93 protein-coding genes and 2 pseudogenes (1 of these 95 only partly in view) are annotated in these 115,343 nt (G+C 60.4%); 52 read left to right on the top strand and 43 right to left on the bottom strand.

Features of this window, described 5'->3' with window-relative positions; translation table 11 throughout:
* The 4 genes from rbsB to rbsD form a co-directional block, all read right to left on the bottom strand.
* Window positions 1-682, bottom strand: the 5' portion of a protein-coding gene (rbsB, locus tag CLAM6_RS09300; RefSeq protein WP_107334719.1) for a ribose ABC transporter substrate-binding protein RbsB. 221 nt of this gene lie to the left of the window's left edge; 682 of the gene's 903 nt are visible here — the first part of the coding sequence; its start codon is at window positions 680-682; the stop codon falls past the left edge of the window.
* Window positions 683-804: 122 nt separating this feature from the next.
* The gene (rbsC, locus tag CLAM6_RS09295; protein ID WP_107334720.1) at window positions 805-1,782 is read right to left on the bottom strand and encodes a ribose ABC transporter permease; all 978 of its coding nucleotides are present in this window, start codon (window positions 1,780-1,782) and stop codon (window positions 805-807) included.
* Window positions 1,782-3,413: a sugar ABC transporter ATP-binding protein gene (locus CLAM6_RS09290; RefSeq protein WP_153635846.1), complete on the bottom strand. Its 1,632-nt coding sequence runs from the start codon at window positions 3,411-3,413 to the stop codon at window positions 1,782-1,784. Before CLAM6_RS09290 ends, rbsC begins: the two co-directional genes overlap by 1 nt.
* Window positions 3,413-4,066, bottom strand: coding sequence for a D-ribose pyranase (gene rbsD / locus CLAM6_RS18155; protein WP_217485810.1), 654 nt, complete (start codon window positions 4,064-4,066; stop codon window positions 3,413-3,415). Before rbsD ends, CLAM6_RS09290 begins: the two co-directional genes overlap by 1 nt.
* A gap of 175 nt (window positions 4,067-4,241) precedes the next feature.
* On the opposite strand from rbsD, the gene fliD reads away from it, so the two are divergent.
* The 18 genes from fliD (at window position 4,242) to CLAM6_RS17750 (ending at window position 26,019) form a co-directional block, all read left to right on the top strand.
* The gene (gene fliD, locus CLAM6_RS09280) at window positions 4,242-5,699 is read left to right on the top strand and encodes a flagellar filament capping protein FliD (RefSeq protein WP_153635844.1); all 1,458 of its coding nucleotides are present in this window, start codon (window positions 4,242-4,244) and stop codon (window positions 5,697-5,699) included.
* Window positions 5,700-5,880: 181 nt separating this feature from the next.
* The gene (fliS, locus tag CLAM6_RS09275) at window positions 5,881-6,282 is read left to right on the top strand and encodes a flagellar export chaperone FliS (RefSeq protein ID WP_153635843.1); all 402 of its coding nucleotides are present in this window, start codon (window positions 5,881-5,883) and stop codon (window positions 6,280-6,282) included.
* Window positions 6,283-6,284: 2 nt separating this feature from the next.
* The gene (locus CLAM6_RS09270; RefSeq protein WP_153635842.1) at window positions 6,285-6,620 is read left to right on the top strand and encodes a flagellar protein FliT; all 336 of its coding nucleotides are present in this window, start codon (window positions 6,285-6,287) and stop codon (window positions 6,618-6,620) included.
* Between the two features lie 454 nt (window positions 6,621-7,074).
* Complete coding sequence (locus CLAM6_RS09265; RefSeq protein ID WP_153635841.1) at window positions 7,075-8,616, top strand: hypothetical protein; 1,542 nt, start codon at window positions 7,075-7,077, stop codon at window positions 8,614-8,616.
* 927 nt (window positions 8,617-9,543) lie between these two features.
* Window positions 9,544-9,876: a flagellar transcriptional regulator FlhD gene (flhD, locus tag CLAM6_RS09260; RefSeq protein ID WP_166018115.1), complete on the top strand. Its 333-nt coding sequence runs from the start codon at window positions 9,544-9,546 to the stop codon at window positions 9,874-9,876.
* The gene (gene flhC, locus CLAM6_RS09255) at window positions 9,873-10,439 is read left to right on the top strand and encodes a flagellar transcriptional regulator FlhC (RefSeq protein ID WP_153635839.1); all 567 of its coding nucleotides are present in this window, start codon (window positions 9,873-9,875) and stop codon (window positions 10,437-10,439) included. The genes flhD and flhC overlap by 4 nt, the downstream gene beginning before the upstream one ends.
* Window positions 10,440-10,754: 315 nt before the next feature.
* Window positions 10,755-11,624, top strand: a complete 870-nt coding sequence (gene motA, locus CLAM6_RS09250) for a flagellar motor stator protein MotA (RefSeq protein WP_131432100.1) — start codon at window positions 10,755-10,757, stop codon at window positions 11,622-11,624.
* Between the two features lie 146 nt (window positions 11,625-11,770).
* Window positions 11,771-12,745 carry a flagellar motor protein MotB gene (gene motB, locus CLAM6_RS09245; protein ID WP_153635838.1) on the top strand — a complete coding sequence of 325 codons (975 nt, stop codon included), beginning with the start codon at window positions 11,771-11,773 and terminating at the stop codon, window positions 12,743-12,745.
* A gap of 82 nt (window positions 12,746-12,827) precedes the next feature.
* The gene (cheA, locus tag CLAM6_RS09240; RefSeq protein WP_153635837.1) at window positions 12,828-15,035 is read left to right on the top strand and encodes a chemotaxis protein CheA; all 2,208 of its coding nucleotides are present in this window, start codon (window positions 12,828-12,830) and stop codon (window positions 15,033-15,035) included.
* An 81-nt stretch (window positions 15,036-15,116) separates the two neighbouring features.
* The gene (locus tag CLAM6_RS09235) at window positions 15,117-15,650 is read left to right on the top strand and encodes a chemotaxis protein CheW (protein WP_378080065.1); all 534 of its coding nucleotides are present in this window, start codon (window positions 15,117-15,119) and stop codon (window positions 15,648-15,650) included.
* A 281-nt stretch (window positions 15,651-15,931) separates the two neighbouring features.
* On the top strand, window positions 15,932-17,728 hold the full coding sequence (locus CLAM6_RS09230; RefSeq protein ID WP_153635835.1) for a PAS domain-containing methyl-accepting chemotaxis protein: 1,797 nt from the start codon (window positions 15,932-15,934) through the stop codon (window positions 17,726-17,728).
* 71 nt (window positions 17,729-17,799) lie between these two features.
* Window positions 17,800-18,636, top strand: a complete 837-nt coding sequence (locus tag CLAM6_RS09225) for a CheR family methyltransferase (RefSeq protein ID WP_153635834.1) — start codon at window positions 17,800-17,802, stop codon at window positions 18,634-18,636.
* A gap of 176 nt (window positions 18,637-18,812) precedes the next feature.
* Window positions 18,813-20,012, top strand: a complete 1,200-nt coding sequence (locus CLAM6_RS09220; RefSeq protein ID WP_153635833.1) for a protein-glutamate methylesterase/protein-glutamine glutaminase — start codon at window positions 18,813-18,815, stop codon at window positions 20,010-20,012.
* A 165-nt stretch (window positions 20,013-20,177) separates the two neighbouring features.
* Window positions 20,178-20,567 carry a chemotaxis response regulator CheY gene (gene cheY / locus CLAM6_RS09215; RefSeq protein ID WP_131432094.1) on the top strand — a complete coding sequence of 130 codons (390 nt, stop codon included), beginning with the start codon at window positions 20,178-20,180 and terminating at the stop codon, window positions 20,565-20,567.
* Window positions 20,568-20,722: 155 nt separating this feature from the next.
* Window positions 20,723-21,481, top strand: coding sequence for a protein phosphatase CheZ (gene cheZ, locus CLAM6_RS09210; RefSeq protein WP_153636876.1), 759 nt, complete (start codon window positions 20,723-20,725; stop codon window positions 21,479-21,481).
* A 253-nt stretch (window positions 21,482-21,734) separates the two neighbouring features.
* On the top strand, window positions 21,735-23,090 hold the full coding sequence (gene flhB, locus CLAM6_RS09205) for a flagellar biosynthesis protein FlhB (RefSeq protein WP_153635832.1): 1,356 nt from the start codon (window positions 21,735-21,737) through the stop codon (window positions 23,088-23,090).
* Window positions 23,091-23,249: 159 nt separating this feature from the next.
* Window positions 23,250-25,346, top strand: coding sequence for a flagellar biosynthesis protein FlhA (gene flhA, locus CLAM6_RS09200; RefSeq protein WP_153635831.1), 2,097 nt, complete (start codon window positions 23,250-23,252; stop codon window positions 25,344-25,346).
* Between the two features lie 232 nt (window positions 25,347-25,578).
* Complete coding sequence (locus tag CLAM6_RS17750; protein ID WP_172978674.1) at window positions 25,579-26,019, top strand: flagellar protein FlhE; 441 nt, start codon at window positions 25,579-25,581, stop codon at window positions 26,017-26,019.
* A gap of 269 nt (window positions 26,020-26,288) precedes the next feature.
* On the opposite strand, the gene CLAM6_RS09190 is transcribed toward CLAM6_RS17750, so the two are convergent.
* The 3 genes from CLAM6_RS09190 to flgA all read right to left on the bottom strand — a co-directional run bounded on the left by CLAM6_RS09190 (window position 26,289) and on the right by flgA (window position 28,175).
* Window positions 26,289-26,762: a flagella synthesis protein FlgN gene (locus CLAM6_RS09190; protein ID WP_153635829.1), complete on the bottom strand. Its 474-nt coding sequence runs from the start codon at window positions 26,760-26,762 to the stop codon at window positions 26,289-26,291.
* Entirely contained in the window at window positions 26,759-27,037 is a 279-nt protein-coding gene (gene flgM, locus CLAM6_RS09185) for a flagellar biosynthesis anti-sigma factor FlgM (RefSeq protein WP_153635828.1), read from the bottom strand. The genes CLAM6_RS09190 and flgM overlap by 4 nt, the downstream gene beginning before the upstream one ends.
* Before the next feature lie 304 nt (window positions 27,038-27,341).
* Entirely contained in the window at window positions 27,342-28,175 is an 834-nt protein-coding gene (flgA, locus tag CLAM6_RS09180) for a flagellar basal body P-ring formation chaperone FlgA (protein WP_172978673.1), read from the bottom strand.
* Between the two features lie 362 nt (window positions 28,176-28,537).
* Between flgA and flgB the strand changes: the two genes are divergently transcribed.
* From flgB to flgL, 11 genes are all read left to right on the top strand, one after another.
* A complete protein-coding gene (gene flgB / locus CLAM6_RS09175; protein ID WP_306424408.1) occupies window positions 28,538-28,933 on the top strand; it encodes a flagellar basal body rod protein FlgB in 396 nt (131 codons plus the stop codon).
* On the top strand, window positions 28,933-29,409 hold the full coding sequence (gene flgC / locus CLAM6_RS09170; protein ID WP_153635825.1) for a flagellar basal body rod protein FlgC: 477 nt from the start codon (window positions 28,933-28,935) through the stop codon (window positions 29,407-29,409). The genes flgB and flgC overlap by 1 nt, the downstream gene beginning before the upstream one ends.
* A gap of 54 nt (window positions 29,410-29,463) precedes the next feature.
* The gene (locus CLAM6_RS09165; RefSeq protein WP_153635824.1) at window positions 29,464-30,153 is read left to right on the top strand and encodes a flagellar hook assembly protein FlgD; all 690 of its coding nucleotides are present in this window, start codon (window positions 29,464-29,466) and stop codon (window positions 30,151-30,153) included.
* Window positions 30,154-30,285: 132 nt separating this feature from the next.
* Complete coding sequence (gene flgE, locus CLAM6_RS09160; protein WP_153635823.1) at window positions 30,286-31,545, top strand: flagellar hook protein FlgE; 1,260 nt, start codon at window positions 30,286-30,288, stop codon at window positions 31,543-31,545.
* 76 nt (window positions 31,546-31,621) lie between these two features.
* Complete coding sequence (locus CLAM6_RS09155) at window positions 31,622-32,389, top strand: flagellar basal body rod protein FlgF (RefSeq protein WP_153635822.1); 768 nt, start codon at window positions 31,622-31,624, stop codon at window positions 32,387-32,389.
* Window positions 32,390-32,415: 26 nt separating this feature from the next.
* The gene (gene flgG / locus CLAM6_RS09150; RefSeq protein ID WP_153635821.1) at window positions 32,416-33,198 is read left to right on the top strand and encodes a flagellar basal-body rod protein FlgG; all 783 of its coding nucleotides are present in this window, start codon (window positions 32,416-32,418) and stop codon (window positions 33,196-33,198) included.
* A gap of 106 nt (window positions 33,199-33,304) precedes the next feature.
* Window positions 33,305-33,982, top strand: a complete 678-nt coding sequence (locus tag CLAM6_RS09145; protein ID WP_153636875.1) for a flagellar basal body L-ring protein FlgH — start codon at window positions 33,305-33,307, stop codon at window positions 33,980-33,982.
* Window positions 33,983-34,095: 113 nt separating this feature from the next.
* A complete protein-coding gene (locus CLAM6_RS09140) occupies window positions 34,096-35,226 on the top strand; it encodes a flagellar basal body P-ring protein FlgI (protein WP_153636874.1) in 1,131 nt (376 codons plus the stop codon).
* Window positions 35,226-36,683: a flagellar assembly peptidoglycan hydrolase FlgJ gene (flgJ, locus tag CLAM6_RS09135; protein WP_153635820.1), complete on the top strand. Its 1,458-nt coding sequence runs from the start codon at window positions 35,226-35,228 to the stop codon at window positions 36,681-36,683. Before CLAM6_RS09140 ends, flgJ begins: the two co-directional genes overlap by 1 nt.
* Window positions 36,684-36,843: 160 nt before the next feature.
* Window positions 36,844-38,475: a flagellar hook-associated protein FlgK gene (gene flgK, locus CLAM6_RS09130; protein WP_153635819.1), complete on the top strand. Its 1,632-nt coding sequence runs from the start codon at window positions 36,844-36,846 to the stop codon at window positions 38,473-38,475.
* Between the two features lie 10 nt (window positions 38,476-38,485).
* Window positions 38,486-39,745, top strand: coding sequence for a flagellar hook-associated protein FlgL (gene flgL, locus CLAM6_RS09125; RefSeq protein WP_153635818.1), 1,260 nt, complete (start codon window positions 38,486-38,488; stop codon window positions 39,743-39,745).
* A gap of 135 nt (window positions 39,746-39,880) precedes the next feature.
* Here flgL and fliR read toward each other — a convergent pair whose 3' ends face one another.
* The 13 genes from fliR to fliF all read right to left on the bottom strand — a co-directional run bounded on the left by fliR (window position 39,881) and on the right by fliF (window position 51,803).
* Entirely contained in the window at window positions 39,881-40,678 is a 798-nt protein-coding gene (gene fliR, locus CLAM6_RS09120; protein ID WP_242007635.1) for a flagellar biosynthetic protein FliR, read from the bottom strand.
* 60 nt (window positions 40,679-40,738) lie between these two features.
* Complete coding sequence (gene fliQ / locus CLAM6_RS09115; protein ID WP_153635817.1) at window positions 40,739-41,008, bottom strand: flagellar biosynthesis protein FliQ; 270 nt, start codon at window positions 41,006-41,008, stop codon at window positions 40,739-40,741.
* A gap of 170 nt (window positions 41,009-41,178) precedes the next feature.
* A complete protein-coding gene (gene fliP / locus CLAM6_RS09110; RefSeq protein WP_153635816.1) occupies window positions 41,179-41,946 on the bottom strand; it encodes a flagellar type III secretion system pore protein FliP in 768 nt (255 codons plus the stop codon).
* A 26-nt stretch (window positions 41,947-41,972) separates the two neighbouring features.
* Window positions 41,973-42,596 carry a flagellar biosynthetic protein FliO gene (fliO, locus tag CLAM6_RS09105; protein WP_153635815.1) on the bottom strand — a complete coding sequence of 208 codons (624 nt, stop codon included), beginning with the start codon at window positions 42,594-42,596 and terminating at the stop codon, window positions 41,973-41,975.
* A gap of 13 nt (window positions 42,597-42,609) precedes the next feature.
* Complete coding sequence (gene fliN, locus CLAM6_RS09100) at window positions 42,610-43,080, bottom strand: flagellar motor switch protein FliN (protein ID WP_153635814.1); 471 nt, start codon at window positions 43,078-43,080, stop codon at window positions 42,610-42,612.
* The gene (fliM, locus tag CLAM6_RS09095) at window positions 43,073-44,089 is read right to left on the bottom strand and encodes a flagellar motor switch protein FliM (RefSeq protein WP_107334751.1); all 1,017 of its coding nucleotides are present in this window, start codon (window positions 44,087-44,089) and stop codon (window positions 43,073-43,075) included. Before fliM ends, fliN begins: the two co-directional genes overlap by 8 nt.
* Before the next feature lie 6 nt (window positions 44,090-44,095).
* Window positions 44,096-44,584: a flagellar basal body-associated protein FliL gene (gene fliL / locus CLAM6_RS09090; protein ID WP_054556624.1), complete on the bottom strand. Its 489-nt coding sequence runs from the start codon at window positions 44,582-44,584 to the stop codon at window positions 44,096-44,098.
* Between the two features lie 178 nt (window positions 44,585-44,762).
* Window positions 44,763-46,202, bottom strand: coding sequence for a flagellar hook-length control protein FliK (locus CLAM6_RS09085; RefSeq protein ID WP_153635813.1), 1,440 nt, complete (start codon window positions 46,200-46,202; stop codon window positions 44,763-44,765).
* A gap of 26 nt (window positions 46,203-46,228) precedes the next feature.
* Complete coding sequence (fliJ, locus tag CLAM6_RS09080; protein WP_153635812.1) at window positions 46,229-46,678, bottom strand: flagellar export protein FliJ; 450 nt, start codon at window positions 46,676-46,678, stop codon at window positions 46,229-46,231.
* A 40-nt stretch (window positions 46,679-46,718) separates the two neighbouring features.
* Complete coding sequence (gene fliI / locus CLAM6_RS09075; RefSeq protein ID WP_153635811.1) at window positions 46,719-48,077, bottom strand: flagellar protein export ATPase FliI; 1,359 nt, start codon at window positions 48,075-48,077, stop codon at window positions 46,719-46,721.
* A gap of 10 nt (window positions 48,078-48,087) precedes the next feature.
* The gene (locus CLAM6_RS09070; protein WP_153635810.1) at window positions 48,088-49,002 is read right to left on the bottom strand and encodes a flagellar assembly protein FliH; all 915 of its coding nucleotides are present in this window, start codon (window positions 49,000-49,002) and stop codon (window positions 48,088-48,090) included.
* 31 nt (window positions 49,003-49,033) lie between these two features.
* Window positions 49,034-50,032, bottom strand: coding sequence for a flagellar motor switch protein FliG (gene fliG / locus CLAM6_RS09065; protein ID WP_153635809.1), 999 nt, complete (start codon window positions 50,030-50,032; stop codon window positions 49,034-49,036).
* The gene (gene fliF / locus CLAM6_RS09060) at window positions 50,025-51,803 is read right to left on the bottom strand and encodes a flagellar basal-body MS-ring/collar protein FliF (RefSeq protein ID WP_153635808.1); all 1,779 of its coding nucleotides are present in this window, start codon (window positions 51,801-51,803) and stop codon (window positions 50,025-50,027) included. Before fliF ends, fliG begins: the two co-directional genes overlap by 8 nt.
* A 294-nt stretch (window positions 51,804-52,097) precedes the next feature.
* On the opposite strand from fliF, the gene fliE reads away from it, so the two are divergent.
* Complete coding sequence (fliE, locus tag CLAM6_RS09055) at window positions 52,098-52,463, top strand: flagellar hook-basal body complex protein FliE (protein WP_242007634.1); 366 nt, start codon at window positions 52,098-52,100, stop codon at window positions 52,461-52,463.
* Between the two features lie 191 nt (window positions 52,464-52,654).
* On the opposite strand, the gene CLAM6_RS09050 is transcribed toward fliE, so the two are convergent.
* Window positions 52,655-53,866 carry a FliC/FljB family flagellin gene (locus CLAM6_RS09050; protein ID WP_153635807.1) on the bottom strand — a complete coding sequence of 404 codons (1,212 nt, stop codon included), beginning with the start codon at window positions 53,864-53,866 and terminating at the stop codon, window positions 52,655-52,657.
* 449 nt (window positions 53,867-54,315) lie between these two features.
* On the opposite strand from CLAM6_RS09050, the gene CLAM6_RS09045 reads away from it, so the two are divergent.
* Window positions 54,316-55,074: an RNA polymerase sigma factor FliA gene (locus CLAM6_RS09045; protein ID WP_153635806.1), complete on the top strand. Its 759-nt coding sequence runs from the start codon at window positions 54,316-54,318 to the stop codon at window positions 55,072-55,074.
* Window positions 55,075-55,304: 230 nt separating this feature from the next.
* Here CLAM6_RS09045 and CLAM6_RS09040 read toward each other — a convergent pair whose 3' ends face one another.
* On the bottom strand, window positions 55,305-56,906 hold the full coding sequence (locus tag CLAM6_RS09040; RefSeq protein ID WP_153635805.1) for an MFS transporter: 1,602 nt from the start codon (window positions 56,904-56,906) through the stop codon (window positions 55,305-55,307).
* Window positions 56,907-57,645: 739 nt separating this feature from the next.
* On the opposite strand from CLAM6_RS09040, the gene CLAM6_RS09035 reads away from it, so the two are divergent.
* From CLAM6_RS09035 to CLAM6_RS09005, 7 genes are all read left to right on the top strand, one after another.
* Window positions 57,646-58,635, top strand: coding sequence for a DctP family TRAP transporter solute-binding subunit (locus tag CLAM6_RS09035; RefSeq protein WP_153636871.1), 990 nt, complete (start codon window positions 57,646-57,648; stop codon window positions 58,633-58,635).
* 239 nt (window positions 58,636-58,874) lie between these two features.
* Window positions 58,875-59,381, top strand: a complete 507-nt coding sequence (locus CLAM6_RS09030; RefSeq protein ID WP_242007633.1) for a TRAP transporter small permease — start codon at window positions 58,875-58,877, stop codon at window positions 59,379-59,381.
* Window positions 59,371-60,666 carry a TRAP transporter large permease gene (locus tag CLAM6_RS09025; protein ID WP_153635803.1) on the top strand — a complete coding sequence of 432 codons (1,296 nt, stop codon included), beginning with the start codon at window positions 59,371-59,373 and terminating at the stop codon, window positions 60,664-60,666. The genes CLAM6_RS09030 and CLAM6_RS09025 overlap by 11 nt, the downstream gene beginning before the upstream one ends.
* 427 nt (window positions 60,667-61,093) lie before the next feature.
* Complete coding sequence (locus tag CLAM6_RS09020; protein WP_225346692.1) at window positions 61,094-61,336, top strand: DUF1656 domain-containing protein; 243 nt, start codon at window positions 61,094-61,096, stop codon at window positions 61,334-61,336.
* A gap of 105 nt (window positions 61,337-61,441) precedes the next feature.
* Window positions 61,442-62,407: an efflux RND transporter periplasmic adaptor subunit gene (locus CLAM6_RS09015; protein WP_153635802.1), complete on the top strand. Its 966-nt coding sequence runs from the start codon at window positions 61,442-61,444 to the stop codon at window positions 62,405-62,407.
* A gap of 3 nt (window positions 62,408-62,410) precedes the next feature.
* Window positions 62,411-64,618, top strand: coding sequence for an FUSC family protein (locus CLAM6_RS09010; RefSeq protein WP_153635801.1), 2,208 nt, complete (start codon window positions 62,411-62,413; stop codon window positions 64,616-64,618).
* A 153-nt stretch (window positions 64,619-64,771) separates the two neighbouring features.
* Window positions 64,772-65,095 (top strand): hypothetical protein, encoded by a 324-nt coding sequence (locus CLAM6_RS09005; RefSeq protein ID WP_153635800.1) that lies wholly within the window; start codon window positions 64,772-64,774, stop codon window positions 65,093-65,095.
* A 150-nt stretch (window positions 65,096-65,245) separates the two neighbouring features.
* Here the strand turns inward: CLAM6_RS09005 and CLAM6_RS09000 are convergent, their stop codons facing one another.
* The 12 genes and pseudogenes from CLAM6_RS09000 to CLAM6_RS08945 all read right to left on the bottom strand — a co-directional run.
* On the bottom strand, window positions 65,246-66,634 hold the full coding sequence (locus tag CLAM6_RS09000) for a GntP family permease (protein WP_153635799.1): 1,389 nt from the start codon (window positions 66,632-66,634) through the stop codon (window positions 65,246-65,248).
* A 518-nt stretch (window positions 66,635-67,152) separates the two neighbouring features.
* Window positions 67,153-69,141 (bottom strand): beta-galactosidase, encoded by a 1,989-nt coding sequence (locus tag CLAM6_RS08995; RefSeq protein WP_153635798.1) that lies wholly within the window; start codon window positions 69,139-69,141, stop codon window positions 67,153-67,155.
* Between the two features lie 70 nt (window positions 69,142-69,211).
* Window positions 69,212-71,434 carry an alpha-galactosidase gene (locus CLAM6_RS08990; RefSeq protein WP_153635797.1) on the bottom strand — a complete coding sequence of 741 codons (2,223 nt, stop codon included), beginning with the start codon at window positions 71,432-71,434 and terminating at the stop codon, window positions 69,212-69,214.
* A 44-nt stretch (window positions 71,435-71,478) separates the two neighbouring features.
* Window positions 71,479-72,405: an SMP-30/gluconolactonase/LRE family protein gene (locus CLAM6_RS08985; protein ID WP_242007632.1), complete on the bottom strand. Its 927-nt coding sequence runs from the start codon at window positions 72,403-72,405 to the stop codon at window positions 71,479-71,481.
* A 72-nt stretch (window positions 72,406-72,477) separates the two neighbouring features.
* A complete protein-coding gene (locus tag CLAM6_RS08980; RefSeq protein WP_153635796.1) occupies window positions 72,478-73,092 on the bottom strand; it encodes a 2-dehydro-3-deoxy-6-phosphogalactonate aldolase in 615 nt (204 codons plus the stop codon).
* A 96-nt stretch (window positions 73,093-73,188) separates the two neighbouring features.
* Window positions 73,189-74,226 (bottom strand): 2-dehydro-3-deoxygalactonokinase, encoded by a 1,038-nt coding sequence (locus CLAM6_RS08975; protein ID WP_153635795.1) that lies wholly within the window; start codon window positions 74,224-74,226, stop codon window positions 73,189-73,191.
* Entirely contained in the window at window positions 74,223-75,020 is a 798-nt protein-coding gene (locus tag CLAM6_RS08970; protein ID WP_153635794.1) for an SDR family NAD(P)-dependent oxidoreductase, read from the bottom strand. Before CLAM6_RS08970 ends, CLAM6_RS08975 begins: the two co-directional genes overlap by 4 nt.
* A 96-nt stretch (window positions 75,021-75,116) precedes the next feature.
* Window positions 75,117-76,265 carry a galactonate dehydratase gene (gene dgoD / locus CLAM6_RS08965; protein WP_153635793.1) on the bottom strand — a complete coding sequence of 383 codons (1,149 nt, stop codon included), beginning with the start codon at window positions 76,263-76,265 and terminating at the stop codon, window positions 75,117-75,119.
* Window positions 76,266-76,361: 96 nt separating this feature from the next.
* Entirely contained in the window at window positions 76,362-77,159 is a 798-nt protein-coding gene (locus CLAM6_RS08960) for a FadR/GntR family transcriptional regulator (protein WP_242007793.1), read from the bottom strand.
* Window positions 77,160-77,269: 110 nt separating this feature from the next.
* Window positions 77,270-80,035 carry a cache domain-containing protein gene (locus tag CLAM6_RS08955; RefSeq protein ID WP_153635792.1) on the bottom strand — a complete coding sequence of 922 codons (2,766 nt, stop codon included), beginning with the start codon at window positions 80,033-80,035 and terminating at the stop codon, window positions 77,270-77,272.
* A 30-nt stretch (window positions 80,036-80,065) separates the two neighbouring features.
* Window positions 80,066-81,207 (bottom strand): annotated as a pseudogene (locus CLAM6_RS08950) (IS3 family transposase).
* 64 nt (window positions 81,208-81,271) lie between these two features.
* Window positions 81,272-81,478: pseudogene (locus tag CLAM6_RS08945) on the bottom strand (transposase); the annotation flags it as partial.
* A 530-nt stretch (window positions 81,479-82,008) separates the two neighbouring features.
* Between CLAM6_RS08945 and CLAM6_RS08940 the strand changes: the two are divergent.
* Window positions 82,009-82,308 (top strand): hypothetical protein, encoded by a 300-nt coding sequence (locus CLAM6_RS08940; protein WP_153635790.1) that lies wholly within the window; start codon window positions 82,009-82,011, stop codon window positions 82,306-82,308.
* A 252-nt stretch (window positions 82,309-82,560) separates the two neighbouring features.
* Here CLAM6_RS08940 and CLAM6_RS08935 read toward each other — a convergent pair whose 3' ends face one another.
* The gene (locus CLAM6_RS08935; RefSeq protein WP_153635789.1) at window positions 82,561-82,920 is read right to left on the bottom strand and encodes a hypothetical protein; all 360 of its coding nucleotides are present in this window, start codon (window positions 82,918-82,920) and stop codon (window positions 82,561-82,563) included.
* Between the two features lie 300 nt (window positions 82,921-83,220).
* Between CLAM6_RS08935 and CLAM6_RS08930 the strand changes: the two genes are divergently transcribed.
* The gene (locus tag CLAM6_RS08930) at window positions 83,221-83,394 is read left to right on the top strand and encodes a DUF2970 domain-containing protein (protein ID WP_082388754.1); all 174 of its coding nucleotides are present in this window, start codon (window positions 83,221-83,223) and stop codon (window positions 83,392-83,394) included.
* A 189-nt stretch (window positions 83,395-83,583) separates the two neighbouring features.
* Here the strand turns inward: CLAM6_RS08930 and CLAM6_RS08925 are convergent, their stop codons facing one another.
* The 7 genes from CLAM6_RS08925 to metH form a co-directional block, all read right to left on the bottom strand.
* The gene (locus CLAM6_RS08925; RefSeq protein ID WP_242007792.1) at window positions 83,584-84,135 is read right to left on the bottom strand and encodes a DUF934 domain-containing protein; all 552 of its coding nucleotides are present in this window, start codon (window positions 84,133-84,135) and stop codon (window positions 83,584-83,586) included.
* Window positions 84,128-85,780, bottom strand: coding sequence for a nitrite/sulfite reductase (locus CLAM6_RS08920; RefSeq protein ID WP_153635788.1), 1,653 nt, complete (start codon window positions 85,778-85,780; stop codon window positions 84,128-84,130). Before CLAM6_RS08920 ends, CLAM6_RS08925 begins: the two co-directional genes overlap by 8 nt.
* A 289-nt stretch (window positions 85,781-86,069) precedes the next feature.
* Complete coding sequence (locus CLAM6_RS08915) at window positions 86,070-87,893, bottom strand: putative bifunctional diguanylate cyclase/phosphodiesterase (RefSeq protein WP_153635787.1); 1,824 nt, start codon at window positions 87,891-87,893, stop codon at window positions 86,070-86,072.
* A complete protein-coding gene (locus CLAM6_RS08910; protein ID WP_153635786.1) occupies window positions 87,781-88,515 on the bottom strand; it encodes a hypothetical protein in 735 nt (244 codons plus the stop codon). The genes CLAM6_RS08915 and CLAM6_RS08910 overlap by 113 nt, the downstream gene beginning before the upstream one ends.
* Window positions 88,512-89,705 (bottom strand): ABC transporter substrate-binding protein, encoded by a 1,194-nt coding sequence (locus tag CLAM6_RS08905; RefSeq protein WP_172978671.1) that lies wholly within the window; start codon window positions 89,703-89,705, stop codon window positions 88,512-88,514. Before CLAM6_RS08905 ends, CLAM6_RS08910 begins: the two co-directional genes overlap by 4 nt.
* 404 nt (window positions 89,706-90,109) lie before the next feature.
* Entirely contained in the window at window positions 90,110-91,438 is a 1,329-nt protein-coding gene (locus CLAM6_RS08900) for an MATE family efflux transporter (protein WP_153635784.1), read from the bottom strand.
* Window positions 91,439-91,801: 363 nt separating this feature from the next.
* Complete coding sequence (gene metH, locus CLAM6_RS08895) at window positions 91,802-95,527, bottom strand: methionine synthase (protein ID WP_153635783.1); 3,726 nt, start codon at window positions 95,525-95,527, stop codon at window positions 91,802-91,804.
* Between the two features lie 391 nt (window positions 95,528-95,918).
* Here metH and nfuA point away from each other — a divergent pair, with 391 nt between their 5' ends.
* The 6 genes from nfuA (at window position 95,919) to CLAM6_RS08865 (ending at window position 103,797) form a co-directional block, all read left to right on the top strand.
* The gene (gene nfuA, locus CLAM6_RS08890; RefSeq protein WP_054556652.1) at window positions 95,919-96,509 is read left to right on the top strand and encodes a Fe-S biogenesis protein NfuA; all 591 of its coding nucleotides are present in this window, start codon (window positions 95,919-95,921) and stop codon (window positions 96,507-96,509) included.
* 321 nt (window positions 96,510-96,830) lie between these two features.
* Complete coding sequence (locus CLAM6_RS08885) at window positions 96,831-98,630, top strand: sensor domain-containing diguanylate cyclase (RefSeq protein ID WP_153635782.1); 1,800 nt, start codon at window positions 96,831-96,833, stop codon at window positions 98,628-98,630.
* Window positions 98,631-98,966: 336 nt separating this feature from the next.
* Window positions 98,967-99,524 carry a diaminobutyrate acetyltransferase gene (ectA, locus tag CLAM6_RS08880; RefSeq protein WP_441303524.1) on the top strand — a complete coding sequence of 186 codons (558 nt, stop codon included), beginning with the start codon at window positions 98,967-98,969 and terminating at the stop codon, window positions 99,522-99,524.
* Window positions 99,525-99,806: 282 nt separating this feature from the next.
* Entirely contained in the window at window positions 99,807-101,072 is a 1,266-nt protein-coding gene (gene ectB, locus CLAM6_RS08875; protein ID WP_107334781.1) for a diaminobutyrate--2-oxoglutarate transaminase, read from the top strand.
* Between the two features lie 159 nt (window positions 101,073-101,231).
* Window positions 101,232-101,624 (top strand): ectoine synthase, encoded by a 393-nt coding sequence (locus CLAM6_RS08870; RefSeq protein WP_107334782.1) that lies wholly within the window; start codon window positions 101,232-101,234, stop codon window positions 101,622-101,624.
* 277 nt (window positions 101,625-101,901) lie between these two features.
* Window positions 101,902-103,797, top strand: a complete 1,896-nt coding sequence (locus tag CLAM6_RS08865) for an EAL domain-containing protein (RefSeq protein ID WP_153635781.1) — start codon at window positions 101,902-101,904, stop codon at window positions 103,795-103,797.
* Between the two features lie 110 nt (window positions 103,798-103,907).
* Here the strand turns inward: CLAM6_RS08865 and CLAM6_RS08860 are convergent, their stop codons facing one another.
* Window positions 103,908-104,534 (bottom strand): DUF3833 domain-containing protein, encoded by a 627-nt coding sequence (locus tag CLAM6_RS08860; RefSeq protein ID WP_242007790.1) that lies wholly within the window; start codon window positions 104,532-104,534, stop codon window positions 103,908-103,910.
* Between the two features lie 475 nt (window positions 104,535-105,009).
* On the opposite strand from CLAM6_RS08860, the gene CLAM6_RS08855 reads away from it, so the two are divergent.
* The 6 genes from CLAM6_RS08855 to CLAM6_RS08830 all read left to right on the top strand — a co-directional run bounded on the left by CLAM6_RS08855 (window position 105,010) and on the right by CLAM6_RS08830 (window position 114,352).
* Window positions 105,010-106,206 (top strand): tyrosine-type recombinase/integrase, encoded by a 1,197-nt coding sequence (locus tag CLAM6_RS08855; RefSeq protein ID WP_242007789.1) that lies wholly within the window; start codon window positions 105,010-105,012, stop codon window positions 106,204-106,206.
* Complete coding sequence (locus CLAM6_RS08850) at window positions 106,197-108,317, top strand: tyrosine-type recombinase/integrase (protein ID WP_153635779.1); 2,121 nt, start codon at window positions 106,197-106,199, stop codon at window positions 108,315-108,317. Before CLAM6_RS08855 ends, CLAM6_RS08850 begins: the two co-directional genes overlap by 10 nt.
* The gene (locus CLAM6_RS08845) at window positions 108,314-108,745 is read left to right on the top strand and encodes a DUF6262 family protein (protein WP_153635778.1); all 432 of its coding nucleotides are present in this window, start codon (window positions 108,314-108,316) and stop codon (window positions 108,743-108,745) included. Before CLAM6_RS08850 ends, CLAM6_RS08845 begins: the two co-directional genes overlap by 4 nt.
* An 89-nt stretch (window positions 108,746-108,834) precedes the next feature.
* The gene (locus CLAM6_RS08840; RefSeq protein WP_153635777.1) at window positions 108,835-110,754 is read left to right on the top strand and encodes an ABC-three component system protein; all 1,920 of its coding nucleotides are present in this window, start codon (window positions 108,835-108,837) and stop codon (window positions 110,752-110,754) included.
* A complete protein-coding gene (locus CLAM6_RS08835) occupies window positions 110,754-111,353 on the top strand; it encodes an ABC-three component system middle component 1 (RefSeq protein WP_153635776.1) in 600 nt (199 codons plus the stop codon). The genes CLAM6_RS08840 and CLAM6_RS08835 overlap by 1 nt, the downstream gene beginning before the upstream one ends.
* The gene (locus tag CLAM6_RS08830; protein ID WP_153635775.1) at window positions 111,350-114,352 is read left to right on the top strand and encodes an AAA family ATPase; all 3,003 of its coding nucleotides are present in this window, start codon (window positions 111,350-111,352) and stop codon (window positions 114,350-114,352) included. The genes CLAM6_RS08835 and CLAM6_RS08830 overlap by 4 nt, the downstream gene beginning before the upstream one ends.
* Window positions 114,353-115,343: the final 991 nt, after the last annotated feature.

Raw genomic sequence — 115,343 nt, 5'->3', positions numbered from 1 at the left:
CACCGAGCGCCATCTCATCATTCTGGGCAAAGACGGCATTCACGCCCGGATGCGCCTGCAGCAGGTTCTCCATCACGTTCAGGCCCTGGGTGCGGTTGAAGTTGGCCGGCTGAGTGGCCACCAGGCTGAGGCCGGACTGGCCGTCGATGGCCTTCATGAAGCCTTCACCGCGATCACGCGTGGCCGAGGCACCGGCGACACCTTCCAGCTGCACGATCTCACCCTTGCCTGCGAGTTTCTCGGCGATGAAATTGCCCGCCAGTTCGCCACCGGCGACGTTGTCGGAGGCGACGTGCGCCGCAACGCGACCGCCATTGGCGCTGCGATCCAGTGTCACTACCGGCACATTGCGGCCATTGGCGGTGCGTACGCTGGAGACCACGGCATCGGAATCGGTCGGGTTGATCAGCAGCAGATCGACGCCGCGGGACAGGGCGTCCTCGACGTTGGACAGCTCACGCGCGGCGTCATCGCCGGAATCCAGCACGATCAGTTCGTGGCCCAGCTCCTCGGCCTTGTCCTTGGCGCCCTGCTGGAGGCTGACGAAGAACGGGTTGTTCAGCGTCGAGACCACCAGCGCGATCTTGTCGGCCATGGCGGATTGCACCGGCATCAAGCTCAGGCCTGCGGCAGTGATGGCAGTGGTCAGCGTGGAGGTGAGCAGTTTTCCGTTCTTCTTCATGGCGATGGTCCTTTCATTGTTGTCGGCGACCCGCTGGAGGGCCCCCGTGGTTGGCGCACGGGGGCGAGGGTCTTCGATGCTGCAGGGAATGAAATCGTGTCGTGTCTTACGAACTTGCGCTTCTATTTCTGCGCACGGCTGTCGATCAGTACCGCAAGCAGTATGACAGCGCCCTTGGCGATCATCTGGTAGTAGCTGGAGACGCCCATGATGTTCAGCGCATTGTTCAGCACGCCGATCACCAGTGCCCCGATTAAGGTGCCGAAGATGCGCCCGCGGCCACCCATCAGGCTGGTGCCGCCGATGACGACTGCCGCGATGGCGTCCAGCTCGTAACCGGTGCCGGCATTCGGCTGTGCCGAACCCAGGCGAGCGGCGAGTATGGCACCGGCCAGTGCCGCGAAGGCACCCGCGATGGCATAGACGCTGATCTTGATGCGATTGACGTTGATGCCGGACAGGCGCGCGACCTTCTCACCACCCCCGACCGCATAGACGTGGCGTCCGAAGCGGGTGTGATGCAGCACGCCCCAGCACAGCACGTAGACGAAGAACATCATGTAGATCGGAATCGGCACGCCGAGCCAGTAACCGCCGCCCAGATTCCAGAAGCTGTCCGCGGCTTCGCTGACGCCGATGGAGACCGGACGGCCATCGGTGTAGACGAGCGTGGCACCGCGCAGCACCGTCATCGCCACCAGCGTGACGATGAAGGCCTGGATGCGACCGAAGGCGACGAACAGGCCGGAAATGGCGCCCAGGCCGGCACCGGCGATGATGGTGCCCGGCACGCTCAGCCAGGGGGAGAGGCCGGCGGCGGTCATCGAGGCCGCGAAGGCGCCGGTCAGCGCCAGTACCGCGCCAACGGACAGATCGATGCCCGCGGTGAGAATGACGAAGGTCACGCCCATGGCGATGATGGCATTGATGCTGGTCTGGCGGAGCACGTTGAGCAGGTTGTCGGAAGACAGGAAGTTGTCGGACAGGCCGGCACTCACGGCGATCAACAGGGCCAGCGCGATCAGCGCCTTGTTGTCGACCAGCAGGCGCATGACGTCGAGGCGGCGGCCGCTGGCGGCAGAGGAAGAAGGAGTAGACATCAGTTCGGCATCTCGTGGCGGGAAGCGGAGGAATCGGGGGTAGAAGACGGGCGGGTGGCGCCGCGTGATGCAGCGCTGGACGTTGACGTGCCGTTCGCGGCGTCGTTGCCACTGCTGAGGGGGCTCTCGAGGCCGGAGGCCGCGGTCATGATCGCTTCCTGGGTCGCGTTCTCTCGGCTGAACTCGCCGGAGATGCGCCCGTCGGCGACCACCAGAATGCGATCGGCCAGGCCGAGCAGTTCGGGCATCTCCGAGGAGATCAGCAGTACGCACTTGCCCTGGCGCTTGAGCTCGTTGATCAGCAGGTAGATCTCGCGCTTGGCGCCGACATCCACGCCACGGGTCGGTTCATCGAGAATCACCAGCTCCGGCGCCGGCATCAATGCCTTGGCCAGCGACACCTTCTGCTGGTTGCCGCCGGACAGTGTATCGACCGGCTGGTCGGTATTGCTGACCTTGATCTGCATGCTCTTGACGAAGCTTTCGACGGCGGCGGCTTCCTCGCCATGGCGAATACGCCCGAACGCGCCACAGAAGCTGGGCAGGGCGCTCAACGACATGTTGCTGGCCACCGAGTGAGGGAGAATCAGGCCCGCCTGCTTGCGGTCTTCCGGCACATACACCAGACCCGCGGCCAATGCCTCGGCCGGCGAGGCGAAGCGCACCGGCTGGCCATGCAGCTTCACGCTGCCGGCGCTGATACGGGTATCGCCACACAGGGCGCGGGCCAGTTCGGTACGCCCGGCGCCCATCAGGCCGCCAAAGCCGAGCACTTCCCCACGACGGGCCGAGAAGCTGATGCCCTTGACACCCGGCGCCTCGAGATCCTCGACCTCGAGCATCGCTTCGCCATCAGGGGTGGCGGGCGTATAAGGGTAGCGCTCGGCCAGCTCGCGGCCGACCATCAGGCGAATCAGGCCATCCTCATCCAGTTCCGCCGTCGGGCCCTGGTGGATCATCTGGCCATCGCGCAGCACGGCGACTTCATCGCACATGCTGAAGATCTCGTTCAGGCGGTGGGTGATCAGGACCAGCGAGCGGCCCTCGGCGCGCAGTTCGGCCACGACCTCGGCGAGAATCTCGGTCTCGATGTCGGTCAGCGCATCGGTGGGCTCGTCCATGATGATGATCTCGGCGTCCAGCGACAGCGCACGCGCGATCTCGACCATCTGCTGCTGACCGATGCTCAGCTCGCTGACGGCGGTGCGGGAATCCAGCGATTGACGCAGGCGGTCGAGCAGCTGGCGGGCATCGCGATGCAGACGCTTCCAGTCGACGGTGCCTAGCGTGGTGCGTGGCTCACGGCCGAGGAAGATGTTCTCGCCGGCGGACAGGCCCGGCACCAGATTGAGTTCCTGGTGGATGATGGCGATGCGGCTGTCCATCGCCTGACGTGGAGTGGTGAAGACCACTTCCTCGTCACGCAGCCACAGCGTGCCGGCGTCATAGCGATAGACGCCGGAGAGAATCTTCATCAGCGTCGACTTACCCGCGCCATTCTCACCGGCCAGCGCATGCACGCGCCCCGCGCGTAGGGTCAGATCGACACCCTTGAGCACGCTGACCCCTGAGAAGCCCTTGTCGATGCCCTTGAGCGCCATCAGCACTCTCGGTTGTGCATGGCTCTGCATCAGAAGGGCACCCCACAGTGCAGGATCACGTTGGCGTACGGCGTGCACTCGCCCGTGCGCACGATGACGCTCGCCTCGGGTAGCGCCGCCTTGAAGGCTTCATGACTGAGTTGCTGGCGAGCGATCGGCGTGAGTGACAGACGATCCAGTGTATCCAGACGTTCGACGATGGCGTCATGGAAGGAGGGGCTCTTGACCGGCAGCTCCTCGGCCAGGGTCGTGGCCTCGATGCACAGCTCGGCCAGCAGGGCGTCCAGTACCGGCAGCATGGCGGGCAGGCCGGGAACCACCGCGAGGTCGACACAGGGCACGCCCTCGGGAATCGGCAGGCCTGCGTCGGCGATCACCACGGTGTGGGTATGGCCGAGACGGGCGAGGTGGCCACTGAGAGGTCCGTTCAAGATGCCGTGTCGTTTCACGTCGCAGTCCTTGGGTAAAGCAGGAATGAGTCGATCCAGTATCTGAATCCGCTGGTTCACAATGGCGCCAATTATGAACCGCAAACGTTTGCGGTGCGGTAAGCGATACGTCGTAGGCGCTGTAGGGTGACTACCTTTCTGTAGTCTGAGGTCTAGTGCGGGGTGCGCTCGGAAGGTGAGCTTAAAAGAGAAGGCGATCCAAAAAGAGGGGAATCGAAAGAAGCGGGTGACCATGAAAAGACGGCGCTCACACAAGAGAACATCTGAACAAGAAAGCCCTCAAGTTCACCAGGCCCGAGCCGATAGCCCCAACACTCAGACAGACAAATACGCCCGGTATGCGTGCTTTTTCGCCTGATGGCGGCTCAGCGGGCATGTGAAAATACCTTCACCCTATCGAGAGGTGCATATGGCGACGATTTCATCGCTGGGGATTGGCTCTGGGCTCGACCTCAACAGTCTGCTGACGGATCTGGAGACGGCAGAGCGTCAGAAGCTCACGCCGATCGAGAACCAGCAGGCAAGTTACGAAGCCGAGTTGTCGGCCTGGGGCACGATTCAAAGTCGCCTGGAATCCCTGGATACCGCTGCCGCGGCGCTGGCCGATGCCGAGACCTATGCCGGCATGACGACCACCGCCAGTGGCTCGGGCGTCAGTGCCACGGCAACCTCGGAAGTGAGTGCGGGCAGTTATTCGGTGGCTGTCACCCAGCTGGCACAGGCGCAGAGTCTGGCGACGGCGGGGCAGGCGAGCCGCGATGAGGCCATCGGTGATGGCACCGCGACCACGCTGACGCTGTCATTGGGCACGCTGGCCACTGACGGCAGCTATGCGGCGGATGCCGAGCGCAGCGCCAGCATCGTCATCGACGAGAGCAACAACACCCTGGAAGGCATTCGTGATGCCATCAATGAGGCGGGCCTCGGGGTCACGGCCTCGATCGTCAATGATGGCTCCGACACGCCGTATCGCCTGGTGATGACCTCGGATGAGACGGGCAACGAGGCGGTGATGAGCCTCGCGACCAGCGGCGAGGTGGCAGAGCTCGAGAGCCTGCTCAGCCATGACCCGGCGAGCTATGACGCGACAAGCAGTGACCCGGCCGCCAGCGGGATGGAGCAAGTCGTCGCGGCGCGCAATGCCGAATTCAGCGTCAACGGCATCAGCATGCAAGCCACCTCCAATGTCATCGATGATGCCGTGGATGGTTTGACCCTGACGCTGAGCGAGACCAATACGACTGCGAGCGTGGTCACCGTCAAGGAGAACGCCGAGTCGGTGAGCAAGGCGATGGAGACCTTCGTCAATGCCTACAACGATCTTCAGGACACCATCGACAATTACACCGCCTTCAATGCCGATGAAGGGACCGCGGGGGAATTGCTGGGGGACTCGACGCTGCGCACCATCGAGAGCCGCCTGACCTCGGCGCTGAATTTCACCAGTGAGGGCGATTTCTATGCGCTCTCCTCGCTGGGAGTGAGCCGTACCAACGATGGCAAGCTCGAATTCGACAGCGCCGTGATCGAGGCCGCCGACAGTGAGCAGCTGGCGGCGATGTCGGGATTCTTCATCTCCGATGATAAGGCGGGTACCAGTGGTTTCGCCAGCCAGATGTCCAGTCTGCTGGAAGAGGTGGTCGGGGAAGATGGCACGCTGGAAAGCACTAAGGAAGGCATCGAAGGGTCGCTGGAGAGTCTCGCCAGCCAGTATGAGCAGACCGAAGACACCATCGAGGCCACCATCGAGCGCTATCGTGAGCAGTTCACGGAACTCGACATTCTGGTGGCCAACCTGACATCCACCAGTGATTACCTGACCAGTCAGCTGGAAACGCTGGAAAACAGCTGGGACATGACGGGCTGATCGGCGGCTGATGCCCTGAGACATTGGTCTTTGGCCACTGGGCCCAGGCCCGGACCATCCGCCATGCGCCTGCGAGATTCGATGAGTCCGGCCATGCCCGCAGTCGAGGCCACGTGCCGCCGACGGCTCCACATCTGACAGAGATACTGACAAACGTCATGAACAAGGGAACCCAATCACCATGAGTCGCTATCGTGGCGCCAATGCCTATGCCCGTGTCGGCGTGGAATCCGGTGTGCTTTCCGCCAGCCCGCACCAGTTGATCGTGATGTTGTTCGAAGGAGCAGACCGCGCGCTGGCGGCGGCGCGTCTGCAGATGGAGGCCGGCGACGTGGCCGCCAAGGGGCAGTCGCTGGCCAAGGCGACCAGCATCGTCACCGAAGGCCTGCGTGCCTGCCTGGATCATGAGCAGGGCAACGAGGTCGCGACCAATCTCGATCGCATGTATGACTACATCGCGCGCCTGATCATGCAGGCCAATCTGGGCAACGACCTAGAAAAGCTCGACGAGGCACGTCGCCTGCTCAACGAGCTGGGAGACGCCTGGCGTCAGATTGCCGTACACGACAAGGGAATGGGCTGACCATGGACAGCAATGCAATGCTCGCCGATGACACCTTCCAGCAATGCGATGAGCTGTTGGAGCAGATGAATGCCATGCTGCGCTCAGCGCGCCTGGGTGACTGGCCCGCGGTACTCGGCGGGCAGGCCAGCTATATCGAGAAGATGCAGCAGCTGCGCATGCCGCGAGGTGGCAACGCCGAGACGCGCAGGGCGCTGGAACAACGCCTGCGCACGCTGACTACGCTGGAGTCAGAGCTGACCGTCCAGCTCAAGGCGCGTCAGAGCCAGTTGCAGGAAGTGCTCGGGGACGTGAGTACGCGCCGCAAGCTGGCCCGCAGCTATGGCCAGGGCAGCTGAAGCCAGCACAGAAAAGCCCGAGGAAGCTGCGATCAGGGCCGGGTCGCCGAGGCTGCGCGCATGGCTCCCAGACGTCCCACTTGGGCAATGAGGACTGCACGACATGAGCGGCATCAATCCCTTGATCGATAGTCTGCTCCATCAGGTGTTGGGCAGGGCGGCACAACGCCCGCCGCCGGCGGACGCCGGTGTCGTCTTCCCGACCTCCGCTCTCCAGTCGCGTCAAGGGCTGGGGGCGGAAGATGGCAAGGGCAGCAGGGGTCAGGATGGCACCCAACAGCTTTTCCAGACAGGCACAGGAGCAGGCGCAAGGCCTGCGTCTTCGTCATCGAATGCCAGCGCAGCATTGCTGTCAGCCTCGCAAGCTTCCACTTCTCCAATCGGCGTCCCCGCGTCATCTTCCTCTTCTCTTGCATCGTCTGGTGCTTCCGTCGAACTGACGACGCAGACTCAGATGATATCGCGTTTGCTCGACGCCCTGTCGCAGCTGGTAGCCAGCGGCTCAGCCTCTGCGCGGGTCGGGTTGGCGCTGCCGGAAGGGCAGACGCTAGCTTCTCTACTTGCCAGCGGCCATCCCTTGCCCGGCTTTCTGGCCCCCATTGCGCTGCCCAACGCATCGCTTCTGAGCCTGTCGGCGGCCTTGAGCCAGCAGATGCACCAGAGCGGGCTCTTCTACGAGGCGGACCTGCTCGCCTGGGTCGACAATCGCCTGGGTTTGGCTGACCTCGCCGGGCACCCTCAGCTTGCCAATGCCAGGTTGGAGGCTCTGTTGGCCTGGCGGCAATGGCCGGTGCTTGCGGAGGCGCGCTTCACCCCCTGGGAAGAGACGCGCGAGGACGCCTTTGTCTGGCGCATGCGAGACATGCGAGAAGAGCTGCGCCGTGAGGCGCGCGCAGGCATGGCACGGCCGCGCAGTGACATGCTGTTGCCGCCAGGTAGTGTGGACGTGGCCCGACAGGGCGTCAGCGCCCATGAAGCCAGTGCGCTGGGTGCCTATCGCGCCAACATGCAATTGGGCGTCGCTCAACCTGCCGCCTCTGAAGTGTCTCGTTCGGATGCGCTCGCCAGCGGGCTGGTGCAGCAACAGCTGTTGTTGATTCTGGGTCAGCCCTTCAATTGGCAGGGCTTGTTGATGCCCGGCCTGCATGTCTTCTTCAGTCTCTATTTCCCGGGGCCGCCTTATCGGCATCGCTCGCGGGATGAGGAGGAGCGACGTACAGCGCCATTGGCCGTGACGCCCATGTCTGCGCATGACGCCACACCCGACAGCCGCCGCAGTGATCACGGCGAGGCTCAACAGTGGAAGATGTTGCTGACATTGGTGGCAGGCGGCAGCGATGACGAGGAGAGCAGCGATCGCAAGCCACAGGTGACTTCCGAGCAGGAAAACCTTGCCGCGAAGGACAATGCAGAACAGGGCGAAGGGCAGGCGCCAGCGTCCGGTAGTGCGGAAAGTGAGGGTGGTGAGGAGAGCAAGAGCAGTGAGAGCGGTGATACTGCCGCGCGGGCAACGCTCGCACTGAACCTGACCTGGTATCAGCTCGCTGCGCCTGTGGCATTGGTGGTCGAGATCGAGCGACTGACGCAACCTTCCAGCAACGCTGGCGATCATGAAGCCACCTTGCGCGAGATGCAGCATGTGCTCGCGCAAGGTCTGGCCGGGATGGCGCCCAGGGTGCACGTGCGTCCCATCGATTCAGTGCGTGATCATGACTCGCCCGCGCCTTCTGATGACACTCCTGTCGATGCCCCCCGGGCCACAGCAGAGCAAGCGATGGATTTCATGCATACCCAGGGTGAGAGGCTGGGGCAGCGCATCCAGCAGCGGGCCAGGGCGCTGGGTCTGAGCGTGCATGAAATGCCCGAGCTGGTCGAAATGCTGGCCACCGGCCTGCCGGCACGCAAGGAATTGCCTACAGCCTTGATGCAGGTCGTCGTCAAGATCGCCGAGCTATGGGCAGAGGGGCATCGCTCACGGAAGACGCCTTCCGAGTGAAATCCTCGAATGTCCTGCCCTGCAGGATGATGTTCATCCTTGTACGATTCTTGCTCATTGAGCCTTGGCGAATGTTTTTTTGGCATGCCCCAGCATGATGACTATGGGGGTATGAAATGACATTTCAGGCGTCATGCCATAGTCCATGATATCGAGAAATATAATTTATTTATAATATTTAAATAAATCGTCACTCAGGCGCACTGCTTGCGTGGAGGCAGTATTGTAACTCCGCCGAGAGTCAGCATGGAGATACGGCTCGATCCTGCAGGTTGTTTGTGTCATGACCCTCATATCCTGTGTTTTTATTCTGTTCAAGCGGCGAGAGAAGCCCATTTCGGTGAGTCGCTGGTGGGGCCTCTCATTGCGTTGAAATAGCAGTTGGCCCGTCTTGGTCAAGTGCTGCCATTTCATTATCTCTCGCTTTTACGCAGGGATAACTTGCTGCCTGTTGCCGGCCCGTTCGGGGCCATTGCTCGATATTGTACAAGGTATGCCCTCGGTGTCGGGTAAGAGGCAGGGCTGCCTTTCACGAAAATGCCACACACTGTGCGCACTATCCGCTTGCTATTGCTTTGTATGACAAATCTGGTGCATCGTGATTATGCAAGTCGTCTTGAAGACAAGATTGAGAGCTTTTCTGACACACCTTGCTGCCATTTCGGCGGCTTGATGCAGTTTTTGTGCATATAGCGTAGCGGTATGTAAAAAAATGTTGATGAAGAGTCTGGTCCATTACGTGATTAAGTATTAGAATCGCCATCTTAATGTGGGTGGCTCATCTGGTCATGAAGTCACTGCCCCGCATGGCGCCACTGGTCCGGCGCCGTGAGTATTGCGTTTCATCACATCAAAACCATAAGGAATGACGGTCGAGCGCCAGGGTTGGCGGTAGCTCGGGACGATCAGACCACTCAGGGAATCATGATGTCCTCACTGCTCAATGATATACAGAGTGTCAATCTGTCGTATCTTCTGCTTGTGCAGCGCTTGTTGGTCGAAGATACGGAAATGGCGCTGGTACGCCTGGGTCTCGATCAAGAGATGGCGGATCTTTTGTCTGGCATGAGTGTCAGTCAGCTGGTGTCGTTATCGTCCTGTAATCAACTGTTGTGCGAGCTGGCATTGGATGATGCCTCACAGCTCAAGGGAGTCTTGCAGGGCGGGCGCGACCAGGATTTCAGTGCGATGCACACTGCCATGTTGCTGAACGCGCGCCAGAACGACGCTGGACTCCGGCAGGGGGGAGTCAGCGGATGACCCAGAAAAGTCTCGTCGATGAACTGCAGCAGCTGCAGTTGGCAGTAGAGTTGATCGAACTGGGTGCCCGCCTGCAGGTGCTCGAGACGGAAACGGAGATCAGCCGCGCGCGTCTGGTCAAGCTGTACAAGGAAGTTCGGGGCGTCTCGCCGCCCAAGGGCATGCTGCCGTTTTCCACCGACTGGTTCATGACCTGGCAGCCCAATCTGCATGCATCGCTGTTCCACGGTTTCTATCGTCGACTAAAGGCGCAGGGCGCGTCGCGCATGAATGCCTTCGTCAAGGCCTATCGCTTCTATCTGGAGCATGTCGGCGAAGATGAGCCGGTGCTGGCGCTGACGCGCGCCTGGACACTGGTGCGCTTTTTCGAAAGTGATCTGCTGGAAGTGGCCAGCTGCAAGACCTGCAGCGGCCATTTCGTGGTGCACGCCCATACGCCATCACATGATTACGTGTGTGGCATCTGTCAGCCGCCATCGCGTGCCGGCAAGACGGCCGCCCGTCGCAAGGCTCGTGAAGAAATGGCATTGGAGCAGTCGGCAGCCGTCGCCAGTCTCGGCTGATAGCTGTCTCGTGTCAGTGAAGGCGCTGAGATTGCGTCAGGCGAACGAGCAAGACGAGCGTGCAAAGACCAGAAGGCTTGCCCATCCCCGGGCAAGCCTTCTTGCGTTGTGCACCATTGATCGCTCGCCTGTCTCGATGCCGACTGTTTCGACCATGACTGTTTCGATCATGACTGTTTCGATCATGACTGTTTCAACAACGGCCCTTGCTACAGCGGCGGCCTCAACGAATATTCCGCCGTGACCCTAAAGACATGCTCAGCGACGCCGATAGTCAGATTCAAGCGACGTTGACCGAATGCCAAGGGGGTTATTGTGTTGTTGTTCATAGGCTATCTAGTGGTCATCGGGTCCACCCTGGGCGGGTATCTGATGGTGGGCGGGCACCTGGCGGTGCTGTTGCAGCCAGCGGAATTGCTCATCATCTGTGGCTCTGCCGTCGGCGCCTTTCTGGCCGGCAACAACGGCAAGGCCATCAAGGCCACCGGCAAGGCATTCTCGAAGTTGAAACGCACGCGTGGCTACAACAAGTCCCTGTACATGGAAGTCATCGGGCTGCTGTATCTGCTGCTGTCGCGTGCCCGTCAGCAGGGCATGCTGGCGATCGAGCAGGACATCGACAACCCGCAGGAAAGCGCCTTGTTCGCCGAGTATCCTCGCCTGCTCTCCGACCCCATTCTGATGAATTTCATCACCGACTACCTGCGCCTGATGGTAAGCGGCAACATGGACCCCTTCGAGCTCGAGTCGCTGATGGAGCACGAGATCGAGACCTTCAAGCACGAGACCGAGATTCCGGTGCATTCTCTCTCGGCGGTGGCCGATGGCCTGCCGGCCTTCGGTATCGTCGCTGCCGTGATGGGGGTGGTGCATGCGCTGGCCTCGGCAGACCAGGGCGCCGCCCAGCTGGGCGTGTTGATCGCCAATGCCATGGTCGGCACCTTCCTCGGCATCCTGCTGGCCTATGGCTTCGTCACGCCGGTCGCCAACAAGATCCAGCACGAGGTGCATGAGGCCGTGAAGATGATGCAGTGCATTCGCGTCATCCTGATGGCTTCGCTCAATGGCTATGCCCCGCAGGTCGCGGTGGAATTCGGCCGCAAGGCGTTGTTCACCGCCGAGCGTCCCAGTTTCAACGAGCTGGAAGAGCATGTGCGCGAGATCAAGAACAAGGGTGCGGGCTGATATGACGTTGCTGTTTCTCGCAAGTGCGTCAGTCGCAAGTGCGTCTCTCGCGAGTGTGTCCGTCACCTGCGTGTCAGTGGCACAGGTGTCGCAGGCCGTCGTGCTAGAGCCGGTGGGTGTCTCTGGATTGAAGACCGGAGGTCTCGATGAGTGAAGAGCGCAGACCCATCGTCATCAAGCGGCCGCGTATCGTCAAAGGCCATCATGGCGGTGGCTGGAAGATCGCCTACGCCGACTTCATGACCGCGATGATGGCCTTCTTCCTGGTCATGTGGGTGATCTCGAATGCCTCGGATGAGGACCTGCGGGAAATCTCCGATTATTTCGGTGCGCCGCTGGAAGTCTCGCTGCTGGGGGGCGATCGCAGTTCGGCCTCCAGCAGTGCCATTCCCGGCGGCGGCTTCATGGCCGAGCAGACCCAGGGCGAGAAGGGCGCTGATCTGCAACGCCTGCAGCGTCAGGCGCTGGCCGATGATTCTCGCATGGCCGCCCTTCGCGACGAGATCGACACCACCATGGCGCAGCGCATGGCCGATGACGCGGACCTGGCCGAACTGCGAGAACAGCTGCAGATCGAGCTGACCTCCGAAGGCTTGCGTATCCAGATCACCGATAGCGATCAGCACCCGATGTTCGCGTTGGGCAGCAAGCAACCTTCGCCACAGCTTTCGCAGCTGCTTGGCTTGCTGGCGCCGATTCTCAAGCGGCTGCCCAATCATCTGAGCATCACCGGGCATACCGACAATCGCCCCTTCGTCGGCGAAGGCGGCTACGGCAACTGGGAGCTCTCCACCGATCGCGCCAATGCCGCCCGCCGCGTGCTCGGCAACAGTGGGCTGCCCTATGAGCGCATCGTGCGCGTGGTCGGCATGGGCTCGCGCATCAGCCTCGACAGCCAGAATCCCGAGGCCGCCATCAATCGTCGCATCAGCCTGATGGTGCTCAGCCAGTCGGCCTATCGCGATATCACCGACAGCAACGGCGTCAATCCACAGCCCGCCGAGGACATCAACAGCCTGCGCGAGCGTCTCGAGCAACTGGCAAGCCCGGTGCGCGTGACGAATCCCGTCGCTGGCAGTCCAGTCATCGACAGCCCCGTCGCCTCCGGGCTGGACAGCTGAGTGCGCTCAAGGCGGCTGACGTAAGAACCGACGCGGCGCCGCTTCCCGTGTGATAGCGCAATGACAGCCAGCGAGAACATGCATGGATATCAGTGAGTTTTACGACACCTTCTTCGAGGAGGCGCAGGAGCTGCTGGCCGAGATGGAGCGCCTGCTGCTGGCGCTGGATGTCGAGGCGCCGGATGCCGAGCAGCTCAACGCCATCTTTCGTGCGGCCCACTCCATCAAGGGCGGGGCCGCGACCTTCGGCTTCACGGTCTTGCAGGACACCACCCATCACCTCGAGAACCTGCTGGACCGTGCCCGCCGTGGCGAGTTGCGGTTGAGCATTCAGCATATCGATCGCTTTCTGGAGACAAAGGACATGCTCGACGACCAGTTGGCGGCCTATCGCAATGCCCAGTCCCCCGACCCTGAGGCCTACGCGCATATCGTCGCGGTGCTCAAGCAGCTGGGCGAGGAGTCGTCGATGATGGATGCCCCGAGCGCACCAGTGCCGTCAGGCGAAGCGTCTGGACCCGTCGTCGATGTGGAAATGCCACCTACGGTCGAGTCACAGGCCGGTGTCGAGGCAAGTGTGCCGTTGCTTTCGGTCACTCTGATGTTCGTCGCCGACCGCGAGCGTGAACTGTTGATCGAAGAACTGGCCAACCTAGGTGAGGTCATCTCCAGCAGCGGTGATGAGCAGGTATGTCGCGTCATCGTGAGTACCACGGTCAGCGCAGAGGATATCGAAGCGGTGCTGTGCTTCGTTATCGAGCCGGAGCAGATTCTGATCGAGCCCGCGACACCTGCTCTATCAGCGGGGGGTGATGGCGTAATGGGAGACGGCGTCGCTGATGGGCAGGTTGAAGCGCTGTCTGAAGCGCTGGTCAAAGAGCAGGCCGAGGGAGTCGCCGATGGCATGTCTGCCGATGCGGCAAGCGATCTTGCCGATCAGACAGCACCTGCTGAAGCGATAGTCGACACAGGCTCTTCGGCAGATGTCCCTTCCGCTGCCCCGGCGAGTGGTGAGCGACGCAGTCAATCGGGGCGGCGCACCACAGATGCGCCTGCCGAGCAGGGCTCCATCCGCGTCGGCGTCGACAAGGTCGATACCATCATCAATCTGGTCGGTGAGCTGATCATCACCCAGTCGATGCTGGAGCAAACGGCATCGGCGACCACACCGCCGGATCAGGCAGCACTGGTCAGTGGCATCAGTCAGCTGCAGCGCAATGCACGAGATCTGCAGGAAGCGGTGATGTCGGTGCGCATGATGCCGATGGACTACGTGTTCTCGCGGTTTCCGCGTCTGATTCGCGACCTTGCCTCGCGGCTGGGCAAGCAGGTCGAGCTGGTCAGTCAGGGGCATGACACCGAGCTGGACAAGAGCCTGATCGAGCGGATCATCGATCCGCTGACCCATCTGGTGCGCAACAGCCTCGACCATGGCATCGAATCGCCCGGCGTGCGTGAGGCAAGCGGCAAGAGCGCCCACGGCACCCTGACGCTGTCTGCCCGTCATCAGGGTGGCAATATCGTCATCGAGGTAACGGATGACGGCGCCGGGCTCGATCGTGCGCGCATTCTGGCCAAGGCGCGCAGCAACGGCCTGGCGGTCAGCGATGGCATGAGTGACGACGAGGTCTGGCAGCTGATCTTCGCTCCTGGCTTCTCGACGGCCGAGCAGGTCAGTGACGTCTCGGGGCGTGGAGTCGGCATGGATGTGGTCAAGCGCAACATCCAGGCGCTGGGCGGGCAGGTGGAGCTTGCCTCCGTGACCGGGCAGGGCACCACCACGCGTATCGTGCTGCCGCTGACGCTGGCGATTCTCGAGGGCATGGCCATTCGCGTCGGCGAGGAAATCTACATCCTGCCGCTGTCGGTGGTGGTGGAATCGTTGCAGCCGCAGGCCGACATGCTGTTCAGCATGGTCGGCAATGATCGCTTGCTGAAGGTGCGAGATGAATACCTGAGCCTGGTCGCCTTGCATGAGGTGTTCGCGGTACCCGGTGCCCAGACGCAGCCCGAGCAGGGCATCGTGGTGGTGGTGCAGGGCAAGGGGCGCCACTACGCCTTACTGGTGGATGAGCTGATCGGTCAGCAGCAGGTGGTGGTCAAGAATCTCGAAAGGAATTATCGCAAGGTGCCGGGCGTCTCTTCGGCGACGATCCTGGGCGATGGGCGGGTATCGCTGATTCTCGATGTCTCGGACCTGCATCGCCTCGCCAACCTGATGCCAGCGGTGCAGAGGCAGGCAGAGGGCGGCACTGAGTCCGCCATGCCCCAGGACGCCATTTTCAGCTGAGGCGATCGCCATTCACCGGCCGCATCCTCGCCCCTTGCGCCTCGGCGCGAAGCGTTACCCCATCACAGACAGGAGATGAGCATGTCTCACACTCAAGTTGCCGCGGCGCAGACGTCCAATGTCGGCCTGGCGCAGGACCACGCCTCCAAGACCAGTGACGGCGGCGAATACCTGGTATTCAGCCTCGGCGAGGAGCACTACGCCGTGGATATCCTCAAGGTGCAGGAGATTCGCGGTTACGAGAACGTCACGCGCATCGCCAATGCACCGGCCTTCATCAAGGGCGTGACCAACCTGCGTGGCGTCATCGTGCCGATCGTCGATCTGCGGCTGAAGTTTCAACTGGGCCAGGCCGAATACACGGCGCAGACGGTGGTGATCGTGATCAATATCGGTGAGCGCGTGGTCGGCATCGTCGTCGATGGCGTCTCCGACGTGATCAGCCTTGCGGCCGATCAGGTGCTGCCGCCGCCGGAATTCGGTGCGCGCATGAACAGTGACTTCCTGGCGGGGCTGGCGACCGTCAATGATCACATGCTGCTGATAATGGATATCGAGCACATGATGACCAGTGATGAAATGGCGCTGATGGAGCCCGCGGCGCAGCCGGCATGACCTGCTGTCTCGCGGCATGAACCAGACGCAAGGCGCGGCATGTTGCCTGCAGTGTGCGCCCGTCTGATCCCGCGAACATTTACCCCCGTTTCGTCTCGAGCGCCGCTAGCCTTCTGGTCAGCGGCGTTCTTGCGTTCAAGAACTGCCGACAGCGGCCGATAAGGTGTGCACCACAAGGTCGTGGGCGGCTGTACCGGGCAATGACGGTCATGCTGCCGGTCAGTGGTCTCGCCGGGTCAATGACGATCACGCTGTGACGAGTACGAGGCTAAGCAAGGGCAATGCGAAACAATCAGCCGGTGACGGCAAGGGAATACCCCATTGGTGAGCATGACTACCTGATCTCGCGTACCGATCTCAAGGGACGCATCACCTACGCCAACTCTGTCTTCATCGAGGTCAGTGGCTTCACGCGTGATGCCTTGATCGGTGCGCCGCACAATCTGGTGCGCCACCCCGACATGCCAGAAGCCGCCTTCGAGAATCTGTGGTCGACGCTCAAGCAAGGCGAGAGCTGGCAGGGACTGGTCAAGAATCGACGCGAGAATGGCGACTATTACTGGGTCGACGCCTGTGTGACGCCGCTGATCGAGCAGGGCGAGGTGATGGGATTTGCCTCGGTGCGCGTCAAGGCCAGTCGCGAGCAGATCGCCCAGGCCGAGCAGGTCTACGCGGGCCTCAAGCAGGGCAAGCGCGACTATCGCTTGATCAAGGGTCGCATCGTGCGTGCTGGCCTCACGGGGGCCTTCAAGCGCCTCACCCAGTGGCGCATGGCGCCGCGTATCGCGCTGCTGGCCGCACTGCCGCTGGTGGCCGGAGCCATAATGGGCAGCGAGCTGCTGCAGGTGCTGGCCGATAGCCAGGCGCATGCGCGTGCCGTGCTGACCCAACTTGCCGCCGAGCTGCCCGCGGCGCAGCTGGCGACGCTCGAGCAGCGGCAACAAGCGCTTGAGGCAAGTCATGCGCGTCTGCAGTGGGAATTGTGGGCCGCCTTCGCTGGTGTGGGCGTGGCATCGCTGTGGTTGGCGCTGCTGACCTACCGCAGTCTGGTTCGGCCGCTGCGCAGCACCCTGGATTTCGCGCGCCAGATCGCCGCGGGCAATCTTTCCCAGTCGATGACGCTGGCGGGCAATGATGAGATGGCACGCCTGGTACGAGCACTGGACAGCATGCGCAAGTCGCTGGTCGGCATCGTCAGCGAGGTCAATGCGGGTATCAATGTGGTCAGGCCTGCCGCTGGCGACATGGCACACGGCAATCAGGAATTCTCGGCGCGGGTCGAGCAGCAGGCGGCATCGCTTGAGGAGACGGCGGCCAGCATGGAGCAGATGACCGGCACCGTGCGCCAGAATGCCGACAATGCCATCCAGGTCTCGCAACTGGCTGATCAGGCCACGCGCTCCTCCAATGAAGGTGGTGAGGCGATGCAGGCGGTGGTGGAGCGCATGCAGGGGATTACCGCCACCTCTGAAAAGATGGCCGACATCGTCAAGGTGATCGACTCGATCGCCTTCCAGACCAACCTGCTGGCCCTCAACGCCTCGGTGGAGGCCGCACGCGCCGGTGAACATGGTCGCGGCTTTGCCGTGGTGGCCGGTGAGGTGCGCAATCTGGCCTCTCGCAGTGCCGAGGCGGCGCGCGAGATCAAGACCCTGATCGACACCACCCAGCGGGAGATCAGCGATGGCGGTGATCAGGTCGAGGCGGCGCGCGGCACCATGGAGGCGATCGTGACCGGCATCTCGCGGGTCAATGACCTGATCGCCGAGATCTCCTCGGCCTCGCGTGAGCAGAGTGGCGGCATCGAGCAGATCAACACCGCCATCAACGAGATGGACCAGGCCACCCAGCAGAACGCCCAACGTGTGATGAGCAGCGCCCATCTGGCGCAGGATCTCGAGCGGTCGGTCGCGGGTCTGTCGCATGCGGTCAACGTCTTCCGCTTTGGCGGCGAAGGTCCGGAGCAGATTCCCGAGCGCCTGCCAGAGGGTGCATCAGCCCAGCAGTCTTCTTCTGTGCACGCTCAGGCCGCGGCCCGAGCGCAGGTGCCTGGCGGCTCACAGGGTCCGCGACGGTGACAGACCTCACGCCGCCACGCGTCTCCTCCACCTCGTCATCGGCCTCCCATGCCCTCGGACGGGACCTGGTGATGACCGATGACGACTTCGAGCGCATCGCGCGCCTCATCTATCAGCGGGCCGGAATCGTCTTGGCGCGTCACAAGCGTGAGATGGTCTACAGCCGTCTGTCGCGCCGACTCAGAGTGCATGGCCTGACACGTTTCCATGACTATCTGACCATGCTGGAGGCCACCCTGAGCCGCAGTGATCACGACGAGTGGCCTGCCTTCATCAATGCGCTCACCACCAACCTGACCGCGTTCTTTCGCGAACCTCATCACTTCGTCATGCTCGAGAACTTCCTGCGCGAGCGCCAGGCGTCGGGGCAGCGAGCACCGTTGCGTATCTGGTGTGCGGCTGCCTCGACCGGGGAGGAGCCCTATTCCATCGCGATGGTGCTGCGCGAGGTGCTTGGGGGCGCGGCCAATCAGGTCGAGCTGATCGCCACCGATATCGACACGGATGCGCTGCGGGAAGCCGAACTCGGTATCTACCCGTTTGAACGTATCGTCAAGCTGGGTGAGCAGCGCTGCAAGCGCTTCATGCTGCGTGGCAGCGGCAGTCGCCAGGGGCTGGTGAGAGTGCGCCCGGAGATCAGGCAGCTGGTGCGCTTTCGCCACCTGAACCTGCTGGACAGCCACTGGGATCTCGGTAGCGGCTTTGACGTGATCTTCTGTCGCAACGTGATGATCTACTTCGACAAACAGACACAGTCACGCCTGCTGGATCGCTTCGCGCTGATGCTCAAGCCCGATGGACTGCTGTTTGCCGGTCATTCCGAGAATTTCTCATGGCTCAATGATGCCTTCACGCTGCGCGGCCAGACGGTCTATACCCTGTCTCGCCGCCGGACGGAGGGCGCATGATGCGTCGTGATGGTTGGTGATGATTCCCTTTCCCTTACCCACTCTCCAGGAGTGTCTGGATGCCTACCCCCGCTTCATCGTCATGCCCGGTCTCAGGATCAAATGCTGGTTCACGCTCAGGTTACAACTCAAGTGCCGCTGCTGGCGCAGGCATGCCCCGGGGAGGGGCGGAGCGCATGATCCGCGTGCTGTGTGTCGATGACTCCGCGCTGATTCGTGAGTTGATGGCCGAGATCATCAATGCCCAGCCTGACATGCAGGTCGTGGCCACCGCGCCGGACCCGCTGGTCGCGCGAGACTTGATCAAGCGTCACGAGCCGGATGTGCTGACGCTGGATGTGGAAATGCCGCGCATGGATGGGCTGGACTTCCTCGAGCGCCTGATGCGCCTGCGACCGATGCCGGTAGTGATGGTGTCTTCGCTGACCGAGCGCGGCGGGGAAATCACGCTACGTGCGCTGGAGCTGGGTGCGGTGGATTTCGTCTCCAAGCCGCGCCTGGGAATACGTGGCGGGATGCTCGAGTATGCCGAGACGATTGCCGACAAGATTCGCGCCGCCGCGCGGGCGCGTGTGCGGCCTGCGGGTCGCACCGTGACGCCGCCATCTGCTGGTGGTGCACAGGCCGGCACGGTGCTGTCCAATTCGACCCAGTCCAGTCAGGCCCTGTCCAGTTCACCCCTGTCAAATTCGGTGCAGTCCAGCCTTTCTCAGTCCCATCCTTGTCCATCCAGTCTGGCAGACAGGCCAGTCGTCGCTGCTGCCAGCCGCCGGCCATTGCTGTCGAGCGAGAAGCTGATCGCGGTGGGGGCCTCGACCGGTGGGACCGAGGCGATACGCGCGGTGTTGCAGTCGTTGCCGGCGGATGCACCGGCCATTCTGGTGACTCAGCACATGCCGCCGGGCTTCACACGCTCGTTCGCCGAGCGCCTCAATGGGCTGTGTCGCATCGCCGTCAAGGAAGCCGTGCACGGTGAGCGCATCCTGCCCGGGCATGCTTATATCGCGCCTGGCGACGCCCACCTGACGCTGTCGCGCAGCGGGGCCAACTATGTGATCACCCTCGATCAGCGTCCGCCGGTCAATCGTCACCGCCCGTCGGTGGATGTGCTGTTCGATTCCGTGGCGCGGGTGGCCGGTCGCAATGCGGTGGGCGTGATCCTCACCGGCATGGGTCGCGACGGCGCGCGGGGGTTGTTGCAGATGCGCGAAGCCGGCGCCCACACCATCGCCCAGGATGAGCAAAGCTGTGTGGTCTACGGCATGCCGCGGGAAGCCGTCGAGCTCGGGGCCGCGGAAAACATATTGCCGTTGAGTCGCATCAGTGGGCAGCTGCTCCACCAGGTTCAGCTGGCCGGACGTTCGCAACGCGTCTAGAGCGCCTCGATCTGCCGGAGCGGGTGTTAGTGGGGTGTGAGTCGCCGACAAGGTGAAGATGGGCGCAGAGGGTAAAGTCTGCTGGCTGGTGGCCGATAACCCTCTCACAAGGCTTGAATTTTCAGCCGTTTCCTCATGTGATTCTTCAAGAGAGCCCGACCGCTGATGGCCGACAAGAACCTGCGAATCCTCGTCGTCGACGACTTCCCCACCATGCGTCGGATCGTGCGCAACCTGCTCAAGGAGCTCGGCTTCACCAATGTGGAGGAAGCCGAAGATGGACAACAGGCATTGGAGTTCCTGAATCAAGGCAGCTTCGAGCTGGTGATCTCCGACTGGAACATGCCCAACCTCGATGGGCTCGAGATGCTCAGGCGCGTGCGTGCCAATCCCGCCACGGCCACGCTGCCGGTACTGATGGTCACCGCTGAGGCCAAGAAGGAAAACATCATCGCCGCTGCCCAGGCCGGTGCCAGTGGCTATGTGGTCAAGCCCTTCACGGCCGCAGTGCTGGAAGAGAAGCTGGGCAAGGTCTTCGAGAAACACGGCCTCTGAGCCATCGGGCCACGCTAGCCGGTGCGCGGACCGATCCGCGCTGGTCAGGCAAGGCTGGCGCGCTCAGCGTGGTTGGTCACATCAAGGAGGGTGTCATGAGTCATCTGGAATCATCATCTGAACCCCAGTCATCCTCGGGCGCTGATCCTGGTGTGATGGCGCGCGATGGGGCAGACACCCCCACCAGGGCGGGTGACAGCAGCGAAGACCTGATTCGGCGTATCGGCCAGCTGACGCGCATGCTGCGCGACAACATGCGTGAGCTGGGGCTGGATCGCGAGATCGAACGTGCTGCCGAGGCGATCCCCGATGCTCGTGATCGCCTCAATTACGTGGCCAGCAAGACGGAGCAGGCGGCAGATCGTGCTCTCAACGCCTGTGAGCGGGCCCAGCCGCTGCAGGATGCTCTGGCCAGTAAGGCGAAGTCGCTCAGTGGTCGCTGGGACGCCTGGTTTGCCGAGCCGGTGGCTCTGGATCAGGCGCGTGAATTGGTGATCGACACACGGGCCTATCTGGCTGTGGTGCCTGATCAGACCAGCGCCACCAACAGCGAATTGCTCGAGATCATGATGGCTCAGGATTTCCAGGACCTTACCGGCCAGGTGATCAAGCGCATGATGGATGTCATCCAGCAGATCGAGATGCAGCTGTTGCAGTTGCTGCTCGACAATGTGCCGGAGGGCCATGCACGTTCGGCGCTGGCGTCTTCCGGGCAGGCCACTACCACAACGGCCGCTGAGGGGCTTTCGCCAATGGAGCTTTCAGCCTCGGCGCTGGATGAGCAGGCAGCATCCAGTGCCGGGGATGCCCTATCTGGCACCTTGCTCAATGGCCCCCAGGTGCGAGCCGATGCGCCGGGGGTGGTCGCCAGTCAGGACGAGGTCGATGACCTGCTGGATAGTCTCGGTTTCTAGCCGCCTTCCCTGAAGTGGCTCCTGCTGGTTCTTGTTCTTCATGCCCTGGCCTGACCGTCATGCCCTTGCCCGTCCACGTCCCGTGAGGCGGGCAAGGGCATTTTTGGGCGCTATTCCTCGCTTTGATCCCTGCTGTGTTTGCCACAATGAGCCCCATTCTCGGCATGATGCGTTCGCCGTGCGTGCCAGTGTGAGCGAGCGTCATGCTCCCCGGCGTTCAGGTAGATGCGATCCCAGGCAAGCGGAGTAGCCGGTGGCTGACGAGCAGAGCAGCGACGACAAGACAGAAGAGGCCACGCCCCACCGAATACAGAAGGCCCGCGAGGAAGGGCAGGTGCCCCGCTCGCGGGAGCTTGCGACCTTTCTGTTGCTGGGCGGAGGAGCGGCAGGTCTGTGGCTGTTGGCGGGCCCGCTTGGCGATACCCTGGAGCGTGTGCTGGGTGCCTCGTTCGGCTTTGATCGCGCTCAGGCACTCGACAGCCGCGTGATGCTTGCCAACGCGTTGATGCTGGGCCAGGAGGCCTTGCTGGCACTGTTGCCGTTGTTCGCCCTGCTGATGGTGCTGGCGCTGGTCGGCCCGGTGCTGCTGGGCGGCTGGATGTTCTCCACCAAGTCGCTGGCGCCGTCGCTGGGCAAGCTCAATCCCGTCAAGGGGCTGGGCAGGATGGTCTCCTCGCAGGCGCTGGCCGAGCTGCTCAAGACCATCGCCAAGTCGATACTGGTCGGTGGCGTGGTGGTGATGTATCTGCATGCCCAGCGCCAGGAATTGATGGCGTTGATGATGATGCCGCTGGGCAACGCCATGGCGGATGCGCTGGCGATCGTGGCGCGCTGCACGGCGCTGGCGATATTGATGCTGATCGTGCCGACGCTGATGGATGTTCCGTATCAGTTGTGGAGTCACGCCAAGAAGCTGCGCATGAGCCTCGAGGAGATCAAGCGCGAGCACAAGGAGACGGATGGAGACCCGCAGATCAAGGCACGCATCCGTCAGCAGCAACAGGCCATGGCGCGCGCGCGCATGATGAGCGCCGTGCCCACTGCCGATGTCATCGTCAACAACCCGACACACTACTCGGTGGCGCTGGTCTATCACGAGGGTGACATGCGCGCGCCGCGGGTGGTGGCCAAGGGGCGTGATGAGGTGGCGCTGCGCATTCGTGAGGTGGGCGAGGCGAACGGGGTACCGATGCTGAGTGCGCCGCCCTTGGCGCGTGCCCTGCACACCCATGTCGATCTCGAGCAGGAAATTCCCATTGCGCTCTATCAGGTGATCGCCGAGGTGCTGGCCTGGGCGATGCGACTCAAGCGGGCCCGCCAGCAGGGTGGCCTGCACCCGAGTCTGCCGCCAGATCTGTCCGTTCCCGATGAGTATCAGGTGCCCGAGGAGGCGCAAGGGGCGGCTGAGGGGACTGGCCCGCCAGGCACCGAGCGTGAGGACGGGAGGGCGGCAGCCGAACTTGAGGTTTCAGCCGTAGGCGCGCCGCCCTCTCACGCAATGTCTTCTGATCATGATTCTGATGACGCCGATGCTGGGGCGGTGTTCCAGCCCAGCGCCAAGCCAGGGGCAGACGGTGATGCGACGACGGATCCTCGTGTCGGAAGTTGATGACCGATGTGGCTGATCGAAGTTGAGGCCCGAACTTGATAACCGTGCTGCTGCCCGATGCTGCTGCCCGAACCCCATGACTGACCGCCATTTCTGCTCCCCAAGCCCGGGCCGCTGCGCCGCACGCGCAACGCCCTCCACGATCGATGAGCCGCTTGCATGAATACCTTGCTGACACTGTTTGACCGCGTGGGGCTCAACACCTCCAGCCAGCTGAAGGTGCTCGCCGGGCCGCTGCTGATCATGATGATCCTGTCGATGATGGTGTTGCCGCTGGCGCCCTTCATTCTCGATCTGCTGTTCACCTTCAATATCGCGCTGTCGATCATGATCCTGATGGTCAGCATGTTTGCGCAGAAGCCACTGGATTTCTCGGCCTTCCCCGCGGTGCTGCTGTTCTCGACCTTGCTGCGCCTGTCGCTCAATGTCGCCTCGACGCGGGTGGTGCTGATGGAGGGTCACAATGGCGGTGACTCGGCGGGCAAGGTCATCGAGGCCTTCGGTCAGTTTCTGGTCGGCGGCAACTTCGCCGTTGGCCTGGTGGTGTTCTCGATTCTGGTCATCATCAACTTCATGGTCATCACCAAGGGCGCCGGGCGTATTGCCGAGGTCGGCGCACGCTTCACGCTGGATGCCATGCCCGGCAAGCAGATGGCGATCGATGCCGACCTCAACGCCGGCCTGATCGGCGAAGATCAGGCGCGCGAGCGTCGCCGGGAAGTGTCGCAGGAATCCGATTTCTTCGGTTCGATGGACGGTGCCAGCAAGTTCGTGCGGGGCGATGCGGTGGCGGGGCTGGTGATCATGGTGGTCAATATCATCGGCGGGTTGATCATCGGGGTCGGTCAGCACGACCTGAGCATGTCCGATGCGGCGCGCACCTATACGCTGCTGACCATCGGCGATGGCCTGGTGGCCCAGATTCCGTCGCTGGTCATCTCGACCGCTGCGGGCGTGATGGTGTCGCGGGTCAACACCAATGAAGACGTCGGTCAGCAGATGATCGGCCAGCTGTTCAAGAGCTCGCAGGTACTGTGGTTGGCGGCTGGCGTGATGGGGCTGCTGGGTCTGGTACCGGGCATGCCCAATATGGTCTTCATTCTCTTCACCTTGTTGCTGGCGGGGCTTGGTTGGTGGGCCTCCCAGCGCGAGAAGGAGATCAGCAGCGAGGCGAAGGAAGAGGCGGCGCCCGGGCCTGCGGCGGCCGTGCAGGAGGTCAGCGAGGCCAGCTGGGATGACGTGCGACTGGTGGAGCCGCTGGCGATGGAGGTCGGTCACCGCCTGATCGCGATGGTCGACATGCGTCAGGGCGGTGAGTTGCTGGCGCGCATCAAGGGGGTGCGTCGCAAGTACGCCCAGGAGATCGGGTTCCTGCCGCCGGTGGTACATATCCGCGACAACCTCGAGCTTGGGCCCAATCAGTATGTCATCAGTCTCAAGGGTGCCGAGGTCGGGCGGGGCGAGGCCTATCCGGGCCGCTGGTTGGCGATCAATCCGGGCAAGGTGTCCGGCAAGCTGCCGGGCGTGGCCACCACCGAGCCGGCCTTCGGCCTGGCCGCCACCTGGATCGAACCGGAAACCCGCGAGCAGGCCCAGGTCTATGGCTACACGGTGGTCGATACTCCGACCGTGATCACGACCCACCTCAATCATCTGATGACCCGCCATGCCGATCAGCTGCTCGGGCGCAGTGAGGTCAGCAAGCTGCTCGAGAAGCTGGGCCCGCAGGATGGCGGCCTGGTGGAGGAAGTGGTGCCGGCCTTGATCAGTCAGGGCACCCTGCAGCGTATCCTGCACAACCTGCTGGATGAGGAGGTCTCGATTCGTGACATGCGTACCATCCTCGAGGCGCTTGCAGAGCATGCCCCGCACAGCAAGGACCCCAATGACCTGACTGCCATGGTGCGCGTCTCGCTCGGGCGCGCCATCACCCAGTACTGGTTCGGCGCCGAGCGCGTCTTGCGCGTGATCGGTCTGGAGGCACAGCTCGAGCAGGTGCTGATGCAGGCCTTGAGCAGCGGCAATGCGCTGGAACCCGGCCTTGCCGATACCTTGATGCAGCATGCCGAGAATGCCGTCGCCGCGCAGGATGCCAATGGCGAGCCCAGCGTATTGGTGGTCGGGCATGCGCTGCGACCCTTGGTGGGGCGCTTCCTGCGTCGTCGTTTCAAGAGCCTGGCGGTGCTGTCCCAGGCAGAGATTCCCGATGACCGCGAGCTGCGGGTCACACAGATGATCGGGGGTCGTGCGGCGTGACGCCGGGGCAGCGCGACTCCCCAATGAGCAAGACAACAACATGCCGCAAAGGCAGAAACGTGCGACAGGAAAGGCGCCGGCAAGGGGTGTGTCGAGCGTCTGCAGCAAGATGGATCTGAAGGAGTCAGCGGTGCAGAGAAGAAGACAAGTGGCGACAGGGTGGAGGACGCTCAGAGCGCGAGTCGTGTCGAGAGCGAAGCTGGGTGTGGAGCCTGGAAGCAGGACAGCACCAATGGCGGCCTTGATGACGGCAGCAGCGCTGTGGGCCGCGGCGCTGTCCACGCCGGCGCAGGCGGCCAGCGCTGCGGTGATGATGTCCGTCGAGTCGCTGACCATCGCTCAGCGGGGGCATTGGTATATGCGCCCTCTGGCGGTGGCAGATGCCGTACGTGATTCAGGGCTGATGGCGCCTGACAGGACGCGCGTCACGGCGATTCACTGGCGCTATTCGCTCACACGGGCGCCGGGGGAGTGGCAGGTCATGCTCTGCCTGGAAGAGCGCTGCGCCATGCTCGAGGCGAGGCGTGGCAAGTTGATCCTGCCCACCCGAGAGCTGGCGACGGCGCCTTTCTCGCTGAAGGTCTATCGCAATGGGCGTGGCGTACTCAAGCCGGCGGCACATCTGGATGACATCCAGCTGGTGATCGACGTCGAGAGTCTGAAAGGCGCGTGACTGGCGGCGTTGTCAGCGAAAGGGGGCTGGTTTTGAATGACTGATGATGAATGACGGCGATAAGTGGCTGGCGATCACTGGCTGATTGGCTCGCGAGTGGCGTGCAGCAGCAGTGTCTGGAGGCTCGGCAGAATGCCGGGCCTCGCGTGTTTCCGGGGCAGTAAAGGGAAAGACAGTCGGGCGTGCAGCCCGCGGGCCTCACGCCTTGGGTCTTCAAGCCAAGACGCTCAGGCCAGGACGCTCAGGCCAGGACAGTCTGGCCAGGACATTCAGGCCGAGACGTTCAGGCGTGAGGCTCCCACCGCAGGTCGTCCATCGGCGCCGTAATGGCCGGGGGAGCGTTGATGCAGGCTGTCGAGAATCTTGCTGTGCAGTGCCATGCGCTGACCGATCAGTTCACCATTTAAGCGATTGCGCGCCTGGGCGCGGCGCGTCAGCGTCACCAGATGCCACCACTGGGTGGCCAGTACCGGCTGGCTGGCGAGCACCGTATGCAGTTCCAGTGGGTCATTGGTAAGCCCGGCGTTGCTCAGCCAGCTACGTCGGCGGATCTCCAGCGCTTCCAGGCGGGCGGCGTTGGCCAGCTTGGCTTCGCGCGAGGCCTCAAGGTCCGCCGCGCTCGGCAGGCGTTGGCCCAGCAGGCGCTGTTCTTCCTCGAGCAGGGCGATGAAGTCATTCAGCTCCTGCTCGAGGCCGGAAAAGATCTCGCCCAACAAGGCCGTCGAGGCGTCATCGAGTGTCATGCGTCACCTTCGAAGGCATCGATCAGCCCTTGTGCGATGCGGTCGACATCGATCTTGATGCTGCCATCGGCGATGGCTTGCTTGAGGCTGTCGACGCGCGCCTGGTCGATGTCCTGGCTCGCATCGATCGCGCTGCTGGAAAGCTCGACCTGAGTGGAGTCGGCCGTGGAGGTCGCCGCCGTAGTGGCGGTGGTGTCCTTGGCCGTCTCGGGGCGCAGTTCGCGCGGGGCTTGAGTGTCGCTGCGCTGTATCGGGCCGCCATGTTCAATCTTCATTGACTGTCCTCTCTGGCCGTAGGGCCGGGCTCGACGACGAGCCTGTCATGGATGGGTTGCGTGCGTCATCTGCGCGCTTGAACCGACTATCGGCCATGCCAGCCCAAGCTTTACCCCACACAGGCAATATGGTCCCTCAGGAATGAGGTATCTGGTGTGGGTGGCGGCTTGCAGTACCAAGCTTGTCGGCCTTTGAGCGTCAGCATGTCTCTCCGGTGCGTCAGCGTGTCGTGGCTGGGCGTGCACAGTCAACAGGATGACTCGGGTTGGCCCGGTGCGGCTAATCTCAACTCAACTGAAGTCATCATGGCGCTACCCGTCGTGGCCCGATGATGCGGGCGCGCACCCAGTCGCCCGGAGCGAGTTCGATGCGGATGCGCTCATCGAGCCCCCCAGTCTCCAGCGCCCGCGCACTGCGCTGCATGCTGAAGCCTGTGCCGCTGACCTGATAGGTCACGGTATCGCCGAAGTCTACCAGCGGGATGGCGCGCACACTGTTGCGGGTGATGACCTCGCCGGCGCGAAGGCGGCGGCGTACCTCGAAACCTGACAGTGCCGCAGCGCTCTCGAAGCCATTGCCACGCAACTTGCCCAATGGCGTCAGTACCGGCGTCAATCTCGCGGGTGCCAGCGGGGTGCCGCTGGCAAGCGGTTGTGGCGTGCTCTGGCGCCAGGCATAGCGTTCCATGCGAACGCTGACGATGTGTTGCTGACCGTTGGCGCACAGCAGCTGCAGACGTTTGAGTCCCGGTGCATGGCGGTCACTGCGCGCGGAATTGAGGCTCAGCTGGGGCGCCGAGCAGTCTTTCAGGCGGGCGGGCAGGCGACGCAGCTCGAGTTGCACGGAGGCCTCGCTGGGCGCGCCCAGTGGTGGCTCGTCGGGCATGCGCACCCTGACGGGACCGCTGTCTTCGGCAGTGAAGAAGTCGCTCAATTGCCAGCGCAGGGCCTCGACGGCGCGTGTCTGCGAGTCTTTGGCTGAAGGCGCTGTTGTTGAGGCTCTTGCTGATGCCTGAGCAGCAGGCGACTGAATGGCAGAGCTCACCGTGTCTGAGGTGTTGGCATGGGCAACGGCGGCCACGGGCAGCAGGGCCAACAGCCCGCTGCTGGCGATGGTGCGCCACAGTCCTCTAGTCACAGACAGTCCTCTTGCCACAGACAGGCCCTTCGCTACGCAGATTTTCGGCATGCAGTCTCTCATCGCGAGTGGCGTCCGGGGCGGAAGGCGGGAACAAGCGCTCCTCGGCTCAGGGCGTAGGTTCAGGGTGCTGGATCAGTACCGCGAGAGATTGTAAGCCGCCCCCGACACCGGCATGGCCAGAAATAGCCGCGATAAAGTGGCTTGTTCTTACCTTCATCCTGGCGCTGGCTGACTATTCTCAGTCCTGCTTTCCGTCATGCTCCCCTACGCGTGAGCTGATCGATGGATGTTCCCTCGCTCACATCAGGGCGAGGTGCCGACAGCGGGGCACTTCCATGTTTGACCGACTTGATTCCCTCATGAGCTTTCACCAGCAGGCGCTGGGCCTTCGTGCCGAGCGTCAGCAGGTGCTGGCCACCAATATCGCCAATGCCGACACGCCGGGCTATCTGGCGCGCGATATCGACTTCTCTGCCACCCTGGCCAAGGCGACGGCGGGCAATGCCGCGCCAGGGCCGCTTGCGCTGAACACGACCCAGCCAGGCCACCAGGCAGCCAGCGGGGCCGGGCTGTCGCTGGGTGCGGACCTGCTTTATCGCGTGCCGACACAGCCGAGTCTGGACGGCAATACCGTCGACATGGATGTGGAGCGGGTCAATTTCGCGGACAACAGTCTGCATTACGAGGCCAGCCTTGAGCTTCTGACCGGCAAGATCCAGGGCCTGCGTCTGGCCATGCAATCGGAGAACAGTTGATGGCAGCGTTCAGCATCTTCAACGTCGCGGGTTCCGCGATGGCGGCCCAGTCGCAGCGCATCAATGCCGTGGCCAGCAACATGGCCAACGCCGACAGCGTGGCGGGCCCGGACGGCAAGCCCTATCAGGCGCGTCAGGTGGTGTTCGAGTACGCGCCCCTCGCGCGTCAGGCCAATGCGTCGCTTGCGACGGCCAGCCTGGCCGGTGGCGGCCTGGCGACACAGATGGCGTCGCGCAGTGCCGGAGTAGGCGGTGTCAGGGTCAGCTCGGTGGAGCTGAGCGATGCCCCGGCGCGCCAGGAGTATCGTCCCGATCATCCCCTCGCCGACGAGCAGGGCTATGTGACCTTCTCCAATGTCGATCCGGTCGCCGAGATGGTCGACATGATCGCGGCCTCCAAGTCTTACGAGGCCAATGTCGAGGTCTTCAATACCTCCAAGTCCCTGTTGCGCAAGACGCTGACACTGGGGGAATGACCCTTGCTCAGGGCCTTGGCCTTATGACCGCTTCTTCTGATTTCGGGTAACCGCATGGCGACGCTAGACACCAGTGTGCTCAACAGCATCAACCAGACCACCACCACCTCCGGCGTCACCGACAGCACGCAGTCGGTGAGCAGTACCGAGGAGCTCAATGATCAGTTCATGACCCTGCTGGTGGCGCAGATGCAGAACCAGGACCCGATGGACCCGGTGTCGAATTCCGACCTGACCGCACAGCTGGCCCAGATCAGCACCGTCAGTGGTATCGAAGAACTCAACACCACGCTTGAGGGCATCACGGCGCAGATTTCCAGCAGTGAAGCGCTGCAGGCGGCCAGTCTGCTCGATCAGGGCGTGCTGGTCGGCGGCAATGCGGTGCTGGTGGGCAACGCGACCTCGACACCCTTCGGCCTTGAGCTGGCCGACGATGTCGACAACGCCAGCGTCGAGGTGCTGGGTGCGGATGGCAGTGTGGTCAAGACCTTCGAGTTGGGCGCATTGGAGGCGGGTATTCATGGCTTTGTCTGGGACGGTTTGCTGGATGATGGCACTGAAGCCGCCGATGGCTCCTACCAGCTGGCCGTGACGGCCGAGCGGGCAGGCGAGAGTTATGACGACCTGCAGACGCTGAGTTATGGCGTGGTCAGTGGAGTCAATCAGACCGACAGCGGTGCTCAGCTGGACTTGGGTCCGGTGTTGGGTGTCGTCAGTCTGGACGCCGTGCGTCAGGTGCTTTGAGCTGAGCCCATGGCGTCGGGATAACGCCAGCGAGCCCGCCGGACGGGCCACCAGTTTCAGGCCGTTTGGCCGCCCCCGAGCTCGCTGACAGGTCTCGGGCTTTCATCTTCATCGCGATCAAAGGGACAGACCATGGCGTTTTCACAGGCATTGAGCGGCTTGAGTGCGGCTGCAACCAATCTGGATGTGATCGGCAACAACATCGCCAACTCGGAAACGGTAGGCTTCAAGTCCTCCGAGACCCAGTTTGCGGATCTTTATGCCAGTTCCCAGGCGGCGGGTATCGGGGTCCAGGTTGCCTCCATCTCCCAGGACTTCTCGACCGGTTCGCTGGAAACCACCGGGCGTGATCTCGATATCGCGATTTCCGGCGAAGGATTCCTGCGCTTTGCCGATAGCACCGGGCAGGTGGTCTATTCGCGCAATGGCCAGCTCAATGTCGATGCCGATGGTTACATAGTCAATACGCAGGGTGCCCAGCTGACGGGCTATGCCGGTGAGCGGGTCACTGGCGAGCCCGTCGTGCTGCAGGTGCCGACCGCGCCCCTGGCGGCCAGTCAGACCCAGGACAACCTTGCCAACAGCATCTATGGCGCGCAGATATCCATCAATCTGGATTCCGAAGCCGAGCCGACTACCACGACCTTCGATCCGATGGATCCGACCAGCTATGACTATGCGTCGTCGATGACCGTGTATGACAGTCTGGGTAGCGAGCATGTCGTGACATCGTTCTATACCAAGACCGGCAGCAATACCTGGGATGTTCAGCATGTCATGGACTTCGCCGGCAAGTCGGCCGAATACCAGTCGGATGTGAATGCCGGCATCACCCCGACGGTGAATTTCGATGTCCAGGCGGAGCAGATCAGCTTCGGCACCAATGGCCAGCTGAATAGCGACTATACCCAGACAGCCATGACCTACACCCTCACGAACGGTGCCGAAGACATGAACTTCAGCATCGATCTGACGGGCAGCACCCAGTACGCCAACGACTACGAGGTCACCTCGCTATCCCAGAACGGCTACACCTCGGGCAGCCTGGTGGGCATCTCCATCGACGGTGACGGGCGGGTGATCGGCAGTTACTCCAATGAACTGACCCAGACGCTGGGCACTATCGCGCTGGCCAACTTCGCCAATGATCAGGGCCTCAAGCCCAATGGCGACAACAGCTGGCTGGCGACCGCGGAATCCGGTGAGCCGCTGGTCGGCGTGCCGGGTGAGGGGGTGTTCGGTGATGTGGTCTCGGGGGCGGTGGAAGCCTCCAACGTCGACCTGACCACTGAGCTGGTCGATCTGATCATCGCTCAGCGCAACTACCAGTCGAATGCCCAGACCATCTCGGTGCAGGATGAAGTCCAGCAGACCGTGATCAACCTGCGTTGATCCGGGCTGACATGAAGCCATTTCGCCTGACAGCGACACCGTTGCACGCGTTATCTGACCAGTTTGGAGTCGGCTGATGGACAGAATGCTCTACACCGCCATGAGCGGCGCCCAGCGCAGCCTGGCGGATCAGGATGTCGCCAGTCATAACCTGGCCAACCTCTCGACCACCGGCTTTCGCGAGATGCTGACGCTGTCGCGGGCGGTGGATGTGCAGGGCGAAGGGCTGGCGACACGCGTATCCAGTCAGCTGACTACCGCGGGAGCCTCGATGGCCCAGGGCACGATCCAGACCACGGATCGCGCACTGGATATCGCACTCGACGGCCCCGGCATGCTGGCCGTGCAGGGCGCGAATGGCGAGGAGCTCTACACCCGCAACGGTGCGCTGCAGATCGATGCCGATGGTGTCCTGACCTCCGGCGGCTTGCCGGTGCTGGGCGATGGCGGGCCGATCGAGCTGCCGCTCAACGCCATCGTGCATATCTCCGCCGATGGCAGCGTGAGTGCGCGCTCGGCGGCGGATGCACCTGACACCATGGTGCTGCAGGCCCAGCTCAAGCTGGTCAATCACGAGGCCATTCCCGGTAGCCCGGCGCTTGTGCGCGGCGAGGACGGCTATTTCCGTCAGCCGCCGACTGCGGCGGGAGAGGCCGCGCCACCGCTGGCGGCCGACCCGCTGGTGCGGGTCGTCTCCGGCGCCCTGGAGAGCAGCAACGTCTCGGCGACCGACGCGATGGTCGCCATGATCAACAACGCGCGCAGTTTCGAGATGCAGATGAAGAGCATCGACACGGCAGAGCGCATGGCCGAGCGTGGCAACAGCCTGCTTGGTACCGACTGACCCCGTAAACACGGCGGAGCCCCCTGATGATTCGTGCCCTATGGACAGCCAAGAGCGGCCTTGAAGCTCAGCAGATGCAGATGGACGTCACGGCCAACAACCTGGCCAACGTCTCGACCAATGGTTTCAAGCAGTCGCGCGCGGTGTTTGAAGATCTGCTCTACCAGAACATGCGCCAGCCCGGCGCTGCCTCCTCTGCCACCACCGAGCTGCCCTCGGGGCTGCAGGTGGGCACCGGAGTGCGCGCCGTGGCCACCGAGCGTCTGCACGTCCAGGGCAATCTGGAACAGACCGAGAACTCCAAGGATGTCGCGATCAATGGTCAGGGCTTCTTCGCGGTGATGCTGCCGGATGGCACCAATGCCTATACCCGCGATGGCTCCTTCCAGCTCGACAGCACCGGCCAGATGGTCACCGCCAGTGGCTACCCGCTGGACCCGGCGATCGTCATTCCGGCCAATGCCCTGAGTGTCGATATCGCCTCCGATGGCGTGGTCAGCGTCACCCAGCCCGGCTCCACCAACAGCACCGAGGTCGGTCAGCTACAGCTATCTACCTTCATCAACCCGGCTGGGCTGTTCAGTCGTGGCGAGAATCTGTATTCCGAGACCGATGCCTCGGGGCCGCGCAGTGACAATGTGCCGGGCTTCAATGGTGCGGGCACTCTCTATCAGGGCTTCGTCGAGACCTCCAACGTCAACGTGGTGGAAGAGATGGTGGGCATGATCCAGAACCAGCGTGCCTACGAGATCAATTCCAAGGCCGTGACCACCACCGATCAGATGCTGGAGCGTCTGGTCCAGATGTAGGGGTTGTCGCATGTCGCTTTCACGTGATCTTCCGGTGGTGGCACTGACATCCCTGTCAGCGGGTGTTGCGTGCCAGGATGGCTTGGCGTTGCCTGGCTGGCGCTGCATGCGCCGCGTGCTGGCCGGATTGGTGATGCTGGCCATGACGCTGGCAGGGGCAGGGTGTGCCCATATCCCCAGCGAGCCGCTGGTCGATACCACACCAATGGAATCGGCGATGCAGCCGCGCCCGGAACCGATGGCCAATGGCGCCATCTTCCAGCCGTTGTATGGCAACCAGCCGCTGTTCGAGGATCGCCGCCCACGTGCCATCGGCGACATCATCACCATCCTGCTCGACGAGAATGTCAGCGCCAGCAAGAGCTCGGCCAGCAATGCCAGCCGTGACGGCAGCCTCGGTTTCTCGCTGACCGCCATCCCCGATTTCATGACGGGGCTGCTGGATGGCACCGATGCCGATATCGAGGGCGAGAATGACTTCACCGGCAGCGGTGGCTCGAATGCCAACAACAGTTTCACCGGCACCATCACCGTGACGGTCAGTCAGGTGCAACCCAACGGCAATCTGGAGGTGCGCGGCGAGAAGCGCATCGCGATCAATCAGGGCACCGAGTCGATTCGCTTCTCCGGGGTGGTCAATCCGCGCACGATTTCCTCGGCCAATACGGTGCAATCTACCCAGGTGGCCAGTGCACGCATTGAATATGTCGGTGATGGCTATATCAACGAGGCGCAGAACATGGGCTGGATGCAGCGCTTCTTCCTCAATCTGGCGCCGTTCTGAGCCTGGAGTGGCGATTGCCGTGCAATGATCTGTAGAGAATTGCCCTGTTCTGAATGCTTCGTCCCGATCTCTCACCACGCTGTCTTATCATGAGTCGCTATCCGATGCCTGAGATGCTCCCTTCTCCACGCTGGCGCGCTGCGCTGGCCGCCTGTCTGATGCTGGTGAGCTGCCTGACCTTGACACTGCAATCGGCGCAGGCCGATCGCATCAAGGACCTCGCCCAGGTGCGCGGCGTGCGCGACAACCCGCTGGTCGGCTACGGCCTGGTGGTGGGGCTGGATGGCAGCGGGGATCAGACCACCCAAGCGCCGTTCACCGGCCAGAGCCTGACCAACATGCTCTCCCAACTGGGCGTGACGGTGCCGTCGGGCACCAACATGCAGCTCAAGAACGTGGCGGCGGTCATGGTCACCGCCAGCCTGCCGGCCTTTGCAAGCTCCGGTCAGCCCATCGATGTCGTGGTGTCGTCGCTGGGCAATGCCAAGAGCCTGCGCGGCGGCACCCTGTTGATGACGCCGCTCAAGGGCGTGGATGGTCAGGTCTACGCACTGGCGCAGGGCAATCTGATCATCGGCGGCGCCGGTGCCCAGGCCGGCGGTTCCAGCGTGCAGGTCAACCAGCTGACCGCCGGTCGCATCCCCAATGGGGCGACGGTGGAACGCGGCGTGCCGACGCGTCTCGGAGATGAAAATGGCGTGATCCATCTCGATCTGTTCGAGGGAGATTTCAATCATGCCCAGAATGTCGCCAGCGCCATCAACCGCGACTTCGGGGGCTCGCTGGCCTCGCCGCTCAGCAGTCGCGATATCGTGGTGCAGGCGCCGCGTGATCTCAGTCAACGTGTTGGTTTCATCGCCAGGCTCGAGAACATCGAGGTCGCCCTGGGCGTGCCGCGTGCGCGTGTGGTGGTCAATGCACGGACCGGCTCGGTGGTGATGAATTCCGAAGTGCGCCTGGCGCGCGCTGCGGTCACCCACGGCAACCTGTCGGTAGTGATCGACGCCAATCCGGTGATCAGTCAGCCCGCGCCGCTGTCCCAGGGACAGACGGCAGTGGTCAACGACCCCGATATCAGCGTGAACCAGCAGGGCGGTGCGCTGCGCATGGTCGAGGGGACTGCCAGCCTGCAGGAGGTCGTCGATGGCCTGAATGCGCTGGGCGCCACGCCGCAGGACCTGGTCTCGATTCTGGAAGCGCTCAAGGCAGCCGGTGCGCTGCGTGCTGATCTCGAGGTGATCTGATGAGTGTGCTTGGTAGCGGTGCCAACGTGGACGCCGGTCGTCTGGCCTTCGACACCCAGGGACTGGCGAGTCTCAAGGGGGCGGCCAGCAGTGGCGGTGAACGCCAGCAGGAAGCGCTGGAAGAGAGTGCGCGCCAATTCGAGGCCTTGATGCTCAACATGATGCTCAAGCAGATGCGCTCGGCGGCCGAGAATTCAGCGCTGACCGGCTCCCAGCAGCAAGAGATGATGACCTCGATGCTGGACCAGCAGCTCTCCCAGCAACTGGCCAGTGTCGGCGACGGTGTCGGTCTGTCGAAGATCCTGATTCAGCAGTTGTCTTCCAGCTCGGGGATGGGCTCGAACACGGATAGCAGCACCGTAATCTCCCCCAGCGCAGCAGCCGATGGGAAGTCTGTTGATGAACAGGGTGCCGACGGCTGGTTGTCGGCGGTGGGCCTGACCCCGGGGATGGGCGCGGCTCGCGAAGATGACTGGCAGGCGGCGGTGGAGACACACCCTGCAGACGAGGTCACCGGCTTCATCGCGATGCTCGATACGCTGGCGCCCGGCGACACGGCGCGAGGCGTCTACGCCGAGCTGCCGATGGCGACGACAGGCAAGGATGATGTGTCTGACACCGTCAGCCCGGAGACAGTGACCGACATGGCAGCGCTCAGCGAGCAACAACGTCGTCGGCCGGAGAATGTACAGCGCTTCGTGGCGGAATTTGGCCCCGCCGCTCAGGCGGCCAGTCGTGAAAGCGGGCTGCCTGCAGAATTGATTCTGGCCCAGGCCGCGCTGGAGACAGGCTGGGGTCAGCGACGCATTCACACCGAGGCCGGCACCGACAGCCATAATCTGTTCGGCATCAAGGCCGGCAGCAGCTGGCAGGGCGACAGCACCACGGTGCTGACCACCGAATACCGTGATGGGCGGCGCATGCGTCTCGAGGACAGCTTCCGCGTCTATCCCGATCAGGCCAGTGCGCTGCGTGATCATGCCGCGCTGCTGACCGGCGCTCAGCGTTATGCCCACGTGACCCGGTCGCCGGACCCCGAGAGTGCCGCGCGTGCCTTGCAGGAGGCGGGCTACGCCACTGATCCGCACTATGCCGACAAGCTGATCTCGATCATGAGCCGTGTCGGCCCGCTGGAGGCCAGCGGGTCTCTCGAGACAGCGGAGACCCGCCTGGCGACACGCGATACCGTGCCTGCGTCATCGTCTGTCGCTACCGACAACTCAAGCTCCCCGCGTGGGTTGCTTGAGGCCTCCGCGCCGCTGTTTGCCCTCGATGCGCGCGATTCTGAGCCGCTGGTCGAGCTGGCGTCTGCGAAGGATGCGGCGTCTACGCCGGGTGTGGCGTCTGCGTCGGATATGGCGGCTGCGACGAATGAAGAGATCGGTGCTGGCAGTGAAGGCACTGCATCAGGGGCCATTCAGGTGGCGATGGGCCGTTCAGAGCCGCTGTTCCGCTAGAGTCGCTGATGACGAATCCCTGTTGATGAATGGCTGGCAACTATTGCTGCCTACGGCCTCAAGTTGGCGTTTGACGCGCCGATATTTACAGCATCCGTACGCCGCGGTGTGGCGTCATTAATCCTCCCCCTCTATCCATTGTTCCTTTCAGGTAAACGCCATGGCCAGCAGCATGTTGAGTATCGGTGTCAGCGGTCTGCAAGCCGCCCAGACGGCGCTTGCCACCAACAGCAACAACATCGCCAACGTCTACACGCCGGGCTATAGCCGTGAAACGGTCGAACTGAGTGGCAGCAGTGGTGGCGGTGTCAGCGTGGCGTCGATCAGCCGTCAGACCGACAGCTATCTCTCAGCGCAGCTGGACAGCGCCATGAGCGCCAGCACGGCGCTTGAGACCCACGAAGCCAACATCAGCCAGATCGACAATCTGCTCGCCGATGACGAGGCGGGCCTGGCGCCGTTGATGCAGGAGTTCTTCGGCGCCATCGAAGGCGTGGCCAGTCAGCCGAGCGACCCGGCGGCGCGCGAGAGCCTGCTGGGCAGCGCCGAGAGCCTGGCCGGGCAGTTCAATGCCTTCTCCGCCTATCTGGATGACATGGACGCTGCGGTCAATTCACGGCTCGGCGATGTGGTCGGCGACATCAACACTGCCACCAGCCAGATCGCCTCGCTCAACGAGCAGATTTCCCTGACGCGTGCGCGTACCGGCGAAGAGCCGCTGGGCCTGATGGACCAGCGCGATCAGGCGGTGACCGACCTGCAGACGCTGGTCGGCGTCGAGGTGCAGGAGCAGGATGGTCGGCTGAGCGTCAGCCTCGGCAATGGCCAGCTGCTGGTCAACGGCAGCAGCAATCATGAACTGGCCGTGGAGCCCGACCCGCAGGACATGAGTCGTTCGGTGGTTACCTACAGCGTGGCGCCGGGAGTGACCAGCGCCATCGATGAGGAACAGCTCGAAGGCGGCACCCTGGGCGGGCTGTTGAGCTTCCGCGCCGACAGCCTCGAGCCGACTCAGAATCAGCTCGGCCAGTTGGCAGCGGGTCTGGCGTTGACCTTCAATGCCCAGCACGCCGACGGTGTCGACGCCAATGGCAACACGGGGGGCGACTTCTTCACTCTCGGCGATCCGGAGGTGCTGCCGGTCAGCGGCAATGCCGCCGGAGCGGACCTTGAGGTGACATTCGCCCCCGCCACCCAGCAGGAAGGTGACGACTTCTACAGCGTCGCGCTGACCGGCGATGACTACCGCCTGAGTCTTGACGGCGGCACCTACCAGCTGGAGAACCTCAGCAGCGGCGCCGTGCAGACCCTGACCCCGGACAGAGAAGGCGTGATGCGCCAGGACGGCCTGGTGTTCACCGCCACCGGCATGGCGGACGGTGACAGCTTTACCATCCAGCCGACGCGCAATATCGCCGACACCTTCGGGGTCGCGATCGACGAAGGCGCCGAGATCGCCGCGGGCTCAAGCGGCGCCAGTCTCGACAACCGCAACATTCTCGCCCTGCAGTCACTGCAGAGCAGCGACGCCCTGGGTAGCGCCGGCAGCTTCAATGATCACTACGCGTCGCTGGTCAGTCAGGTCGGCAACCAGACCCGTCAGGTGCAGGTCAATCTGGAAGCTCAGCAGGGTCTGACCGAGCAGCTGTCGGCGGCAGACCAGTCGATCTCGGGGGTCAATCTGGATGAAGAAGCCGCGGATCTGATCCGTTATCAGCAGTATTACCAGGCCAACGCCCAGGTCATCCAGACCGCGTCGACGGTGCTGGATACCATTCTGAACATCCGCTAACGAGGCCGTGATGCGCATCAGTACCCAAACCCTCTATGCCCAGGGCGTCACTTCGATGCTGGATCAGCAGGCGGCGTTCTCCAAGGTGTCCGAGCAGCTGGCCACCGGCAGGCGCGTGGTCAATCCCTCGGATGACCCGAGTGCGGCCAGCCAGGCGGTGACGATCTCGCAGTCCCAGGCCGTCAACGAACAGTTCAGTGACAGCCGCACAACGGCGCGCAACAATCTCTCCATCGAGGAAAGCGCGCTCAATCAGGTCACCGACACCATCACGCGAGTCCAGAGTCTGATCGTGCAGGCGGGCAACGGCACTCTCAGTGACAGCGACCGCGATGCGCTGGCCACCGAGATTGAAGGCAATCGCGAAGTGTTGCTGGGGCTGGCCAACAGCACCGACGGCAATGGCAACTATCTGTTCGGCGGCATGAGCGGCGACACGGCGCCCTTTGACGAGGATGGCAGCTATCGCGGCGATGATGAGCAGCGCCAGCAACGCGTCGACAGCTCGCGCCTGATGGAGGTCAATCATACCGGCAGCCAGATCTTTGGCGGCGTGGCATCCGGCAATCAGCAGCTGGCCCGCCAGACCAGCGAGAGCGCGTCGTCACTGCCGATCACCTTCAAGGGGCCGGAAGTCATCGACGCCTCGGCGCGGGTCGATGGCGCGGCCTATAGCGTCAGCATCGATGCCGCCGGTGTCACGATCAGCGGCATCGATGCCGAAGGCAATGATCTCTCGATCCTGGATGATGAAGGCAACCCGCTGCCATCGCCCGTGGCATTCAGCGATGGCATGACACTTGCCTTCAATGGCCTGTCGATGACGCTGTCCGGTGATGAGCAACAGGTCGCTGAAGCTCAGGCCTCCGGCAAGGCAACCCAGCTGGTAATCGAGGAGGGTGAGGCCAGTGCCGATCTGTTCGCCAATCTGGATGGCCTGATCACTGCGCTGAGCACGCCGATCGAGAGCGAGGCCGACCAGGCCGCCTTCAACAATGCCATCTCGACCGCCAGTCGCCAGTTCAGCAACAGCCTCGACAATGTGCTGGCGGTGCGTGCCGATGTCGGCACCAAGCTCAACGAGCTGGATTCGCTGGATATCATCGGTGATGACCGTGAGCTCAACTATGCCTCGACCCGCTCGGGCCTGATCGATCTGGACTACAACGAGGCGATCTCCGACTACTCGCTGACCCAGGTGGGGCTGCAGGCCTCCCAGCAGGCGTTCTCGGATATCTCGGGCATGTCGCTGTTCGACTATCTGCGTTGAGTGAGGGCGTGACCGCGTTCGAAGAATGATGAAAAAGCCGCACTGGATACTCGCTCTCGCGATGGCATCCGGTGCGGCTCTTGCGTGCTGGTGGTTGCTTTTCAGATCTTTGCTTTTCAGATCATTGCTTGCATGTCATGGCATCGTGCCCAGGCCCTCATGCACGGCCTGGAAGGCGCCCAGCGCCTGACGGAACAACAGCGACAGCCAGTCCGTCATGCCCGGCATCATCAGCCACAGCATCGCGATGCCCAGCAGCAGGGTCAGCGGGAAGCCGATCGAGAACACCGACAGCTGCGGCGCCGAGCGATTGAGTACGCCCATCGCGAGGTTGATCGCCAGCAGCGAGGCCACCAGCGGCAAGGCCAGCAGCAGGCCGGCGCTGAACAGGCTGGCACTCCACAGCAGCAGATTCTCCAGCCCGACGGGCCCCATGCGGCGCAGGTCGAGGGGAATCTCGTGGAAGTGGGTGACCAGGATTTCCAGCACCAGCAGATGGCCATTGAAGGCCAGAAACAGCAGCATGGCCAGCATGCCCAGCAGACGCGACAGCACCTGGGTATTGGTGCCGGTGTCGGCCGAGAAGAAGCTGGCGAAGGCCAGCCCCATCTGCAAGCCGATGAATTCTCCGGCCGCCTCGACGATGGCGAAGGTGATGCGCATCACCAGTCCCAGTGCCAGGCCGACGCCCATCTGCAATACCAGCTGCCAGACGGCGGCCGGGCCGAGCACATCCACCGGGGGCGGGCTCTCGACCAGCGGTGCGATGATCAGCGCCAGGCCAAAGGCCATCAACAGGCGCACCGGCGTTGGCAGGCTGCGGTGACCGAACAGCGGCGCGCTGATCATGAAGCCGGACAGGCGCGCGAAGGGCCACATCACGCTCAGCAGCAGGGCCTGGAGATGCTCGGGGGACAGCAGGTCATTCGGCAATGGAGCGACCTCCCGCCGGGCTTGCGTCGGGCTTTGCGGTGACGCTCATCGGTGCATCGCTCATCCGATTAGGTGCGGGAAGCTGGTGAAGACGCTGCGCGTGAAGTCCATCAGCGTCTCCAGCAACCAGGGGCCGGCCAATACCAGGGTGCCGAACACGCCGAGAATCTTGGGGATGAAGGACAGGGTCATCTCGTTGATCTGGGTTGCGGCCTGGAACAGGCTGACGATCAGGCCGATGAACAGGGCGCTGGCCAGCAGTGGGCTTGCCACCAACAGGATGATGTACATGGCATGCGAGGCCAGGCTGGTGATGACTTCAGGGGTCATGGCGGCGCGTTCTCGATGGGCAGGTGGGCAGATATGAGCTGTCGAGGCTGGCAGTGCACGGTGGCGCGGCACGGTCGCGAGTCACGGCTGGAAAGCCCGGTAATGGGGTGACGCCAGGGCCTGGCTCAATAGAAGCTCTCCCAGAAGAAGTTCTCCAAGAAGAAGTTCTCTCAGTAGAAGCTCTCGGCCAGCGACCCCAGCAGTAGCTGCCAGCCATCGACCATCACGAACAGCATCAACTTGAAGGGCAACGAGATGGTGGCGGGTGGCACCATCATCATCCCCAGCGCCATCAGCACACTCGCCACCACCAGATCGATGATCAGGAAGGGTACGAACAGACTGAAGCCGATTTGGAAGGCCGTCTTCAGCTCGCTGGTGACGAAGGCCGGCAGCAGCACCCGCCACGGCACGTCCTGCGGGGTCTGGATTTCCTCGACCTTGGCCAGGCGCGCGAACAGGGCGATATCCGGCTCACGCACCTGACCGAGCATGAAGTCGCGCAGTGGATCGCCGCCGCGTTCGATGGCTTCCTGCAGACTGATGGCCTGGCTGTCATAGGGTTGCCAGGCCTCGTCGTAGATACGCTCCAGCACCGGCGACATCACGAAGAAGGTCAGAAACAGCGCGATGCCGACCAGTACCTGATTGGGCGGCGCAGACGCGGTGCCCAGCGCGGTGCGCAGCAGGCCCAGCACGATGATGATGCGGGTAAAGGCACTCATCATCAGCAAGGCCGCCGGCAGCAGGGCGAGGCCACTGAGCAGGATCAATGTCTGGATATTCAGCGACCAGGACTCGCCGCCGTCCGGCAGTGGCTGGCTGGTCAGGCCGCTGAGCACATCGGCGTGTGCCGATTGGCTCGTCAGCAGGCATGTCAACAATGCGACCAACAGCCCTGTCAGCAGCTCTCTTGTCTTCAGTCCTCTTGCTCTCATGCCCGGCGACAACCTCACCAGGCCCGTCATGAGCGAGGCTCCGCATCATCTGTCTTGTCTGGAGTGTCACGCTTGGGCGCTTCAGAGGACATCGTGGCGGACGTGGCAGCCGGCGAGCGTCTGGCGAGACGGTCGCGCAGCAACTCGGCAAAGCCGGCCGCGGCACCGCTCCCGCCGGTTGCGGAGGTGGGCGAGGTCAGCGATGCGTTGTTCGGAGTGCTGCCATCGTATGCGGGCACCAGGCCGCCATTCTCGGCCGTCAGCTCACCGAGGGAGGTGATGCCCGCCGGCCCGACGCCCAGCAGCAATTGCTGGTTGCCCACCGCTACCACCACCAGGCTCTGCTTGTGACCCAGCGCCAGCCGCGCCAGCGGGCGCAGGGCTATGCGATTGCCGCGCAGTGTCTGGGCACCCCCGAGTGTCTTCATCAGCCATGCCAGCAGCAGGATCACGCCGATCACGCCGGCAAGCGCCAGCCCGGTATTGACCAGGCTGGCCGCCCCCAGCGGTGAGCCGCTGGATGTGTCGGCATTCAGGTTTGCGTCGCTACCGAGAAAGGCCGGTGACGGCGCTTGGGTAGTGGCGCTGGTATTGGTATTGGGGCTGGCATCCGGCAGCAAGATCGCGCCGTCAGGGGCATCGGAGGTCATGACAGGAACAGCCTTAGCGGTTGAGCTTCTGTACCCGCTCATTGGGGGTGATGATTTCCGTGATGCGGATACCGTACTTGTCCTCGACCACGACCACCTCGCCCTGGGCGATCAGGTAGCCGTTGATCAGGATGTCCATCGGCTCACCGGCCAGGCCATCCAGCTCGATCACCGAGCCCTGCGACAGCTCCAGCAGCTGCTTGATGGTCAGGCGCGTGCGCCCCAGCTCCACGGTCATCTTGACCGGGATGTCCATGATCATGTCCAGCTCACGCGGACGTGCGCCGCCACCGCTGCCATCGAGGGGTTCGAAGATTTCGCCGCCCTGCGGGGCAGCCTCGCTCTGCTGTTCTTCCAGCGCCTTGGCCCACTCGTCGCCCATCTGCTCGGTCATCGCATCGGCCCAGGGGTCGTCAGTGCCGGATGTCGGGGAATTCGGGGTGGCCTTGGGCGCGGGCGCGTCTGGCGAATTGGGCTCACTCATCGCCGCTGTCCTCGCTGGCAGTGTTGATCGGATGATTGATGATACGGGTCACGCGCAGGGCGCGGTGGCCATTGGCGCGACCGAAACCGGCTTCGAGCACCGGCACATTGTTGACGTAGGCATTGACGCGCTCGGGCTTCTCGATGGGCAGCACATCGCCCACGGCAAGTTCGGCCAGCGCGCCCAGCGTGGTGGTGATGCTGGCAAAGTCGGCGTGCAGCTCGACATCGGTGGCGCGCACTTCCTTGCGCAGGCGCTCGCCCCAGCGACTGTCACCCTCGGCGCTGGTTTCCTGCAGCGGGCTCGAGAGTAGCTCGCGGTGCGGCTCGATCATCGAGTAGGGCAGGCAGATCTGGAAGTCGCTGCTGTGATTGCCGACCTCCAGATGGAAGCTGGTGCACACCACGATCTCGTTGGGAGAGCTGGTGATATTGGCGAACTTGACCTGCATCTCGCTGCGCAGATAGTCGGTTTCCACGGCGTAGACCGCCGACCAGGCGTCGCGGTAGGCATTCAAGGCCAGCTGCATCAGGCGCTGGATGACGCGTTGTTCGGTGCGCGTGAATTCGCGGCCCTCTGACTTGGTCACGAAGCGACCGTCACCGCCGAACAGGCTATCGACCACCATGAACACGAGGCTGGGCGGAAACACCAGCATCGAGGTACCGCGCAGCGGCTTCATGGTGAACAGGTTGATGTTGGTCGGCACCGGCACGTTGCGGGAAAATTCGTTGTAGCTCAGGAACTGCACCGGCCCGGCGGTGATATCGGCGCCGCGGCGGATCAGGTTGAACAGCCCCATGCGGAACTGGCGACTGAAACGCGAGTTGATGATATCCAGGGCATGCAGGCGATCCCGGATGATGCGGTGCTGACTCGCCGGGTCGAAGGGGCGAATGCGCGCTTCGCCGGGCGTGCTCGAGGCGTCAGCCGTTGCACCGCTGTCACCGTTCACGCCGGAGAGCAGAGCATCGATTTCGTCCTGTGACAGCAGATCGTCTTGAGCCATGGCCAGTTATTGCACGATGAAGTCGTTGTACAGCACGCCGGAGATGGCCAGTGGCTGGCCGCCTTCACTGTAGGGGCGCGAAAGCGCCTCGGTCAGGGTGCTCTGCAGCGTCTGCTTGCCGGCCTGGGTGATCAGCTCATCCGGGCTCTGGCCCGACAGCAACAGCAGCAGACGGCTCTTGAGTTCGGGCTTGAGTTCTTCCACGCGCGCCACCGCGTCCTGATCGGCCATCTTGAGCGTGATGCCGATATAGAGCAGGCGATTGCCGCGCGGGCTTTCCAGGTTGACCGTGAAGGGCGCCAGCGGCATGAAGACCGGCGGTGGCACGACCACGACTTCCGGCTCGGCGTCCTGTGCGGCCTTCTGATCACTGAGCATCGGCAGTGCGAAATAGACGGCCACTAGCGCCGCGATCACGGCACTCATCAGGCTGATGACCCCGATCAGCAGCCAGGAGCGACGCTGACTGGCGGGGGTGGTGATAATCGTTGACATCGTGGTGCGGTGTCCCTGGAGTCGGTAGCGGGGCCAGTATGACCGAAGGCGTGGTGATCGAACGGCGGAATAACGCCACGTGCGAGCGCTTACTTGAATGATGACGCGCCAGGCGGGCTCATCTGACAGCCACCTGACGGGAGCCGCTGACACAAGCACCTGGCAAGCGCCAGGCCCGTCATGCCTGCCATTCACGCCGTCCCCAGGCTAACTGGGATGCACTTGTTAGCTCGCCTGTGAGGTTGCTCGCGGCGAGGCTTCCCTCCATGGCGTCAGCGCTCTTGCTGGCACCACTCGCCGGCTGACCCTCGAGGTGCTGGGCGAACTGACCCTGATTGGGCGAGTTGTCCGGCGCCTCGTCCCGGGTATCGTCCTGCTGCATGTCGTCCTGACTGCTGAAGCTGATCGCCGTCAGCTCGTGCCCCCGGGATTCCAGCGCCTGACGCAGCTCACTCAGGGATGACTCGACCGCCGAGCGAACCTGCTGGTGGCCCGCGACGAAGTGCGCACTGGTGCCCTGTTCGCCGATGTTGAGGCGAATGGTCAGCTTGCCCAGATTGGCTGGATTGAGCGCGATCTCGGCCTGCGGCGATTTGCTCAACTGCATACGTACTACCTGCTCGCTGAGTGCCTGTTGCCAGGCCTGAGTGCCGACGCTTGCGGGGATCAAGGCTCCCGCCTGTGATGCCATGCCCGCTGGAATGCCTGAACCATTGAGCATGGTGCCGCTGCCTGCAGCGGCCGAACTCGGTGCGCCGACTGACACGCCAGCAGATGACGCACCCGAGAGCTGGGACGGATCGCCACCGGCGCGTGAGCCGTTGGCATCAAGCAGGGCGCCGTCGGCCTTGGCGGTGACGCCTTCAACGGCCTCCTCGGTCAGCGGGCCCAGCGCGCCATCCGTCAGCGAGGAGGGCGCATCCGTGCTCAGGCTGCCTGCCGCTGCCGGGGAGGTCCTGCTGGTGGGCGCCTGATCCGCAATGGCGCCGTCCAGTCCCGCCGCTGCAGGATTGCGCAGCGCGGCCAGCCAGTCACCTTGCAGCGCCGTGTCGCCTGCCGTGTTGACCGCTGTATTGCCCGCTGTTGTGGCAGTTGTCGCGTTCAGTACCGCCTCGTCACTGCCGGAGGTGCCTTGGCCGCCTTGCGCAAGTTGCTGCAGCTGTTGCATGCGCGAGATGCCGCGCTCGACGCTGCTATCCAGTCGTGAGACCTCGAGTGACTGCGCTGAGGGCTGTCCTGCGGTCTGGCTTGCCGATGAGGGCTGGGCAGGCGGGAGGTTGCCGCTCTGGAGGGCGGCACCGGCCGGGCCCTGAGTGGGTGAGGTGTCTGATGATGCTGCCTGCGCCTGCTCGAGGTGCTGGGCATGCTTGTCTTCGGCGGCCTCGCGACGCTCGACACGCTGTTGCTGTGCCTCTTGCGCCTGCGTCTGCATCGCTTGCCTATCCTGCTGGCGATCCTCGCGCTGGGCGCGTGACAGCTGTGCCTCGAAGGCGCTCTCAGAGGAAGCCGAGCTGACGTCGTCGCGCGAGCGAGCCTCCTCGGATGAGACCTTGGTGCTGGTCGGCGCCCTGGTTGGCGAGATGGCCGACAACATCGAGATGCGTGCAGTGTCCGTCATGGTGTCACTCCTTCGACTGGCCGTCTTCAGCCATTGGCACGGCGTAACCAGGCCTGGGTGGCTTGTTCATCACTCTGTCGTTGCTCGGCGGTGCGCGCCTGCAGTGCGGCGCTCAGGCTGGCGCGATCCGCCAGGCCCTGCCAGGCCGCGTGGGTCTGCTGTTCCTTCACCAGCCGCTGATGCTGATGATGCGTCTGGGTCTGTTCCTGGGCTACCCGAGCGCGACATTGGGCAATCGCCTTGTCCAGCGAGGCGATGAAGGCCTGATAGTTGTGCCAGCTGGCCGGGTCCAACCCCTGCGTCAGGCGTGCCTGCATCTGCTGGCAGTAGTCGAGACGGTACTGCTCGAGGGTGACCAGTTGCTGGGCGGCGGTTTCCTGACGCTGACGCTGGCTGGTGAGCTGGCGCGCAGCGCCATCACGCCGGCGCTCGCTCAGCTGGGTCAGGGTGTCGAAACGTGACGATGAGATGGCCATTCAGTGAGGGTTCCCGATCAATGACAGGTGAAGGCGGCCATCATGGCTGGGCCAGCAATTGTTCGAGCATGTTCGTACTATCGGCAAGACTTGCATGCTGTGTAGTGCCTTGTTGCAGGAAACGTCCCATCGGCTCGTGCAGGCGCACCGCGGCGTCGAGCACCTTGTCGTTGCCGGGCTGGTAGGCGCCGATGGCGATCAGGTCCTGATTGCGCTGATAACTGGAATAGAACTGCTTGAAGCGACGGGCGCGGGTGAGCTGCCGCTCCGGCGCCACCGCCGACATCGCGCGGCTGATCGAGGCTTCGATATCGATGGCCGGGTAGTGGCCGCTTTCCGCGATGCGTCGCGACAGCACGATATGCCCATCCAGAATCGCGCGCGCACTGTCGGCGATGGGGTCCTGCTGGTCATCGCCTTCGGTCAGCACGGTATAGAAGGCGGTGATCGACCCGCCACCACGCCGGCCGTTGCCGGTGCGTTCCACCAGCGCCGGCAGCTTGGCGAATACCGAAGGCGGATAGCCCTTGGTGGCCGGTGGCTCGCCGATGGCCAAGGCTATCTCGCGCTGGGCCATCGCGTAGCGGGTCAGCGAATCCATGATCAGCAGCACATTCTGGCCGTTGTCGCGCAGGGACTCGGCGATGCGCGTCGCGTAGCTGGCGCCCTTGAGGCGATGCAACGGGGTCATGTCGGCCGGCGTGGCCACGACCACGGCGCGCTTGAGACCTTGCTCGCCGAGAATGTTCTCGATGAATTCCTGTACCTCGCGCCCACGCTCGCCGATCAGGCCGACCACGATCACATCGGCATCGGTGAAGCGCGCCATCATGCCCAGCAGCACACTCTTGCCGACGCCAGAACCGGCGAACAGTCCCATGCGCTGGCCACGGCCGACGCTCAGCAAGGCATTGATGGCACGTATGCCGACATCCAGCGGCGTGTCGATGGGCGCGCGCTCCAGCGGATTGAGCGGACGGCTCTCCAGCGGCGCATGTTCGACATCTTCCAGCGGGCCGAGGCCATCCAGCGGGCGACCCACGCCATCGACGACCCGCCCGAGCAGCGCTTCGCCGACCGGATAGCGTCGCTCGCCGACATTGCCATGCCCGAGCGGAAATACCCGCGCGCCCGGTGCGACGCCGCTGAGCGGGTCGATGGGCATCAGGTAGAGGGTCTGATCGGCGAAGCCGACCACCTCGGCCTCGGCCGGCGGCAGGTTCGCGCCCAGCTCGACCAGGCAGCTGGCGCCCACCGGCAGCCGCAGGCCGACCGCCTCCAGCACCAGGCCGGTCGCGCGCACCAGGCGGCCATTGCTGCGCTGGGGCTCGAGGCTCTCGACGCGCTCACGAATGGCGCCCAGCGCACTGCGCCATTGCTGTGCGGAAGAGGTGCTCATGGCGTGTCACTCATGCGCGATCTCCTGCCAGCTCAGTGCGTGCCTGCTCTGGCTGTACATGTTCTGACGCCTGGCGTTGCACGATACGCGAACCGCTGGCCTCGTCCTTGCCATGCAGGCTGCCATCGGCGTTGCCGCGATGGCGCAGCTGGCGTGACAGCATGTCCAGGCGGCTCTCGAGGCTGGCATCGTGACAGCCGCTATCGGCCTCGGCGCGACACCCGCCGAGGCTCAGGCTGGCGTCCGGCAGACATTGCCAACCCAGCCTGGTGAGCTGTTCGCCCATTGCCTGCTCGACGCGCGGCAGGTCGTCAGGATTCAGATACAGGCGCGGGCGGCCGATCAGCGGCGGGTCAGCCGCCAGCAGGCTGCGCACGCTGTCGATGATGTGCTCCGGGTGGGCACGAAATGCCTCGCGGGCCAGATGCTGGCCGACGCTGATGGCCAGTGCCGCCAGCTCATCGCTGATCTGCTCATCCAGGCACGCCAGCGATTGCTGCAGATTCTCGATCAGCGGTGCCAGCTGGGCGGCCTGTTGTTCGAGTGCCTGCTGGGCGGCCTCGGTCTGACGCGTCGCCTGCTCGGCGGCTTCCTGCCTTGCACGCGCCAGACCCGCTTCATAACCGGCTTTCTCACCCGCGGCATAGCCCTCGTCACGTGCCGCCTGTTGCTGCTCTAGCGTCTCCTGCTCGAAGGTCGAGCGAGCACGCTGTGCCATGCGCCGGATCAGGCCGACATCCGGCGCCGCAGTGTGCGGCATGCCGGCTTGAAAGCCGCCACCCGACTGAGACGCTGTGGGCTTGCCATCCAGCGCGTCGAGTTCCAGCGGCTGCCATTGATGCATGTCGTCGCTGCTCTCCACGTCGTGCTCGGTCCACGGCTCAGGCGCGTCACGATGCGGATCAGAACTGGATATGGTCTTCATTAGGCACAGTCCTCACTAGACATGGCGCTCACTAGACATAATCCTCGCCACCGCTGTTGATCACGATCTCGCCGCTGTCGGCCAGTCGACGTACCGTCTGCAGGATGCTCTTCTGCTCGGCCTCGACCTGGCTGACACGCACCGGACCACGCGCCTCCATGTCATCACGCAGCATCTCGGCGGCACGCTGCGACATGTTCTGCAGGAATTTCTGGATGATCGCCTCGGGAGAGCCCTTGAGCGCCGTGACCAGCGTCTCGTTGTCGATTTCCTTGAGCAGCAGCTGGATGGAGCGGTCCTCGAGCCCGACCAGATTCTCGAACACGAACATCTCGTCGATGATCTGCTGCGCCAGACTCTCGTCGTGGTGGCGCATCGCCTCGAGCACCTGCTCTTCCTGCTGCCCCGGCATCAGGTTGAGTATCTCGGCCGCAGTGCGAATACCGCCCATCTTGCTGCGCTTGAGGTTCTGGCCACTGAGCATGTTGCTCAGCACTTCGGTCAGTTCCTGCAGGGCTGCCGGCTGCACGCCACTGAAGGTGGCGATACGCAGCAGCACATCGTTGCGCAGGGTGTCGGAGAAGTGCTCGAGAATCTGCGAGGCCTGATGGCGCTCCAGGTGCACCATGATGGTGGCGATGATCTGCGGGTGCTCGTCGCGGATCATCTCAGCCACCAGCGGCGGCTCCATCAGGTTCAGCGTCTCGATGCCATTGTTCTGACCGGAGCTCTCGTAGATGTCTTCGAGCAGCGAGCTGGCGCGCTCTTGCCCCAGCGCCTTCACAAGCACCGAGCGGATATGGTCGGTGGAGAGCAGATTGACGGCGCTGAACTGCTCGCTGTCGGCGTGGAATGCCTCCAGCGTCTTCGCCATCTGCTCCTGGGTGACCTGCGGCATGTTGGTCATCGTCGCGCTGAGCTGTTGGATCTCCTGGGCAGACAGGAACTTGAAGACCTCTGCGGCGCTGTCCTCGTCGAGACTCATGATCAGGGCAGCGCTGCGTTCCATGTTCGTCAGTGTCTTACTCATGGTGACTCATCCAGTTCTTGAGGATCATGGCGACCATGCGCGGGTCATCGCGGGCCATGTCACGTGCATCCTTGAGGTTCTGCTGATAGGTGGTCGGCGTGCGCGGGCCACTGGCCGGTGCTGCCTGGCTCGCCATCATGCTGCCCAGCTCACCATTGGCCGTCGCCAGGCCAGACTCCATGCCGGCGATGCCACCCGCGGCGCTGCCGGCTGCCTGAGTGCCGGGCGGCTGACCGATGGTCTGGTAGGCCTCCTGCGGACGCAGCAGCGGCTGCAACAGCGGGCGCAGCAACTTGCGATACAGCAGCCAGGCGATGAAGCCGATGATCAGGTAGCGGCCAAGCTCGATGGCCAGCGCCTGCATCTCGGGATTGTTCAACCACTTCTCCCACCATTGCTGCGGCGGGCCGGCGTTCTGCTGTTCGGCGGTCATGAAGGGCGCATTGATCACGCTCAGGCTGTCGCCACGTTCGGCATTGAAGCCCATCGCCTCGCGCACCAGCGAATCGATCTGTGCCAGCTGGTCGTCTGCCAGCGGCTCGCTGATCGGGTTGCCGTCACTGTCCATGCTGCGACGGTGATTGATCACCACCGCCACCGAGAGATTGTCGAGGCGACCCAGGCGCGCACGGGTGTGGCGCACGCGCTTGTTGACTTCATAGTTGATGGTGCTGCTGCGCTGATAGTTGCTAAGGCCGCTCGCCGCGTCGTCTGTCTGTGTGCTGCCGTCAGCATTCGCCGCGTCATCGGCATTGATGGGCGAGGCGGCAATTCCCGGAGGGGTGTTGGAGAGGGCGCCTGGCACGCCGCCGATGCCGAGCATCTCGCCGGCGCCGGTGTTGTTGAGCTGTTCACTGCGCACCGCTGCGCTGCCCGGTTGCTGGTTGGGCGTGTAGTGCTCTTCGGTCTCTTCGGCGTGAGAGAAATCGAGCTGGGCGCTGACCTCGGCGCGGAAGTTGTCGCGTCCCACCAGTGGCGTCAGCAGGGCATTGATGCGCGATTGATAGCTGCGCTCCAGCGCCTGGGCATATTCCAGCGCACTGCCATCGAGGTTGAGCGCATCGCCCGCCGGGCGCGACAGCGGGTTGCCGTCCTGATCGACGACGGTGATGTCTTCGCTTGCCAGGCCCTGCACGCTGCCGGCCACCAGATGCTGGATGGCCTGGATCTGACGTGCCTTGAGCTGCTGGCCGCCCTTGAGTTCTACCACGACGGAGGCCGTCGCTGGGCGACGCTCGCGTACGAAGACGGAATCTTCCGGCAGTGCCAGATGCACACGGGCGCTGGAGACCGGCTCGAGGCTGGCGATGGTGCGCGACAGTTCGCCGGACAGGGCGCGCTGATAATTGACGTGTTCGGTGAACTGACTGATGCCGAAGGCCTGGGTATCCATCAGCTCGAAGCCGGAACCGCCCTGGCTGGGCAGGCCCTGCTGGGCAAGTGCCAGGCGCAGGCGATAGACATCCTCCTTGGGGACCTCGACGGTGGCGCCTTCATTGCTCAGCCGATAGGGCACGCCGGTCTGCTCCAGCTGCGCGACGATCTCGCCGCCTTCGCTGGCGGGCAGATCACGATAGAGCACACTCCACTGGGTACCAGCACCCCACAGCAGCAGCGCAACAATGACGGCCACGCTGAAGGCGGCCGCCATGATGAGCGGCAGACGTGGCAATGCCGCCAGGCGCGCCATCAGGGGGTTGGCTGGCTTGTCTGGTGATTGTGACGACGTCGAGGTGCCCGACTGGGGCGCTGTCTGGCTGGGTGTACTCATGCAGATGTCCGATAAGCGCCGTGGTCTGAACTCGCAGCGGGTGATTCCAGCAAGCAGGGCGAAACATGAAAACGATGGATCAACAATGTCGCGTTTCGCATCGCCTTTTTACGTAGGCTGGCCATTATCGAAGCTGGGCGCACATCCAATCAGACGAATAGCGTCGCAAAACAGGGGTATTAGTCACTTTCAGCCGCTCGACTGACTGATAGTCTGTGTTCCACTGATGGGACTACCAGCTTGCCCACTGGCGAAAGTTGATGATGTTGAGGGTATCGAGACAGGAGAGGCGGGATGGCAATTGAAGCAGTCGGCGCGGCGATGTCATCCGCGATGACGGGCAGTCTGCAGCAGCTCGATCAGATGGCGGCGCAGGCGGCGGCCGGGAGCAACGCTCAGTCGGTGGGCGCAGTGTCAGAGGCCAGCGGCACTGACGCACAGGGCTTTGCCGGCATGCTCAAGGATTCGTTGGCGCGCGTCAGCCAGTCACAGCAGGTCGCGGCAGGCCAGGCCAAGGCCTTCGAGCTGGGCAGCCCGGATGTCAGCCTCGATCAGGTCATGGTGGCGGGCCAGAAAGCTTCACTGGAATTCGAGATGACCGTGCAGGTGCGCAACAAGTTGCTCAGCGCCTACAAGGAAATCATGAACATGGCGGTGTGATTCATGTCCGCATTCCAATGAAAAAGGGCAGACGCGATGCGTCTGCCCTTTTTGTTTGCCGCTGGTGCTGCTGGTTATCGCTGGCGAGGTTGAAATAACAAGAGCGCTATCAAAATTATCACTCTTAGCTGCCAGCGACAGGCCTGCCACTCTTGCTGAGTGACAGGCCTTTGCAGCATGCGAGCCAGAGATCAGCCCAGCAGGGACAGCACGTTCTGCGGCACCTGGTTGGCCTGGGTCAGCATGGAAGTCCCCGCCTGCTGCAGAATCTGTGCAGTGGTCATGCTGGAGACTTCTTCTGCATAATCGGCATCTTCTATTCGAGAGCGTGCTGAAGAAAGGTTTGTTTCATTGGTTTGTAGATTTGTAATTGCAGATTCGAAGCGATTTTGAATGGCACCTAGCTTGCTTCGTTGATCATCAATTGTCTTTATTGCTGTATCTAGGAAGCTCAGTGCACCTTCGCTGATATTAACATCAAAGTCAGCAGTCTTGACATTAATACTTGATGAGCCAGAGGGCTGGTTTGCAAGTGTGTAGTCGTCACCGCCTAGTGCATTACCTAGTGTAGCTATTCCATTTTCATCAAAATCTACTGCATAGATTGTCGTTTGTGTTGGAGTGGTGCCATCATTCCTATATGCATAGTCTGTATCACCTTTTGAATTAGTATAACTAATTAACTCTCCTTCCCCCGCATTAATCGAAGGATTAGCTGCAGCTGCTTCGGTATCAAGTTTTGCCGCTTGAGTAGCGTAATCAATAGTAACATCGGTTTTGACAGATCTAACATCAAATCCCTGTGCGTCGATGCTACGAGTATCTCCGTTTACCTCGGCCATATTTTCATGCTTGACATAACCACTGTCAGAATCGGTTTCTGCAAATTTATTCCAACCACTATTAGAGGCAATGTCAATAGTTATTTTTTGGCCATCTTCAGATCCAACCTGTATGTCTATCGATAGTCCGCCAGAACCACTTTCCGATAAAATGTTATTTCCATTGAAGTCAGTTTCAGTTGCAATTCTGTGGATTTCTTCTAAACGGAGATTGACTTCTTGTTGAATTGAGTCGATATCTGATGCCGAGTTAGTTCCGTTCTGAGCTTGTACTGTAAGTTCACGAATACGTTGGAGGTTGTCATTTACTTGATTTAACCCGCCTTCCGCTGTTTGTGCGATAGAAATACCATCATTGGCGTTACGTTGTGCCTGAGACAGACCGGTGATCTGGGACGACATGCGGTTAGCAATGGCCTGGCCGGCGGCGTCGTCCTTGGCGCTGTTGATACGCATGCCGGAAGACAAACGTTCCATGGAGGTGTTCAGGTCGTTCTGGGACTTACTCAGGTTCTGCTGAGTCACCATGGAAAGGGTGTTGGTATTGATCACTGAAGCCATGTGTCACTTCCTGTCGTAATGGGGAGATAGATGGCGTGTCGCCAGTAACGACTCCTGTGCCGTTGCTTCAGTTATCGTCGCGGCGCGGCAGAACTTTAGAAATTTTTTGCGGCCTTTCGACGTTTCTCATTCCGGCTGTCCCTCTGGCTTTCCTTGCGCGCTCTTCTTGCGGGCGCTTCCCGTGACATCCTCACGACATTCAGTGGAACTACTGGTGGGCGTTGTGCGTGTCTCGTCTTCTCTCACTATTTCTTCCTGTCTGCCTTCATTTCCGCCTCCCCGTGGCCCAATGGCGACGTAAGGCAGGAAAGCCGTCGCTGAGGGTAGCTATTCGAGCGAATGGTTTGTGACAGGGGCGCGACAATACGCTGGGAACAGGAGTCCCGAGGATGGGGGAACGACCCTGAGTCATACGACCCCGAGGGATGCAAGCGAGGACCAGGACGCCGATGTATACCGCCAATGGGCGCATGGCCCAGCAGGATATCTACACCGAGTATCAGCCGCTGGTGCGCCGGATCGCGCTGCAGTTGCAGGTGCGCTTGCCAGCGAGTGTCGATCTCGAGGATCTGATTCAGGCTGGCATGTTGGGGCTGTGTGAATGTGTGGGCCGCTATGAGCAGGGCCACGGCGCCAGCTTTGCCACCTATGCCAGTCAGCGCATCCGCGGCGCGATGCTCGATGAGCTGCGCTCTCGTGACTGGTTGCCGCGCAGTGTGCGCCGGGCTGGGCGCGAGCTTGAGAGCGTGATTCAACAGCTTGAGCAGAGCCTGGGCTATCCGCCCGAGGAGACCCAGATCGCTGCTGCCATGGGGCTTGAACTGGAGGATTATCGCCGCCTGCTGCTGGACACCAACAACGGCATGGTGATGTCGCTGGACGAGATGATGGATGAAGAAGGCGGGCTGGCGGGCGGTCATGCCTCGCCTGAAGCGACGCCCTTCACCACGCCGTTTGCCTTGCCACATGATGCGCTGGAAGAGGCCGATACGCGGCGAGCCTTGAATGAGGCCATCGCGCGGCTGCCGGAGCGCGAGAAGCTGTTGATGGCGCTCTATTATCAGGAGAAGCTCAACCTCAAGGAGATCGGCGCGGTACTCGATGTCACCGAGTCGCGTGTCTCGCAGCTGCATTCCCAAGCCGTGCGTCGGCTGCAGGGTGTGCTGGCACCGCATCTGGTGGCGCGGGCGGGCAAGCGTCGTCGCTGAGCCTCTATCCTGAGTCTCTATCGTTGTGAGCCTTCTTCGTTTCCCGAACAATATTCTCTTGCTGATCCGTCTTGCTGTTACGCCTGCCTTGTGTCTCTTGTCTCAGTTTTCCTATCTCAGTATCGCTAGCCGCTATTTCGCCCGCCCCAAACAAGAACACCGCCCTGAGAGGCGGTGTTCTTGGTCATCTCTTTTTTATCTCGTCAATTTCGGCATGCCGTCAGACGTGATCAGTAGCTCTCGCGCTCCGGTTCTGATTTTACGCGGCGTTCCTCTTCGCTGAGGTGCTGAGCCTGTTCGTCGATATGGCCATCCAGATGCCAGTCGTCTTCCATGCCGGTGACGCGGTCGTTCATCACGCCTTCCTCGTTGTCGACCTGCTGAACGACCCCTCCCTCTACTTCAGCGGCGGCTTCCTGTTGCTGGGCAGCGAGTTCTTCCTCGCTCAACTCCGGCTCAGGTTCGGCATCGAAGTCGAATTCCAGCTGACCGGTTTCCGGCTCGGTGATGGCCTCCTCGACCCAGGCAGCGCTCAGCGGACTGGTGGTGGAGGGCGCCACCACATAGTGGCCGGGGTGATCGCCTTCCTCGGCCTCAAGCTCCTGACGCGGCTTGCTGGTGACACTGGCGGCGAGAATCACGATCAGCACGTGGATGGCAGTCAGGGTATAGAGGAAGCCGACGGCTCCGAAGCGCTCCATCAGTAGCCCCGCGGTGAGCGGGCCCAGAATCGCGCCGGCACCATGCATCAGCACCAGCGTGCCGCTGGCGGAGATTATCTGGGCCGTCGTCAGCAGATTGTTGGCCGCCGCCAGGAACAGCGAGTACTGGGTCAGGATCAGCCCGCCGAGGCCTGCACCCAGCAGCGCCATGGTCATCATGCTACCGCCACTGAACGGCACGCCACCGATGGACAGCGCGATCGCCCCGAGACTGCAGCCCAGAATCACCTTCTTGGCCGACAGCTTGTCGGAGAGCTTGCCCAGCGGCCATTGCAGCAGGGCGGCCCCCAGGATGAAGGCGCCCATGAACCAGGAGACTTCCTGCACCGGCAAGCCGGCGCGGTCGGCGTACACTGCGCCCATGCCGAAGACGGTGCCGTTGGCGATACCGGTGGCAAAGCCGCCCAGGGTGCCCAGCGGTGCCAGGCGCAGCAGACGTACCAGCCCCATGGCCTCCGGCTGAGCGCCTTCCGGTTGCGGTGAGGCGGACAGCAGCATCGGCACCAGCGCCAGCGACATGATCACCGACACCAGGATGAACAGCAGATAGGTATTCGGGTTGGCGACGTTGAGCAGCAACTGGCCGCCGCCCATGCCCAGATAGGTGATCACCATGTAGATGGCCAGCAGACGGCCACGCATCTGGTTGGTCGCCTGGCTGTTGAGCCAACTCTCCGCCACCACGTAGAGGCCGGCGAAGGCGAAGCCGGTGATGAAGCGCATCGCGATCCACACCTCGGGCACCACATAGAGCGCATGGATCAGGATGCACACCGAGGTGATGGAGGCCAGCGCCGCGAAGGTACGCACATGGCCGACCCGGCGAAGCTTGCGTGGTGCAAGCGTCGAGCCGAGCAGGAAGCCGGCGAAGTAGGCCGACATGATGATGCCCGTCATGGTGTTGCTGAAGCCTTCCGAGGAGGCGCGAATCCCCAGCAGACTGCCCTGTAGCCCGTTGGCCAGCATCAGCATCCCCATTCCCAGCAGCAGCGACCACAGAACGACCGCTGCGCCGAGACTGCTGGTCGGCTGCAGTCGTTTGCGCGTGGTGTCGAGAGGCTCGGTCTCGAAGGTGGGAGTGGGTACGGCTTCCTGCTGGGGGTGCGGCATGGAAGGGGCCTCATCGGTCGGGGTCGGGACCGTGTGAGCGGTGCCGACGAGATGTCAGGTACGACACTTGCGTGCGTGATGTTGGTCGGTCGTGGTTGGTCCTTGCGGGAACGGCGCTCAGTCTACCGACCGAATCCAGTGTCTGCGACCCGTGGCGCGCCATTGCGTGGTTGAAAGGCGACATATCGTGAAATTTGTCTCAAGGATGTAATAGGGTGGATGAATATACAGTCCCTCATGAAATCATGACCCGACACGAGTCGTGACACGCTGGCGATGTGAAAGGCACGGCATCATGCAAAGGGTAAATATCGTCAAACTCCCTGCTGGCGGGGTCTGCGCGAGGGTTGGCCCTTCTGCATCGCTGGATACATTCCTTGGCGACACGCGCTGATGACACCCGATGGTCGAGCGTTTCGTACGCAAGAGGTCTCGAAAAACCCGCAGGGTGGATAAATATACAGTAATCGGTAATGCAGCGAGTCAGCATCTGAGCGTCGAAAAAGCGCCGATCTGTCGCATGGTCGAATGGTCAGCGACCAAAGTAGATGCGAATCTGCCTCTGGACACACTCAACAACATCATAATCAAGAGGTTATTCATGACCCTGACCGCTGTACACGCCAACGCTGGCCCCGCCCCTCGTCATCTGCGTCACTGCTCTTCGGATCATTCTCCAGCTCTTTCTCAAAGCCAGACCGCGCGCCCGCGTGTCACTGCCACGGGTCGCTCCGCCCTGATGGCTGGCGTGCTGGGCCTAGCTCTGCTGTCACCGCTGATGGCGAGTGATGCCGAGGCGCGCGAGCTGTCCGTCTCCACCGTGCTGTCGGATGCCTTCCCGTGGGGCCAGGCGGCCGAGAAGTGGGCGGAGCTGGTAGAGGAGCGCTCGGGTGGCGACCTCACCCTGCGCGTCTATCCGAATGCTCAGCTGGTGGCGGGGGACCAGACCAAGGAGTTCTCGGCCATGCGTCAGGGGCTGATCGATCTCGCGGTGGGCTCGACCATCAACTGGTCGCCCCAGGTGCCGGAGCTCAACCTGTTCTCGCTGCCGTTCCTGATGCCGGACCACACCGCCATCGATGCGCTGACCCAGGGCGAGTCGGGCAAGCAGGTCTTCGCCGCCATCGAGTCCAAGGGCATCAAGCCGCTGGCGTGGGGCGAGAACGGCTTCCGTGAGGTGTCCAATTCGTCGAAATCGATCACCTCGCCGGATGACCTGAAGGGCCTGAAGATTCGTGTGGTGGGCTCGCCGCTGTTCCAGGACACCTTCACGGCGCTGGGCGCCAACCCGACGCAGATGAGCTGGGCGGATGCCAAGCCGGCACTGACCACCGGCGCGGTGGATGGCCAGGAGAACCCGCTGTCGGTGTTCGATGTCGCGCGCATCGATCAGGTCGGTCAGACCCACCTGACGCTCTGGCACTACATGGCGGACCCGCTGATCTTCGCCGCCAACCAGCGCGTGTGGAAGTCGCTCAGTGAACAGGAGCGCACGCTGCTGACCGAGACCGCCAGGGAAGCGGGTGCCTGGGAGATCGCCATGAGTCGTGAAGGCAATGCCCAGCGGCTGGCGGACATCGAGGCGCGCGGCGTGAATGTCGTCAAGCTGGATGAGGATGCGATGCAGACCTTTCGGGATGCTACCCAGTCGGTCTACGAAAGCTGGACACCGAAGATCGGTGAGGCGCTGGTCGAGACGGCACGTGCCGAGGTCGAGGCCTCGCGCTGAGCCTGGCCATGATCGCCGCTGCTCACAGAGCAGATGACATCGGGAATAATGCGGTCTATGCGCGTTATTGAGTGAAGAACCACGCCGGGGCCTGACAGCCTCGGCGTTCGTGTGGATCGCGTGTCATGTCGCAAAAGTCGCAACAATTCTCTCAACAAGCATCACCTCAAACGTCGCAACGAGCTCTGCAAGACGGCGCCAATGGAGCGCCTGCCCCCACGGACAGGCCACCGCCACGCGTGCGGCCGGAGTCCTGGCTGGCGGCGTTGGCGCTGGGACTGATCGGTATCATCAGTCTGGCCAATGTGGTGGTGCGTTATGCCACCGATGCCTCCTTTGCCTTTACCGAGGAATTCTCGGTCTTCCTGCTGGTGTTGTTGACGCTGGCGGGCGCCTCGGTGGCGATTCGCCGTCAGGCGCATATTCGTATCGCATTGCTGGAAGACGTGCTGCCGTTGCCGCTCTGGCGACTGGTCGTGATCGTGCAGACCCTGGCGGTGCTGGTCGTGCTGGGGCTGGTGGTGTGGTTCGGGGGGACCTTCGCGCTGGAGGAGTATCAGTGGGACTCGCTGTCACCGGGGCTGGGTCTGCCCAACTGGTGGTACGTGATCTGGCTGCCGATATTGGCGCTGGCGATGGCCTGGCGTCAGTTGCAGCAGTGTGTCGAGCGTCTTTCGCAAGGGTCTGGGCAGGGGCCCGGTCAGAATGCGTCGTCAGAGCACAAGGAGTCAGATCATGAGTCCTGATCTCTGGTTGCTCGCCAGTTTTGCCGCCCTGTTGATACTCGGCGTGCCGGTGGCCTTCGCGCTGGGGCTCTCGGGGGCGGTGGGTATCGTCGCGGGGCTGCCGGTCAGCTTGCTGGCCACCCTCGGCACCAATACCTACAACAGCATCGCCAAGTATCCGCTGATCGCCATTCCGCTGTTCATCCTGACGGGGCTGGTGTTCGAGCGTGCCGGTGTGGCGGCGCGGCTGGTGCGCTTTGCCCAGGCGCTGATCGGCCCGCGTCACGGGGGGCTCGCACTGGTAGCGGTGCTGGTATGCCTGATCATGGGCGGCATGAGTGGCTCCGGCCCGGCGGATGCGGCCGCGGTAGCGATGGTGATGATCCCCAGCATGACTCGGGCGGGCTACCCCAGAGCGTTCTCGGCGACGCTGATTGCGGCCTCGGCCTCCACGGCGATCCTGATCCCGCCGTCCATCGCGCTGATCCTCTATTCCATCGTGGTGCCCGGGGTGGACCTGCGTGCGCTGTTTGCCGCGGGCCTGATTCCGGGCTTGCTGGTGGGCGTGGCCTTGCTGCTGCCGGCATGGTTCCTTTCGCGTCGCTATCGCTGGGAAGATCCGACTCAGGTTGAGCGTATCGCGCTGGGTCCGGCGTTCCGCGCAGCGATCCCGGCGCTGCTCGCGCCGGTGATCATCCTCGGCGGACTGCGCTCAGGCCTCTTCACGCCCACGGAAGCGGCGGTAGTGGCCGCCGCTTATGGGCTGTGTGTCGGCCTCTTCATCACCCGCGAGCTCAAGCTCTCCCAGGTGTGGGAACTGCTCAGAGAGGCGGCCGTCATCTCCGGTGTGGTGATGCTGATCATCGCGCTGGCGGGCATATTCGCCTGGGCGGGCACCATGCTGGGTACCTTCCGACATCTGGCCGAATGGCTGATCACGCTGTCGGATAGCGGAACGACGCTGCTGATTCTGGTGATGGTGGCAGTGCTGATCGCCGGGATGCTGCTGGATGCGGTCTCCATCTACCTGATTCTGATGCCGGTGCTGATTCCGGTGATGCAGCACTTTGGCTGGCATCCGGTGTGGTTCGGTATCCTGCTGGCGATGAATATCGCGATCGGGCAGTTCACCCCGCCAGTGGCAGTCAATCTGATGGTGACCAGCAGCGTGGCCGGGGTACGGCTGGAGAAGACGGTGGGTTGGGCGATGGTCTTCGTGGTGGCGATGCTGGCAGCGCTGGCGGTGGTGATGTTGTTCCCTGAGCTCGCCCTGTGGCTGCCACGCGTGCTCGGCTACGCGGTGTAGCAATCCGCAGGAAGCAGGAAGTGGAAAAAACAAGACGGCTTGCCTTCCGGGCAAGCCGTCTTGCGTTTCAGGACACCTTGTACTCTGCTACCACCTGAATACCTGGTGTCCAGGCTGGTTGTGCCAATTAGCGCTCAGCCAAATGGAGAGCGGCTTCTGGTCGCCCGCTGTGCGAGGAATGGGGTGATTCTTCTGACGCAACGGTGCGCGACGGCAAAAAATGTTAGCCTGCATATATTCTCAGCGACGACGCTGCCCTCAAGATCCGCATGGTGGAACAGTCCACTCGCGGGCCTTGAATGCGCACGAGGCTGCCACCATCGTTGAACGCTGATTGTACGCATGTCAGTCGGGATTCTGTCAGGTGGGACCAAGCTCTCGCATGACGCAAGCCAGATCTCGCATAACACAGGATTAGGACATCTCGATGAAGGAAATCGCTGCAGGCAATGATGTTGCGCCTGGCTTCAATGCGCTGCATGAAATGGTGGTCGGGGAATTCCTGATCAGCCCGATGCTGGTCTATGCGCTGGTCGCCTTGCTGGCGGCGGGTATCATTCGCACGCTGCTGCATCGTCTGTTGGCCAATCACGAGCTCTGGTTCGAGGCCTGGTTCGATATTTCGCTGTTTGTCATCTGTCTGGCGGCAGTGGTCGCCCTCGTGACATGACGTGCGCCATTCCTTCAGCGTTACGCCATTCGTGATCCCGATCTTTCCGCGCCCCGTTTCGTGGCACCCATTTTCCCCAGCCTCTCTATTCCCCAAGGAAACCGCATGCGCAACCTGCGACACAAAGCCGTCAAATGGATCATCACTCTCTGTCTGGTGGCGGCTGCAGCCTGGTGTGCGGTGTGGCTGTGGAATACCTACATGTACAGTCCCTGGACGCGCGACGCCCGGGTGCGCGCCGAGGTAATCACGTTGAGCCCGGATGTCTCCGGCTGGGTGCGTGAGCTGAACGTGGCGGATACCACGCGCGTCAAGGAAGGGGACGTCATCCTTCAGGTCGATCGTGCGCGCTATGAGGCTGCGCTCGCCAAGGCCAAGGCCAGTCTCGCCAGTGCCAGAGCGACCCTGAGTCTGAAGGAGCATGAAGCCAATCGTCGTGGACGCTTGACCAATCGTGCCATCAGTGAGGAGGAACGCGACAGTGCGCGTCTGGAAGCCGAAGTCGCCCGCGCCGACGTGCAACAGGCCGAAGCCGCGGTGCAATCCGCGCAGCTGGATCTCGATCGTACGCGTCTGGTGGCACCCGCCGACGGTAGCATCCTCAACATGCACCTCAGTCAGGGCAATTACGTCACGGCAGGCACGGCGGTGATGGCGCTGATCAAGGAAGACTCCTTCTACCTGAGCGCCTACTTCCAGGAGACCAAGCTACAGCATGTGCGTCCGGGCGATCCGGTCCAGATCACGCTGATGAGCGGCAATGAAGACTTCAAGGGGCGGGTCGTGGGGATCGGTCAGGGCATTGCCGATGACAATACCGCGACCAATGCCCAGCAGCTGCCCCAGGTCAGCGCCACCTTCAGTTGGGTGCGTCTGGCGCAGCGCGTTCCGGTACGGGTGGAATTCGATGATATCGAGGCGGTACGTGCCTCAGGCGTCAATCTTGCCGCCGGCATGACGGCGAGTGTCAGGCTGATCACTGCCGATGATGGCAAGGATGAGACCAGGCATGCCAAGGCGGTACCTGACGAGACAGATCAGGCCATCCAAGACGCAGACGGGAAGTACTGATCCATGTCTCCCGCTCTGGCCGCCTTCCTAAGGCCTTCGTCGTTCGCCCTGAAGTTCGCCACCAAGGGGGTTCTGGCGATGGCGCTGGCCCTCTACGCCGCCTTCTTCTTCGATCTTGATCGACCCTATTGGGCGCTGATCTCGGCGGCGTTTCTGCAGACACGTCCGATGTCGGGCATGGTGGTCGAGAAGGGCATCTGTCAGGTCACGGGTACCTTCGTCGGTACCTGTGTGGCCGTGGTGATCATGGGCTGCTTTGCCCAGGTGCCCGAGCTGGCGCTGGGCTCGGTCACACTGTGGATCGGGCTATGTATCTATGGCGCCTCGCTGACGCACAACAATCTTTCCTATGGCTGTGTGATGGCGGCGGTGGCCTGCATGATCATCGTGGTGTTGACGTCCTCGGCGCCGGATGACTTCTTCTCGGTGGCGCTGGCCCGTCTCAGCGAGCTGAGTCTCGGCGCGCTGTGTGCTGTCGTCGTGAGTGCCCTGGTCTGGCCGATTCGCGTGCGTGATCATCTCGGCCAGCTGGCGGACACGGCGGTGAATGCCACCTTCCGCTATATGGCGCTGGCGTTCTCGATGCCGCCAGAAGGGGGCAGGGCCACAGGTCGGCAACAGGACCAGCACCAGGAACGCATGGCGATGCTCGAGCAGATGATGACCGGGCTGGATGCGCTCAACAATCTCGAGATCGATGCCCATTCAGCGCGCTATGAAGGCCCTCAGGGCAAGGGGCGCATTCGCGGTGTACACCTGCTGACGCGGCGCAGCATGCGTCTCTACGCGACCCTCAAGGCCCTCCACCAGCTACGTCATCCCGAGTTCTTTGTGCCTGCACGGAGCGAAGATGGCGAGGTGAGCGCACAGACCCCTGAGCTGAATCAGGCCCGGAGACAGGAAGCCGAACGCTTCAGCCAGCCGACGCAGGACCTGATGCAGCGTCTGGGCGCGGCCTTTCAGAGCATGGCCGACAATCAGGGCACGGCCCAGGCCCACAGGACGCTCAAGGAGCTGCGCGGGGAATGTCTGCGCCTGTCACGTGGTCAGCGAAGCATCACCGCACTGGAAGCCCGGCTGCTGTTCAGTCTGCGTGAGGTGCTGGGGCATGCGCTGGTCATCCTGCAGGCACGCGAGGTCATCAACCATCCCGGCCGTCATCAGCTGCGGCAGCCGAGCATGAGTTGGCACCGCGATCACGGGCGCGCCGCCATCGATGCGCTGCGCGCGATGGCCATCTTCAGTGTCACGGCGATCTTCTGGCTTGCGACGGCGTGGGACAACGGTGCGGTGGCCATGCTGCTGGGCACGCTGTTCTCGGGCATCTTCGTCAGTCGCGGTGATCCGGCTCCGATCATTCCGATGGTGCTCAAGGGCTTGCTGCTGGCGGTACCGAGCGTGTTGCTGTTCGGCAATGTCATGCTCAGTCACGCCCAGCATTTCGTGCCCTTCGTGATCATCTTCAGTATTCCGCTGTTCTTCGGCCTGATGGGCTCCGTGGTGCCTGCGCTGGCGGGAATCGCCTTGCCCTTCGTGGTGTTCAATATTCTGCTGGTGATGCCGGACAACGGCATGACCTTCGATGTCGCCTATACCCTCAATCGGAGCCTGGCGGCCGGGATCGGCCTGATCGTGACCATCATCGGTTTCCGCCTGATCCCTGTACCGGGGCCTGGCTGGGACAAGCGCCAGCTGATTCGCGCCACGGCGAGTGATATTCGCGAGCTGGCGGAACGCTCCACCGAGCGCCTGGACAGCTGGTTCGGTGGGCGCATGGGAGACAGGCTGTTGCGTCTCGCCCGTCATGAACAGACTCGCAGTCGTGAACTGGAAGCGCGCCGTAGTGGCGAGAATGCAAGTGGTCAGCCCGATGCTGCACAGCAGCAAGTGATCGGCATGCCGCTACTGACGCTGGGGCTGACGGGGATGGATATCGGACGCGGCATAGGCTTCGTGCGGCGGGAATTGGGCAACGATGTGCCACGTCCGGTACTGCATGCCTTGCGTGAATTGATCCATGCGCTGGCGGATGATTATCAGCGCTGTGCCCGGGGAGAGAGTCCCACCAGGATGCGGGCGGCCGGCGACCGATTATGCGAAGTGATCGAGCAACATCGCACCATGAGTCGGCATAAGCAGGCGCTGCTGGCGGGCTGGCTGACACGAGTTCAGCTAACCTTGCAAAGTGATGCCCTGCGCCAACACAGCTGATCCAACACAGATGATATTGCGTTAATGAGAGTGACTTGCAGTTTCCAATAAAATGTTCTTGTAAATCGGCCCGCAGCATATCTTCTGCGCTATGATAAGAAGGTAAGCTCAAAATGAGCGAAATGTATTAGCGCCTTACTGTAGGAGAGAGCCATGGCTTTCATGAACGATATCAGCAACAGTGGGCGCAATGTTCCCGAACGTTTTCGGCGCGTGACCTTCACGACGCAATATCTGCATGAGTTGAATCTCTATGTATTGCCGGCAAGCGAGGTATTGTTGCGCATCTCCCAGGGGGGCGAGGACCTCATGCTGCTGCAGTTCGATGATGAGTTTCATGCCGAATTCATTGCCTCGCGCATCGACGAGTGGGTCGCCGAGAATCCCGGCACCGACCGCGATGATCTGACGCTCTGGATCAAGACGCGGGCACGTCATGAGACGCTGGACCCGAAGCGGGCTCATCACGTCTACTGAGATGTCAGCGCATTGCTGGCTAGCGTGATTTCTCAACAAGAAGGCCACCCGAATGGGTGGCCTTCTTGTCATTGGCCTTTTTTCATAGGCCTGGCGTCACTTTGCTCCACTCAAGTTCGAAAAATTCCAACAGTTGTGAAGCTTTAGGGCTCAGAAGCTACCGACCAGGCTGCCCAGGGTCACGACGGAAATCAGGGCCAGCATCGGGAAGGCGACCGTCATCATGAACATCTGGCCATAGGACTGGCGGTGAGTCAGCTTGCAGATCGCCAGCAGGGTGATGACCGCGCCGGAGTGCGGCAAGGTGTCCATGCTGCCCGCCGCCAGGGCCGCCACGCGATGCATCAGTTCCAGGTCGATGCCGGCATTGACGGCCATCTCGCGGTAGGTCTCGCCCAGAGTCGAAAGCGCAATGCTCATGCCGCCGGATGACGAGCCGGTGATGCCGGCCAGCACGTTGACTGCCACCGCTTCCGAGATCAGCGGGTTGGCCGGATACAGGCCGAGCACTGCCTCCTTGACCATCGCGAAACCGGCCAGGCTGGCGATCACCGCGCCATATCCCACCTCTGAGGCGGTATTGAAGACCGGCAGCATGGCGCCAAAGCAGCCATTGTTGACGGTGGTCTTCAGGTCGGCCCACTGCTTCCAACGAGAGATGACCAGCCAGGTGGAGGCCAAGGCCAGCGCGATCAGGATCGACCACATGCCGGTGGCGCCCGCCGGGTCAAGCTCCGGGAAGGCCTCGCTCAGGTAGGAGAAATCGATGCGCGGGAAGACGAGGTAGGTCAGCAGGGCGTTCAGGCCGATGACCATCACCAGCGGAATCAGCGCCGTGATCATGCCCATCTGTGCGGTGGGCGCCATGGATTCCTTCAGCGCTTCGTCCTTGTGGACTCCGTAGCCTTCCCCCTGTGCCTGAGCCTTGCTGGCACGTCCCTTGAGCCACCAGGTGCCGAGCCCCAGCATGATCAGGCCCGCGATGGTGCCCAGCCCCGGCGCCGCGAAGCTGTTGGTCTGGAAGTAGGGGATCGGGATGGCGTTCTGGATGGCCGGCGTGCCGGGAAGTGCCGTCATGGTGAAGGTGAAGGAGCCGAGGGCGATGGCCGCGGGCAGCAGCCGTTTGGGCGTGCCGGTACGCTGGAAGAGTTGAGCGCCAATCGGATAGACGGCGAAGGCGACCACGAACAGCGAGACGCCCCCGTAGGTGAGCAGTGCGCAGGCCAGCACCACTGTCAGGATCACATGGCGTGTGCCCAGGCGCTTGACCAGGCCCTCGGAGATGGCATGCGCAGCCCCGGAATCGGCCATCAGCTGTCCGAACAGGGCACCGAGGATGAACAACGGGAAGAACTTGGCCAGATAGCCGCCCAGCTGACTCATGAAAGTCACGGTGTAGCTGGGCAGCAGGGCGGCTGCATCTCCTGACAGGACGACAGCGAGGGCAGCCATCAGAGGGGCAAGCAAGAGAACGGTGATACCGCGGTAGGCCAGGAACATCAGCAGCCCGAGCGATATCAGAATGGCAAGAATACTCATGGGGGTATCTCGTAGTTGGCGTTATCGTAGTCGTGAGTCGTCTGCCATTGACGACGGTTGTCCTGTTTACAGGTGCGTGGCCTGTTGTTTTTGCTATTTATTGGCTTATATACAGAGACATCCAGCACATTAGAGATTGTCTGACATGAGAACAATGCGCCTTAAGTGGCAGCGAAGTGCGGTTTGTGAGCGCTGTACCGACTGGATGCCACCTGTCTCGTCAAGCGAATAGAGAGTCGTCTTATATTCAAAATATACCGTTATCTTGCTTTGTTTTCGTTCAATCAATCCTGAACTATCAGTCGTCAGGTGGGCGGGGGTTGTGTCAGCTCGCCAGTGTAGTCACTCATGAAGTCTGGGCCAATGACATGGATGTTCAGAATAGGGCCCTGAAAAACGGCGCCCGAAGGCGCCGCGACAAGTGATCGAACAGTCTGCCGGTCGCGAGATCCGAGAGATGTCCTGCTTTCGAGCAGAGTCGATCTTCGCGTTGAATGAGTGGGCAGGAGCCGCCTCACTCAGGGGCGCTTTTCGTCACTGAACCAGATACAGACATCAGCGGGTGCCAGCACCCGGCTACCGGCGAGCAGCCCGCTGTCATTGACGAGGCCTTCCGGCAGCGAGCGCGGCTCGGGGGCATAGTTGAAGGCGAAGTTCAGCGGCCCGCGCCGCCGCAGGCGCACGCCGTCGGGCAGGGCATGAGTGGTGATGCCACAGACCTGACACTCCGCCTGCAGAATCGCCACCAGACTGTCTTCACTCAACCAGGCGGTCAGATAGCTGACACCGCGATGATGCAGGATGGTGGGTTCGCCATCCTCGAAGCGCGTTACCACCTGGGCACTGGTGCGCTGATGGTCGAGCAGGTCGCGCCAGCGCAGGGCATGGCCGTGTGCACCGTTGCTAAACGTGACGGCCGGCTCGGCACCTGGCCGCAGGCCGTCGACTCGATCGACCGTGACGCCAGCCAGCTCGCTGAGTGCGCCGGGTGCCAACTGCGCGGGTATCTGAAACTCCGGCGTGCGCGAGCCGGAGCGTGCGCCGATCACCACGCGACTGCCTGAATCGCGCGCCGTGCTCAGACGCGCCGCCAGCGCCTCATCGGCAATCACCTGACAGGGCAGCACGATCAGTGAATAGCCAGAAAGCGCATCGTGCGGTGAGACGATATCGACATCAAGCCCGAGTCGCCGCAGCGCGCTGTACCAGCTCAGGTACAGCTCGAGCGGGTTGAAGTTCTCGGCGTGGGGCTGGATCTGACAGGCCCAGATGGAGGCGTAATCGAACATCAGTGCGACGGGCGCCTGCTGGGCAGTCGTCGTGTCATGTTCCGCGAGTGTCGCCAGTTCATCGCGCACCTGCAAGAGCTCCGGCCAGGCCGAGGCGGGCGAGCCATCCGGGCGCAGCAGGCCAGCGTGCATCTGCTCCTGGGCGAAGGGCGCCTGACGCCAGCGGAAGTAGGAGACGACTTCGGCGCCATGCGCGAAGGCTTCGTGGCTCCACAGTCGCACCATGCCGGGCAAGGGCGCGGCGTTGCTGATCGCCCAGTTGACCGGGCCCGGCTGCTGCTCCATCACCCACCAGCGGCCCTTGCACATGGCGCGGTAGAGGTCGTGATGGAAGCCGGCAAAGTCCGGATGACCTTGCTGGCGATAATGGGCCTTGGTGGCGTCGTCGTGGGCGCCTCGCTCCAGAAAGCCCAGCGGGTAGCTGTCCCAGCTGGCGATATCCAGATCACGGGCGACATCGAAGTGATCGAATTCGGTGAACAGGCCCATGAAGTTGTGCACGATATCGCCGCTGACACCCGCGGCACGCAGGGTGTCGACCTGCAGGCGGTTGTATTGGACCACCATGTCGGAGCAGAAGCGTCGATAATCGAGCACGATGGCCGGATGCGGTTCGGTCACTGTGCCGACGGGCGCCTCGACCTGGGAGAACTCGCTGACTTCCATGCTCCAGAACACCGTGCCCCAGGCCTCATTGAGGGCCTCGACCGTGCCATAGCGCGCCTCGAGCCATTGGGGGAAGCGGGCGCGGGCGGCTGCGGAGTAGCTGAGGATGGTGTCATGGCAGCCATACTCGTTGTCGGTCTGCCAGGCGATGACCGCGGGATGGTGGGCATAGCGCTCGCCCATCAGGCGCACGATGCGCTCGCTCAAGGTGCGGAACGTCGGCGAAGAGAAGCAGTAGTGACGACGCGAGCCATAGCCGCGTGTGTCGCCATTCTCATCGACGGCCAGAATTTCCGGATGAGCATCCACCAGCCACTTGGGCGGTGTCGCCGTGGGCGTGCCCATCACGATCTTGAGACCAGCCGCCGCCAGAACCTCGACGGCCTCATCCAGCCACTCGAAGCGCAGGTCACCCGCGCTGGGCTCCAGGCGACTCCAGGCGAATTCTCCGATACGCACGACACGAATGCCGGCTTCCATCATGTCGCGAGCATCCTGCGGCCAGCGATCACGTGGCCAGTGTTCCGGGTAATAACAGACACCGAGCTGCATGGGGTTCATCCTTGATGCTGAAAATGGGGAGCGAGCGCGTCGCATGCAATGACATCCTGCGTGGCGCGCGTCATGGCGCTACCGCCTGAAGGTGAACCAGGATTGCCTGGTCGGGGTCCAGCACCGGCAGGGCGAGGCCTTCTCGCATCAGGTACTCACCGGAGACGACGACCGGCTCGCCGGCCTGTTGTCGGCTGATCCAGGCGGGCAGCTGTTTCATGCGTCGCTCCGGGTGCTCCGGCAGTTCCAGCAGCTCGAGCCGGTAGGCCGTGTCGGCTTGCAGGCCGGCCAGCGGCTGGGCGGCGGGTACGGCGTGGCGTGGCATGGCCAGTTGGCTGATGCTGAACAGGGCCTGCTGCCCATCCTGACTGACCACGCCATGGGCATGTTGATCGTCGTCCAGGCAATCCAGACGCCAGCTGACACCGTTGTGCAGCAGGCCACGCAGCGCCTTGTAGCGCGCTATCCAGCCGCCCAGCTCACGGCGCTCTGCCTGATCGAGCTGGCTGACATCCAGCTCCAGCCCCAGATGACCGAACAGCGCCGTGGAGGCACGGAAGGCGAGCGACGTGCGCCGCGAGGTGGTATGGGCATGTTGCGGCCCGATATGCGCGCCCAGAAGCTCCGGCGGCAGCACGCGACTGGCCCCGCGCTGGATATGTGTGCGCTCGTGGGGGTCGTTGCAGTCAGACGTCCAGACGCGATGGGTGTGTCGCAGAATGCCGTGATCGGTGCGCGCGCCACCCGAGGCGCAGCTCTCGATCTCGACGCCGGGATGCGCCTTTCGCAGGCGGGCCAGCAGCGAGTAGAGCGCGCTGACCTGGGCATGGGCGGCAGGCTTTCCGCGTCCTTTCTCCGACTGACCGCCTGCGTGGGTCAGGTCGCGATTCATGTCCCATTTCAGATACTTGATCGGGTAGTCGCTGAGCAGCGCATCGAGGCGCGCAAACAGGTAGTCACAGACCTCGCGGCGAGTCAGATCCAGCACGCATTGATAACGTCCCAGCGGCTGCTCGCGCCCCTCCAGCCCGAGAATCCAGTCCGGATGGGTGCGGAAGAGTTCACTATCCGGGTTGACCATCTCGGGCTCGACCCACAGGCCGAATTCCATACCGTGCGCATGCACGGACTCGATCAGCGGCCCCAGCCCCTGCGGGTACTTGCCGGTATCCAGATACCAGTCGCCAAGGGCGGCGCGCTCGCCATTCCGGCCGACGAACCAGCCATCATCGAGCACGAAACGCTCGGCACCCACCTCACCGGCAGCAACGACCAACTCCTCTAGACGCGCCGCGTCGTGATCGAAGTAGAGTGCTTCCCAGGTGTTGACGTGTACCGGACGCGGCTTGTCGGCCACCGGCCAGTCAAGGCGCGCGCGCAGGGTGCGATGCATGCGCTGGCTGGCGCCATTGATGCCCGTATCCGACCAGGCCATCACCACTTCCGGGGTGGTCACGCTGTCGCCGGCGGCCAGCATCTGCTCGCCAGGCAGCAGCAGGGCGCCCATCTGCAATTGGGTGCTGCCATCGAATTGACGCTCGATCAGGGCGCGATGGTTGCCGCTCCACGCCAGATGCGCGGTGATGACTTCGCCACGCTGCTCGCTGAAACCTGGCGTGCCGGTGATCAGCGTCGGCACGCGTTGATGCGAGCTGCGGCCGCGACGGTTCTCGAGCGTGAAGGTGCCTTCGCTGAGACGATGACGCGTCTCGGTGAATTCCTGCACCCAGCGGCCGCCGAAGCTCAGGCACTCCTCGAAGCGGACCGGCAGCGGCAGGCAGGCGGCCGCCAGCCATTCGAGCCGATAGGGCGCGGATGACTGATTGGTCAGGGTCGTCTGCTGACGCAATACGCCCTCGCGGGTGACGGTCAGCGCCAGCAATACTTCAAGCTCACTCAGGCTGTCGCGAAGCGTAAGGCGGGCGTGAGCGCCGGAGGCATCCGTCGAGCAGGCCACATCGCTCAGGCGCATCGCCGTCAGCCAGTCGCGGCCTTCGCGATCACCGATCAGCGCGGGATAGCCGGCAAAGCCGAGCCCGGCATCATTGAACAGGGTATTGGGCGGCAGCTGATCCAGGCTGGCCTGGGGCGTGGCAGCAGCGCTCATCAGGCGGTGCTGGTCCGGATTGATGGGCGCGATGCGCCCGAAATGGGCCAGCTTGAGCAGACCATCGGCGAGATCCAGCTGCAGCTGGATGCCATCGGCACTCAGGCTCAACCACTGCTGATCGCTTGACCAGGTCGCGTCAGGCGCAGCCGGAGGTCGGGAGGATGGGGCGTCTGCAGTCATCATGAGAGGTCCAGAAATAAAGAAAGATCAGAGAGGGAATGGCGGTGTCAGCCCAGCACCAGCGGTGGCTCTGCCAGTCCCTTGAAGCCGTGTGCTGACAGATCCAGCGCGAAGAGGTCACCATCACCTGCCGCATGATCCGGCGCGGCCATGCCTTCATGCGCCGTGGTGACATACAGCGTGCTCAGCCCTTCGCCACCGAACAGCGGGCACGAAGGCTGACTGACCGGCAGCGCCACATGAGCGATTTCCTTGCCGTCGTGGTCCAGCCTTGCCACGCGGCCGGCCCCCCAGAGCGCGATCCACATATGGCCTTCGGCATCGATCACGGCGCCATCCGGGCCACCGCCGGCATCCCGCAGATCGGCCCAGACTTCGGGGGCGTTGTATTCACCTGCTGACTTGAGTGGCCAGCCATCGGCGTCCAGCTGCCAGCGCATCACCTGACCGGTGACGGTGTCGGTGAAATAGGCGAAGCGGCCATCCGGCGAGAAGCACAGCGCATTGGGAATGGTCAGCCCCTCGAGTACGCGGGTCAGCTCTCCGCGATGCAGTCGATAGAGGCTGCCAGCGCCGGACTCGGCGTTGCAGCCCATGCTCGACAGCCACAGACTGCCGTGGCGATCGACCCGCGCATCATTGCTGCGCGTGGCCGGCGCCGCGTCCGCCTCGAAGGGCATGAAATCCTCCACGGCGCCGGTCTCGGGATTGAAGTGCGAGAGCATTCCCTGGCCGACCAGCAGGTAATCGCCGTCTTGGGTAACGGCTGCGTAGGAGGTGCGGCGCGCCAGCTGAGTGATGACGTGATCACTGCCGTCCGCGGCCGCGTGATGCAGCTCGCCGGCGAGGATGTTCAGCCAGCGCACCCGCGCAGGTAGGGTGCTTGTCGTGGGCGTCCAGCCCGGCCCTTCGCCCAGCTCGCAGCCACTGGCGACGACGCGCCTGGCAGTGCCAAGGCCTGGGGATGACATCATCTGCTGCTCCTTTGCGATATGCGTGCTCTGTTCGTTGTCTCGTCACTCTTGCGGCGGCGTGACTTGTCGTTATCAGTCTGCCGCCAGCCATGCCGCGACCAGCGTGCGGGCACGTTCACCCACTTCGGCCGCGCTCAGACCGGGCGTGTAGATGGCCGTGCCGAGGCCGGCGCCGTGGACACCCGCCGCACGCCATTCGGCGAAGTTGTCACTGCCGATGCCGCCGACGGCATAAAGCTCGATGTCCTTGGGCAACACGGCCAGCATGGCCTTCATGTTGACGATGCCGACCTGAGTCGCCGGGAACAGCTTGAGGCCCGAGGCGCCGGCAGCGAGAGCCGCGAAGGCTTCCGTCGGCGTGACGATGCCGGGCAGCGAGACCATCTCCAGGCGGCGGCTTTCGCGGATGACGTCGACATCGGCATTGGGCGAGACGATCAGACGGCCGCCGGCGGAGTGCACATCGCGTACCTGCTGTGGGGTCAGCACGGTGCCGGCACCGATCAGGATCTTGCCGTCATGCGCGCGCTCGCAGTGCTCGACCAGCGCGGCGATGCTCTCCAGCGGTTGTGGGGAGTTGAGTGGGACTTCGATGCGGGTGATGCCGGCGGCGATGATCTCGTCGGCGATGGCGATGACGTCTTGCGGTGTCACACCGCGCAGTATGGCGACCAGAGGCAGGCTCATGGCAATCTCCAGAAATGGGTCTATTTGAAGAGGAGCTGTGTGAACAAGGGCTGTGTGAAGAGAGAAATGCTGGCTGGCAATGCCAGAAATGCTCAATCAATGGTTCACAGAGGCATGTTTTGATGACAAGCCACCGCCCGACGACGATGCCTGTGCGGATGATCGCCCACGCCGGATGCGTCCGAGCCCTGCCAGAATCATGTCGGCGTTGGCCGCGGTGGTGACCTGATAGCCCAGATGCTCCAGCGCGACCTGATAGCGCTGGCACAGCACGACGTCGCCGATCAGGGTGATGGTGGTGTGATCTGAAAACTCCGCAGTGGCGCCCGCCAGCTCAAGCCCCAGCACCAGGCCTGACAGGCGTGCACCGAGCACCGCCTTGCGAGCGTCACTCTGAGGCAGAGATGTATCGAGCAGATCGCGGGCACGAATGCCGAACAGTTGCGCAGTGGTGCGCTCCGGGGCAGCAAGCGCTGTATCGATGCCCTCCAGATAGGCATCGCGCTGGGTGGCGTCGGTGAGATCTCCAGCAGCGACGGAGTGCTTGAGCACCGAATCCTGACTGAGCAGCTTGTAGAGTTCGCCGCTCATGAAGGTGCTGAAGCCGGTAATGGCGCCATTGGCGAGATGCGCCCACTTGGCGTGGGTGCCGGGCAGGCACACCGCTCCGCTGTAGTCGGGCTGGTCGGCGACAAGGCCCGCCAGCTGGGTCTCCTCGCCACGCATGACATCGTAGGTCGGCTGCTGCTGACAGAGGCCCGGCACGATGGCGACGGCAAGGCGGCTGTCGCGCGTCGTGACATGGGTCAGCCGCTCACTGAGGGCAGCAAGCACATCACGGGAAGGCGTCTTCTCTGCGGGCAGCGGCAGATAAGCCGCTTCCTGCCAGCCCTGACGCGCGCCGGCCATGCCACAGATCAGCACCGGCATGGGAGAGGTCTCATCGTCGGGCAGCCAATCATTGATCAGCACGCGCAGTACATCCTCGAACTCATCCGCCGCTAGTCCCAGCATGCCACGGGCACTGCTGGCCTGAGCGATGACCTCATCTTCGTCAGTGACGGCCCAGGCGCGCAGATTGCTGGAGCCCCAATCGACGGCGATCCAGGCCGGCGTGACGCTGAGGGCGCTCACACTCGGCCTCCGTCTACCACCATCGGCTGGCCGGTCATCATGCGCGAGGCGCTGGAGGCCAGGAACAGGCACGGATTGATCATGTCCTCGACCGGAATGGCCTTTTTCAGGCACTGCTGGTCAATGCACTCGTTCAAGTCCTTGTCGTTGACCCACAGCTCGCGCTGACGCTCCGTCATCACCCAGCCCGGAATCAGGCAATTGACGCGAATGGCGTCCGGGCCCAGCTCGCGCGCCAGTGCCTTGGTCATGCCCATGATGCCGGCCTTGGCGGTGACGTAGGTCGGGTAGCCGCCCAGCCCCAGCATGTAGCTGTTGGAGGACAGATTGATGATGGCGCCGCCACCCAGCGCGCGCATGTCGGGGGCGACGGCCTGGGCGGTGAAGAATTGCGGGCGCAGGTTGGTAGCGATGGATTCATCCCACTGTTCCACCGTCCACTCATCCAGCCTATGACGGGTGTCACGCGCGGCGTTGTTGATCAGCACGTTGATCAGGCCGTGGGCCTCACGCGCCTGAGCGACGGCGGCCTGCAGCGCCTCGATATCCTGGATGTTGCAGGGGATGAACAGCGGACGATTGGCGTAGCGAGCTTCCATGGCGTCACAGAATTCGCTGGCATCGGACAGGCCGACGAAGGCGACCTTGGCGCCCTGGGCGAGGAAGCCTTCGGTCAGCGCGGCGCCGATACCGGAGCCACCGCCGGTGATGAAGACGCTGGCGCCTTCGAGGTCCGGGTAGCGAAAGTCGGCGAAGGCGGGGCTTTCAGACGTGGATGATGCGGTACGAGTCATGTCGAATCCTTCATTGAGCGTGACAGGCCTTCGGCGGAAGGCCTGTCCTGGCATGGCGTCTAGGTTGTCAGCGGGTGCGTTGCGGCTTGCTCGGCATTACCACTCGGCGACGGAGCCGTCTTCGTGGGCCCACACCGGATTGCGCCAGCGATGGCCGACCTTGGCACGCTCCTCGACGAAGGCTTCGTCGATCTCGACGCCCAGCCCCGGGCCCTGCGGAATGGCGCAGAAGCCGTCCTTGATCGCCAGCGCATCCTTGTCGACCAGGTAATCCAGTACGTCGTTGTCCTTGTTGTAGTGGATTCCCATGCTCTGTTCCTGGATGAAGGCGTTGTGACACACCGCATCCAGTTGCAGTGAGGCCGCCAGCGTCAGCGGGCCGAGCGGGCAGTGCGGGGCCAGCGCCACATCGTAGGCCGAGGCCAGGGTGGCGATCTTCAGGCCTTCGCTGATGCCGCCACAGTGGGAAAGATCCGGCTGGATGATGTCGACCATGCCGTCCGCTAGCAGATCGCGGAACTGGAAGCGGGTGTGCAGGCGCTCGCCGGTGGCGATGGGCGTCGCGATGCCCTCGGCGATGTGCTTGAGCGACGGCAGGTGCTCAGGCGCGACCGGCTCCTCGATGAACATCGGGTGGAATTGCTCCAGCTCACGCAGCAACGCCTTGGCCATCGGCCGATGCACGCGGCCATGGAAGTCGATGCCGATGCCGACATCCGGTCCGACCGCGTCACGAGCCTCGGCGACACGTGCCACCGCATCATCGATCTTCTTGTGCGAATCGACGATCTGCATCTCTGGCGTGCCGTTCATCTTGAAGGCGGTGAAACCCTGATCGACCAGCGCCTTGGCGCCTGCGCCGACATCTGACGGGCGGTCGCCACCGGTCCAGGCATACATGCGCATCTTGTCGCGCACCGGGCCGCCGAGCAGCTGGTGCACGGGCACTCCCAGATCACGGCCCTTCAGGTCCCACAGCGCCTGATCGATGCCAGCGATGGCGGACATCAGGATCGGGCCGCCACGGTAGAAGCCCGCGCGGTACATCACGTTCCACAGGTGCTCGATATTGCGCGGGTCCTGACCGACCAGATAATCGGACAGCTCGTGCACGGCGGCCTCGACCGTCGCGGCGCGGCCTTCGATGACCGGTTCGCCCCAGCCATAGCAGCCTTCATCGGTCTCGATCTTGAGGAACAGCCAGCGCGGCGGAACTTGCCAAGTCTTGAGTCGGGTGATTTTCACGGATGCATCCTTATGAGAATGGGCATTTGAAGGAGGGTCAGCGCCAGGTGAAACGGGTCGTGGGACAAGCCGTCATCAGCTGACGCCTGATCAGCATCAGAAGCGGCGGTGCCCCAGCTGTGGGTGGTCCGGTGAGAAGCCAAGATCGCGCGCTGCGGTCTCCAGTACGCGCTCGGCACAGGTGCGTGCCATCTCGGGCTGACGCAGGCGAATGGCCTCCATCACCGCGCGGTGACGATCGAGGCTGGCGCGATGATGACTGTGATCATGCTGCTGCGCGGACTGCTGGGTACTGTGAATCAGTTGGCTGATGGAAGGGCGCAGCAAACTGCCAAGCTGTGTCCACACCAGATTGTGCGTGGCGTGGTAGATGGCTTCGTGGAAGGCGACATCGTGCTCGGCATGCGCCTCGCGCGAGCTGTCATTGGCGGTATTGACCATGCCTTCGAAGGCGCGTTCCAGGCGCGCGAGGTCCTGGGCGTTGGCCTTCATTGCGGCCAGCGCACTGACATAGGGCTCGACGGACAGGCGGAAGGCGTAGATCTCGCGCATCAGGTCCGAATTGATACCGTCGAGGCCGCTGACCCAATGGCTCATCAGCGGGTCCAGCAGCTGCCATTCGCTCATCTCGCGCACGATGGTGCCGCGCCCGGCGGTGCGCTCCAGCAGCCCGGCGCTCACCAGCTGAGCCAAGGCATTGCGAACACGGTTACGGCTGGCGTCGAAGCGCTGGCAGAGGTCCAGTTCACGCGGAAAGCTGTCACCGGGGCCGAAGCTGCCCGCGAGGATTTCCCGCGCCATGCAGGTGGCGATGGCCTCCATGCTGCGCGGGGTCGCGTCGTCCGCCGAGGCGCTGTCAGTGGCGAGCGCGGCTGTCGCCAGAGAGTCGGTCATTGAGATGCCTGTCATGAGGGATGGTCAGGAGAGTCACTGCATCGCGTCGCCTGCGAGCGCGGCGCTGACACATGAGGTTCCGAGCATCAGAATAAATGTCTGAACACACATTAATAAATGTCGGACATTTCAACAAGGCGCAAACACTTCAACTTTGGTCGCGCGAGAAGTTCGCCCGACACAGCTAACAAGGGCGCAGCTAACAAGGAGGCGGGTAACAAGGATGGTAGTAAAAAGGGGTGTGCCCACAACGATCGGGGCCAGACGCGATGTCTGGCCCCTGTGGTTATGTGGCCTTGAGAAGGCGGGTTACATGCAGAGCGGGTCATAGGGAAGCGGGTATAGAAGAAGTCTGGCGCCATGACCGGGTCAAGCCGATGCCGGTAGCGAGCCAGGTGTCCATTGAGGGTCAATTGCCATTCCTTGAGTGTCTGGGCACAGGAGAGATCGAGCAGCGTGACCTCCAGCGTCGCAGTGTCCTCCAGCGATGACAGCAGCGATGTCAGGGAGTCGGCGGTGGGCGGCGAGGCAGTGCCATTGGCTGGCGCCTCGAACAGTGGCTCATTGCCTTCAGGGTGGCGAGTCACTTTCTGCGCAGGCGAGATATCCCGACATTGATGGCCCATCACGATGAAGTTGCCCTTGCTGACGCGGAAGACACGCAACGGATAGAAGCAGGCATTCAGATGCGGGCCAAGCTGGGCATCGAGTGGCGCAAGTTGTCTGTCGCCAGTGTCGCGTCGCGCGCCTCCCTTCCGGCACAGACGAAGATGGCACAGCGTGATGTGCTGCCCCATGGCGTCCTGACACTCGCGGGCCAGCGCTTCGAGAGCGGTATCCAGCAGTGCGCGGGTGAAGCAGCCACTGTGGCTGTCGCGCCACCGGTTCGGGTCACGTTCTACCTGCTGCGGGCAGAGTCGATGCAGGGTGGGCGCCGGCGGTATCGGTTGCTCCGTCAGTACTTCACGCGCCGCCTGCAGCAACTCTGGCGGTAGATGGCCATGACGGTGTTCGATATCGCACAGCGCCTGGGCCTCACTGACCCCGGTATGACGCACCAGATCGATGACCTGCACGACCAGCGCCAGAGTGCTGGCAGCGAGGGACGTCTCGCCAAGCGACGTTGCAGCAATATCGGTAGAAGCCTGCTCCGCCTGTGGGATGTCTGCATTAAAAGGCGCAGAAGGAGACCCGGACGGAGACGCAGCAGGAGGTGTTGTAGAGGACTGCGCGGGCTGGGAGAGCGCATCAGCGTTGCCGTTTGCATGCGGTGCCAACCTGCTGCAGGCACCGAGCATGAACTGCTGGCTGGCACGCAGCAGGTCAGCTTCGGCGGGCGCCATCAGGGCGTCTTCCATCATGCGTGCCCCGATCTCGACATGGCGACGCAGCAAGTGATACTGATCGAAATGGAGTTCATCGCGTGGTCGCAGCAGTGAGTCAGGCAGCGCCAGCTTGCCGATATCGTGCAGCATGGCGACGCGTTCCAGCGTGGCGACGCGTTCCAGCGTGGCGATTTCCTGGCGGTCCATCCCGAGTCGTGTCGCGATGGCGCTGACAAGATTGGCGGCCAGCCAGTCTTCTCCCGAGCGCTCGGGGCAGCGTTCCTCGCGGATCATGCGCATCACCGACCCGAGCCTGTCTTCGCCGCGCTGTTCAAGCTCATGCTCCAGCTGATTCATGCGCTGGCGCATCTGCAGCTGTCGCTCACGATATTGGCGCAGGAAGGCGTAGCCAAAGGCCAGGCAGAGCATCAAGGTCACCAGCAGGGTGATCAGGAAGTGCCAACGCTCCAACGCGTGCTTCTTCTTCATCAAGTCTGCGTGCGCCTTGAAGGCGGCTTCACTGATGTCATCGAGATAGACGCCGCTGGCGATGATCCACTGGAAGGGGGGATACAGGGCGGCGTAGGCGGTCTTATCGACCTGCTCGGCGCCCGGGCGCTTGGGGAAGCGGTAATCGAAGTAGATGCCACTGCCGTTCAAGACACCCTCGAGCTCGGTGCGATACGGGAAGCGGCCACTGCTGTCCTGGTACTCGGTCGACAGCAGCTTGCCTTCGGTGTCGGGCAGCAGAGGATGGATCAAGCGGCGTGCATAGCCCTCACCGCCGGCCGGGTCCAGGATATCGTTGATCCAGACATAGCGGCTTTCCTCGCGCTCGATACTCGCGTGCAGAGATTGTCTCAGCTCATTGGCGACCAGAAAGGCCACCATCTTCGGGTCGATATGCACCAGCGCCCAAGGGGCAGGCTGCTGTCGTCGATCAAGGCGCACGGCGCCGGGGCTGTCTTCCTCTTGCCCCAGAGGCACGGCAAACACCAGTCCGGCATCCGTGCCGCGCAGGAATTGCGCCTTGCGCATGCCCGCGTTGAGGCGCTGATTCAGCTCCTGATTCCACCAGTCAGGGTGGAGCGTGGTGGGGAGCTGCACGATGTCGATCCAGTCCGGGTTGATGCGCAGGTCCGGGAACTGGCGCAACAGTTCGGTGCTGACGAAGGAGCGATCACGACCACTCAGATGGCTGATGCCCAGTGACGGTGAGCGCATGGTGGTGATGAGAAGACGTTGCAGACGATGCTCGTAATCGCGATGTCGCGAGGCGATCATGCCCAGTGTCTGCTCCACCATCAGGCTGGCCTGTTGACGCCGCTCCCTGGCGACCAGCATCTGGGTCGCCTGGGCCTGCAGAATGTCCTGTTCGCGACTCTGCGATTCCTGAAATACCAGCAGGCCGCCAAGCGAGAGACAGGAGAGTGCGGTCAACCCCAGCCACAGGCGCAAGGGTTTGCCGAACGGACGCTGTCTGTCCGGGGAGCGAAGATCGGGCGGGCCGGTATCTGGCCCATGTCGAGAGAGATCACTATCCTTGATCACTGTTCTGGTCAAGTGAGAGCGGACACATTTTTAAGCCGCAGCAGCCAGTTCAATATCCCTCGGCGTTCGGTAGCCTAAGGTCGAGTGGAGTCGGCAGCTGTTGTACTCCATCTCGATATATTCGATCACATCTCGCCGTGCTGCTTGGCGGGTTCCATATCGCTGGTCAGCCAGCCACTCGCTTTTCAGTGAGCCGAAGAACCGCTCCATAACAGCATTGTCCCAGCAGTTTCCCTTGCGGCTCATGGAGGTCTGGAACCCGTGCCGATCCAGCGTGGATCGGTAGTCATGTGACGCGTACTGGCTGCCGCGGTCGCTGTGGTGGATCAATCTGCTCTTGGGTTGCCGGCGCCCTACGGCCATCTCCAAGGCGTCCAGAACCAACTGTGTGCGCATGTGGTCTGCCATCGCCCAACCAACAAGTTGCCGGTCGTGGAGATCGAGCACTGCCGCCAAGTAGAGCCACCCTTCCAACGTCCAGATCGCCGTGATATCGGCCACCCAGGCCCGGTTCGGTTCCGACACCAAAAACTGACGGTTGAGCAGGTTGGGCGCCACCGGGAGGCTGTGCTCACTGTCGGTCGTATGACGCCAGCGGCGCCGCTGCTTTGCTTCTACGCCGGCTTCCCGCATCAGACTCCGGGCCTGGTAACGGCCAACCTCGTAGCCACGACGTTGCAGCTCTTTGGCGATGCGGCGGCTGCCGTAGCTGCCTCGCTTCCGGCGGTGGATCTCTCTGACCTCACGGTGAAGGGCCTGGCGATGATCATCTGGGCCACGCCGTCGCCAGTCATAGAAACCACTCCGGCTGACCTGCATGACCCGACACAGCAAGGCCACTGGATAGGCGGCCTTCTCCGATTCGATGAACTGATATCTCAGCTCGATTCTTTGGCGAAGAAGGCCGCCGCCTTTTTTAAAATATCCTTTTCAATCTGAAGCTTACGAACCTCTTCGCGGAGCATCTTGATCTCGTCGTCGCGATCATCCGCGTGTTGGCTCGAGGCGCCTGAAGTCTGTTGACGTTGCTTGCGGCACCAACGGTCCAACAAGCTACGGTCAACTCCCAGGCGCCGAGCTGCCTCGGATACGGTATATCCCTGATCGCTCACCAGGCTCACCGCATCGGCCTTGAATTCATCGGAATACCGACGTCGAGTCTTCTTGGTCATGAACACCTCCATCGCCTCTATTATGAGGCTTATCGGGGTGTCCGCTCCAATTGGACCACTTCATCTTGATCTCGTCGTCGCGATCATCCGCGTGTTGGCTCGAGGCGCCTGAAGTCTGTTGACGTTGCTTGCGGCACCAACGGTCCAACAAGCTACGGTCAACTCCCAGGCGCCGAGCTGCCTCGGATACGGTATATCCCTGATCGCTCACCAGGCTCACCGCATCGGCCTTGAATTCATCGGAATACCGACGTCGAGTCTTCTTGGTCATGAACACCTCCATCGCCTCTATTATGAGGCTTATCGGGGTGTCCGCTCCAATTGGACCACTTCACATCGAGTCACGTCATCCATGAGTGATGCGGTGGCGCTGCGAAGGGCGATGATGGCACTGTTTCGAGCATAGCGGCTAGCGCAACACCCATGAGATGTCGTTTCAGGCATCGACGTCATCTAGCCAACGCTACGGTGTTGCCGTCCAGATGCCAAGTGAGAGTGCCCAACACTCCGTGAAGCCCCAGTTCAGGGTACTTGCGCGCTTTGCGTATCGCGCGATGTCTTGCGAGCAGGCGTTGAAAGGGGCATGATGAAGCTAGTTTTCTGTATGGCTTTCAAGAAGATATCTGTCATTTGTCTATGGCTGTCCAGAAGAGGCTCGCTAACATCTTGATTTGAGGCGCGCCGGTCGAGTGTTGAAGGTGTCGTGCATAAGCTGCAAGTCAAATTGTCGCTCATCGTCCTGCAGTGAACTCATAGCGTTGTCTTCTTGTTGTCGACAAGATCAAAAGTGGAAAATCGTGCATGAACCGACATGATGAAAAGATCATTGCCAGTGCTCGCAAGCAGCGTGCTCTCTTTGATGAGCTCGAAAAGGCGTTGGCGGAAGAGCTGAATGCGCTGGATCGCTCTTCTCAGCCGGCGCCCGCCGCTGAGTCGAACCACGATGCCGACGACGCGCGCGCCCAGCAGCGTGAAGCGGAGTTCGTGGCGCGGCTCGAGAGTCTGATCGCGGAATTCGATCTCGATCGCGAGGCCGCCCAGACATGGCTGCGTGAGCTTGAGGCCTTCAAGGGAGACGCGGAGTCAGAGGAGTCAGCGTAAGCCTTAGTCTTGGCTGACGTCTCTTGCACAACGCCCAGCACTTCTTCCTGAAGGCTGGGCGTTGTGCGTTTCTCGCTTGGCGCATCTGGATCCAATGGATTATCTAGCCCGATAGATTTTCTGACGTCTTGTTATTGGCTTACCTGCTTGGCGAATTATTGGCTTGCCGACTTATCTACGAGACCGCTTGCCTGTTTGACGGCAAGCTTCATTCGGCAACGCTCCCACCGGTCCTCGACCTCGGGCTTGGGCCTAGATCTCCTCCCAGATGGCTTCCTTCAACTCATCTGTCAGGCCTTGCAGGCGTTGCAGGCGCTTGACGGTATGTTCCTGCACATCACTGACGATCTCCGTCAGGCACTCCTTCGACTCGTGAGGGTCAACGAACCCGGTCGATAGCAGGCACTGGCCCATTTCCATGCTCTTGGTCTGCCACATGCGAATAAACTCGATTTCCTGCTCATATGCCTTGAGGCTCAGGGTCCACCATACCTGCTGACAACGCATCAAGGGGGCGAGGGGATGCACGAGGTCGTCGGGTCGATTCATCCAGGGCAGTGGGGTGCTGAACATGGCAGCGAAAGGCTGCATCGGTTGATTGGCGACTGGCATTCTGGACTCCTGTCTCATGGTATCTGATAGCTGATGAGTGCAAACCTTGGGGGAAATACCAGCGGGGCAGCTGGTGTTTGGCGTTATTGTGACCAATAGTGATAGTGGGTGGTGTCTAGTGGCACAGGCTTCGCAACCTGAGCTGAGTTGAGCATAGCTTCCTCTGCTGGAATGCGCGCGAGCATCCTGTGCTGTCCCCAGTCAACCTTGGCTTCAACAACTCAGGCTTCAACAACTCAGGCTTCAACAACCCTGTGCCCAGATGATGAATTGCGTGAGGTCACCGACAAGGAGGCGATCATGATCAATGAAGTCAAATCCGTACTGGCAGCATTCTTTGGTGTCCAGAAGGAGGCCAATCGCAAGCGTGATTTCGAGCACGGCCATGCGCTGGACTTTCTGGTGGTGGGACTGGTGATGGCCGCACTGCTGGTGGGAGGGATGGCGCTGCTGTCCACGGTCGTCGCCGGCTGATGAGCCGCTCAGGTGACAGAGACGAAACGTCAGACAAGACACTTCAGTTACGAAACATCCGGCACGAAAAAAGCCCCCGCCCAGGAGAGCATCCTGGACGGGGGCTTTTGCTTGGCTCACTCGGCTGCGATTGCCTTCTATCCAGTGTCTATCCGAAGGCAGAAGCAGTGAGTGATCAAGAGCTGGCGATCAGCGACGCGCGAACAGCGGCGTCTTCTGGTCGACGCCGGTCTGGTAGCTGACGCTGAACGAGCTCAGGGCATGCAAGGCATCTTCCACGTACTGATCGTCACGCAGGGCGAAAGCACTGATGCCGCAACGGCTCATGTAGTGGAGTTGATCCACCAGCACGTCACCGATGGCGCGAATCTCACCCTGATAGCCGAAGCGCTCGCGCATCAGGCGGGCGATGGTGTAACCGCGGCCATCATTGAAGTTCGGGAAGTCGACCGCTAGCAGCGGTGCGTCCGCCAGTGCCTTGCCCAGTTCCGGCGTGAGCTCGGTGTCACTGGCAAGCCAGGGCGCCAGATGATCAGAGCCTTCGCCGGCGGCGACCAGCGCCTGCCATTCTGACAGCGGCAGCAGGGCGGGTGCCTGATAGCTCGGCAGATTGCCGTCTTCATCCAGACGCACGACCTGCCAGGCATCTTCGCTCACCAGCTGATTCTGACGGATGACGCCACCCTGGCGCTGATCGGTCAATTCACGTGCTGATGTCATTTCTGCAGTCACCTCAGGCATAGACCCGCTCCTTGAACGGCTTCATGCCGATGCGGTGGTAGGTATCGACGAAGACTTCATCTTCCAGACGCTGCTCGACGTACACCTGCAGCACCTTGTCGATGACGTTCGGCATGTCTTCGGCATTGAAGGACGGGCCGAGGATCTTGCCAAGCGTGGCGTTGTCGTCGCTGCGTCCGCCCAGCGAGACCTGGTAGAACTCCTGGCCTTTCTTGTCGACACCGAGGATACCGATGTTGCCGACGTGGTGATGGCCACAGGCGTTCATGCAGCCCGAGATGTTCAGGTCCAGCGGGCCGAGGTCGTACAGGAAGTCGAGGTCTTCGAAGCGGTCCTGCAGTGCCTGAGCGATGGGAATCGACTTGGCATTGGCCAGCGAGCAGAAATCGCCACCCGGGCAGCAGATCATGTCCGCCAGCGTGCCCACGGTCGGGTTGGCCATGCCGAGTTCTTCCAGCGCCTTCCAGAGTGTCTCGAGTTCATCAACCGGCACGTCAGACAGCACCAGGTTCTGCTCGTGAGTCACGCGCAGTTCACCGAAGCCGTACTGCTCCGCGAGGTCAGCCACGGCGTCCATCTGGTCGGCGGTGACGTCACCCGGGGCCAGTTCGCGGCGCTTGAGCGACAGGGTGACGGCCTTGTAGCCCGGCACCTTGTGGCCGACGACGTTGTTGGTCACGAAACGCGCGAAGGCACGGTTCTCGCGGCGCAGGGTCTCATAGGCCTCGATGGCCTCGGCGCTGACTTCACGGCGCTCAGGCTCGGGGAAGTAGCTGGTCGCCTTGGTGACGGCGGAGTCGGTGAGGGTTTCCGGGCCATCCTTGAGGTGGGCCCATTCTTCCTCGACGCGACGACGGAATTCCTCGATTCCCAGTGCCTTGACCAGGATCTTGATGCGCGCCTTGTACTTGTTGTCGCGACGGCCCCACTGGTTGTAGACACGCACGATGGCGTCCAGATAGGTCAGCAGGTGCTGCCAGTCGAGGTCTTCGCGCACGATGTCGCCGACCATCGGCGTACGGCCGAGACCGCCACCCGCCAGGATGGTGGCCTTGACGCTGCCATCGTCGGCGCGGTTGAGACGAATGCCGATATCGTGGACCTGGATGGCAGCGCGGTCGGCGCTGGCACCGGTGACGGCAATCTTGAACTTGCGCGGCAGATAGGCAAATTCCGGGTGAAGCGTGGACCACTGACGGATCAGCTCACACCAGGGACGTGGATCGACGGTCTCGTCTTCCGCGATACCGGCGAACTGGTCAGTGGTGGTATTGCGGATGCAGTTGCCGCTGGTCTGGATCGCATGCATCTCGACCTGAGCCAGTTCGGCGAGAATCGCCGGGACATCTTCCAGCTTCGGCCAGTTGAGCTGCAGATTCTGGCGAGTCGTGAAGTGTCCATAGGAACGGTCATAACGACGGCTGATGGCCGCCATGGCGCGCAGCTGGACAGCGCTCAACATGCCGTAGGGAATGGCGATACGCAGCATCGGGGCATGACGCTGGATGTAGAGGCCGTTCTGCAGGCGCAGAGGGCGGAATTCTGCATCTCCCAGACGGCCCGCCAGATAGCGATCCATCTGGTCCTTGAACTGAGCTACCCGCTCGTCGACCAGTGTCTGGTCGTAGGTGTCATAGCGATACATGTCAGGGGTGTCCTGCGGTCGGGCATCAGATGATCGTCCACTGATGCGAATCTTGTTGATGCTGAAGCCACCATACCCTCTATTCTTTATTCTTTAAAAGAATAAATCCTCATAGTTTTCGACGATGGCGTTATTAAGAAGGCGCGTTGAGTTTGCCTACCAGCAGCGAAAAAGAAAAGACCAGCCGCCGGAGGGGAAGGCGTCTGGTCATGTTGCCCGGGTCTCACGACAGGCATGGGCCTGCCACATTCCGGGCTTGCGCAGAACGGACGGCCTCAGCCAGATGCCATCAGCCCGGGTCATTGCCTGTGCCTGGTGCGCTCCTGATGGGTTTCAGCAGACTGACACGCGCATCCGCGTTGGCGTGAAAGCGCGTCTCGAAGGCCTGCTGCGGCATCGGGCGACCGAAGAGATAGCCCTGGAAGGCGTGGACGCCCATGGCCTGGAAGATTTCGGCTTGCCCCCGCTCCTCGACCCCCTCGACAACGACCTGCATGCCGAGTGATTGGCCCATCGCGACGATGACCCGCGCCAGCTCCCTGTCGCGGCGACTGGTCTCGACATTCATGACGAAGGAGCGATCGACCTTCAGGATGCCGAAAGGCAGATCATGCAGATAGGAGAGGCATGAGAAGCCTGTCCCGAAATCATCCAGCGAGAGGTTGACTCCCAGTCTGCGTATTGCCTGCAGTTGATAACGCAGGCTGTCTTTGCTGTCGAGCATCAGGTTCTCGGTGACCTCGACCACCAGCTGCGAGGGATGAATCGGGTAGCGCTCGAGCAGTGACTCGAGCTGGTGCAGAATACCTTGATCCCTGAACTGGATGACGGAGGCATTGACGGACAGATAGCGCTCCTCGATGCCGAGCCGTCGCCATTCGCACAGAATGACGGCAGCCTCTTCCAATACCCAGTTGCCGATCTCGACGATCTGTCCGGTCTTTTCCTCCGCTGCAATGAACTCATCGGGGGGCACCAGGCCGAGATCAGGGTGCTCAAGGCGGATCAGTGCCTCCGCGCCGAGCAGTTCCGGAGCCTCCAGGTCCGCACTGGCCGCCCGGAAGATGGGCTGTAGATAAAGGCGGAACCAGCCCATGGTCAAGGCTTCGCGGATCATGCGCTCCTTCAGGAACAACGGCTCACCGTCTTCCAGCGCGCTATCGCGGACACAGGTGCGATATTGATTTCCCCCCTTGTGCTTGATGTCCACCACGGTAAGTTCCAGTAGACGCATCAGGCGGCTGGGGCTCTCGTCATCTGCCTGCGCCTGCAGGCCCGCCATGCTCAGGCTGAGATGGATGGGTTCGCCAGCCTTGAGCAGCGGATGGGAGAATGCGATTTGAATCCGGTGGGCAAGTGGGCGCAAGTCATTGATATCACAGGTCATGACGAATTCATCGCCACCCGTACGTGCGATCCAGTCGGGGGCACACTCCTTGAGCCGTGCGCCAACCTCTTTCAAAAGAAGATCGCCGTCCATCGGCCCCAGGTGGTGATTGATGCTGTGGAATCGATCGATATTAACCAGCAGCAAACCAAAGACAGCGTCACGTGCGATCAACTGCTGGACATGCTGATTGAGCGACAGCCGGTTGGGTAACTGCGTCAAGGGGTCAATCAGCTCATGCTCCAACAGCCGTTGCTGGGTCCTGGTCAGTTCGGTGATGTCCGTCAGCAGCATCATCGTGCCCCGGGCCTGGCTGCCATTGGCGGCGGGAATGACCACCTGAACCTGACGGTCTTCCTGGTGTTGGCAGTTCAATGTCATCACCAGATCGTTGCAGGCATTGCCCAGTCGCAAGGCCGTGCTGATGCGATGGATGTGCTTGCCATTCTGACTGCTGATGAGAGCATGGAAGGGCATGCCGACAAGATGTTCACGAGCCCAGCCGGTCACCTCCAGCATTTGCTCGCTGGCATCCTGCACAGTGCCCTTATCGTCGATCACCAGCAGCAACGCGGGGGTATCACGATAGAAGTGTTGATAGCGCTCTTCGTTATCACGCAGCGCTTCCATCATGTTGAAGATTCGCTCCCCCAGCTTGTTCAGCTCCACGATGACCTTGTTGATCTCGCGCGAGTGAACGGGGGGGGATGCGTTGGAAGGTGGCATGCTGGCCCTCCAGCTGCCGCATGCGCCTCACGGCCTTGCTCAAGGGGTCCATCACATACCGCTTCAACTGCCAGGAAAGCATCAGCAGGATCGACAGAATGATGGTCAGGGCGATCCCGAACAGCACAGCTCCACCCTGGTAACGGGCGGCAAGCAACGGGGCGTTGGTGCTCTCCAGTTCAAGCCTGCCAACGGCCTGCTTGACCAGTGAGTTCTGATAGACAAGTGGCTTCGAATGCGTGACGGGATCCAATGCTGTGCCGCTCTTGGCAATCTCCTCGACAAGCTCCCCCTCATGATTGAAGTAGCGCACGGCATGAACACTGGCGTGGTGACTGAGAGTCTCGAGGTAGGCATGGATTCTCTCATCGTCGAAGTTCCATATGGCGTCCGGCATCGACAGCGCCACGATATCCATCATTTCCTGATGGTCATCATGCATGTGCTCGACGGCCTCGCTGGCATACAGGTAATAACTCACGGCTCCACTGATGGCACAGATGGTGAATACCAGCGGTGCAAGTATCCGCAGTATTCGCCATCTGAGCGGTGACGCATGCTCGCCATCACTCTCGGGCCCCGTACCGGGGGCCTTGGCGAGTTTCTGACCATCATTGATCACGCTGTTCTCCCTCGGTGGCGATGGATGTTGCCCTGCGAGCTCTCCTTGCGCCTCCTCATTGAGGGGTGTCCATGAGCGCGCTGGAACGTGCAGTCTTCTTCTGGGTGGCGGGAGCCTGAGGGGGGCAATCCGGATGCCGGGGCCTGGTGACCAAGAATCTGCGTCAATACCCTCATCGGATCAAACTCATAGTCATCCCGCGATGCCTGCAAGCCGAAGGCGGCGAAATCTGCAGCTTCCCAGTCAGGGTTCTCCAGAAGCGGGCCATATCGCGCCACATTGTCATGCGTGATCGCGCTCATCGGAAAGTTGACGGTTCTGGGGGACCAGTCCTCGATATCGGCATGGTCTCTTGCCATCACCATCGCCCAGGCTCCCGCCATGAAATGCCCGCCGTCCGTCAACAGCATGCGTTGGTCCTTGACCATGCTGATACCCTCCGGTGACCAGTTGAGCCCTGCCACCAGCACATCCACGCCGGGCGTGAGGCCCGCTGACTCGAGCGCAAGAATGGCCCCCTCGGCCATGGCATCATTCGCCGCCCAGATCAGATCATTCTGACCGCTCGAGCGGCTGACCCACTTGAGATATTGCGCAGTAAGATGTTCGGCATCCTGAGTATTCCAGCGCGCCTCGAGTATGCGGTCTATCTGGACGTCCTGGTCCTGGGAAAAGCCGACCACCATGCCGGTATTACGGGCAATCGAGGCAGGGGTTCGGGTATCGCCGATCAAGGCGAGTCCATGCAGTTGGCCGGTGGGTGAGCCTTCTCTCGCCACCTTGATCAGCTGGGTCGCCATGCGTTTGCCCGCAGTGTGGTTGTCCGGGATGATGCTGCCGATCCAGGAGGGGTGGAGGGACCCCGGGGTGCCATGGGTCAGCGCCTCTTCGCGGCTCAGTCCGTTCAACAGCATCACGACATGGGTGTCGTGGCTATCCGCAATCGTCAACAACTCGGATGCCGCCTGCTCTTCATTGACCAGCAGGAGGTAATCCGGAGCGGCAGGGCTTTCCAAAGCCTGAATCGCGAGTTTCTTGAGCAGGTAGGGATTGCGCTCGGCGTAGACGACTTCCAGTGAGATATTCAGGTTCAGGGCGGCTGCTTGCATGGTGTCGGTCACCATGTCCCAGAAGCGTTCGCCACGCAGTCCCGGGTTTACGAAGGTGGCGGTCAGCGGGCGTCCTGGCATCGCCTCCTGTGCACCACGCGCTCTCGATTGGCCTGAAGGGTAGGCAGGGGCTTGAGTGTTTTCGGAGGCTCGAGACGTGAGGTCGGAGGAGGAAGAGCCAGAGGATAAGGCATTCACCAGCCCGCTGAGGGCAAGGCAACCACACAGGACGATCAGCCTTGGCAAGCCAAGTTGTGCTCGTCCTGTCCTGATGGTGGCAGCGGACATGGCGTTCTCCCTAGTGCATTGACTTTTGTTTCTATCAGGGTACGCGACTGGGCAAGCTGGGTATGGACTTCAACAAGACTGCCAATTACCAAGCTTCAACGATTGAACGACATATATCATTATTACTTGATGTCTTCCATGGGCTATAGGCGCGAGTGGCAGCAAAGGCTGCTGGCTAGCTGCACCAGAGAACACCTTCAAAGGCGCAAGGCTTGCCACGCTCTGCGTTGCCAGATAAGCCCGAAGACGAGCGAGTTGAGCAGGCGATAGGCGAGCTGTATCCCCCAGATGGCGACAAGGCCACCTTCCTGGTGGACGCCCCACCACCAGGCCGCGGGCAGAAAGATCAGCCACTGCAGGCTCAAGGTGGCAAGCATCACGGTGCGATGGGCGCCGGCGCCCAGTAGTGCCTGGGCCAGCACGATGGCGGTGCAGTCGAGCACGATCATGGCGGCCGTCATCTGCAGCGGCAGCAGGCCCAGTTCGATCAATGGCGGGCGATGCAGGAACAGCCCGAGCACGCTCTGGGGCGCGACCCACAGCGGCAAACCCAGCAACAGCAGACACGGCAGTGCCACGCGCACGGTGTCCCACCCCCAGCGATGGGCCTCTTCATGCTCGCCGCTGCCCAGGGCCTGACCCACCAGACTCATGGCGGCCAGTCCAAGTCCGACCCCGGGCAATATCAGCAGCAGGGAGAGATTCACCAGCACATGGCCGACCGCGACACTGGCCGCATCGATCTGACCGAGTATCCAGAACAGCATCGCGTAGCCCGCCGCGAACCATAGCTGCTGAAAGGAGTGGGGCACCGCCAGCTTGAGCAGCGTCAGGTAATGCGTCATCGGCGGCCAGGCGTGCAGGACACCGTGCAGACTGCGCTCGCCCAGCGTCGCCTTGATCCACAGCGCCAATGCGACCAGCAGGGACAGCGTCGTACCGGCCCCGGCACCATCCGCGCCCATCTGCGGGGCGCCGAACAGACCGTGGATCAGGATGATGCTGAGCACGACATTGACCGCCTGGGTGATCAGCATGATGCGCAGATAGATGCCGGTGCGCTGCAGGCCATTCCAGAAACCTCGGAAGCAGAACGCCATGGCGACCGCGACCAGCCCCAGCACCCGCCATTGGAAATACGAGGCGGCGGTTTCATGCACGCCGGGCTGGTCATTGATCAAGGACAGCAGCGGCCCAGCCCAGTGATGGCAGGCGAGGGTGACGGGGATGCCGATCGACAACGCCAGCACGAGACCTGCATTCAGGCCTTCGCCGCAACGCTCAGGTGCTTCCTCGCCCAGGCGCCGCGAAGTCTGTGCCTGGACGGCGGAGGACAGCCCGAAGATCAGCGCCGTGACCATGAACATGGCATAGCCACCGATCCCCACACCGGCCAGCGCCGTCTCGCCCAGACTGCCGACCAGTGCCGCGTCGATCAGGTTGAGCAGACTCTGCGACAGCATCGCCCCGATGATCGGCAGCGCCAGCTTCAGAATTCGTGTGTTGCGCGCAAGATCCCCCAGCATCAGACGCTCCCACGCGGGGAGTCGGAAAGGTGATAGGAGCAGGAGGGGTCAAAAGCCTCGAATGCGGCTGACAAGCGGGAAACCAGAGAACTGGGCTGCGATGAACTGAGCAGCGAGAAACCGAGCAGTGATAGATAGGGCAGTGACAAACAGAGCAGTGACAAACAGAGCAGTGATAAACAAAGCAGTGACAACGGCAGCACGGGCGACTCACGACAGCAGACAAGGAAGAGCGCCATGATAGCGTGCTCGGCAAACTGAAGACATCGCCTCTCAGATGACAGCGCGCCCCATCTCCTGAGAGGTGAGGCGCGTGGAGCTGACGTTGGCTCCATCAACCGGCGGGGCGGCTGATGGAGGGGATCAATCGGCGTCGGGATCGTAGCTCAGCACCGGCGACAGCCAGCGTTCCATCTCGGAAAGCTCCATTGCCTTGCGGCTCGCCAGGGACTGCACCTGATCGCGGGTGATCTTGCCGGTGGAGAAGTACTTCGACTCCGGGTGCGCGAAGTACCAGCCAGAGACGGCGGCCGCCGGCCACATGGCGAAGCTCTCGGTCAACACCATGCCGGCATGCGTCTCCGGTTCGAGCATGCGGAACAGCGTGGCCTTCTCGGTGTGATCCGGACAGGCCGGATAGCCGGGCGCCGGACGAATGCCGCGATACTTCTCGGCGATCAATGCCTCGTTGTCGAGCACTTCCTGGCTATCGTAGCCCCAGAACTCCTTGCGCACGCGCTCGTGCAGGCGCTCGGCAAAGGCTTCGGCGAGACGGTCCGCCAGCGCCTTGACCATGATGGCATTGTAATCATCGCCCGCCGCCTCGTACTCCCTGGCCAGTTCATCCGCGCCATGTCCGGTGGTCACGGCGAAGCCACCGATCCAGTCCGGCTTGCCGCTGTCACGCGGGGCGATGAAGTCGGCAAGACTGTGACAGACGCCATCACGGTTCTTGGTCATCTGCTGACGGATGTGATGCAGGCGCTCTACCACCTGGGTGCGTGATTCATCGGCGTAGACTTCCAGGGTGTCGTCGTCGACACAGTTGGCCGGCCAGAAGCCGATCACGCCACGTGCCAACAGCACCTTGTCATCGATCAGCTTGCGCAGCATCACCCTGGCATCGGCAAACAGCGAACGCGCCGCTTCCCCGACCGTCTCATCCTGCAGAATCTTCGGGTACTTGCCCGCCAGCTGCCAGCTCATGAAGAAGGGCGTCCAGTCGATGCGCTCGACCAGTTCATTCAGATCGTAGTCATCGAAGACCTTGAGGCCGGTGAAGCTGGGGGCCGGCGGGGTGTAATGCTCCCAATCGGGCTGGAAACGGCGCTTGCGCGCCTCGTGGTAGTCGAGGTCCGCGGCCTTGGGGTGGCGCTTGGCATTGCGCTCGCGCACCACGGCGTACTCGGTGCGAATCTGATCAACATAGGCTGCCTTGAGTTCCGGCGACAGCAGGCGCGAGGCCACGCCCACCGCGCGCGAGGCATCGGTGACATAGATGACCGGCTGATCATACTGCGGTTCGATCTTGACTGCGGTATGTGCCTTGGATGTGGTCGCGCCACCGATCAGCAGCGGCAACTCGAACCCACGGCGCTGCATCTCCCTGGCGACATTGACCATCTCGTCCAGCGACGGCGTGATCAGCCCGGAAAGCCCGATGATGTCGGCCTTCTCGTCGATGGCGGTCTGCAGGATCTTCTCCGCCGGCACCATCACGCCCAGGTCGATCACCTCATAGTTGTTGCACTGAAGCACCACGCCGACGATGTTCTTGCCGATGTCGTGGACATCGCCCTTGACGGTGGCCATGACGATCTTGCCCTTGGCCTGGGTCTCGCCGCTCTTCTCGGCCTCGATGAAGGGGATCAGGTGGGCGACCGCCTGCTTCATGACGCGCGCCGACTTCACCACCTGGGGCAGGAACATCTTGCCCGCGCCGAACAGGTCGCCGACCACATTCATGCCGTCCATCAACGGCCCTTCGATGACCTCGATGGGCCGGGCTGCCTGCAGGCGCGCCTCTTCGGTATCTTCCTCGATATGGACGGTGATGCCCTTGACCAGCGCGTGCTCGATGCGCTTGTTGACTGACCAGCTGCGCCATTCGAGGTCTTCCTTCTTCTCACCGCTGCTGCCATCGCCCTTGTACTTGTCGGCGATGTCGAGCAGACGCTCGGTGCTGTCATCGCGGCGGTTGAGCACCACGTCCTCGACGGCGTCGCGCAGCTCGCGGGGCAGGTCATCGTAGAGCGCCAGCTGGCCGGCGTTGACGATACCCATGCTCAGGCCCGCCTGGATGGCGTGATAGAGGAATACCGAATGGATCGCTTCGCGGACCGGATTGTTGCCACGGAACGAGAAGGACACGTTGGAGACGCCACCCGAAATCATCGCGTGGGGCAGGTTGTCATGAATCCAGCGCGTGGCCTCGATGAAATCGACACCGTAGTTGTTGTGCTCTTCGATGCCGGTGGCGATGGCGAAGATGTTGGGGTCGAAGATGATGTCCTCGGCCGGGAAGCCGATGTCATCGACCAGCATCCGGTAGGCGCGCTCGCAGATCTCGATCTTGCGCTGATAGGTATCGGCCTGGCCGACATCATCAAAGGCCATGACCACCACGGCGGCGCCGTGACGGCGACAGATCTGCGCCTGCTGCCGGAAGCTTTCCTCGCCTTCCTTGAGCGAGATGGAATTGACCACCGCCTTGCCCTGGATGCATTTCAGGCCCGTCTCGATGATGTCCCACTTCGAGGAGTCGACCATGATCGGCACGCGCGAGATGTCCGGCTCCGAGGCGATCAGGTTCAGGAAGCGCACCATGGCCTCCTGTGACTCCAGCATGCCCTCATCCATGTTGACGTCGATGACCTGGGCGCCGTTCTCAACCTGTTCGAGGGCGACTTCCAGCGCGGTGGTGTAGTCCTCCTCCTTGATCAGGCGACGAAAGCGCGCAGAGCCGGTGACGTTGGTACGCTCACCGACATTGACGAACAGCGAGTCCGGCTGGATGTTGAAGGGCTCAAGCCCCGACAGGCGGCAGGCCGGCGCGATCTCCGGCACCTTGCGCGGCGGGTACTGGGCCACCACGCGCTTGACCGCCTGGATGTGCTGCGGGGTGGAGCCACAGCAGCCACCGATGATGTTGAGCAGGCCCGCGGCGGCGAAGGAGCCGATGATCTCGGCCATCTCGTCTGGGGTCTGGTCGTACTCGCCGAACTCGTTGGGCAGGCCGGCGTTGGGGTGCGCGGAGACAAAGGTATCGGCCTTCTCGGACAGCTCACGCAGATAGGGGCGTAGCTCCTCGGCGCCCAGCGCGCAGTTGAGGCCGATGCTCAGCGGGCGCGCGTGACGCACCGAGTTCCAGAAGGCTTCGGTGGTCTGGCCGGACAGCGTACGTCCTGAGGCATCGGTGATGGTGCCGGAGATCATCACCGGCAGGCGCGGATGGCCTTCGTCGAACAGCTCCTCGAGGGCGTAGATCGCCGCCTTGGCATTCAGGGTGTCGAAGATGGTCTCGATCAGGATCAGGTCCGCGCCACCCTCGAAGAGCGCCAATGCGGCCTCGCGGTAGTTATCGCGCAGAATATCGAAGGTGACATTGCGCTTGGCGGGGTCATTCACGTCCGGCGAGATGGAGCAGGTGCGGCTGGTCGGGCCGAGCACCCCGGCGACGAAGCGCGGGATACCAGTCTCGGCGGCCACGGCATCCGCCGTCTTGCGCGCCAGGCGTGCCGATTCGAGATTGATCTCGTGGACCAGCCTCTGCATGCCGTAATCGGACTGCGACAGCTGAGTGGCATTGAAGGTGTTGGTCTCGACGATGTCGGCGCCGGCCTCGAAGTAGGCGCGGTGGATCGCCTCGACGATGTCTGGCCGGGTCAGCGCCAGCAGGTCGTTGTTGCCCTTGATGTCGCTGGGCCAGTCGGCGAAGCGCTCGCCACGGAAGTCTTCCTCCTCCAGCCCGTAGCTCTGCAACATGGTGCCCATGCCGCCATCGAGGATCAGGATACGTTCCTGCAGCGCCTGGCTCAGCGCGTCGGGCAGGGGCAGAGAATAGGGAACAGGGGATAGGGCTTGCGCCATGACGGACTCCAGCGTGCGTGACCTGTCGCGTTGTCTCCCGAACGTGTAACTCTCATTACCAGGCCAGTACTTTGCCAAGCCAGTACCTTCTGAGCCAGTACCTTGCCGAGAAAGTCACACGCCACAGGCGCGAACTCATTGCTATTGAGAGGCGCTGGCGAGGGATCCGTTCACGAAATCCCCGCCTGGCCAGTTTGGGATATCGTATCAGACTGCAGAGTCGTCACGATGAGCATGATTCATGCGCAACATGAGTCAGTCAGGAGTGCCGGCAAGGGAGTGGCTGCGTGCAGGGCACCAAACCCGAGTGATTTGCTCAGGATTGCGAGTGCAGCAGGTTTTCCTTAACATGGAGCCATTAGTCACCTGACATCAAGAGAGTCTCTGCGCCATGAGTGAGAGCATCCAGATTACCGATAGCGCCCAGGAGTATCTTGCCGAGCTGCTCGAGAAGCAGAACGTCGAAGGCATCGGCGTGCGCATCTTCATCACCCAGCCAGGCACGCCGTATGCCGAGACCTGTCTCGCCTACTGCCGTCCTGGCGAGGAAGAGCCGACGGATGAGATCCTGGATCTGCCGAAGCTGAAGGTCTATCTCGACACGCACAGCGTGCCGTTCCTGGAAGAAGCGACCGTCGACTTCAATGCCGATCGCATGGGGGGGCAGCTGACCATCAAGGCGCCGAACGCCAAGATGCCCAAGGTCAACGCCGACAGCCCGCTGGAAGACCGCATCAACTATCTGCTCTACAGCGAGATCAACCCGGGCCTGGCGGCTCACGGTGGCGAGATCAAGCTGGTGCAACTGACCGAAGAGCAGGTCGCCGTACTGCAGTTCGGTGGCGGCTGCCAGGGCTGCTCCGCCGTCGATCTGACGCTGAAGGATGGTGTCGAGAAGACGCTGATGGAGCGTATCCCGGAGCTGACCGGTGTGCGTGACGTCACCGATCACACCGACACGACCAACGCCTACTACAGCTGATGTCGGGTCTGGCTTCGGGCCCGAGGAAAGGGTCGAAGCCAAGCACAGGCGAGAAACGCAATCTCCCATCGATTTTCGGTGGGAGATTTTTTATGGGCGCGACGTCAGCCTGTCAGGGTCTGAGGCAATCTGACGCGAGCCTGGGACATCCAGGCCAGGGCATACAGCGTATGAAGGGAGGTTCGGGGAAGTTGCTGCGTAAAGTATTAGATTTATCTGGTATCGTGGCAGTATCTTTCTCATGCTGGCAGCGCCCATCGGCTGGCCGGCGTGACGCGTTTTTCGTCGAACGTTTCCTTCCATCGTCAAGAGATAGCCTTCATGAGTCTGGCCAACCTGCGCTTTCGCACCATCAACATCATCATCTGTGCGCTTTCCGCCTTGGCGGGACTGGTGTTGCTGGTCGTGTTGGCATTCATTACCCGCAACGTGTCCGACCTGCAGCGCGACTGGCAGGAATATCAGCAGGCACGCTCCGACAAGCCGCGCCTGGAAGGTCAGCTGACCAAGGCTCTGGGCTATGGCGGCATGGTGCATGACTTCAAGAATCTCGTGCTGCGTCAGGACCTCGAGCTGATCGGCGAGGTGCAGAACGAGATCGGTGCCGCTCGCAGCGCTCTGAGCCGTTATCAGAACCTTGGGCTGACCCAGGGGGAGGAAAATGCGGTGGCGGGCCTGCGTGCCACCATCAGCCGCTATGAGCTGATGGTGCCCAGAATACGCACGATGATCGAGCAGGGGCGCTCGACTGCCGATATCGACAAGCTGGTTCAGATCGATGATTTCCAGGCCGTCTCGGGGCTGGATACCCTGCGGCGTATCTCCATCGCGGAGCTGCGTGACAATGACAATCCGCTCGAGAACGGTATGGGCAAGGCTCGCCTGGTGGCCAACCTGCGCCGTGACCTCGGCTATGGCGAGATGATCCACCACTTCAAGAATTACGTGCTGCGCAGTGACGCCATCTACGGTCAGCAGGCGGCGCAGGACATCGAGTCGCTGCGCGCTACCCTGGCGGCTTATCGTGCGCTGGGCATGAACACCGCCGAGCAACGTGCCATCCGCGATATCGCCGATGTCATCCAGTCCTACGGTGACCGCTTGAACAAGGTCAACCAGCTGCATGACGAGCAGGCAGACCTTTCACCGCGTGAGATCGATCAGCTGGTCAAGGTCAATGATGCCCCGGCGCTTGACGCACTGGCGGTGCTGGATCATGAAAGCCGCATGCGGATCGCGGCCACCTCTGCCGCGGTTGGCAAGACGCTCAAGCTGCTGGCCAGGGTGGCCCCGGTGGTCAATGGCCTGGCGCTGGCGATGATCGTGGTGCTGATCGGCATCTCGATGTGGCTGTTCGGGCGTTATGTGCTGGTACCGATCCGTCGTCTGACCCAGACCATGAATACCCTGGCCAATGACGATGTCAGCGTGGTGATCGACAGCACCCAGCACACCAATGAAGTGGGCCAGATGGCGCGGGCGTTGCAGAAGTTCAAGTACAACATCATCGAGAGCAACAACTACAAGAAGCGCATCACGCAACTGGCGATGCATGATTCTCTGACGGGACTGCCCAATCGACAGCATTTCTATGAGCGGGTCGAGCATTGGCTCGAAAGCGTCAGTGACGAAGGCGGGCAGCTGGCGTGTCTCATGCTGGACATCGACAAGTTCAAGCCCATCAATGATACCCATGGCCATGCCGCCGGGGATGTGGCGCTCAAGGTGATCGCGGAGCGACTCAATCAGGTGGTGCGCAAGGGCGATTTCGTCGCGCGTCTGGGAGGCGATGAGTTCGTGGTGATGGTCCACAATGCTGACATCCAGGCGAATCTGGGGCGCCCCGGCGAACTCGCCCAGCTGGCCCAGCGCATCATCGACAGTCTGGGCAAGCCATTCCTGTATGAAGAGCACAAGCTGGAAGTGGGCTGCAGTATCGGGATTGCCATCGCCCCTCAGCATGGCAGCGACCGTGAACAGCTATCACACAATGCAGACATGGCGCTCTACGCCGCCAAACATGAGGGGCGCAATTGCGCGGTGCAGTTCAGCCGCCATGATGAGCTGGGCCAGATTGTCGCGATCGCCAGCAAGCAGCGTGAGGTGCAGAAACAGCAGTGACGGAAGCCCTGGGGTTCAAGCACTAGTGCAGAACCCGACTCAGCGGCAGTGGCAACGAAAACAAGGCCAGATGCCGGATGAGCAGGCAATCAAACGGCGCCCCTCGGGGCGCCGTCTTGCGTCTAGTGGGGGAAAACCCCCAACGGGTGGTAGACAAGGGCGAGTGTTGCCCGGTTTAAGCCCCAGCTTGCCCGCTCACCGATACGGGGCTTTGTGATAATTCTGCGTTATCCATACGCTTCACGAGAATAATTTATGGTTTGCGATGTCCATAACGGTTTGTTATGGTTTATAGCGAATTCGCCAACTGCGAAATATTTTATGAAAACCATGACAATGACTTCCACGATTCAGGGCTTGGCCCACCACACCCACGATGCCGTGATCAACCGCCCCAGTGCGCCGTTGTTCATCCGTCAGCCGACTACCGATGATGGCTGGGGCATCTACGAGCTGGTCAAGGCCTGCCCGCCGCTGGACCTCAATTCAGGGTATTCGTACGTTTTGCTGGCCACGCAGTTCCGTGACAGCTGCGCCATAGCAACTGATGAGGAAGGTGAGGTCGTCGGCTTCGTTTCCGGTTACACCCGCAACGACGCCCCGCAGACCTTCTTCCTGTGGCAGATCGCCGTCGGTGAGAAGGCGCGTGGGACTGGCCTGGCACGTCGCTTGATCGAAGCCGTGATGAAGCGTCCCGAAATGGCGCACGTGCGTCATCTCGAGACCACCATCACGCCGGACAATGAGGCGTCCTGGGCATTGTTCACTCGCCTCGCCGAGCGCTGGCAGGTGCCGCTGCACTCGCGTGAGTACTTCTCTTCAGACCAGCTGGGTGGCGAGCACCTAGCCGAAAACCTGGTGCGCATCGGCCCGTTCCTGCCAAGAGACATCTGAGTGCTCGACGCGCTCAAGGCTCTTGTGCAATTAAGGCCCATGCGCAGCAAGGGCGGGTAGTAAACCGCAAGAAGTCCCGGACGGGACGCCGTCATGATTCTTGTGTCGGTCGTCGAGAAGAATCACGCCCCGTCCGGCAGATGTTCACGACAGGAAGGTTGTGACATCTCCTGCTGACCCCATGTGTGAGTGAGGTAGGGTCAGTGTCATTCGTTGGATCGTCTTTACATTCTGGTATGGCCATTTCAGTACGCGGCCATCCAACACCAGGGAGGTGACAGCATGAATACGCAGATTCTCGAACAGATGGAATCCGAGGTACGCACTTATTCGCGTTCTTTCCCGACCGTTTTCACCAAGGCGCAGAATGCCCACCTGTTCACCGAGGACGGCAAGCGCTACATCGATTTCCTCGCCGGTGCCGGTGTGCTCAACTACGGGCATAACCATCCGGTACTTAAGAAGGCACTGGTCGATTACATCAGCAATGATGGCATCATCCACGGCCTGGATATGTGGACTTCCGCCAAGCGCGATTTCCTCGAAGCGCTGGAGGAAGTGATCCTCAAGCCGCGTGGTCTGGACTACAAGGTCCACTTCCCGGGGCCGACCGGCACCAACGCGGTCGAAGCTGCCATTCGTCTGGCGCGCAAGGTCTCCGGCCGCCACAACATCGTGTCGTTCACCAACGGCTTCCATGGTGTGACCATGGGTGCGCTGGCCACCACCGGTAACGCCAAGTTCCGTGATGCGGCGGGTCTGCCGGCGCAGGGTGCGCAATTCGTGCCCTATGATGGCTACATGGGTGAGGGCATCGACACCGTTGCCTACCTCGACAAACTGCTCAAGGATTCCTCCAGCGGTCTGGATCGCCCGGCAGCAGTGCTGGTCGAGACCGTGCAGGGTGAGGGCGGGATCAACCCGGCCTCCATCGAATGGCTCCAGCGTCTGGATGCCTTGTGCAAGGAGCACAAGATCCTTCTGATCGTCGATGATATCCAGGCGGGTTGTGGTCGTACCGGCAAGTTCTTTAGCTTCGAACACGCCAACATCGTGCCGGACATCGTCTGCAACTCGAAGTCGCTGTCTGCCTCCGGTGTGCCGTTCGCGATGGTGATGATGCGTCCCGAGCTGGACCAGTGGAAGCCGAGCCAGTACAACGGCACCTTCCGTGGCCACGCATTGGCCTTCGTGACCGGCGCCGCCGCGCTGCGTCACTTCTGGAGCGACGACAAGTTCGAGCGTGATATCCAGCGTAAGGGCCGTATCGTCGAAGACCGCTTCCAGAAGATTGCCGCCAAGGCTCGCGAAAACGGCTTCGAAGCGCACGAGAAGGGTCGTGGCCTGATGCGCGGTATCGATGTCCGCGAGGGTGAGCTGGCCGATGCCATCACCTCACGCTGCTTCGAGCAGGGCTTGATCATCGAGACCAGTGGTCACTCCGGTCAGGTCGTCAAGTGCCTGTGCCCGCTGACCATCCGCGACGAAGACCTGCTGGAAGCCCTCGATATCATCGAGGAAAACGCTGCCGCAGTGCTGTCCAAGTAACGCTGTCTTCCCGCGGAGCGCCCGGTCATCGGCGTCCCGCGGGTTGTAGGTGAGTCTCTGGCTTACCATCCCCATCGATTGCCTATCCAGGTCACCCCTTCGTTTCGGTAATCGCCATCAGTCAGCTGTCGATGTCTGGCAGCGTAGTGAGGAAAATACATGATCGTTCGCAATCTTGAAGAAGCCCGCAGCACCGATCGTCTGGTCAAGGCCGAGAATGGCAACTGGGATAGCACGCGCCTGCTGCTCGATGAAGATGGTGGCAAGTGTTCGTTCCACATCACCCGCATCTTTGAAGGCACCGAGACCCACATCCATTACAAGCATCACTACGAAGTGGTGTATTGCATGGAAGGTGAGGGTGAGGTCGAAACCCTTGCGGATGGCAAGATCTGGCCGATCAAGCCGGGCGACGTCTATATCCTCAACGAGCATGATGATCACCTGTTACGTGCCACCAAGACCATGCACTTGGCCTGTGTGTTCACCCCGGGTCTGACCGGTAAGGAAGTCCATCGTGAAGATGGCTCCTATGCACCTGCTGAAGCCTGAGACTCTGCCATTTCGTGCGTGAGGCGCGAAGCGTCTGACCTCGAAAGGACAAGTGTCATCCAGAAAGCCCTGTAGCCTTGCTGCGGGGCTTTCTGCGTTGTGGTGTTGAAAGTCGCAGCGTGAGGTTGCCGCGCAGCAATGCGCGCAAGGGTTTCCACGCTCAATTATCGTTAGTGGTGCGCAGCTTGCCGGCTCTGCCAGTCAACAGTCGAGACGAGTATGCTCAAGTACGAACATGCGGTTATATCTCCTGGAAATTCCAACGAGGCAGTAGGCCATGGCAGATTCCACCCCAAAGACAACCCTCGCGCCGGGTGGCCGGCCCGGCTTCAGGCCGGCGGCACCTCATCCGCGCGAAGAAGAGCGTCTCAATAGCCTGCATTCTCTGCATGTATTGGATAGTGACCATGAAAAGCGCTATGACGATCTGACGCGGCTGGTCGCCGATATCTTTGATGTGCCCATCTGCCTCGTGTCGCTGGTGGATGAAGACCGCCAGTGGTTCAAGGCCCATTGTGGGCTGGATGCTCGGCAGACGGGCAGGGATCTCGCCTTCTGCGCCCACGCGCTGCATGAAGAGCGCTTTCTGGTCATCAATGATGCGCGCCAGGATGAACGCTTCTTTGATAACGCCCTGGTGACGGGGCCACCGCATGTCTGCTTCTACGCGGGTGCCGTGCTGCGTGACAGCAGCGGCCTGCCGCTGGGGACTTTGTGCCTGATCGACCACAAGCCCCGTCAACTGGATACGGCCCAGCTGGAGAGACTGGAGCGCTGTGCACTGCTGGTCGAGAACGAGCTCATCCAGCGTGATGCGCTGCTGGCAGAACGCGCACGTGCCACCCTGCAAGCCAATATCGACCCGATCACCGGCTACAGTCTGCGTCGTCGCTACCTGCAGCGAATGACGGCTTGGCTTGAAGAACGTGCCAGTCAGGGAGCGCTACAGGTCATCCTGGTCAAGCTGCAGAATGCCGAAAGACTGCGCAAGCAGCAGGGCGTCGACTTCTACGAGGGCGTGCTGCAATCACTGTCCCACCAGCTCAATGAAAACTTCGATGACGAGGGCCTGCTCAAGGGGCGCGTCAGTCACGACACCCTGATGATCCTGTTGCCGCGTGACCAGGCATTGCACGGCATGCGCTGGCATCGCTTCGTGGAACAACCCTGGTTGCTGCATCTCTCCGCCAACAGCCGGCCTGATCTGTTGATCGGAGCGGGCACCTTTGTTAGCGACAGCATGTCAGCAGCGGAACTGGTCGAGGTGGTGGAAGAGGAGCTTGTCTGTGCCAGTGAATGGGCGCCAAAAGAGAAGGGCGTCCAGTTCGCGGATCTCACGGACAACCTCAATCTGCGCCTCGAGATGAACAACCGCTTTGCCCAGGCGCTGCGCGACAATGAGCTGTGCATCCACCTGCAGCCCATCGTCACTGCGGGTAGCCAAGGCCTCAGTGGTCAGGAAGTGCTGCTGCGCTGGCAGGACAAGAACCGCTGGATCCCCCCCCATCAGATGTTGCGCATCGCCAGACACGCGGGGCTGGATGAGGAACTCGATATCTGGGTGCTGCGCAGAAGCTGCGCCTTGCTGAGCCATTGGCTGGCGACCAGGAAGGGCGACGACACCTTGTTGCCGCTGTCGCTGAACATCACGGCGTCGCGCCTGATCGAAACCGAATACATGGATGCCCTGCGTCGTGTCCTGCGCCTTTACCGGCTCAAGGGGGATTGCCTGCGCCTTGATATCAGCGGTGTCGAGAGTTTTTCCGCGACGCCTGAGCCATTGGTGCTGGCGATGAAATCGCTGGCCAATGACGGCATCAGCTTCTGTGTCGACCGTTTCGGTCCTGAGCATGACAGCCTGCGCCTGTTGAGCATGCTGTCCATCACCAGCGTGAAACTGCATCCACGCTGGATCAGTCTGTTGCAGACGGATCCACGTCAGGCGCGCCTGTTGAAAGCCTGGACGGCGGCCCTGCATATGTTGGAGATCTCCGCCGTGGCGGTTGGTATCGAACACTCACGCCAGCGCCAGACCATGATGGATCTGGGCTTTGACCAGTTGCAGGGATACGCCTTTGGAGAGCCCATGGCGCCAGAAGAGGATTACGGCAAGTGGTTGTCCAAGGTGGAGACATCGCTCGAGCAGCATGCGGGTGACTCCGCCGCCTCATGAGGGTTGGGCTGTCAGGCGCTGGAACCGACAAGGCTGGCGCTATCGAGGGGTGAAGCCATCAGGCAAGGCTCGAAGCCATCAGGGACTCACGTCATTGCCGCGCACGAGCGTCATTTCGGCTCAGCTGCCGGTGAATCACAGGGGCAGCGCTGAAATGCCAGGGTGATATTGGCGGCTTCGAGGCCCAGTTTGCGCATCGAGGTCCGGTTCAGGATGCGGCCATCCGGTTGCAGATACATCCAGTCATCCATGCTGAACTCCCAAGTACTGTCGTCGATCGGCACCTGAAGCACGTAGTTCATGCGCAAGGCATTACCGCGGGTCGTCGCTATCGCTTCGCCCGTCACATCCGCCGCTCGACCAGTCCATTGGCGATCACCCGCCGGGGTAAAGGTCCAGCGGCGGTGTTGTGTCTCGCCATCGGCATAGACGAAGTCTTCCTCCAGAATCAGCTGGTTGCCTTGCATGCTGCCGATGACATCGACCACGAACCGCCGCATCACCTCGCCACGGTAATCCTGCACCATGCCCCAGCCACGTGTGTGGCCCAGGAAGTAGTCATCGATTCGAAGCTCAGGGCCGCTGCCCGCGTAATCCTCTATCTGAGGTCCGCTACAGGCTGACAATCCCGCTGCCATGATCAACACGGCTGCGCGGCCGCTGATGCGCCGAAGGCGTCGAATGCCGTTGTGCATGAATCCAGCGCTAGCTGACAGACAGGACGGGAAGGAGGGCATCGCTGACTCCGGTTCGCGCCGATCCGTGAGTCATCACGGCGCGCGGCAAGGTTGAGTGACAAGATGAGCGGTGTGGGTCACATGTGGCCCGAATTATTCTACAACACTTGTGCATGAATGCTATCAAGGATAATTTTGTTCGCGCTCCTGGGCAACGGGCTGTTTGGCACTTGGATCGTGAAACAGGCCATCGTTGATGCAAGCCGACAGGTTCAACTCGCTGGACTTGGCCCGACGACTCGACTTGATGGACCTGACCTGATAGATCAAGGCAACTGACTCTACGGGCGCCCAGGATCACTGATGTAACCCGCATACCCTATGGTTCGTATAATATATATTATGTTAATATCGACACCAAGGGTGTCTATGTCAACTGTGTCCAATTGGGCTGTCAGAGTTGAGATTAGCTCCTTTGGGTTGACTAATATGCTCACCATGTCAAATATGGAGCATTCCATGGATGGTGATGCTTATGAAGCTCGTCAAAATTCGTTACAGCGACACAGCGGTCTCGTGGACCGTTCTTGACCAAGATGGCGAAACTGTTGCCCCCATTCGGGACTGGATCGTCCACCTTGAGGAAACCAACCTCTCTCCGAATACGATCGTCGCCTACGCACGCCACATGGCTCGTTTAGGTCGCTACCTCAATTCCAACGGAAAATCGATCTATAACATTTCGGTAAGCGATTACGATCATTTCCTTCAGTGGCTTCCCTACGCTTTAAGCGCTAAAGACGAGCCACCGCCAGAAAACCTCGTAACCTTTGATGCACGTTCTCTCCCGAAGCTTTCACCATCGCTGAAAAACCAGCTGCATTTGGCTACCAAATCCTTCTATCGCTATCTCCAGGGGCGAGATCCATTCGAGCACGTCAAAGGAATACAGTCACAGCATCATCAGGGCCTCTATAGCTATAAGCCCTTCCTCGAGCACATCAACAGCCGGCGCACAACCAAGCAGAAAGATCGTTACCTACGCGGTGACATTGGGAAGATCCAGAAACAGGTCACTGAAAAGCGCCTGTCTCCAGAAAGCGTCCTATTACTCATCAAAGCTTGCCATAGGCTGAGAGATGCTTTTCTGGTGACATTGCTGTACAACACAGGGATGCGCATTGGCGAGGCTCTAGGGCTCCGCCACACAGACATTGACCTCGAAGATAAGATCATCTGGATTATCCCTAGGGACGATAATGAGAATGGTGCCAGGGCTAAGGGACAACGTGTTCGTGCCATTCCGGTCATGGACTACTTGCTCGATATGTATGAAGACTTCATCACAAGCGATGAGTATCAAGACGCTTTTGAAGCGGGCACCGAATATGTATTTTGCAATATTCAGCGAGGCAGCATTGGACGTGCCCTTTCCCGTAGTTATGCAGAAAATCTAAAGAACTACTTAAAGCAACGAACCACTGTGGCTTTCACCTGGCATCATTTCAGGCACACGCATGCCAGTGAAGCCATTGTCGACGGCTATGGACTACTCGAAGTAGCGGATCGCCTGGGGCACGCAAGTCCACAGACAACCATGGATTTTTATAAACATTTATTTAGCCATGAAATGCGAAAGCTTCATCTGACGGGCCCAGAAAAGCTGGAAAAACGCCTCGAAGAATTCAGGAAGTTGCCACATATCACTGATAGAGGCGTAAAATGGATCTAAAGGTAATTCAGGGAAGTGCCGACAGCCAGGTTTTGTATGAAGAGCAGCTCTTGGCAAAAATTGAAACCTATGACAGCAAACTGTTCTTTAATGATGTTTGGGATGACGAATTTGTAAAAAACATTGAAATCTTTACGAATGAACACGTTGGAATAAACAGACCTATTGAATTTACTAGGCTACCGCTGATACCACAACTTGAACTGAAATGTTATTGGGCAAAATTTCTATCAGATGAACGCAACAACTCTCGTTCTTCTATAGAGCGCAGGCGTCTGCCAATGAGATGGCTAAACACCGACTGGGGAAAAATATCTAATCACTTTGGGGTTTCTTGCCTGGCAGATATACCCCACCCTGAGTTTACAACTCGTTATACCTCGAGCAGCGTAGAAAAAATTACTAAAAAACATAACGATGAACTTTTAGATATTTTTTCTAGATACTCGACCAATTCGAAGAGAAAGAAAATTAAGCAAAGTTATGTTAGTGACAACAACATTGTTGAAAAGGAGTATCTTCCAGCACGAATTACAGTTGCTGGCAATATCCACAAAAACATTGTAATTCAGAGGGAGCAATTCAAGCCTCTTCAGAGGCGAATGATTGTCTACCTCAATGATGTTTATAGCGAAGATGATTACAGATTCAAAGACACACAACGTACCACAGACAAATACCTTAATTTTTACCGTTACCCTGAATGGTTGCGTGATGCTGTCCGCTTTCATGTCATAAACAAAATTCAGCATGGTGAGTTAGCACCAAGCACACTTGTTGGTTACATGGGAAGATTTATAACTTTCCGCGACTTCATGTACGAGAAATTTGAGTCCCCCTCTCCTGCTCTTATATCAGATGAACTGATTGAAGGTGAGTATTTAGCATGGGGTAATAGGAAAGGCTTATCTGGGAAAAACTGGTTTACAGACACTGTGGCGATGCTACAAACGGCCTCAAGGGAATTCTCTGACAAATGGCCTTCTTTGTCAGTTTCCAAAAGAGCAGTCAAGAGAATCAAGAAGACACACTATAAAGAAGGGCTGGGGCGTATAGGATATGCGAATGAAGGCGTGGGGCGCTCCTACTCGCAGCGCATCATTGACGAGCTTCAGACGGCTGTCAAGGATGCCCCCTCCCCTATCCCTCAAATATTTATACTAATACTTGCTACGGGCATGCGCGCTGAAGATGGCCATTCAGTTCTCTTTGATTGCCTTAAGAATGATCCGGATGATGATAACTTTATGATCCTCCATTTCTGGCAGAACAAGGTCAGAAAGTGGAACAGAAAACCGCTCTCCAAAAGCGACAAATCTCACGCGGCATTAATAAAAGTCATTGAAGATCAGAGGAAGTCGATAGTTCAGAAGCACGGCACTCCAACAAAGTATCTTTTTCCTTACGTCACGGGAACTCGGGAAAGTTTTGTGTCTCAACAATGGACTGCGAGTGAGATAAAGAAAAAAGCTGTAAGTCGACAGGTGAAAGATGATGAAGGCAACCCCCTCACCTTTTCTTGGCACCCTCTTCGCCATACAATGGGCACATCTTTAGCACAAAATGGCCATGATATTCTTAATATCATGATGGAGCTTGGCCATACCAGTCCTGATATGGCGACGGTTTATGTCAACAACAGACTTGAATTGAAGAAAAAAGCTCTCCTTGAAAAAGGTAGCGGAAGGTTCTTTACGATACATGGCAGTGTCGATGATAAAATTGGTGAGCTTCTTGTCAGAAAGGAGCAACTAGCAGCTACTCGTGTCTGTGGCGGGGCTTGTTCAATGCCTGCTCAAATTGGCGATTGGTGTGAACACGCCAACGCCTGCTATACATGTAAACATTTCAGAGCTGATGCAAAAGATGTTGAATTTTTTAAATCTGAAAAACTTGCCATCGATGCTCTCATTCAAGAGCAGCAAGAAGAATCCCAAGAGCATGCAGAGTCAGGAAAAACAAGAATGTCAGAAATCACAGGCCGACGCCTCAGAAAGAACAAAGAAGTCTACGACTCTTTAGGCAAAATCGTTTCAGCCATAGAAGAAGACGGCATCTACAAAGGTGCTGAACAGAAAGCTAAACAGATAAAGCTGGAGTTTGTCGAATGAGCGGCAAAGCCACTGAAGGCCTCGCTAAAGCTAGAGAAGAACGAAGTTTGCGGAAGCGTCGTGCTGTAGAGGAAGCTATCGCGACTTTGAAAGAGCGTAATGAGGCCATAACATTTAAAGACATTGCTGCTCTCGCCGGGGTTAGCAGACAGTACCTATATAATAATTTTAAGGAATCCATATCAGCAGAGCGTGATAATGCACGTTTATCTTCATCAGAGATAGACGGCGTGACCGTCCCTTCACGCACTACTGAGGAATACCGTCATATAGAGGCTGTGTTGCGTAATAAGGTATATCGTTTGAAGCAGGAGCTCAGTTCTGTTCGAAAGGAAAATGCGCGACTCCAGCAGGACTTAGAGAAAGAAAGAGGACGCTCGGAGCATTTTAGGAAAAACTGGATAAATACGAGTACACGACAACAATAAAACATGAACTTGGAATTTCAAAGTGTAACGCAAGGTGAAGACTGCCAGCATAGCTGAGCACCGCGAAATGGGAATGAAGGGATGCCAAAATGATTAAAAGGTTTCGTCTTGAGCAAAAATCAAGATTCGAGAAAATTATTATTGCCCAATTCTTGTCGGAAATGCTAGACAAATTTATTTCAGGGCAGCCTGGGCCAGTTGAGATTGGCAGTGAACAAGGCGGCATTATTGAATGGGATGATGTTGTAATTCTTCATAATGATAGAACCTATGAGCATCTTCAGATCAAAAGACAAACTACAGACTTTTGCAACAAAAATTCCGATAAAACAAAAGTAACTATTAAGCCACGAAGAACGAAAGAGACCGGAAAAGAATGCTCTGAGAAAGGAAAAGAGCCTGCTAACTCAGTTCTTGATTCAGCTTTTTTAAGTCTGGCCAGTTGGTCAAAAGAAAACAATAATAGCAAAAGATTTTTTAATTTAATTTTGATAGGTGGCAATCTTGAAATAAAAAAAGATTTTAGAGTTAGCCACCTGGAAGAAATTTGCAAAACATGCGGCCAGGATGGGACTGAACCTAATGCTCTAGATAATAGGAATGATGGCCCTACAACCCGAGCCTATAACTGGCTGACCACTTGGTGTGGCTTTAGTGATTGGACTCATATCAAAAACACCCTAAGCCGTTGTAAGGTTACCTGTGTAGGAAACGATGAGTATGTAGAAAAGCAGGTGATAAACTTACTGGATCGGCATTTCACCGATTCTAGTGCAACGCTCGCTGTCCTCCTTGACTACATTAGCCGTGAAACTTCAGATGTTGCCAGCATAAAACCTCGTACTTTACTGCGCCACCTTAACGATTATCTTAAGCCAGAAATAGAGAAATGGACTCAGTATCTTATGAGTCCAAGCAAACCGGGCTCTGGCTACCTTTGGTCTGTCTCTGGAATTCACGATGTAGACAGTGAAGCTTCAGAGAGCTCCGCTACTGTGGTCGAAAAATTATGGGGGCAGAGCTCAAAAAATTGCAGCTTAAGAGTCTATGCAGACTGCACTCCTCCTAATTCTAACCTCACTCTACATTCTGCAGTACTTCGTTTGGCGCTTCATCTGCAAAATGGTAAGCAAGGTTTGATTTACCAAGAACCTTTGTGGCGTAGCTTTATCTTTAACGAGCTTGGCTATACCCTCGGTAATAGTGACGACGATCTTGAAGATTTAGTATGGATTGAAAATAGTGAAGCCCTGACTTGTGCTTTTCAACGTGAGTTAAAAACCCATACTGATACACGGAAAGAAGCTGAAGACCTGGACAAATCAATGGATTATATTGTCTGGGAGCGGCTGTGTTATAAGGTCTCTGAGCGTTTGGAAAGAATTAATGATACATCATTAATGTCTGCCATGGAGGCGACTTGGCAAGTCTGGTCAGAAACGCTTACAAGTGACTCAGTATGTCGGCGAAAATTTTTAGTAAAACTGCTTTACCCGTCTACCGAGGGTAAAAATGAGAAGCACGCATTACGTATTGGACCAAAAAATATAAATCTTTTAGTTAACGCCATAGAAACATTATTATTGGTAGCAGTTGCGATTGGGGATAGTGAGGCAAATTGGGAGTCATTCCCAAGTTTTGGAAAGGTGCTTAGCATTGCACTTAAAAACTGGTCTGGTCCTTCAGACGATAACCAAGAAGTACGTGAGCTGTCTGATGACAGTTTAACTGCTATTATCGGACCCAACCCACCACCTGTTGTTATACTATCAGGTGTCAGTGCATCTCCTTCTGAGTTGCTAAATGAAGGAATGGCAGATGATGCTGAAGCAGCTACTAGCATGGCAGCCGAACGACAGCCATATTTATTAGTTACACGTTCAAGATCCTTCAATCAGCTAAGAAAAGGATCATTAAACAAACTACAGGATTATTTTGGAAAGCATTTGAAAGAGCAATATGATGCTCGTCAAAATGCAATCGAAGGAAATGGAGAAAGGAGACTATAATGATGACAATCCAAGGAGTGATAGCTGCTATAGCAAAGCGTGTCGAAGGCCGTTATGAAGAACCTGTCATAAATCAAGAGCTGTTCTGTTTTCCAGATCCGGGGGTCGAATTTGAGACTTGCAGGCTCAAAAGAATAAATAGGCCGAATGCTGGTTTTAAAACAATTCTAATTGTAGATCTTTCTTATGAAAGCTCATCATTGCAGGCGGCATTTAGGTTGGCTGCTGATGTTCGTGATATTTTGCCTGAACCAGAAACTGCCGACTTATATATGTTTATGTTAATAAGAAAAATCCCTTTTGAAGATGCGACACGGATAGAAACAGATGATCGGTTCTGCCGAAAAGTGGTCGCAAAGGAGTCTGAAAAAGTAGATGAGCTTTTAGATAGAACTTTCTTATCTTCACTTTCATTGACTACAATCTCAGAAGGCCTCAATGATCCCCTCCTCGCTGCTTTAGCTTCTCTTGGAGATACTCACCCTTGGACACTTAGGCATCTTGACTCTTGGAGAAACTCTCTACTTTCGGGTAAAAACGGAAGCGAGATTGCAGATGAGCTAAGAAAACAAGCTTTTGATAGTGAGGCGCACCAATGACAAAGCTAGAATCCATCACTCTTTCCAATATTAGACGATTTGGGCAAGAGACAAATATCAAGCTCAGTCCAGGCGCAACTATTTTATTGGCCCCCAATGGCACTGGTAAGACAGCTTTTTTTGAAGCTGTTGAGCTTGGTCTTACCGGCAAGATATCACGATTAGGAGATGACTTAACTCCTATAATCCGTGATTCGCAAGATGTAGCTAGTGTCAATCTAAATTTTGGTGAAACACAAATCTCATCGAAAGTTAATACGTATGGTGAAACAATTCACTGTGGAAGCCTTGAAAGAATTTTTCCTGAAACAGACCCTTCTGATATTCCTTTTTTGCTCAGATTAACACATCTCCTTGATCAAAGAGGAAAAGATTGGTTAGTACAAGCCGATTCAAAGTCTGCAGGCTCTCAACTATCCCGACTCCCCATTGGAAGAGATGGTTCTCAAGTAAGCGCTTCTCTTAATAGTATTCGACGTTCAATTACAGATCAAGTTAAACAAGCTAGGAGCGCATTGGCTTCTTATGAGGATGAATTAGCGGATTGGCAAAGTTTAATAGCTGAGCGCGATCTCTCAGCCTCACAATCAAAAGAAGCTCTTCGTAGCAGAGAAACAATCATCGGCACAGTTACTAAGATAGCTCAACAGGCAGAGCTCATTGAACAGTTGCCGATGGGGCTTCTTTCAGAGCCGGTTAGGCAAGATGCCTTAGAGACAGTTTACTCTACACTGGAAGATCTACTTCAGTCCAAGATAGAGAGCCTACGAGATAAAACTATTGCCTTAAATGGTATTGATGATCTGATAGAAAAGTTTGATTCTGAGCAAGCTAGGATAGATAATTTTTATAAAGAGCTATCTAAAGAAAACTCACTGCTTAAAGATAAGAGGCATGAACGCGAAAAAATAGCAGCTGAGAAAGAGGTGCTTCAGAAAGAGATTGCGCACATTGAGCAACTACAAACATCTATTACTCAGCAGTTAAATTGGCATGAAAATGAAGCCAACGCGAAGCAAGAGGTCGATCAACGAACCATTGCGGTACAAGAAGCAAACGATGCACTAATTAAAGCTGAAAAAGATTACTCCGAGTTAAAAGAAGCCTTTGAAAGACACGAGTATGAGCGTGTACAGCATGAGAAAATAAGAGAGCAATCGCGGACATTAGAAAAAAAGGAATCTGATTTAAGGACCGCCCAGCAGTTGGTGAATCAGTGGATAGACACTGCCCGGGGAAAAAGTAATCTATCACTGGCTATTGGTGCTGCAAAAGAAGAAATTGAATCTCTTCGTGGGAAACTACAAGATGCGTTATTTAAACGTGATAAATGTCAAGCCGATGAAGCCCAGGCCAAAAACAACCATGTAGCAATTGACTCTGCAGCTGATGCTGTGCGTCAGGCTGTCGCATTAATTGCATCTCACTTGCCAGAAGATCGTAGTGACTGTCCACTATGTGGAGTAGAACATGGCCCTCAGGAGCTGCAAAAACGTGTTCATGAGGCATTAGAAACAATAGATCCTAATGTGGTAACAGCTGAACATCGTCATAAGACAGCATCTGACAAGCGCAGAGCCAGCGAAGGAGCAGTAACGGTGGCTCAGTCCGAGCTAAAGGCTTGTATAGATAAACTATCTTCACTGGAGGTTCAAGAATCCGATTTAGCCTCTAAGATAGAGAGCTTTCGATCTCATCCTCTTATCGCAAGCGGAACGATATCTCTTGCCCAAGATCTTATTAAGGATAAAACAGAAGAAGTTGCTAATAGTAGGCAACAGCTTGCTGAGAAAAAGAAAAAACTTAACACGTTCGTGGGAGAGGAATACTTTGATTTTGTTAAAACCTCTTACCATACAGCAAGTCTCTCCTTAGAAACTACAAGGAAAAATCGGTTCGAGGCGATTACACGACTTAAGCAAGCCGATGCATCTTATGCAGCAATAGCATCCGGCGACATTCCATCTAAAACCTTGGCAGAGCTATCTGTTGAAAAAAATAAAATAGAAAAAAAACTTTACGAAATGAACTCAAAGGAAAATGAACAGCAATCCTTTCTAGAAAAAAATGAATCTCAAATATCTGAAATAAATCATAGAATATCAAAGCTCGAAAATCAGTTGAAAGAGGTGCAATCAAGAGTTTCACAGTATCGTGCATCTTGGTACAGCTTTAGATTGCCTGGAGATCCTGATTCAGAGGTAAGCTACAGACACAAGCTTCAGCTTGAAATGATCGTCTCACAATTAGAAAATCATTATAGCGCTTTGGAATCCATCAATAGCGAAATTGTTGCTTGGGGTAATTTTGAGAAAACTCGTACAACTCAGGAGTTCTTGGATCGCCGGCGCGGCGACTTGTCAGAAGATGAATTTTGTGAAGAGCTAAATAAGAAATTAGAAACTGAAAAAGCTGATGTAGAACAGCTTACATCACTTTCTAATGCCATGGAGTCATTTGGCGGTTTCTTATCTACCGAAATCAAAAATGTTCAGAAGCATGTTGTTTCTGTAGTACCACGTTGGCAGGCACTCCTTAAGCGTATAATTAGGGATCAAAGGTTTTCCGAAACAAGTTTAGATTTCTATAGCGCTTACAAAAAAGAGCGGGCTGAGGTATCCGCGCCCTTACATAACAAGAAAGTCTCTGTTCCTGCTATCGCGAGTGAAGCACAGCTAACAGACCTGCAGTTAACCTTTCTTCTTTCAATGGCTATGAACCATCATTGGTCTCCATGGAGAGCTTTGCTGCTAGATGATCCAACACAGCACCATGATCTAGTGCATGCATCCTCAGTATTTGATGTCCTAAGGGACTATATTGTTGAGCATAAGTTTCAAGTTGTAGTTGCGACACACGATGCTATTCAAGCTCGATATTTTATGCGAAAACTTCAGAATGATGGGATTGATGTACGGGTCTGGTCGCTAGTCCCTGGTCATGGAGGTGTTACAGCAGAGGAAATTAATTTCTCAAAAAGAAAATCTAAACCTAGTTAGCATGATATAATAATGCCACATAACTACTGTTAGCCTATTATCCATTATCGCGCCCTCTTTGAGGGCGCTTTTTATCTTCACGGTTGTTAAAAACAAGTTTTACTTAGAAGCTTCAAAATTCCCCAAGAACATTCTTCAATTGGCTCACATGGCCTCTTGAGTTCGATTACACTTCCCCCCAGCCGATTTAGTGGTGATTGCTTTTTTCTCATTAGTTTTCTTCCTTGGTTGTAGCTTATCAAGTGCCTTTCTACTAATTTAATACTTTAATGACAAAGATTAAATCTAAGACTGCCTCCAACCTCTCAGAATATTTGCTATCAGCGGTAAAAATGGCCTCAATACTCCCTTTTCAGGAACTAAAAGATCATCAATGACAGTTTGTTTGCCAAGGAAACTTGGCTTGTTTCTCCATTGGATCGAGGGCGACGTCGTCTCTGGCTCCCTGCCGGCCAACCAACACGCATTGGGCAATCGCCAACGCCGTGCCATTGCCTACCATGAGCGGCATCGCGAGCTAGCGGCCCCCCGTTACGCGCCTTCCCTTGCATGGTTGGGGCCTCGTTGCTGCCCGATGTGCTGTGTATTCACAACTGGCTTTGGTGAGGGTTCGTACGGCATACCGCAATTATACAATATATAGTGTTACCCGAGCTTTCACATCGCTTGCCCTTAGAATGAGTAGGTAGGCCTAAATAGGACTGCCTAGCTGGATGCATGCCAATACCGCAAAACCCATAATTGACATAGAAAAAGGTGCAACACATTGATTTTGCTATATAATTACATATTTGGTGTGCATACATGTTAAATGCGGTAGTTCGTAAGCGTGCTCAAGCTGTGTACGTCGGTGCCTTGTTCATCCGGGCTTTGTTCATCCGGGCTGTGTACGTCAATGCTTGAGCGTCGATCTTCAGGCACCTGACCTCCTCCGCGCGAATGACAGCTTCTGCATAGCTGCTTGTGAACCTCAGGTTCTGCTTGTCATTAA

Source organism: Cobetia sp. AM6 (assembly GCF_009617955.1).
Taxonomy (GTDB): Bacteria; Pseudomonadota; Gammaproteobacteria; order Pseudomonadales; family Halomonadaceae; genus Cobetia; species Cobetia amphilecti.
Note: the sequence above shows the minus strand (reverse complement) of the source record. Positions and strands in the feature narration are given on the sequence as shown.

What these genes read in the sequence shown, in the direction of transcription:
- CLAM6_RS09235 (WP_378080065.1), top strand. Translation starts at nt 15,117, where the DNA reads ATGTCTCACACTCAAGTTGCCGCGGCGCAGACGTCCAATGTCGGCCTG.
- CLAM6_RS08900 (WP_153635784.1), bottom strand. Translation starts at nt 91,438, where the DNA reads ATGCTGGGGGATCTTGCGCGCAACACACGAATTCTGAAGCTGGCGCTG.
- CLAM6_RS08970 (WP_153635794.1), bottom strand. Translation starts at nt 75,020, where the DNA reads ATGACTCGTACCGCATCATCCACGTCTGAAAGCCCCGCCTTCGCCGAC.
- CLAM6_RS09035 (WP_153636871.1), top strand. Translation starts at nt 57,646, where the DNA reads ATGGCTGGCGTGCTGGGCCTAGCTCTGCTGTCACCGCTGATGGCGAGT.
- rbsC (WP_107334720.1), bottom strand. Translation starts at nt 1,782, where the DNA reads ATGTCTACTCCTTCTTCCTCTGCCGCCAGCGGCCGCCGCCTCGACGTC.
- fliE (WP_242007634.1), top strand. Translation starts at nt 52,098, where the DNA reads ATGGCAATTGAAGCAGTCGGCGCGGCGATGTCATCCGCGATGACGGGC.
- CLAM6_RS08850 (WP_153635779.1), top strand. Translation starts at nt 106,197, where the DNA reads ATGGATCTAAAGGTAATTCAGGGAAGTGCCGACAGCCAGGTTTTGTAT.
- CLAM6_RS08835 (WP_153635776.1), top strand. Translation starts at nt 110,754, where the DNA reads ATGATGACAATCCAAGGAGTGATAGCTGCTATAGCAAAGCGTGTCGAA.
- flgC (WP_153635825.1), top strand. Translation starts at nt 28,933, where the DNA reads ATGGCAGCGTTCAGCATCTTCAACGTCGCGGGTTCCGCGATGGCGGCC.
- fliQ (WP_153635817.1), bottom strand. Translation starts at nt 41,008, where the DNA reads ATGACCCCTGAAGTCATCACCAGCCTGGCCTCGCATGCCATGTACATC.
- CLAM6_RS09045 (WP_153635806.1), top strand. Translation starts at nt 54,316, where the DNA reads ATGTATACCGCCAATGGGCGCATGGCCCAGCAGGATATCTACACCGAG.
- CLAM6_RS09005 (WP_153635800.1), top strand. Translation starts at nt 64,772, where the DNA reads ATGGCTTTCATGAACGATATCAGCAACAGTGGGCGCAATGTTCCCGAA.
- CLAM6_RS09145 (WP_153636875.1), top strand. Translation starts at nt 33,305, where the DNA reads ATGCGCCGCGTGCTGGCCGGATTGGTGATGCTGGCCATGACGCTGGCA.
- flgL (WP_153635818.1), top strand. Translation starts at nt 38,486, where the DNA reads ATGCGCATCAGTACCCAAACCCTCTATGCCCAGGGCGTCACTTCGATG.
- CLAM6_RS09015 (WP_153635802.1), top strand. Translation starts at nt 61,442, where the DNA reads ATGCGCAACCTGCGACACAAAGCCGTCAAATGGATCATCACTCTCTGT.
- CLAM6_RS08865 (WP_153635781.1), top strand. Translation starts at nt 101,902, where the DNA reads ATGGCAGATTCCACCCCAAAGACAACCCTCGCGCCGGGTGGCCGGCCC.
- CLAM6_RS09265 (WP_153635841.1), top strand. Translation starts at nt 7,075, where the DNA reads ATGATATCGCGTTTGCTCGACGCCCTGTCGCAGCTGGTAGCCAGCGGC.
- CLAM6_RS08905 (WP_172978671.1), bottom strand. Translation starts at nt 89,705, where the DNA reads ATGCCAGGACGCCCGCTGACCGCCACCTTCGTAAACCCGGGACTGCGT.
- CLAM6_RS09155 (WP_153635822.1), top strand. Translation starts at nt 31,622, where the DNA reads ATGGACAGAATGCTCTACACCGCCATGAGCGGCGCCCAGCGCAGCCTG.
- flhC (WP_153635839.1), top strand. Translation starts at nt 9,873, where the DNA reads ATGACCCAGAAAAGTCTCGTCGATGAACTGCAGCAGCTGCAGTTGGCA.
- CLAM6_RS08985 (WP_242007632.1), bottom strand. Translation starts at nt 72,405, where the DNA reads ATGATGTCATCCCCAGGCCTTGGCACTGCCAGGCGCGTCGTCGCCAGT.
- fliP (WP_153635816.1), bottom strand. Translation starts at nt 41,946, where the DNA reads ATGAGAGCAAGAGGACTGAAGACAAGAGAGCTGCTGACAGGGCTGTTG.
- CLAM6_RS09085 (WP_153635813.1), bottom strand. Translation starts at nt 46,202, where the DNA reads ATGACGGACACTGCACGCATCTCGATGTTGTCGGCCATCTCGCCAACC.
- CLAM6_RS08995 (WP_153635798.1), bottom strand. Translation starts at nt 69,141, where the DNA reads ATGCAGCTCGGTGTCTGTTATTACCCGGAACACTGGCCACGTGATCGC.
- CLAM6_RS08960 (WP_242007793.1), bottom strand. Translation starts at nt 77,159, where the DNA reads ATGACCGACTCTCTGGCGACAGCCGCGCTCGCCACTGACAGCGCCTCG.
- CLAM6_RS09230 (WP_153635835.1), top strand. Translation starts at nt 15,932, where the DNA reads ATGCGAAACAATCAGCCGGTGACGGCAAGGGAATACCCCATTGGTGAG.
- fliI (WP_153635811.1), bottom strand. Translation starts at nt 48,077, where the DNA reads ATGAGCACCTCTTCCGCACAGCAATGGCGCAGTGCGCTGGGCGCCATT.
- CLAM6_RS08885 (WP_153635782.1), top strand. Translation starts at nt 96,831, where the DNA reads ATGAGTCTGGCCAACCTGCGCTTTCGCACCATCAACATCATCATCTGT.
- CLAM6_RS09190 (WP_153635829.1), bottom strand. Translation starts at nt 26,762, where the DNA reads ATGACACTCGATGACGCCTCGACGGCCTTGTTGGGCGAGATCTTTTCC.
- CLAM6_RS17750 (WP_172978674.1), top strand. Translation starts at nt 25,579, where the DNA reads ATGGCGGCCTTGATGACGGCAGCAGCGCTGTGGGCCGCGGCGCTGTCC.
- CLAM6_RS09050 (WP_153635807.1), bottom strand. Translation starts at nt 53,866, where the DNA reads ATGGCTTCAGTGATCAATACCAACACCCTTTCCATGGTGACTCAGCAG.
- CLAM6_RS09020 (WP_225346692.1), top strand. Translation starts at nt 61,094, where the DNA reads ATGAAGGAAATCGCTGCAGGCAATGATGTTGCGCCTGGCTTCAATGCG.
- CLAM6_RS09070 (WP_153635810.1), bottom strand. Translation starts at nt 49,002, where the DNA reads ATGAAGACCATATCCAGTTCTGATCCGCATCGTGACGCGCCTGAGCCG.
- ectA (WP_441303524.1), top strand. Translation starts at nt 98,967, where the DNA reads ATGACTTCCACGATTCAGGGCTTGGCCCACCACACCCACGATGCCGTG.
- fliL (WP_054556624.1), bottom strand. Translation starts at nt 44,584, where the DNA reads ATGTCAACGATTATCACCACCCCCGCCAGTCAGCGTCGCTCCTGGCTG.
- CLAM6_RS08840 (WP_153635777.1), top strand. Translation starts at nt 108,835, where the DNA reads ATGATTAAAAGGTTTCGTCTTGAGCAAAAATCAAGATTCGAGAAAATT.
- CLAM6_RS09225 (WP_153635834.1), top strand. Translation starts at nt 17,800, where the DNA reads ATGACCGATGACGACTTCGAGCGCATCGCGCGCCTCATCTATCAGCGG.
- CLAM6_RS08915 (WP_153635787.1), bottom strand. Translation starts at nt 87,893, where the DNA reads ATGCCACCTTCCAACGCATCCCCCCCCGTTCACTCGCGCGAGATCAAC.
- rbsD (WP_217485810.1), bottom strand. Translation starts at nt 4,066, where the DNA reads ATGGTCACCCGCTTCTTTCGATTCCCCTCTTTTTGGATCGCCTTCTCT.
- fliN (WP_153635814.1), bottom strand. Translation starts at nt 43,080, where the DNA reads ATGAGTGAGCCCAATTCGCCAGACGCGCCCGCGCCCAAGGCCACCCCG.
- fliJ (WP_153635812.1), bottom strand. Translation starts at nt 46,678, where the DNA reads ATGGCCATCTCATCGTCACGTTTCGACACCCTGACCCAGCTGAGCGAG.
- CLAM6_RS08830 (WP_153635775.1), top strand. Translation starts at nt 111,350, where the DNA reads ATGACAAAGCTAGAATCCATCACTCTTTCCAATATTAGACGATTTGGG.
- cheZ (WP_153636876.1), top strand. Translation starts at nt 20,723, where the DNA reads ATGGCGCGCGATGGGGCAGACACCCCCACCAGGGCGGGTGACAGCAGC.
- metH (WP_153635783.1), bottom strand. Translation starts at nt 95,527, where the DNA reads ATGGCGCAAGCCCTATCCCCTGTTCCCTATTCTCTGCCCCTGCCCGAC.
- flgG (WP_153635821.1), top strand. Translation starts at nt 32,416, where the DNA reads ATGATTCGTGCCCTATGGACAGCCAAGAGCGGCCTTGAAGCTCAGCAG.
- CLAM6_RS08920 (WP_153635788.1), bottom strand. Translation starts at nt 85,780, where the DNA reads ATGTATCGCTATGACACCTACGACCAGACACTGGTCGACGAGCGGGTA.
- nfuA (WP_054556652.1), top strand. Translation starts at nt 95,919, where the DNA reads ATGAGTGAGAGCATCCAGATTACCGATAGCGCCCAGGAGTATCTTGCC.
- CLAM6_RS08935 (WP_153635789.1), bottom strand. Translation starts at nt 82,920, where the DNA reads ATGCCAGTCGCCAATCAACCGATGCAGCCTTTCGCTGCCATGTTCAGC.
- CLAM6_RS09025 (WP_153635803.1), top strand. Translation starts at nt 59,371, where the DNA reads ATGAGTCCTGATCTCTGGTTGCTCGCCAGTTTTGCCGCCCTGTTGATA.
- fliM (WP_107334751.1), bottom strand. Translation starts at nt 44,089, where the DNA reads ATGGCTCAAGACGATCTGCTGTCACAGGACGAAATCGATGCTCTGCTC.
- CLAM6_RS08940 (WP_153635790.1), top strand. Translation starts at nt 82,009, where the DNA reads ATGAACCGACATGATGAAAAGATCATTGCCAGTGCTCGCAAGCAGCGT.
- flgM (WP_153635828.1), bottom strand. Translation starts at nt 27,037, where the DNA reads ATGAAGATTGAACATGGCGGCCCGATACAGCGCAGCGACACTCAAGCC.
- flhD (WP_166018115.1), top strand. Translation starts at nt 9,544, where the DNA reads ATGTCCTCACTGCTCAATGATATACAGAGTGTCAATCTGTCGTATCTT.
- motB (WP_153635838.1), top strand. Translation starts at nt 11,771, where the DNA reads ATGAGTGAAGAGCGCAGACCCATCGTCATCAAGCGGCCGCGTATCGTC.
- CLAM6_RS08855 (WP_242007789.1), top strand. Translation starts at nt 105,010, where the DNA reads ATGAAGCTCGTCAAAATTCGTTACAGCGACACAGCGGTCTCGTGGACC.
- CLAM6_RS08870 (WP_107334782.1), top strand. Translation starts at nt 101,232, where the DNA reads ATGATCGTTCGCAATCTTGAAGAAGCCCGCAGCACCGATCGTCTGGTC.
- CLAM6_RS08860 (WP_242007790.1), bottom strand. Translation starts at nt 104,534, where the DNA reads ATGCCCTCCTTCCCGTCCTGTCTGTCAGCTAGCGCTGGATTCATGCAC.
- CLAM6_RS09040 (WP_153635805.1), bottom strand. Translation starts at nt 56,906, where the DNA reads ATGCCGCACCCCCAGCAGGAAGCCGTACCCACTCCCACCTTCGAGACC.
- CLAM6_RS09165 (WP_153635824.1), top strand. Translation starts at nt 29,464, where the DNA reads ATGGCGACGCTAGACACCAGTGTGCTCAACAGCATCAACCAGACCACC.
- flgB (WP_306424408.1), top strand. Translation starts at nt 28,538, where the DNA reads ATGAGCTTTCACCAGCAGGCGCTGGGCCTTCGTGCCGAGCGTCAGCAG.
- CLAM6_RS09270 (WP_153635842.1), top strand. Translation starts at nt 6,285, where the DNA reads ATGGACAGCAATGCAATGCTCGCCGATGACACCTTCCAGCAATGCGAT.
- flhA (WP_153635831.1), top strand. Translation starts at nt 23,250, where the DNA reads ATGAATACCTTGCTGACACTGTTTGACCGCGTGGGGCTCAACACCTCC.
- CLAM6_RS08930 (WP_082388754.1), top strand. Translation starts at nt 83,221, where the DNA reads ATGATCAATGAAGTCAAATCCGTACTGGCAGCATTCTTTGGTGTCCAG.
- CLAM6_RS08980 (WP_153635796.1), bottom strand. Translation starts at nt 73,092, where the DNA reads ATGAGCCTGCCTCTGGTCGCCATACTGCGCGGTGTGACACCGCAAGAC.
- CLAM6_RS08845 (WP_153635778.1), top strand. Translation starts at nt 108,314, where the DNA reads ATGAGCGGCAAAGCCACTGAAGGCCTCGCTAAAGCTAGAGAAGAACGA.
- CLAM6_RS09140 (WP_153636874.1), top strand. Translation starts at nt 34,096, where the DNA reads ATGCTCCCTTCTCCACGCTGGCGCGCTGCGCTGGCCGCCTGTCTGATG.
- flgK (WP_153635819.1), top strand. Translation starts at nt 36,844, where the DNA reads ATGGCCAGCAGCATGTTGAGTATCGGTGTCAGCGGTCTGCAAGCCGCC.
- CLAM6_RS09000 (WP_153635799.1), bottom strand. Translation starts at nt 66,634, where the DNA reads ATGAGTATTCTTGCCATTCTGATATCGCTCGGGCTGCTGATGTTCCTG.
- fliO (WP_153635815.1), bottom strand. Translation starts at nt 42,596, where the DNA reads ATGACCTCCGATGCCCCTGACGGCGCGATCTTGCTGCCGGATGCCAGC.
- fliS (WP_153635843.1), top strand. Translation starts at nt 5,881, where the DNA reads ATGAGTCGCTATCGTGGCGCCAATGCCTATGCCCGTGTCGGCGTGGAA.
- fliG (WP_153635809.1), bottom strand. Translation starts at nt 50,032, where the DNA reads ATGAGTAAGACACTGACGAACATGGAACGCAGCGCTGCCCTGATCATG.
- CLAM6_RS09220 (WP_153635833.1), top strand. Translation starts at nt 18,813, where the DNA reads ATGATCCGCGTGCTGTGTGTCGATGACTCCGCGCTGATTCGTGAGTTG.
- CLAM6_RS08990 (WP_153635797.1), bottom strand. Translation starts at nt 71,434, where the DNA reads ATGATGACTGCAGACGCCCCATCCTCCCGACCTCCGGCTGCGCCTGAC.
- flgE (WP_153635823.1), top strand. Translation starts at nt 30,286, where the DNA reads ATGGCGTTTTCACAGGCATTGAGCGGCTTGAGTGCGGCTGCAACCAAT.
- flgJ (WP_153635820.1), top strand. Translation starts at nt 35,226, where the DNA reads ATGAGTGTGCTTGGTAGCGGTGCCAACGTGGACGCCGGTCGTCTGGCC.
- cheA (WP_153635837.1), top strand. Translation starts at nt 12,828, where the DNA reads ATGGATATCAGTGAGTTTTACGACACCTTCTTCGAGGAGGCGCAGGAG.
- cheY (WP_131432094.1), top strand. Translation starts at nt 20,178, where the DNA reads ATGGCCGACAAGAACCTGCGAATCCTCGTCGTCGACGACTTCCCCACC.
- fliD (WP_153635844.1), top strand. Translation starts at nt 4,242, where the DNA reads ATGGCGACGATTTCATCGCTGGGGATTGGCTCTGGGCTCGACCTCAAC.
- fliF (WP_153635808.1), bottom strand. Translation starts at nt 51,803, where the DNA reads ATGAGTACACCCAGCCAGACAGCGCCCCAGTCGGGCACCTCGACGTCG.
- CLAM6_RS08925 (WP_242007792.1), bottom strand. Translation starts at nt 84,135, where the DNA reads ATGCCTGAGGTGACTGCAGAAATGACATCAGCACGTGAATTGACCGAT.
- CLAM6_RS09010 (WP_153635801.1), top strand. Translation starts at nt 62,411, where the DNA reads ATGTCTCCCGCTCTGGCCGCCTTCCTAAGGCCTTCGTCGTTCGCCCTG.
- ectB (WP_107334781.1), top strand. Translation starts at nt 99,807, where the DNA reads ATGAATACGCAGATTCTCGAACAGATGGAATCCGAGGTACGCACTTAT.
- CLAM6_RS09290 (WP_153635846.1), bottom strand. Translation starts at nt 3,413, where the DNA reads ATGCAGAGCCATGCACAACCGAGAGTGCTGATGGCGCTCAAGGGCATC.